The following is a 90734-nucleotide window of genomic DNA, read 5'->3' on the forward strand; positions in this document are numbered from 1 at the left end:
GGCGCGAGCAGTCGCACTCTCCCCTCGGTACGACATCCCCGCGCGGGGTCGTCCTCGCGGCCCGGGGCGTGCGGGAACGCCCCAGCTCGAAGCCACCGCAAGAACGAGGCCCAGGCCTGTACTGCCGGGCGGGTAGCCGGATTTCCGGTCCGAAATCCTCGAACGTGGCAGCAGCAGCACCGACAGATCGCATTTCGGCCTTCCCGGCCCGGACGGTCCTCGGACGCGCCGAAGCTGAAGGCTGGTGCGCATGGCGCTGCCGGCACCGCTCCGCCCGTTGATCGTTCGACGCGCCTGCATGCAGCCGGCGCGGGTATTCACACGTGCAACTACCGCTTGTGGCTGCCACGAGCCCTCGCGCGCCGTCGGCGCCACCAGTGGCCGGTCGCCCTCACCCGAGCGCACGGGCTCAATGGAGCCTAGCGTGAGGGTGAGGGGGGCGGCCGGAGGTGGTTGCGTTGCCGGAGATGGATTACGCGGCGTTGTTCGCCGCCACGCCGAGTCCCTATCTGGTGCTGGGCCCGGACCTGGTCATCGTGGAGGTCAACCAGGCATACCTGGACGCGACCGGCCGCATACGTGCGGAACTGCTCGGCAAACACATCTTCGAGGCGTTTCCCGACAACCCCGCCGACCCCCACGCGGACGGCGTGCGCAACCTCAGCGCCTCCCTGCACCGGGTGCTGACCCTGCGGAAGCCGGACACCATGGCACTGCAGAAGTACGACATCCCGGTCATGGGCGAGGCCGGAGCGTTCGAGGAGCGCTGGTGGTCCCCGATCAACACGCCGGTCCTCGCCTCGGGCGGGAGCGTGCAGTGGATCATCCACCGCGTGGAGGACGTCACCGCCTTCGTCCAGGCCCGCGTGACCGGCAACCAGCCGCCCCTGCAGCAGCTGACCAAGCGCGACGCACTGGAGGCGGAGCTGTATGCACGCGCCCGTGAGCTGCAGCGACTGAACGAGGAACTGCGGCTGGCCCACACCCGCGAACGCCAGGTGGCCGTCACGCTGCAGGAGGCGATGCTCCAGGCGCCCGATCTGGCCCGGCATTCCGACGTCGCGGTGCGCTATCTGCCCGCGACCGGGTCACTGAACGTGTGCGGCGACTGGTACGACATGGTCAACCTGTCCGACGGGCGGTTCGCGGTGTCGGTCGGCGACGTCGTCGGCCACGGCCTGGAGGCAGCCGCCGTGATGGGCATGTTGCGCAGTGCACTCAGTGCCGCGACCCGGGCACTGGAGTCGCCCGCCAGGGCCCTGGAGGTGCTGGGCCTGTACGCACGGTCGGTCAACGGCGCGCTGAACACCACCGCCGTGAAGGCACTCGTCGACCCTCGCAGCCAGTTGATCATCTACAGCAACGCGGGACACCCGCCGCCGGTCCTGATGCACCCGGACGGCACCTGCGACCTGCTGGACAAGGCCACCGACCCGCCCCTGGGAGCCCGGCCCCAGCACGTGCCCCGCCCACAGGCCGGCCAGACCTACGAACCCGGAGCCACCCTGGTGCTGTACACCGACGGCCTGATCGAACGACGCGACGAGGACATCGAGAAGGGAATCGCCCGTCTGGTCGAGGTCCTGCGCCTGCACCGCACGGTCGGCCCGGAGCGCCTGGCCGACACCCTCCTGGGCCACCTCGGCGTGGCAGGCGGCGCCCACGACGACATCGCCCTCGTCATCGTCCGGCTATGACTTGCGCCGCCCCCCAAGCCGGCCCCGGTACAGACGAAGGGCCCTCACAGGCTCTCGCCTGCGAAGACCCTTCGCACCGTCGGGACGACAGGATTTGAACCTGCGACCCCTTGACCCCCAGTCAAGTGCGCTACCAAGCTGCGCCACGTCCCGGTGCGCTTCCCGCGGTGAACCGCGTGATCGCGCAGGTCAACCTTACCGTACGTACACCGGTGTTCTGGCCGGGGCCGGTGGCCGACCCGGCGGTCCGGTCGGCCACCGGGTCAGCTGCGGGCGCCGGATGCGGCCGCTTCCGGCTCGGTGGGGGTCCGGTCGGCGGTGGGAGCCGGACCGGTGAGGCGGGCCTTGCGGGCCGTCGGGACCAGCAGGGCCGCCAGTGCTGCCGCCAGGCACAGCACCGCCAGCAGGGCGAAGCCGTGGGTGTAGCCGGAGGCGTACGGCAGGCCCGAGGGCTGGAGGCGGCCGGTGACCAGGACGCTGGTGACGGCGGCGCCGATGGAACCGCCGATGGTGCGGATGTTGGCGTTCATTCCGGTCGCGGCGCCGGTCTGGGAGGCCGGGACGCTGCCGACGATCAGATTGGCCATGGAGGCGAAGGCCAGTCCGATGCCGAGGCCGAACACGCCCGAGACCACGGCGACTTGCCACTGCGCGGAGTGCCAGAGGGCGAGCATGCCCAGGGCGAGGGCGCCGAGTGCGGCGCCGGTGGTCAGGAGGGACTTCGCGCCCACCACGGGTTCCAGACGGCCGCTCAGGATGCCGGAGAGGAACATCGCCACCAGCATCGGCAGCATCAGCAGGCCGGAGGCCGTGACGCTCGCGCCGAAGCCGTAACCGGCGGCGGCGGGCGTCTGGACGAAGGCCGGCAGGAAGGACCAGAGCGCGTACATGCCCGCACCGAACAGCAGGGCGGCCGTGTTGGTGGTCCACACGGCCGGCAGTCGCATGACGCGCAGGTCGATCAGCGGGGTGCGGGAGCGGGCCTCGGACAGCAGCCACAGGGCGAACAGGGCGACGGCCGCGGCGAACAGGCCGATCGCCTTCGCCGAGCCCCAGCCCCACTTGCTCGCCTGGCTCAGCGGCAGCAGCAGGGCCACCAGCCAGGCCGAGAGCAGTCCGGCGCCCAGCCAACTGACCTTGCCCTCGGCCCGGTTGGGCGACTCGGGTACGTAGCGCAGGGCGATGAGCACGGTGGCCGCGACGACGGCGACCGGGATCCAGAACAGCCAGCGGTAGTCGAGCGCGGACACGATGGGTCCGGCCGCGACGATGCCGACGCCGCCGCCCGCGGCGATCACCGCGGACAGGTTGCTGATGCTGGAGCTGACCCGGGACGGGGCGAACTCGTCGCGGATGATGCCGAAGGAGAGCGGGAAGAGCGCGCCGCCGACACCCTGGACGACCCGGGCGACGATCAGGACGCCGATGTTCGGGGCGAGCGCGGCGAGCAGACAGCCGAGCAGCACGACGAACAGGACGGCGACGAGGGTGCGCTTCTTGCCGGTCAGGTCGCCGACGCGGCCGAGGATCGGGGTGAATACGGAGGCGGACAGCAGATAGGCCGTCATCACCCAGGTCGCGGTGGACTGGGAGGTGTGCAGCGCGTGCTGGACGGTCGGCAGGGCCGGCGCGATCAGCGACTGCAGCATGGCGAACACACCGGCGCCGGTCGCAAGGACCGCGAAGGTGAGACGGGTGGACTTGCTGGGCATGAAGGGCCTCTCCGAACGAGCGGGGTGCGGCCGAGGTTCTCGGGCCACGGTCGTGCGGACCCGGAGCGCCGGTGGGCGCAATCGGGCACGCCGACGGCCGCGGTGAGCGGTCGCGGAAAGGTGGTGGACGTGCCCTCCACTGGTAAAGTGGAGGAGTACCTCCACTTTAGCGGAGGCACACCTCCGCTTCAAGTACCGGAGGCATTCCTCCGTATCGATCCAGCTCTGGAGGCACCCGTGACGTTCCCCGTCGGCGAGATCGTGGCGTCCCGGCGGCCGCACCGTAAGGACGCCGCACGCAACTACGACGCCCTGCTGGACGCGGCCCGCGAGGCGTTCGCGGAACACGGCTCCGATGCCTCCCTGGAGGACATCGCACGTCGCGCGGGCGTGGGCATCGGCACGCTCTACCGCAATTTCCCGACCCGCCGCGATCTGTTCGAAAGCGTCTACGCGAGCGACGTCAACGAGCTGTGCCGGGTCGCGCAGGAGGTCGCCGGGCTGGAGCCGTGGGAGGCGCTGACGGCCTGGCTGCGCCGGTTCGCGGGATACATGGTGACCAAGCGGGCCGTCCGCGAGGCCCTCAACGACGAGTCCGAGATCTTCCAGGCCTGCCGGGAGTCGATGTACGCGGCGGGCGGACCGCTGTTCGAGCGGGCCCAGGCGGCGGGCGAGGCGCGCAAGGACATGGACTTCGTCGACCTGCTGCGGATGGTGGCCGGCATCACGGCCACGGCCTTCGACGACGACGCCCAGCGCGATCGCGTCCTGGCGATCGCACTGGACGGAGTGCGCACCACCGTCCGCTGACGCCGCCGGTGCCGCTCCCCCGCTCTACCGCCCGTGTTCGCGCAGGGGCCCGACCGACAGGTCCCGCTCCTCGCAGGTGTCGAGGATGCGGGGCAGCGCGCCGAGGGCCGAGCGCCAGGCGCCGGGGGCCGAGGTGCAGTCGGAGTCGTGCAGCAGGACCGTGCCGCCGCCGTCCAGGTCTCGGGTGACCGTGCGGTGGACCGAGTCCGGGGTGGCACGGGCGGTCCAGTCCTCGCCCCAGGTCGTCCACAGCACCGGGGTGAGGCCGAGGCGGCGGGCGGCGAGGTGGGCGCCGGTGGACATCACGCCGTAGGGCGGCCGGAAGAGCGTCGGGGTACGGCCGGTGAGGGCGCCGACCGTGTCGCGGGCGCGGGCGAGATCGTCGTACGTGGCACGCGGGCCGCGCAGCAGCAGCGGGCGGTGGAGCCAGCCGTGGATGCCGATCTCGTGCCCGGCGGCGGCGATCTCACGGACCAGGCCGGGCGAGCGGCGTGCCTGGCAGCCGAGGAGGAAGAAGGTGGCGGTGACCTCCCGTTCCTCCAGGGTCCGCAGGAAGAACGGGGTGGACAGCGGGTCGGGCCCGTCGTCGAAGGTCAGCGCGACGTGGTCGGCTCGGCCCCGGCCCGCGAGTCGGGGCATGGCCCGGTTGCGCAGCGGGCCGAAGGTGGACAGCACCGGGGCCGCGTGAGCGGCGGCGAGTACGGGAACGGCGACCCGGGCGGCCGTACGGAGCAGGCCTGCGGCACTCACGAGCGGTGGCCCTCCGGGTGGTGAGCGCCGGTGTGCGGCGGGTCGTCGAGGTCGAGGCTGCGGCCGATGGCGTGCATGACGCCCTTGCCCGTGTCCGTGGTGGCGACCGCGGTGCCGACTGCGCACACCCAGACGGCACAGGCCGCGGCAGCGGTGGCCGCGAGACGGCGCAGGGCGGGACGGGCTCGACGCCGCCCTACGGCGAAAGACTCGACGACCGCACGGGCCCCGGCCCCGCCGGCCGCCCGAACTCGCGTCCTGAGTACGCCGGAAGGCGCAACGGCCGCATGTTCCCCGGTCTCACGTCCGACGGAAGGTGCAGCGGCCGGACGGACTCCGGTCGCGTGTACGGCAGAAGGCTCAACGGCCGGACGGACTCCGGTCGCGTGTACGGCAGAAGGCTCAACGGCCGGACGGACTCCGGTCGCGTGTACGGCGGAAGGCCCTGCGACCGAACGGGCTCCCGACCCATGCCCGACGGACGACCCAACAGCCGCACCCGCCCCGCATACAGCGGGCGGCGCAACAGCCGGACCGGCTCCGGTCCCGTGTGGGGCGGCCGGATCAACGGCCGGACGGGCTCCCGACCCACGCCCGGCGGAAGCCCCCGCAGCCGCACGGCTTCCGGTCGCACGCCCGACGGACGGTGCAAGGGCGAGCGGGGCGCGGGCGCCGCAGGCGCGGGCTATTGCGTCCGCCGGGCCCCGGCCGGGGGCGGCGAACAGGGCCAGTCCCGCCTCGCGTTGGAGCAGGCCGCGGGGGCCGTCGATCAAGTCGCAGAGGATGCCTTTGAGTTCGGCCGGGTCCCGGATCCAGGCCGCGACGCCCGCCTCGTCGAGCGCGGCCGCGTTGGCCGGTCCGTGGCCCGGTATGCAGCGGTAGCTGGCGACGGGCAGTCCGGCGGCGAAGGCCTCCAGGGAGGTCAGTCCGCCGGCGTTCTGGACGAGCACGTCGGCGGCGTGCATCAGGCCGGGCATGTCGTCGACCCAACCGTAGGCGTGCTCGATGCCGTCCTCCCGCAGCTGCCGGGCCAGCGCCTCGTTGCGGCCGCAGACCACGACCGGCAAGGCCGCGCCGCAGTCCCGCAGCTCCAGGGCCATCTGCCGGACCGGACCGACGCCCCAGGAGCCCGCGACCAGCAGGGCGAGCGGGGCGGCGGCGGGCAGCCCGAACCGGGCCCGGGCGGCGCAGCGTTCGGCCGCCTGCGCGGGCCGGAAACGCGGATCGACGACCGGCCCGCCCACCCGGACGTCATGCGCGCCGAGGGCCCGGGCCTGGGCGGCGGGCACGGCGTGGGCGGCGAGGTGCACGTCCACGCCGTCGGCCACCCACAGCGGGTGCACCGAGAAGTCGGTGAGGTAGGTGAACACCGGCACGTCGAGGCGGCCGGCCAGCCGCAGACGGCCCAGCACCCGGCTGGCCCCGGGATAGGTGGACACGACGGCGCCGGTGTCCGCGGGCAGGGCGCGCAGCATCCGGTCCTCGGCGGTACGCAGCAGCGCCCGGGCCAGCGGGCCGCCACCACCGGCGCGCTCGGTGCTGTCGTAGACCCGCTGGTAGATCCAGGGCGCCCGGACGAGCATCCGGTGGTAGCCGTCGCGGACGGCCCGGCCGATCCGGGAGGGCAGCAGGTCGAGCAGGTCGTACCGGTCGACGGCGACACCGGCCGCCTGGAGCCGGCGGTGCAACTCGTGCGCGGCACCGTCATGGCCCGCCCCGATGCTGGCGGAGACGATCACGACGCGTTCGGCCGGTGCCGTACGGCGGGGCGTCACCGCGGGCCGCGTGCTCAGGGCGGCGGCCGCGAGGGCGCGCAGATGCACCGTACTTCCGAGGTGGGGCATGGGCTTGTTCCTCCGCAGGTGGAGTGAGGCGGCGAAACTCTACAACATGTAGTAGGTAAACTCGTACAAGTTGTAGTAGTAACCCTGGGGGCGGCCGGGCGGCCGGTCCTGGGAGGCCGGACCCATGTCCTACATGTCGTAGGGGACAGGCGGATAGGCTGTGCCACCGAGCGACGAAAGACGGTGAGGTGAACAGTGCACGACCGGGAGGGCGAGGCATCCGGCAGGCGGGCGCGCGGTGAGCTGGAGAGCGGGGTGCTCGCCACGCTGTGGGGGGCCGAGGAGCCGCTGACCGCACGGCAGGTCCGCGGCCGGCTGCCCGGCGATCTCGCCTACACGACCGTGCTGACGATCCTGTCGCGGCTGCACGACAAGGGCATGCTCGTCCGGCACCGGGCGGGCCGCGGCTACGCCTACGCACCCGCCCGCGACGAGGCCTCCCACACCGCCGATCAGATGCACGCCCTGCTCGAGCACGGTTCCGACCGCGAGGCGGTCCTCAGCCGTTTCGTCTCCGAACTGTCCCAGGAGGACGAGCAGTTGCTGCACCGGCTGCTGTCCGACCAGGACACCGGCCACGCCGGCAAGGAGCCGTGAGCCGGTGCGGATCAGCGTCTACGTCCCCCTCCTGGTCACCGTCGTCCTCGCGGTGCTCGTCCCCGGTCCGGCCCGGCGGCTGGCTCCGCGTCCGGCCGCCTGGGCGCTGGCCTGTGCCGCACTGGTGACGGCGCTGGGTTGGCTGGGCTCGCTGGCCCTGCTGGCGTTCGCCGGGTTCGCACGCATCCCCGAGGTCGCCGCGGAGGGCCGCTGGTCGGTGTCGGCACTGAGTGCCGACGACCCGGTGTATCTCACCGTCGCGGCGGCCGCGACCCTCGCCCTGGCGGCTTCCTGTGCCGGGCTCGGGGTCGCCGCCGTACGCCAGGTGCGGCATCTGCGGTGGGCGCGCCGGGAGTGTCGGCGGCTGTCGGGCGACACCGAACTGGCCGTCCTGGACGACGCGTCACCGACCGCCTTCGCCCTGCCCGGCGCACCCGGGCGGATCGTGGTCTCCCGTGGCATGCTGCGCTGCCTCGGCGACAGCGAACGCGAGGCGCTGCTGGCCCATGAGCGGGCGCATCTGCGCGGCAGGCACCATCTCTTCCAGACCCTGTGGCGGCTCACCGCGGCCGTCAGTCCGCTGCTGCGCCCGCTGGCCGCAACGGGCGGTTTCATCCTGGAGCGCTGGGCCGACGAGGAGGCCGCCGCGCAGGTCGGCGACCGGCGGATCGTCGCGCGCTCGGTCGGCCGCGCCGCCCTCGCCACCGCGGCGCACCCGCCCCGCGCGGGCATGCTGGCCGCGGCCGGAGGCGCCGTACCGCAGCGGGTACGCGCACTGCTCGCGCCTCCTCCGCCGCGGCGGGCGCTGCCGTTCGTCGGGGGCGCGCTGCTGCTGGCGGTGTGCTGCACCAGCCTGGCGAACGCCGCGTCGGACAGCGAGGACATGATCGAGAGCGCGCAGCGGGCGGCGTGCGCGTCAGAGATGAAGGCGGCGGGGGTGCCCGGCGAGCCGGTGCGGCAGCTTGGGCACGGTGATGAGCGGTGTTGCCTGCATGACGGGCGGCGCGGGCACTGATCGCCCGGCGGTCGGGCGGAGAGGCCCGGTCCGGGATGTGGCGGATGCGACGGCCGGTGTGGTGGTGCTGGGTGACGTCGTAGTGAAACGGCGGCCGCCGACCTGCACTCCGACGCTCGGGTCTGCCTGGAGGTTCCTGAACCGCGCCGGATGGTCGTCGGCACCGCGATACGTACGAGTCTGCTCGCGCAAGGTTCTCGACACGACCCCGAGCCCGGTCGCTGAACGGTGGTGCGTCGGCGTCAGCGGGCGGATCCCCTGCGCAGGACCTTGTCCACGGCGACCGTGACGACGACAAGCGTCCCGGTGGCGACGTCCTGGTAGAGGCTGTCGATGCCCGCCTGGGTGAGGCCGGAGCGGAGCACAGTGACGATGAGTGTTCCGATGAGCGTTCCGGCGACGCTTCCCCGGCCGCCGAAGAGGCTGGTCCCGCCGATGACGACCGCCGTGATGCTCTCCAGATTCGCCGTCTGGTAGGAGTTCGGGTCGGCGTTGGGGATACGGCCGAGGGCCTGCCAGGCGGCGATGCCGTAGAGAAGACCGGCGGTGACGTAGACCGACAGGACCGTGCGCTGCACGTTGATACCGGTCAGGCGGGCGGACTCGGGGGCGTTGCCGACGGCGTAGATGTGCCGGCCCCAGGCCGTCTTGGCGAGCCCGTACCAGAAGAACGCGTACAGACCCACGAGCAGGAACGTCCCCCAGGTCACGAGGACGCTGCCGACATGGATGCCGTTGCCCCAGAAGACGAGCAGATCGTCGGTGACCGGGAAGCTGCGGGAGTTGGAGTAGAGCCTGGCCACGGCGTAGATGACGGTCAGCGCGCCCAGCGTCACAATGAAGGGAGGCAGGCCCAGGCGGGCCACGAGCAGGCCGTTGACCAGCCCGAGGACGGTCGCCGTGAGCAGGCCGAGCAGCAGCGCCCCCGCGGGGCCGTGCCCCTCGAAGACGAGCTTGGCCATGACGAGCGTGCCGAGGACCATGATGGCCCCGTTCGCCAGGTCGATGCCGGCGGTGAGGATGATCAGGGTCTGGCCCAGCGCCAGCGTGCCGGTCACGATGGACTGCTGGAGTACCAGGGCGAGGTTCTCCGGCGTCAGGAAGGTGTCCGTCGCGACCGAGAAGACCAGTACTGCGACGGCCAGTGCCGCGAGGGGGCCGACGGTCCGTGTGCGCAGGGCGTACCGCAGCGCGTCCCGCAGTGCGGTGCCCGGCTCACCGTCGGTGGCAGCACGGGTGGTCACGGGTGATCTCATGATCCGTTACTGATCCCTTCGCCCGGTCGGCGCCCGGAGGTCACCCCCAGCAGTGCCGCAGTCCCCAGCCCGTGTCGCGGGACGCCAGCCCGTGCACCGGCTTGTCGGTGATGAGCTGCGTGCCCGTGTCCGTGAAGCCGGACGGTTTCTTCCCGTGCCTGACGAAGTCGGTGACCGCGGCCACGCCCAGGTCGGCCATCCTGACCGGGAACTGCATGACGGTGGCCGCGTACTTGCCCGACCTGACGTCGCGCACGCCCTCGCATCCGCCGTCGATGGAGCCGACGGTCACCCGCCCGCCCAGACCGCGTGCCGCGAGGGCCGTGTAGGCGCCGTTGGCCACCGGTTCGTTGATGGTGTACACCGAGTTCACGTCGCTCGTGCGCTGCAGCAGGTTCTCCATCGCGGTCTGCCCCCGGTTGCGGTCGCCGTTGGTGATCGCCCGTCCGCGGATCGCGGGTGAGTCGTCCTTGATCCCGTAGCCGCTGAGGAAGCCGTCGTGGCGCTGTTGGCTGACCGTGGAACCCTCCGTGCCGTCGAGCATGAACAGCTTCGGTGCCCGGCGGCCGAGCACAGCCCTGACATAGGTGCCCTGGAGGCGTCCAGCCTTGAAGTTGTCGGTCGCGTACGTGGCCGCCGCCGCGTTCTCCGGGTCCGTCGCGGTGTCCAGCGCGATCACCAGGATGCCCTGCCGGCGGGCCTCGGCGATGGCACCCAGGATCCCCGTCGTGTTCGACGGTGTGATCATGATGCCCCGCACATGGCGGGCGATGAGGCTCTCCACCGCGTTGACCTGGCCCTCGTTGTCGCCGTCGAACTTGCCGGACAGGGCGACGAGCTCGGCACCCTGCTTCTTCGCCGCAGCCTGGGCCGCCTCGCGCAGAGCCACAAAGAACGGATTGGTCTCCGTCTTGGTCACCAGACCGATCGTGGCCTTCCCCGTCCCCTGGCCGCCCGTGGAGGTCTGATTTCCGCCGCAGGCCGCGGCGCCGAGCAGCATGGTGCCCACCAACAGGAGCGTCGGCCCCGCGCGCGAACTCCGTGGCCGACCGCGCCTACGGACGGTGCAGTGGTGTGCCATCGGTGACACCCTCCTCCGGCCGGGTCCGACGTCGTGGAAGCCCCAGCGATCTACACCACGTGTCCGGTTTGTTCATGCATATCGCACTGTGTCGCTCCAGTCTCCTCTTCGGGCGGGCGCGGCTGGACGCGCCGTTCGGACTGGTTCATACGTTCTGTATTGCATACGTCCGGATGGGGACGAAAGATGGTGATCGGCACAGGGAGCCCGGGGCCGTGCGGCGTCACCGCGGTCGCGCGGGGAAGGTGAGGTGCGCGTGACTGGGCCGCCGCTGCTCGCGCTGCACGGGATCTCCAAGCGGTTCGGCGCCGTCCAAGCCCTCAAGGACGTGGACCTGGAGGTCCACAAGGGGCAGGTCGTCGCCCTTCTGGGTGACAACGGTGCCGGCAAGTCCACCCTGATCAGGGTCATCTCGGGGGTGGATCCCCCCGACAAGGGCGTCATCGAGTGGGAGGGGCGGGCCGTCCAGATCAGGACGCCCCGGATCGCCCAGCGCCTGGGCATTGCGACCGTGTACCAGGACTTGGCACTGTGCGACGACCTCGACGTCGCCGCGAACCTCTTCCTCGGGCGGGAGCGGCGGTGCTCCGGTGCCCGGGGCCGCCTGTTCCGGTCGATGGACGACAGCGGCATGCGCAGGGAGGCACACGACCAGCTCGACACGCTGGGCATCCGCGTCCCCGACCTGCGTGCTCCGGTCGCTTCACTGTCCGCGGGCCAGCGGCAGACCGTCGCGATCTCCCGCGCACTCCTCGGCCGGCCGAAGGCCGTCCTCCTGGACGAGCCCACCGCGGCACTCGGCATCGCACAGGCCAGCCACGTCCTCGACCTCGTCGAGGAGCTCCGTGAGCAGGGCATGGGAGTGATCCTCATCAGTCACAACCTGGGAGACGTCAAGGCGGTCGCGGACGAGGCAGCGGTACTGCGCCTCGGCTGCAACAACGGCTTCTTCCATGTGCCGACCTCCCCGCAGGACCGGATCTTCTCCGCCATCGTCGGCGCCACGAGCAACTCCTGACGCTCTCTCACCCGTCCTACGCCACCCTGCGGACCCGACGGAATCGAGCAGTTGATCACCTTGCTATGGTGCGCCGATGCCATCGGTCAAGCAGTTCCAGGTCACCTTCGACTGTGCAGAACCCGAGCGCGTTGCTCGCTTCTGGTGCGAGGTTCTGGGGTACGTCGTACCGCCGCCGCCCGAGGGGTTCGCCACTTGGGACGATTTCGACCGCTCGCTGCCGCCTGAGCGTCAGGATGCCTCGTTTGCCTGCATGGATCCCACAGGCGTCGGCCCGCGCATGTACTTCCAGCGTGTCCCCGAGGGCAAGGTCGTCAAGAATCGCGTACACCTGTGCGTGCGAGCCGGTACCGGCCTCGTGGGCGATGAGCGCCTCGCCACCCTGGAGGCGGAGTGCGCACGACTGGTCGCCCTCGGTGCGAGGCGCGTACGTCTGCTGCGCGCCGATGGCGTCAACGAGTCGTGCATCGTGATGCAGGACATCGAGGGCAACGAGTTCTGTCTCGACTGAGTGGCCCCTTGGCGTCTGCCGGGCGGTGACTGCTAGTCGGTCCCGCCCTGCAGGATGCGGCGGGCCGCTTCGGCCTCTGCCGCCGGCGGTGACAGTTCGTCGAGGGTGTCGAGTTCGTCGTCCGCTTCGAGTTCCTGTTCCCAGGCCGCCGCAAGGCGTTCTTGCTCCCGGCGAGGCTTGGCTCCGACGACCTCGCGCTGTTCGGGGCCCAGGGCTGCCAGGAATCGTCCGACCGGGTCCGTGCGCATACGGTGCTCCTTGCCGCAGGAAGAGATGCCCTCTGTCCCAGCATGACTGAACGTTCCCCGGTCGGCGGCCCGACAGTGCTCATGGGTGGCGAGGGACGCCCCGGGTGCCCGCCATCGCGCGCAAGCCGTCGATGCAGTAACCGTGGCTCATCCGGAGCGAACCCCGCCTCCTGCCCTTGAGGTGGCCAGGTCCCGAAGCCGTCGAGGCCGGCCGCGCTGCGGGCGTTGTCCTCGGGTCATCGTTCGTCCGCGACCCGTACGACCGCCAGCGTGATGTTGTCGGGGCCGCCCGCCGCGATCGCGGCCTTCCACAGCTCGAAGGCAGCCCGGCCGTCGTCGTGGTCTCTGAGCAGTTCCTCGATGACCTCCGTCGTCAGCGGGTCGGTCAGGCCGTCCGTGCAGACGAGGTAGCGGTCGCCGGGTGAGAGGGACGCCGTCGTCACATGGGGGCTGATGGCCCGGTAGCCGGGGCTGCCGCCCAGGCACTGGGTGACCAGGGACGTGGTGCGCCGGCCGGGGGCGAGCGGTGGGCTGTCGTCGACGCTCACCTGGCGCAGGCCACCGCGGGAGGCGGCCAGGACCCGGCTGTCGCCCACGTTGAAGACCAGCATCGAGCCGGGTCGTACGACGATGCCGGCCACGGTCGTTCCCATGGCGGTGAGCTCGCTGCCCTCTGCTGCGGCCTGGAACACGGCACGGTTGCAGGCGTTCAGGGCGGCACGGACGGTGTCCTCGTCGTCCAGTGCAGGGCCGATGGACGCGATCCGGCGGGCCACCAGGGCGCTGGCCACGTCGCCGCCTGGATGGCCGCCGAGCCCGTCGGCGACCGCGACGGCCAGCGGCGTCCCGAGAGGGAAGACCAGGGTCTGCGGGCTCTCGGTCACGGTGGCGCACAGGGTCCACGGTCCGACGGCGAGGCTGTCCTCGTTCCGCTCGCGCAGCAGCCCGGGATGGCTCACCGCGCTCACCGCGACGTACGGCACGGAGCGTCACCGCCTTCCCTGACCGGACGCACCAGGACGCACCACTGGAGGTGGCTCGCTTCCGTTGCAAGTCTAGGAGCAGTTCGGTGTTTCTGCAGGTCAGCAGTCCTCTCCGGGCGTCAGTCGCTCATGCGCCCAGGTAGCGGAGCACCGCCAGCACCCGTCGGTTCGCGTCCTCCGAGGCCGCAAGGCCCAGCTTGCCGAAGACGGCGGCCACATGTTTCTCCACCGTGCCGGCCGACACCACGAGGGTCTGTGCGATCGCGGCGTTCGACCTGCCCTGCGCCATCAGCGCCAGCACCTCGCGCTCGCGTGCCGTCAGTGTGTCGAGGTCCTCGCCCCGGCGGCCGGCGCCGGCGAGCTGGGTGACGACCTCGGGGTCGAGGGCGGTCCCGCCGGCCGCCACCCGGGTCAGCGCGTCGGTGAACCCGGCCACGTTCGCGACCCGGTCCTTGAGCAGATAGCCGACGCCGGCCGCGCCCTCGGCCAGCAGTCTCGTCGCGTACTTCGTCTCGATGTACTGGGAGAAGAGCAGCACCCCGGTCCCGGGATACTCCCGCCGGATGTCGATGGCGGCGCGCAGACCCTCGTCCGTGTGGGTGGGCGGCATACGGATGTCGACGACACCGACGTCCGGCCGGTGTTCGGCGACGGCCGCCCGCAGCCCCTCGGCGTCGCCCACGGCGGCGCACACCTCATGGCCGCGCTCGGTGAGCATCTGGCCCAGCAACTCCCGCAGTACGGCGGCGTCCTCGGCGATCACGACACGCATGGCGGAATGCTCCCTCACTTCTCGCCGCCCACTCACGCGTGCGGCGGCAGTACGACCGTCACCGCCGTCGGCCCGCCCGCCGGGCTGCTGACGTGCAAGGTGCCGTCGACCGTACGTATCCGCTGCAGCAGACCCGTCAGACCACTGCCCGCTCCGGGCGTCGCGCCTCCGCGCCCGTCGTCGGTCACACACAGCCGCAGCAGGCCCTTCTCCTGGGTGACGCGCAGGACCGCCCGCCGGGCGCCGCTGTGCTTGATGACATTGGTGAGCAGTTCGGCGGCGCAGAAGTAGGCGATGGTCTCGATCGCCGGAGTGGGCCGCTGCGGGACGTCGACGGCCAGTTCCACGGGTACGGTGCTGCGGGCCGCCAGCGTGGCGAGCGCGTCGGGCAGGCCGTCGTCCAGTACGGGCGGGTGGATGCCGCGGGCCAGGTCGCGCAGCTCGCCGAGGGCTTCGGTGGCGTTGGTGTGCGCGGTCTCGATCAGCCGGCGCAGCCGTCCGGGGTCGGCGACCGGTTCGCCCTCCGCGCCCAGGCCCTCCCTCGCCATGTCGAGGCTCATGGCCAGTGCGACGAGCCGTACCTGTGCGCCGTCGTGCAGGTCCCGCTCCAGTCGGCGCAGAAGGGCCGCGGAGTCGTCGACGGCGAGGGCGCGGGTCTCCTCCAAGTTCCTTACTCTCTGGGCGAGTTCGCCCGGCCCGAGCAGGGCACGCAGCAGCCGGCGGTCCACGGCGACGATGCCACGGGTGACCCACGGCGCCGCGAGCAGCGTCACCGCACCGATCGCGGCGGCCACGAAGGTCCCCGCGAAGGTGGTGCTGTGCGGGGCACCGCCGCCGACCGGGACGGGTGTGATGGTCGGCATGCCTTCCCCGCCGGGGTGCGGGCGCTGCCCGAAGGCGGCCCAGCGCAGCGGAGCGGACAGATCGAGCAGGCCGGTCAGCCACCACCCCACGGCATACAACTGCAAGGCGGCAACGGGCAGTCTGACCAATGTGTACGCCACCGAGCGCCAGCCGGCGGCGTCCCGTAACCGCGCGTCGAGCCGCGCGAACGCCTTGCCCGTGGGCCGCACCACCGACGGCACCGCCACCCGCTCCCCCAGCAGCCCCGCCGCCAGCCGACGATGCACGGCGGCCAGGGCACGGGCGAGCCCGGTCGAGCCGACGACGAGCAGCAGCCCGAGCGCGGCACCGACGAGGGAGACGGTGAACCCGGCACCGAGGGCAAGCACAACGAGCACGAGCACGAACCCGACGAGGGCGACCGGAAACCCGACCAGGCAGTACGCAACCTCGGCCCACGCCCGAGCCGTGAACGGCGCCCGCAGCACGGCCCACGGACGCGCCGCCCCCGTATGTGTGTCCTGCAGCATGGCTCCAGTGTCCCGTCCGTACGTTTCCGCAGGGCGGGCTTCAGCGGATCGCGGTGGTCGCGTCCAGGATCACGTCGGCGACCCGTGCGGGCTGTTCGACCAGTACGAGGTGCCCGGCGTCGGGCACGGTGACCGTCCGGACCTGGGGGCAGGCCTCCAGGCCCCGCCGCTCGACGTCCGTCAGGCCGGTCTCGTCGTGGTCGCCGCGCACCACCCAGGCCGGGACGGCGGCCTCGCACAGCCGTGGGACCAGTGCCGGATACCGGTCCAGGTATTCGTAGTAGCGCCGCACGATGCGGCGGCAGGTGGCCGGGTCGTTGTCGGCCATGTCCGCCGCCAGCGCATCGGCCCGGTGTGCGGGTATTTCGTGTTTCATGGCCTTGGGCAGCATCTTCAGCATGGCGGTCCAGGCCGCGATGCCGAGCCCGGGCACCCGCCCGAGGCTGTTCATCACCGCCAGGAACTTCGCCTCGTCGCTGCGCGAGAAGGTCGGCGAGAGCAGCACCAGCGGCCCGTGGAACAGGCCCGCCGCCGCCATCTCGATCACGACGTTCGCGCCGAGGCTGTGCCCGACCGCCACCTCGCAGCCCGATTCGGCGGCGAAGTCCGCCATCAGCCGGGCGTAGTGCTCCATGGTCACGTCCGCGGGAGCCGTGGTCCCGCCGAATCCGGGCATCGTGACGGCGACCAGCCCCAGTTCCGCCAGCGCCGGTTCGGCCATCACGTCCGCGTAGAACTCGGTCGAGCACAGCCCGCCCGGAATCATCAGCACCCGGTGCGGCGCCTCCTCCTGCCCCGCACGGCGGACATCCCACTGCAGGCTCATACTCCGAGCCTGACGCCGGACGGCGGCCCCCGCATCCGCTGCGCCTGCCGTCTCCGTCCTCCTGCCTCGTCGCGGGGGTAGGGCCGCTGGCCTGTAGCGCCACGCGGTTGGCGGCCGGATGGTCGCCGTTGTACGGGTCCTCGACCGGGTGGGTGAGGACCACGTCCGGCTGGGTCTCGCGGTAGACGGCGACGAGTCGGTCGGTCAGCTCGGCGGTGGCGTGAGCGGGTAGTCGCCGGCGTCGAAGAAGCGGACCTCGGCGCCGAGGGTGGCGGCGGCACGCTCGGCCTCGTCCCGGCGTATCGCCTTGATCTCGTCGAGCTTCCTGCCCTCGCGCCACGCCTTGGCGGACTCGCCGCGCTCGCCGAAGGTCAGACTGGCGATGGTGACCTTCTCCCCGCTGACGACGAGGGTGGACCGCGGGGAGGCGGGCGCGTTGGCCTGGGTCATGCTGCAAGGGAGTGCTGCGGACGCCCCGGTCGCAGCGCCAACTGGAAGCGGTGGCACACCAGTTGGGCGTTGAGCCGCTCCAGGAGGTCCACTGCCGTCTGCTGGCCGGAGAACTCACGAACCCCGGCGCGCAGTTCCTGGTTGAGCTCGGAGTAGGTCATCGGCTCACCGTCGGCCACGGCCTTGGTCGTCGCCGTGCCCAGCTCCGTCAGCTCGGCGAGCTGCTCGTCGCTGGCGGCGACGGCGGCCTTCGCCGCGCACAGCCCTTCCAGGACCATCCGGCACTCGGTGATGGCGACCGCCTCCTCCACGGTCACCACCCGCACCCGCGAGCCGCGGTTGCGGATCCGCTCGACGAGACCCTGGGCCTCCAGATCGATGAGCGCCGCGCGGATGCTGGCCCGGGGCACACCGAACTGCTCGGCGAGCTCGTTCTCCACCAGCCGCTGTGCCGGTGCCAGGGCTTCGTTGGGCATCGCTGCCCTCCCCGAGTGTGCGTGTCGCACCTAAAACCGACCAACACGATTGTCAACAATTTTGTCCGCCACATTGCGGACATGGTTCGATACCCGTCCATGAGGGACAAGGAGGCGTGGGAGTACGTCGGGGCCGGTCGGACGGCCGGAGGCCCCCGCAGCGGATCCTGGAGGAGGCGCGGCGCCGGGTCGCGGAGGAGCGGATGCGCATCGCGCGCGATCTGCGCGATGTCGTCGCGCACCATCTGGTGCCGGCCGACCTCCAGGCCGGTGCCGTCGCCGAGCAGTTGCCCGGCAGGCCGGGCGAGGCACTGCGGTTCGCCTCCGACCTGAGCGGCACCACGGCGTGAGCCCCGACCGTCCGGCACACGGCCGTCGTCCCCGCTCCGGCGGGGCGACGGCCGTTCCGTGTCAGGCGGCGGGGAACTCCGGTGCCGCGCCCTCGTACGCCGCCCGGAGCACGGCGAGCACCCCGTCGGCCGTGACCTCGCGGGGGTTGGCATAGGCCTGTCCTGCGGTCTGCGCCGCCGCCTCCGCCAAGTCGCTTTCCTTCAGGCCGAGTTCAGCGAGGGAGCGGGGTGCGCCGAGGCGCCCGGCCAGCTCCCGCAGGGCGCGCGGGGCGTCGTCCGTGTCGAGGGCGCGGGCGACGGCGGCCGCCGCGTCCGGTGCCGCGGGCGCGTTGTACGCGAGGGCGTACGGCAGGACCACCGTGTGGGTTTCGGCGTGGGGCAGGCCGAAGGTGCCGCCGAGGACATGGCACAGCTTGTGGTGCAGGCCCATGGTGGTGGCGCCGAGGCAGGAGCCGCACAGCCAGGCGCCGTAGAGGGCTCGGCTGCGGGCCTCCGGGGATTCCGGGTCGGCGGCCACCTCGGGCAGGGCGCCCGCCATGGCCCGTACGCCCTCCTGGGCCATCAGTGCGATCAGGGGTGAGGTGTCGGGGGCGTACAGCGCCTCGACGGCGTGGGCGATCGCGTTGATCCCGCTGGTGACGGAGAGCGGCACCGGCAGGGAGAGGGTGAGGTCGGGGTCGTAGACGACGCTGCGGGGCAGGACGACGGGGTCGCGGCCGGTGCGTTTGGCGCCGTGTTCGGTCAGGCCCCAGACCGGGGTCATCTCCGAGCCGGAGTAGGTGGAGGGCACGGCGATCAGCGGCAGGCCGGTGCGCAGGGCGATCGCCTTGCCGAGGCCGATCGAGGAGCCGCCGCCGACGGCCACACAGCCGTCCGCGCCCGCCGCACGGGCTGCCTCGACGCCCCGGTCGGCGACCTCTACGGGCACATGCATCCGGGCTCCGTCGTGCAGTCCCGCGCAGGCGGGGCCCAGCGAGTCGGCGACCGCACGTGCCGTCCGGGCGCCGTGGCTGCCGCACACCACCAGCAGCCGCCGCAGTCCGAGCGCCGCGGCCTCGCCGGCGGTCGCGTTCGTGGCGGCCCCGGACCGGAAGACGACCCGCATGGGCCGGGACTCGTAGGAGAAGTCGAGGTGGTGCTTCACGAATGCTCCAGTACGAGGTCGAAGCGGGCGTGTCGGAAGGGGTTCGGGACGCCGAACTCCCGCGCCAGCGCGAAATCATCCGTTCGGGTGAACTCCTGGACCAGGCTCGGCTTGACGGCGAACACCGCGTCCGAGTCGAGGTAGTCGCTGCCCGCGACGAAGATGTGCGTGGTCACCGGTACATGGTCTTCGGCCGAGGCGATGAAGTGGATGTGTGCGGGCCGGTAGGGGTGGCGGGCGGTCGCACGCAGCAGGTCGCCCACCGGGCCGTCGGTGGGGATCGGGTACGGGCTCGGCACGCAGGTGCGGAACCAGAAGCGGCCGTGCGTGTCCGCGGTGAACAGTCCGCGGCCGTTGCCCGGCGGCTGCACGTCGGGGCGCTGGACGTCGTAGAAGCCGTTCCCGTCGGCCTGCCAGACGTCGACGACCGCGCCCGGCAGCGGAGTTCCGTCCCCGGACAGGACCCGGCCGCTGACCACGCAGGGTTCGCCGCCGCCCACCAGGTCGATGTTCGCGCCGAGTTCGCGGACGGGCGACTCCGTCATGTGGAAGGGGCCGAGGACCGTCGACTCGGTGGCTCCGACGGCGCGGTCGCCGTTGATCGTCTCGACGAGCATCGACAGGCCGAGCACGTCCGACAGCAGGATGAACTCCTGCCGGGTGTCCGTGCACATCTGCCCGGTCGCCGTGAGGAAACCGATCGCCCGCTCCCACTCCTGCTGCGTCAGCCGACTCTCGCGGGCGAAGGCGTGCAGGTGGCGGATCAGGCCGGTCAGCAGTTCGCGCAGACGCGGGTCGGTGGTGGCGTGCAGACTGCGTACCGCCTCGTCCGTGACCGTGATGTCGGTGGCGTCGGTGGTCATGCCGGCTCCCTTCACCGGTGCGCGGGTCAGCCGAACCAGACGACGAGCCGTACGTGCTCGTCGCCGTACCTGGCCGCCATGTCCCGCATGGCGCTCCATACCTGTGCCCACCATCCCTCGTCCGGCGGGGCCAGCATCCGGGCCGTGAGGATCACGGGGCGGTGCGCCACGCCGTCCAGGCGCACCTCGGCGCCGGGGGGCCACTCCGGCGGCGCCAGCAGCAGGTTTCCGCCGAAGGTGTCGGCGGCCGCCGCGCGCAGGCCCGGAGTGACCCGCACGAGTTCGTCACCGTCCGGCAGGGACCGCACCGCCCAGTTCCAGGCCGGGCCGTGGGCGAGCGGGGCGTCCCAGTCGACCGCCGCGACCTCGGCCCAGGTGGCATAGGTGTGGTCCTGCTGGAACTCCCCGATGCCCGACTCGCGTACCGCATCGGAGATCCCGTCCGGCAGCCCGCGGGCGGCGAAGAGCGGACGTTCCACGTCCCCCGCCCCGCGGACACCGAAGAGACACTCCCAGGCGACGTAGTCCCGGGGAGGCTCGAAGTCCAGCAGATCGGCCGTGAACCGCCAGTGCCCGTCGGGCGAGCGGCTTTCGATGACACCGTCGATGTCCGTACCCACGAGGGATGACCATACGACAGTCCGGGCATCAATCGACCCCCGATGGCCGTCACTTGATGATCGCGTTCGCGACGACCACGACGAAGCCGAGCAGTGCGTCGACCAGGCCGGTACGCAGGGCGACGAGCCAGGAGCGGCCCGCCCATCGTGCGGTGACCATCCCTAGACCGAACAGCAGTGCGATATTCAGGGTGAACGCCGGTTCTTCCACCCCGTCCGCCGGCCACCAGCCCCAGCCCGCCCCCGCGAGGATCGCCACGGTCGGCAATACGGCCGTGACCAGGGGCCATTCGTCGACGAGGGCGCGCAGGGCGTCCCAGCGGCGGTGCGGTGCACGCTCGGCGACGTAGTGGGCGTAGCCGTGGGCGAGGGCGGAGGCGAGCGCCGTCACCAGCAGCCAGAAGGCGTCGTAGCGGCGGCTGACGCGGGAGCTGTGGCCGTACTGGCTGAGCGCCGCGACCATGGAGCAGGCCAGTACGGCGCCGTAGACACCGCCGAAGAGGACGGCCTCGCGGGTGTCGTGCTGCCGTTGCCCGGGGGCGGCCGTGGTTGTCTGCGCCATGTCCTCCACGATCACCCGGCACCTGAGCGGCCGCCAGTCGCGACCCGACGAAGTCTCCTCCCACCTGGGGCGATGGCGCACACCGTGTCCATGCACGGCCGGCGGGGGCGCTCGCTAGGGTCGGCCCATGACCCACAGCTTCGTTCTTCACATCTCCGACGCCGAGCTCGAGCCCGAGCCCCTCGACCCGGAGCAGATCGTCTCCGGGACGCCGGAGGTGACCGGGAAGGTGGTGTGGGAGTCGGCGGACGGCCGTCAGGTCCGCGGGATCTGGCAGATCACGCCGGGCGTCGTCACCGACACCGAGGCGGACGAACTGTTCGTGGTGGTCAGCGGGTCGGCGACCATCGAGGTCGAGGGCGGGCCGACGCTGACGGTGGGGCCCGGGGACATGGCCGTCCTGCGCGAGGGCGACCGTACGACGTGGACCGTGCACGAGACACTGCGGAAGGCGTACGCCATCAGTCTGTGAGTGGGGCCGCCGTGGTGCCGCGGATCTCCAGAGCGGGCGCGGTCAGGTGCAGTCGGCCCGCTCCCCCGGGGTGTTCGAAGCGGTCCAGGAGGCAGCGGGCGGCGCGGCGGCCGACCTCGTGGCTGCCGTTGTCGACCGTGGTCAGCCAGACGTGGCGCAGGCGGGAGATGCTCGTGTTGTCGTAGCCGACGACGGACACGTCCTGCGGGACGCGCAGGCCGAGCTCCTCGGCCGCCGAGAGGGCGCCGACGGAGGCGATGTCGTTGACGGCGAAGAGGGCCGTGGGCCGGTCCGCGCGGCCGAGCAGCCGTACGGTGCTGCGGTAGCCGCCCTCCTCGGTCATGTCACCGGCCTCCACCAGGGCCTGGTCCGCGAGGCCGTGCGCCCGCATCGTCGCCGCGAAGCTGCGGCGGCGCAGTTCACCGACGGCGCCGTAGCCCGCGATGTGCGCGATGCGGCGGTGACCGAGGCCGATCAGGTGCTCGGTGACCAAGCGGGCGCCCCGCTCGTCGTCGCCCGCCACCACGTCCACGCCCGCCGGGGCTGGTTCGCGGGCGCCCGCGACGACCACCGGGATGCGCTCGGCGGCCGTGCCGAGGGCGGCCGGATCGGGCAGGGTCCCGACGACGACCAGGCCGTCCACCCGCAGGTCGAGCAGCGGGTCGGCGGGGTCCTGGCCGATGCGGCGGTTGAGGCGGGCGTCCGCGAGGAGCATGCGCAGGCCGTTGTCGTGCAGCAGTGAGTTGAGGCCGTCGAGCAGGTCGACGAACCAGGGGTTGCGCAGGTCGTTGAGGAGCACGCCGACCGTGCGGGTGCGCTGCTCGCTGAGGCTGCGCGCGGCGGCGTTGGGCCGGTAGCCGAGTTCCCGCACCGCCCGCAGCACGGCCTCCCGCTTCTCGGGCCGCACCTGCTCGGAGCCGCGCAGCACGAGCGAGACCAGCGACTTGGACACGCCGGCCTGTTCGGCCACATCGCGGATGGTCGGCTGTTTCATGCCGTGGACCGTTCCATGGGCCGATGCGGCTTGTCAAAGGGTCCGGGGAGGGTTGACAGCTGCTGAGCGGGGGCTTCAGGGTGGCCTGGACAGATTGTGGACCGGTCCAAAGAGGGGCTGTCATGGTGGATTCGCTCGGGGTCGCCGTCGTCGGGTTCGGCTGGATGGGCCGGGTGCACACCCAGGCGTACGCCCGCGTCCTGCACCACTACCCGCAGCTGGGCCTGCGCCCGCAGCTGGTCACGGTCGCCGAGGAGGTGCCCGGACGGGCCGAGGAGGCGGCCGCGCAGTTCGGGTTCGCCTCGACGACCCGGGACTGGCGTGACGTCGTCGGGGACCCGCGGATCCAGGCGGTCAGCATCACCGCGCCGAACTTCCTGCACCGGGAGATCGGTGTCGCCATGGCGGAGGCCGGCAAGCACATCTGGATCGAGAAGCCGGTCGGCCTGAGCGCGGCGGACGCCCGAGCGGTCGCCGATGCGGTGGCTACCGCAGGGGTCCAGGGCGCCGTCGGCTTCAACTACCGCAACGCGCCCGCCGTCGAGGCCGCCCGCGAGCTGATCGCCTCCGGCGCCATCGGCACCGTCACCCATGTCCGAATCCGCCTCTTCAGTGACTACGCCGCCCACCCCGAGGGAGCGCTGACCTGGCGTTACGAGAAGGAGCGCGGCGGCAGCGGCGTCCTGGGCGACCTCGCCTCGCACGGCGCGGACCTGGCCCGCCACCTGCTCGGCGACATCGAGGCGCTGACCGCCGACACGGCCGTGTTCATCCCTCAGCGGGCCCGGCCCACCGGCGCCACCGCCGGCCACACCCGCGCCACCGGCGGCGAGCTCGGCCCCGTCGAGAACGAGGACTACGTGGGCTGCCTGCTGCGCTTCGCCTCCGGCGCCCGCGGGGTGCTGGAGGCCTGCCGGGTCTCGGTCGGCGAGCAGAACAACTACGGCTTCGAGGTGCACGGCACCCGGGGGGCGGTCTTCTGGGACTTCCGCCACATGAACGAGCTGGGCGTCAGCCGCGGCACGAGCTACCAGGACCAGCCCGTCAGCACGGTCTACGTCGGCCCGGGCGACGGCGAGTTCGGGGCGTTCCAGCCGGGCGCGGCGAACGCCATGGGCATGGACGACCTGAAGGTGATCGAGGTCCACCGCTTCCTGCGCTCCATCGCGGAGGGCAAGCCGCACGGGGCCACGCTCCCGGACGCGGTGCACAGCGCCGCCGTACTGGAGGCGATGGTGCGGTCGGTCGGGAGCGGGTCCTGGGTCAGTCTCCGGGCATAGCGCACGCCAGCGACTCCACGCCCTTGGCCAGGGCGTCGACGACGTGCCGCGGGGGTGTGTCCGGCACTCCCGGGGCCCATCGCCTGCGCCCGGTCCTGGCCGCGAGCGGGAGCTCCACCTGGACTCCGCCTCGGCGGGTCAGGTTCACCGGGTTCCTGGAGTGCAGGCCGCGCAGCCTCACGGGGATCTCGTCGAGGTCGGTGACCGGGGCGAACTCCGGCCGCAGGGCTTCGAGTCCGCCGGCGACGAGGCGGGCCGCCTGCCGGTTGCCGCCGCCGAGGAAGATGGCCCGAGGAGTCGCGGTCCTGTTGTGGCCGTGCAGGGACACCGTGAGCGCCACCCGGGACAGGAAGTCCCGCAGCAGCGTGCAGTGCCCGACCGCCATGCGCGGGCTGGGGATGTGCACCGGATCGGGCACGCCCGGCTGGGTGAAGACCAGGCTGGTGGCCCCGCACCGCTCGGCCACCGCCCGCGCCAACTCGGCCGTCCCGCCTTCGTTGCTGCCGTGCAGGGCCAGCAGTCCCAGCTCGCCGCCCGTGGTGAGCGTGGCGAGCAGGCGGACGCCCTCGATCTCCACGTATTCGCTGCTCGTCGTCACCCGGCTCCTCTGTTCGTCGCCTGCGGGGGCATGTTGTACGGCGTGACCACCTGGATCGCCGACGGCAGCGTAGGCCCCGCGGGCGGCAGGGCGCCGTGCGCGCGCATCACGGTGTGGCAGGCCTCGCGCATGTCCTGGCGCAGGTCGTGGTGGAGGACGGCGGACAGGCGGTGCTCGCGCAGCAGCCGGGTGTTGTCGTGGTCCAAGTCGTGCGCGACGAACACCGCGCACTCGCGGCCCAGGTCCTCGAAGGCGCGCAGGGTGGCGTTGTTGCCGCCGCCGATCGAGTAGACGGCGCGGATGTCCGGGTCGCGTTCGAGTGCGGCGCGGACCAGGTCGTACTGGGTGGCGTCCAGGCCGTGTCCCTCGGCGATCTCGACCAGGGTGCGGTCCGGGTGACGGCTGCGCATGGCGCTGCGGAAGCCCATCTCGCGCTCCTCCTCGTTGCGGAAGAAGCCGCTGCTGAGGCTGGTGAGCACATTGCCGGGGAGCTCGCCCAGCCACTGGCCCATGAGGTACGCGGCGGTCGCGCCGGCGGCCCGGTTGTCGATGCCGACATAGGCGAGGCGGGCGGTGGCGGGCAGGTCGGTGACCAGGGTGACGACGGGGATGCCGGCCTCGGCGAGGCGGCCGACGGCGGCCGTCACCTCGGGCACGTCCGGCGCCTTGAGGATCACACCCTGCGAGCCGCGGCGGGCGATCCGGTCCAGGGTCCTCGTCAGCTCCGCGACCGGGCCGGTCTCGCGGAAGTGGAAGCGCGAGCGAACCACAGCCGGGTGCAGGGACGGCAGCTCCGCCTCGAGCGCGGCGCGCACGGCGGTGGAGAAACGCTCCGGTGTCTGCATCACTATGTCGATCATGAAGGTGCGGCCGACCAGCCGGACCTGGGTGCGCTGCCGGTCCAGGTCGGCGATGGCCTGCCGCACCTCCCGCGCGGTGCTCTCGCGGACGCCGCCCCTGCCGTTGAGGACCCGGTCGACGGTGGCCTCGCTCAGACCCGCCTGACGTGCGATCTCCCGGATCGGGAAGGGATGGCCCACCGCGGGCTCCTCTCGCCGGCTTGAGGGGTTTTTGATGGCCGCCTGCTGGTTGTTCGACGGGTTTGTACTGACAAGAATGACAGGGCTGAGTCGCCCCTGTCACCGAGAGGACACCGATGTCCTTCACCGCCGTACAACACCGTGCCTGGCTCTCCGAGCAGGACTGCGACCTCGACTCCTTCCGCGCACTCGTCGAGCGGACGACCGACCCGGCCGACTATCCGCACGCCTCCGCGGTGGAGCGGAACGTCCTGCTGTACGACGCCGAACGCGTCGGTGCCGTCGAGAACCGCCGGGGCCTCCAGGAGGAGCTCGTGCGGGCCCTCACCGACGGCCCCGGAGTGGTGGTCTTCCGGGGCGCCTTCCCCGATCACGCGGTGGTCGACCGGGCCACCGAGGTGTTCGACGCGCTGATCCGCGAGCAGTACGCGGCGGGCACGACGGCCGGCGACCACTTCGCCAAGCCCGGCGCCAACGAGCGGGTGTGGAACGCACTGGAGAAGGCGGCCCTCTACGACCCGGCTTCGTTCGCCGACTACTACGCCAACCCGGTCCTCGCCCTGGTCTGCGAGGCCTGGCTCGGCCCCGGCTACCAGGTGACCTCCCAGGTCAACGTGGTCAACCCGGGCGGCCTCGCGCAGACCGCGCACCGCGACTACCACCTCGGCTTCCTCTCCGACGAGAGAGCCGCGGCCTATCCGGCACACGTCCACCGCCTCTCCCCCGTGCTCACCCTGCAGGGTGCGGTCGCGCACTGCGACATGCCGGTGGAGTCGGGGCCGACGCTGTACCTGCCGTTCTCGCAGGCGTACGAGCCGGGCTATCTGGCGTGGCGGCGGCCCGAGTTCCAGGCGTACTTCAAGGAACACCACGTACAGCTGCCGCTCGCCAAGGGCGACGCCGCGTTCTTCAACCCGGCGCTGTTCCACGCCGCCGGGACCAACCGCACCACGGACGTGCGGCGCATGGCCAACCTGCTGCAGGTGTCCTCCGCCTTCGGCCGGGCGATGGAGACCGTGGACCGGGAGGCGGTGACGAACGCGGTCTACCCGGTGCTGCTGCGGCGCAGGGCGGACGGCGCGGACGAGGCCTGGCTGGAGAACGTGATCGCCGCGAGCGCCGAGGGCTACCCCTTCCCCACCAATCTCGACAGCGACCCGCCGGTCGACGGCCTGGCCCCGCCCTCGCAGGCGGACCTGGTACGCCGGGCGCTGCGCGAGGGCCGGCTGCCGCGGGCGCTGCGGGACGAGCTGCGGGCGAGCGCCGAACGCCGCACCAGCTGACGCGAGCCGAAAGGACAACGAAGATCCATGGGACTTCTCGACGACAAGGTCGTCCTCGTCAACGGCGGCAGCCAGGGAGTGGGTGCCGCCATCGCCCGCGCCGCCGTGCGCGAGGGGGCGGTCGTGGCCGTCACCGGTCGGCGTGCGGGACCCGGCGAGGCGCTGGTGGGGGAGCTGACGGCCGTCGGCGGCAAGGCGATGTTCGTACGCGCCGACCTGTCCGACGCCGAGCAGGCGAAGCACGCCGTGAGTGACGTGGTCGCCGCGTACGGGCGGATCGACTGCCTGGTCAACTCGGCGGGCCTGACCTCCCGGGGCACGCTCCTCGACACCACGCCCGAGCTGTTCGACCAGCACATCGCGATCAACCTCAAGGCGCCGTTCTTCGCGATGCAGGCCGCCGTCGCCGACATGGTCTCCCGCAGGGCGCCCGGCACGATCGTCAACATCATCACGTCCTCGGCGCACGGCGGACAGCCGTTCCTGGCCCCGTACGTCGCCGCCAAGGCCGGCCTGATCGGCCTGACCCGCAACGCCGCGCACGCGCACCGCTGGGACCGGGTGCGGATCAACGGCCTCAACATCGGCTGGACGGCCACCGAGGGCGAGGACGTCACCCAGAAGACCTTCCACGGCGCCGGGAAAGACTGGCGCGAGGAGGCCGCCGCCAGGCTGCCGATGGGCAAGCTGGGCCAGCCGGACGAGATCGCGGACTTCGTGGTCTTCCTGCTGTCGGAGCGGTCGGGCGTGGTGACCGGATCGGTGATCGACTGGGACCAGAACGTACTCGGCGGGTTGGACTGACCTCAGCCGAATTCAGCCCGTCCGGCGATTGAGGACGAGCCCGAAGGGCGATCGGGGTCTGGGGCGGAGCCCCGGCAACGGACAGCAACAAACACCAGAAAGCAGCGGAGCTCATGCGTATCGGAATCCTCGGCCTCGGCCGCATCGGCGCCTTCCACGCCGAAACCCTCTCCGGGCTCGACGCGGTCGAGTCGCTCGTCCTGACCGACCCGTTCGCGGACGCCGCCAAGTCCGCGGCGGAGCGGTTCGGCGGCGAGGTCGTGGACTCGCCCCAGGCCCTGCTGGCCGCCGGTGTGGACGGCATCGTGGTCGCGGCCGCGACGGACGCCCACCCCGGGCTGATCCTGGCCGGCGTCGAGGCCGGCATCCCGGTCTTCTGCGAGAAGCCCGTGGCCAGGACGATGGCCGAGGGTGTCGAGGTGCTCAAGGCCGTCGAGGGCACGGACGTGCCGATCCAGATCGGCTACAACCGCCGCTTCGACACCGGTTTCGTGAACGCCCGCGCCGCCGTGCAGAGCGGCGAGCTGGGCAAGCTGCACACCGTACGGTCGACCACCCTGGACCCGGCGCCCCCGCCGGCCGCGTACATCGCCGCCTCGGGCGGCATCTTCCGCGACTGCTCGGTCCACGACTTCGACATCATCCGCTGGGTGACGGGCCGCGAGGTCGTCGAGGTGTACGCCGTCGGCGGCAACAGGGGCGCCGAGTACATCAAGGAGGCGGGTGACGCCGACACCACAGGCGCGATCCTCACCCTGGACGACGGCACCATCGCGGTGGTCTCCAACTCCCGCCACAACGCCCGCGGTTACGACGTCCGCATGGAGATCCACGGCTTTACGGACTCCATCGCGGTGGGTCTGGAGGACAAGCTGCCGCTGCGCTCCGTCGAGCCCGGCGTGACCTTCCCGGCGGGCACCCCGCACGACTTCTTCATGGACCGCTTCACCGCCGCCTACCGCGCCGAACTCACCGCGTTCACCGAGGTCGTCGCCGGTACCCGGCCCTCGCCCTGCACGATCGCGGACGCACTGGAGGCGGGCTGGATCGCCGACGCGTGCACGCTGTCGCTGCACGAGCACCGCCCGGTGACCATCGCCGAGGTCCGCACCGCCTGAGCGGCCGCCGAGTCCCTCGTGCTCCGGGCGCCGGCCCGGCCTCCGGCGCCCGGAGCACGAGTGTGCGAATCGCCACGTTGCCCTTGTCGGTCACGACCGCGGGATCTCCCCGTACCACCATGAGATCCACGCACGTCGGACCGACGAGGAGCAACGACCATGAGCACCGGCGAGATATCCCGGCCCCACGCCTACACCCGTCAACCCGCCCCGTTCGTCGGGCAGTTAGGCAGCGTACGGCGTGTGGTGGTCATCGGCGCCGGACCCGGCGGCCTGACGGCCGCCCGTGAACTGGAACGCGCAGGACACCGGGTGACCGTCCTGGAGGAACAGGAGACGGTGGCCGGGAAGTGCCAGAGCGTGCACGTCGACGGCCGGGCCCACGACCTGGGCGGCCACATCTGCACCACCCAGTACGAGCGGACGGCACAGTTGCTGACGGAACTGGACATGGAGACGGAGCGCACCACCCGCTACCGCGTCCTCGACGTCGAGCGGCGCACCGCGGCCCGCCAGACCATGTCGTTCCTGCGCGACGGCGCCTTCCGGCGCTACCGGGCGCTGCGCGAGCGGGAGTTCCCGCGCATCGCCGAACCCGGGCTCGCCCACTCGGCGCGGGCCCTGGCCGCACCGGTCACCCACTGGCTCGCCGAGCACGGCCTCGAGTCCATGGCCGAGTCGTTCGGCACCGGCTACACCGCGGCCGGATACGGCTGTCTCGACGACCAGGTGCCCGCGCTCTACTTCGTCAAGTACGCCGAGATGACCGGCCTGCTGTCCCAAAGGCCCGAACTGCTGGGCCACGGGGGCGCGTTCACCGTCACGGGCGGGTTCGCCACCCTGTGGCAGCGGGTCGCCGAGGAGCTGAAGGACGTGCGGTGCGCGGTGCGCGTGGTCTCGGTCGAGCGGCACGAGGGCGGGGTGCGGGTGCACACGGACTCCGGCCCGGTGGAAGCCGACCACCTGGTCCTCGCCGTTCCTCTGGACCGCATCCTGCCGTTCCTGGACGCCACCGCCGAGGAGCGCGACCTCGCCGGGCGGATCCGAAGCAACGCGTATCACACCACCCTCGCCACCGCGTCCGGCCTGCCCGAGAACGCCTTCTACTTCCTCGACCGCCACACCGCGACCCGCGCGGCGACCGGCCACTGCGTCTCGTACCACCACCGCTACCCGGGCAGCGACGTACGGACCTTCTACTCCTACGGCCGCCCCGAGGACGTGAGCGCGCTGCTGGGGGCCGACGTGGCGGAACTCGGCGGACGGCTGGAGAAGGTGCATCTGCACCGCCAGTGGGCGTTCATGCCGCACTTCGGCAGCGAAGACCTCGCAGACGGCGCGCTGGACCGGCTGGACGCCCTGCAGGGCCGCGACCACACGTACTACGTCGGCGGACTGCCCGCCTTCGAACTCATCGAATGCACCATCGCCCACGCCCAGGACCTGGCCCGCCGCCATTTCCCGCTTGTCGGCGGCACACTGGCCCTGCACGAACGGACAGAGAAGGAAACGACCTCATGACCGAACCGGTCCGCGAACCCCTGCGCATCGGCGTCCTGGGCGCCGCCCGGATCACCGAACGCGCCCTGATCGACCCGGCCCGCACCACCGGGCACCGCCTGGTCGCGGTCGCCGCCCGCGACCGCTCCCGCGCCGAGGCCTTCGCCGCCGAGCACGGCGTGGAGCGGGTGGCGGACTCCTACGCCGCCCTGCTCGCAGACCCCGAGGTCGAGATCGTCTACAACCCGCTCGCCAACGGCCTGCACGGCCCGTGGAACCTGGCCGCCCTCGCGGCCGGAAAGCACGTCCTGTCGGAGAAGCCGTCGGCCAGCAACGCCGAGGAGGCCGCCGAGGTACGGGAGGCGGCGGCCAAGGCCGGCACGGTCTTCATGGAGGCCTTCCACTACCTCTTCCACCCGGTCACCCGCCGCCTGCACGAGCTGCTGGCCGGTGGTGAACTGGGCGAGCTGCAGCGAGTGGAGACCATGGTCGCCATCCCGGCCCCGGAGGACGGCGACCCGCGCTGGTCCCTGCCGCTGGCCGGCGGCGCCGTGATGGACCTGGGCTGCTACAGCCTGCACGCCGTACGGATGCCGGCCCCCTGGGCAGGCGGCGCACCGAGGCTGGTCTCCGCACGCGGCGGGGAGCGCGCGGGCGCCCCCGGCGTCGACGAATGGCTGGACGCCGACCTGGCCTTCCCGAACGGCGCCACCGCCTCCGCCCGCTGCCACATGGCGTACGACAAGCTCGAGATGAGCTGCCGGATCATCGGAAGCCGCGGCGAGGCACTGGCCCCGAACTTCGTCCTGCCCCAGATGGACGACCGGATCGTGATCCGCACCGCGGACGGCGAGCGGACCGAGCGACTCGGCACCCGGTCCTCGTACACGTACCAGCTGGAGGCGTTCGCAGCGCGGGTACGGGAGGGCACTCCGCTGCCCCTGGACGCGGACGACGCGCTGGCGACGATGACCCTGATCGACGAGAGCTACCGGGCGGCCGGGTTCGAACCGCGGCCGCGGAGCCGGGTGTAGAGCGAACTCATGGCACGGCCATGGCTTTGAGATGATCGGCGCCATGGCCGTACGTGTCGCACCCGCCCAAGTCACCGACATCCAGCAGGTCCTCGCCGACCACCCCCGCTACTGGGGCGAACGCGACCTGCGCCACCTGCATCTCCTGGCCCTGGTGCAGGAGTTCGGCGAGACCTGTCTGGTCGCCAGGTCCGACGACGGCATTCTCGGGTATCTGATCGGCTTCGTCACGCCCGGCGGCACCGGGTATGTGCATCTGATCGCGACGCGGGACGACGTCCGGGGCAGTGGTCTGGGGCGGAAGCTGTGGGGCGCCTTCATCGAGGCTGCGCGGCGGCAGGGGGCGGTCCGGCTGAAGGCCATCACGAGCCTCGGCAACAAGGGGTCGGTGGCCTTCCACCGCAGTCTTGGCTTCGAGGTGCGGGTGGAGGAGGACTACAACGGCCCGGGTGAGGATCGGGTGGTGTTCAGCCGGGCTGTCGGCTGACGTCGTACAGCGCCGGCCGCTCCACCATGTCCACCGGCACCCTGCCGCCTTCCGCCAGCGCCCGTACGCCCGCCTCGCACACCGCCGCGACGGCGTAGCCGTCCCACACGCTCGGGCCGATGACCTCGCCACGGCGGGTGGCGTCGACCCAGGCCTGGACCTCGCGGTCGTAGGCGTCGGCGAAGCGTTCGAGGTAGTCCTGGATGATGGTGCCGCCCCAGCGGCCCGCCATGTTGGTGACCATGGCGTGGCCGTCGCCGATGCGGGCGGTGCCGCGTTCGCAGACCACCTCGGCCTGGACCTGGTAGCCGAAGCCGCAGTTGACGAAGATCTCGACGTCGACGATCGCGCCGCCGTCGGTCTCGAAGACGACGAACTGCGGGTCCTGTATCCCGTCCGGTGCGTTCGCGGACGGCGTCGGGCGCAGGACGGTGACGGCGGTGATCTCCTGGCCGAGCAGCCAGCGTGTCACGTCCATCTCGTGCACGACGGAGTCGTTGATGAGCATCTCGCTGCGCCAGCCGGGCGGTGAGGCGAGATTGCGGTGCCGGTTGTGCAGCATCAACGGGCGCCCCAACTGGCCTGTGTTCAGGAGGGACTTGAGCTTCATGTACTCGGCGTCGTAGCGCCGCATGAAGCCGACCTGGACCCGGCGGCGGCCCAGCTTCTGTTCCGCTTCCAGCACCCGTAGCGCGGAGGCCGAGTCCGGGGTGAGCGGCTTCTCGCACAGTACGGGCAGATCGTGCTCGAACGCCGTCAGCAGGGCCGCCTCGTGGGCGGGCCCCGGGGAGGCGATCAGCACCGCGTCGACATCGGCTGCCGACATGGCGGCGGCCGGGTCGGAGTAGGCGGTGCAGCCGTCGATGCGGGCGGCGACGTCCTTGGCGCGTTCCGCATCGACGTCCACGACTGCGGTCACCCGGGCCCCGCTGACGACCTCCTGGACACGGCGGACGTGGTCGGCACCCATCTTGCCGGTGCCGACGACCGCGACCTGCAGTGTTCCTTGCCGAGCCATGGTCGTTCGTCCCCCTTCGAAGGGTCAGGCGCCGCAGGACCTCAGGAACTTACGGGTGCGCACCGCGATCGGCAGCGGCTTGTCCGCCTCGCACGGGTACATGTCCTGCTCGACGATGGCGAACAGCTCCACGCCGAGCTTCTGCGCGGCCTCCATCACCGGCCCCAGCTCCGGGACGCCGGCGGGCGGTTCGCACATCACGCCCTGCGCCACGGCAGGCCCGAAGGGTGTGCCCTTGGCCTGCACGTCGGCGAGGATCTGCGGGTCGACCTGCTTGAGGTGCAGATAGCCGATGCGTTCGCCGTAGGTCTCGATCAGCTTGACGCTGTCGCCGCCGCAGTAGGCGTAGTGCCCGGTGTCCAGGCACAGGTTGACCAGTTCGGAGTCGGTCGAGTCGAGGAAGCGCTCGACGTGGTCCTCGGTGTCGATGTGGGTGTCGGCGTGCGGGTGCACGACGATGTCCAGGCCGTACACCTCCTGCACCTCGTGCCCGAGCCGCTCCATGCCCTTGGTGAGGTACGCCCACTGCTCACCGGTCAGCTCCGGCGGCTCCAGGATCTCGGCCGTCTTGTCGTCCCGCCAGAAGGACGGGATGACGACGAGATGCTTCGCGCCCATCGCCTGGGTGAGCGCCGCGACCTGGCTGACGTGCTCCCAGGTGGACTCCCAGACGGAGGGGCCGCGATGCAGGCCGGTGAAGACCGTGCCCGCCGAGACCTTCAGGTCCCGCTGGGCGATCTCGTCGGTGAGGCGGGCCGGGTCGGTCGGCAGGTAGCCGTACGGGCCCAGCTCGATCCACGAGTAGCCGGCCTCGGCGACCTCGTCGAGGAAGCGTTCCCAGGGCACCTGCTGAGGGTCGTCCGGGAACCAGACGCCCCAGGAATCGGGGGCCGATCCGACCCGGATGCGGTCCAGAGAGCCTGCCATGTCAGGAGGTTCCTTCCGGGCTTGCCGCCACGGGTGCGGTGAGGTCTTCCTTCTCCGGGAGTTCCTCGACGTCGACGCCGCTGACCTGGGCCAGCTCGTGCTTGAGCGCGGCCAGTTCGGCACCGCCGGCCATGTGGTTGGTCAGCTCTTCCAGGGTGATCCGGGCGCGTTCGGCGGACAGTTCCATGGTGCCCAGGCGCAGCACGCTGAAGTGGTCGCCGACCATGTAGGCGTGGTGCGGGTTGTGGGTGATGAAGATGACCCCCAGGCCGCGCTCGCGGGCCGCGGCGATGTACTTGAGCACCACCCCCGACTGCTTCACCCCCAGCGCCGCGGTGGGCTCGTCGAGGATGAGGACGCGGGCGCCGAAGTAGACGGCGCGGGCGATCGCCACGCACTGGCGCTGGCCGCCCGACAGGGTGCCGATGGGCTGTTCCAGGTTGTCCAGGACGATGCCCATCTCCCGCAGCTCATGGTCCGCGGTCTGCTTCATCTTCTCGATGTCCAGACGCCGCACGGGCCAGGGGCCCTTGGTCATCTCGGAGCCGAGGAAGAAGTTGCGCCACACCGGCATCAGCGGGACGGTCGCCAGGTCCTGGTAGACGGTGGCGATACCGCGGTCGAGGGCGTCACGGGGAGTGGTGAAGCGCACCGGGGCGCCGTCGACGAGGAACTCGCCCTCGGTGTGCTGGTGCAGCCCGGAGATGATTTTGATCAAAGTGGACTTGCCGGCGCCGTTGTCCCCCAGCACGCAGGTGACCTGGCCGGGGTGCACCTTGAGGCTCACCCCGTGCAGGGCGCGGATGTTGCCGTAGGCCTTGCCCGCATTGCGCAGTTCGACGATCGCCCCGTCCTCTGCCGCCGGGACGCTGTCGGGGAGGATCGCTCCGTGAGTGTTGCTGGTCTTGTCTGTCATCGCAATGTCACCTTCGGGTCATGGTGCGCTGGACCCACAGATTGATCAGGACGGCGCCCAGCAGCATGACGCCGAGGAAGGCCTTGAACCAGTCGGGGTTCCAGCCGGCGTAGACGATGCCCTGCTGCACCATGCCGAACATGAATGCGCCGAAGACCGGGCCGATCGCCGAGCCGTAGCCGCCGGTCAAGAGGCAGCCGCCGATCACCGCGCCGGAGATGTAGATCAGCTCGATACCGACGCCCTCGCCGGACTGCACGGTGTTGAAGGTGAACAGCTGGTGCATGCCCACGAACCAGGCACCGAAGCCCACCAGCATGAACAGACTGATCTTGGTGAACGCCACGGGCACACCGACGGCCCGCGCGCTCTCCTTGTTGCCGCCCACTGCGAAGGTCCAGTTGCCGTACTTGGTGCGCAGCAGCACCCAGGTCGCCAGCGCCGCGAACAGCAGCCACCAGAACACGGTGATCTTCACCTGCACGCCGCCGATGTCGAAGCTGGAGGCGAAGACCTTCCTGGCCTGGTCGAAGCCGTCCATGTTGCTGATGTCGTCGGTGGCGACGTTCCCTGTGACCAGCTTGGTCACCGCCAGGTTCACACCCTGCAGGATCAGGAAGGTGCCGAGCGTGACCAGGAAGCTGGGCAGACCGGTCTTGACGACCATCCAGCCGTTGAAGAAGCCGATCGCCAGCGACACGACCAGCGCGGCGATCACACCCACCCACACGTTCATGGTCAGCTGGTAGCTGATCATCGCCGCGGTCAGCGCCGAGGTGATCACCCCGACACCCGCCGACAGGTCGAACTCCCCGCCGATCATCAGCAGAGCGACCGGGATGGTCACGATGCCCAGGGTGGAGGACTGGTAGAGGATGTTCGCCATCGAGCTGGCGTCACGCACCGGCGGCGCCGAGATCAGGAAGAACACGTACACCGCGACGGCACCGAGGAAGACACCCACCTCGGGCCGGGCCAACAGCCGCACGACCAGCGGCCGTTCAGCGGTCCGCCCGTCCGTCTCCTTGGGGCCGGGGGCCGGCGGTGAGGTCACCGCCGGCTCGGCGTGCTGGGTCATACTCATCACCGGGTTCCGTTGGCGGCAAACTTCGAGACCGCCTCGACATTGGACTTGTCGACGAACGCAGGACCGGTCAGCACCGGCTGCTCACCGCCGCCCATGTAGTTGCCGTTGTTCTTGTACAGCCACAGCGAGTCGATCGCCAGGTAGCCCTGGAGGTAGGGCTGCTGGTCCACCGCGAACTGGATCGTGCCCTTGCTGATCGCGGTTGTCAGGTCCTTGTTGAGGTCGAAGGTGGCGACCTTCGCCTTGCTGCCGGCGTCGGAGACCGACTGCACCGCGGTCAGCGCGTACGGGGCGCCGAGGGCGGTGACGTAGTCGATGGAGGAGTCCTGCTTCAGCTTCGCGGTGATCGTCGACTTCACCGACGGCATGTCCGTGCCGTTGACGTAGAGGACGTCCGTCTTGCCGGAGAAGGTCTTCTTCACGCCGTCGCAGCGCTGGGTCAGGCCGACGTTGCCCTGCTCCTGGATGACACAGACGGTGTGCTTGGCGCCGAGGTCGTTGAGCTTCTTGCCGAACGCCTCGCCGGCCACGGACTCGTCCTGGCCGAAGAACTCCATCAGGCCGAGCTTCTTCCAGTCGCTGACACCGGAGTTGAGGCCCACGACCGGTATGTTGGCCGACTTCGCCTTGCCGACGACGGCCTTGAGGGCGTCCGGCTTGGCGAGGGTGACGGCGATGCCGTCGACCTTCTGGTCGATCGCGTTCTGCACCAGGTTGGACTGGTTGCCCGCGTTCGGGTCGGACGAATAGATCAGCTTGATGTTGTCCTTGGCCGCGGCGGCCTCGGCGCCCTTGCGGACGATGTCCCAGAAGGTGTCGCCGGGCGACTGGTGCGTGACCAGAGCGACCGTCATCCGAGGCGTGGTGGCCTTGCCGGCCGATGCGTTGGCGCCACCCTCCTCGGACTTCTTGCCCCCGGAGCTGCTGGAGCAGCCGGCGAGGGTCAGGGCAGCCGCCGCGGCCACCGCGACAACGGGGGCGATTCTGCGGGAGCGGGGGTGAGAAGAGCGGTCCATCTTTCCTGGCACCTCACTGTGCGTTGCGGGGGAAAGGGAGAGGGGGATCACGATGATCCAGCGGCCCGGGATCTTGGCATGCTCGGGTCGTCTGCCGCAAACGCGGCGGCCTGCCTGGGACGGGATCAAACCCCCGGCCGCGCCCGCTGTCAATACTTTGTTAAGACATCATTTCACGAGCTAGTCCGAATGTAAGTACAAACTATTGACAGTGTCGCCCTTCGCGGCCTAAACCTGGGAGGCGGCAGGCCCTCTGGGACCCGCATCCCAGCCCAGCTCGAGGAGCGTCGCGCATGGCCGAGTCAGACCAGTCCTTCGATTTGATCACTATGGGCCGTATCGGAGTCGATCTCTACCCTTTGCAGTCGGGGGTACCCCTGGCCCAGGTCGAGACCTTCGGCAAGTTCCTCGGCGGTTCGGCTGCCAACGTGGCGGTCGCCGCCGCCCGGCTCGGCCGGAACACCGCGGTGATCACCCGCACCGGGGACGACCCCTTCGGCGCCTATCTGCACGAGGCGCTGAAGGAGTTCGGCGTCGACGACCGCTGGGTCGCGCCCGTCGCCGCGTACCCGACACCGGTGGCCTTCTGCGAGATCTTCCCTCCGGATGACTTCCCCCTGTACTTCTACCGCCGGCCCAAGGCTCCTGACCTGGAGATACATTCCGAGGAGCTGGACTACTTCGCCATCCGGGCGAGCCGGGTCTTCTGGATCACCGGCACCGGTCTGAGCGAGGAGCCCAGCCGCTCCGCCACGCTCGCCGCCCTCAAGGCGCGCGACAAGGCCGGCACGACGGTCTTCGACCTCGACTGGCGGCCCACGCTTTTGAACGACTCGGCCTGGCGCGACCTGGACGAGGCCCGTCCGTACTACGCGGAGGCGCTGCGGCACGTCACGGTCGCGGTCGGCAACCTCGACGAGTGCGAGGTGGCCACCGGCGTACGCGAGCCGCGGGCCTGCGCGGAGGCGCTGCTGGAGGCGGGCGTGGAACTGGCGGTCGTCAAGCAGGGCCCCAAGGGAGTCCTCGCCGTGCACCGAGACGGCACCAGCGCCGAGGTACCGCCGGTGCCGGTCGAGGTGGCCAACGGGCTCGGCGCGGGCGACGCCTTCGGCGGCTCCCTCGTGCACGGCCTGCTGGCCGGATGGGAGTTGGCCGAAATCATGCGGTACGCCAACGCGGCCGGCGCCCTAGTCGCCTCTCGTCTCGCCTGTTCCTCCGCGATGCCCACCGAGACCGAGGTCGAGGATCTCCTCGCGCGAGCCACCCTCTGAAACGGAGCTTCCCCTTGTCCCTCAGCATCCCCGACCTCGTCTCGGTCAGGGCCCGCCGTCCCGAGGCCGTCGCCGAGGCGGCCGCCCGGCGCACGCGCCGCCCGCTCATCGGCGACAGCGGCCGCCTGATGATCGTGGCCGCCGACCACCCGGCCCGCGGCGCCCTCGGTGTCGGTGACCGGCGGCTCGCCATGGCCGGCCGCGCCGAGCTGCTGGAGCGCCTGTGCATCGCGCTGTCGCGGCCGGGCGTGGACGGGGTGCTGGCCACCGCCGACATCCTGGAGGACCTCCTCCTGCTCGGGGTGCTGGAGAACAAGGTCGTCATGGGGTCGATGAACCGCGGGGGCCTGGCGGGCGCCGTCTTCGAGATGGACGACCGCTTCACCGGCCACCGCGCCGAGGACATCGCCCGGCTCCGCTTCGACGCGGGCAAGCTGCTCCTGCGTATCGACTACGACGATCCGGGCTCGCTGACCACGCTGGAGTCCACGGCCCGCGCGATCGACGACATGGCGGCACACCGGCTGCCGCTGTTCGTCGAGCCGTTCATCTCACGCCGGACGGACGGCCGGGTCAGCAACGACCTGTCCGCCGAGGCCGTCACGAAGTCCATCGCGATCGCCGCGGGCCTGGGCGGCACCTCCGCCTACACCTGGCTGAAGCTGCCCGTCACCGACGACCCGGACGACATGGGCGAGGTCCTGGAGACCTCCACCCTGCCGACCGTGCTGCTCGGCGGCGAGGTGGGTGAGTCCGCAGAGGCACAAGCGGGGGCGTACGAACGCTGGCGCAAGGCCCTGAGGCTGCCCACCGTGCAGGGCATGGTCGTCGGGCGGTCGCTGCTCTACCCGGCGGAGGGCAGTGTGGAGACGGCGGTCGACACGGCCGTAGGACTGCTGTGAGTCGGAGGAGTGCTGTATGACATACCACCTGCCCGTCGGCAAGGCCCTCGGCGGCCCCTACATCGTGGACGTCACCCCGGAGAAGGCCGGCTGGGGCTACTCCAGCCTGCGTGTGCTGGAGCTCCCGCCGGGCGGCACGCACACCTTCGACACCGGCGACAGCGAGTGGATCGTGCTGCCGCTCAGCGGCGGCTGCACGGTCGCGGCCGCCGACGACTTCGGCCACGACACCTTCGAACTCACCGGCCGCGACAGCGTGTTCAGTGCCGTCAGCGACTTCGCGTACGTACCCAGGGACGCCCGTACGACGGTCACGTCGGCCGGTGGCGGACGGTTCGCGCTCACCGGCGCCCGCTGCACCCGGCGGCTGCCCGCCCGCTACGGACCGGCCTCCTCGGTACCGGTGGAGCTGCGCGGCACCGGGAACTCCTCCCGCCAGGTCAACAACTTCGGAGCCGCCGCCCGCGCCGGAGGCGCTGATGGACAGGGCTTTGAATGCGACAAGCTGATCGCGGTCGAGGTGATCACGCCGGGCGGCAACTGGTCGTCGTTCCCGCCGCACAAGCACGACGAGCACCGGCCCGGCGAAGAATCGGTCCTCGAAGAGATCTACTACTTCGAGTTCGCCGACCACGAGGGCATCCCCGGCCTCGGCTACCAGCGGGTCTCCCCCTCCGGGCGGGGCCGCAACACGGATGTGCTGGCCGAGGTGCGCGGCGGTGACGTCGTACTGATCCCCGACGGCTGGCACGGGCCCTCCATGGCCGTGCCCGGCCACCACATGTACTACCTCAACGTCATGGCGGGCCCGGAGCCCGAGCGTGCCTGGCTGATCTGCGACCACCCCGATCACGCCTGGGTCCGCTCCACCTGGCCCGAGCAGCCCGTCGACCCCCGCCTCCCCCTCTACACGGCACCGGAGAAGTCCTGATGAGCACCACCACGCGCCGCCTGACCGTCGCCCAGGCCCTGGTGCAGTTCCTGTCCGTCCAGTACACCGAGCGCGACGGCGTGCGCCGGCGGCTGATCTCGGGCACCTGGGGCATCTTCGGCCATGGCAACGTTGCCGGGATCGGCCAGGCCCTCCTGGAGGCGGGCGAGGACACGATGCCGTACCACCAGGGCCGCAACGAGCAGGCCATGGTGCATGCGGCCGTGGGCTACGCCCGCCAGCTCGACCGCCTCTCCGCACAGGCGGTGACGACGTCCATCGGCCCGGGCGCCACCAACCTGGTCACCGGCGCCGCGCTCGCCACGATCAACCGCCTGCCGGTCCTGCTGCTGCCCGGCGACTACTTCGCCACCCGGGTCGCCGACCCGCTCCTGCAGCAGCTGGAGCACCCGACGGAGGCGGACGTGTCGGTCAACGACACCCTGCGCCCGGTCTCCCGCTACTTCGACCGCATCGCCCGCCCCGAGGCCCTGATCCCTTCCGCCCTCAACGCCATGCGGGTCCTCGCCGACCCGGCCGAGACCGGTGCCGTAACCCTGGCTCTTCCCCAGGACGTCCAGGCGGAGGCGTACGACTGGCCGGAGGAGTTCTTCGCCGAGCGCGTGTGGCATGTACGACGGCCCGCTCCCGACCCGTACGAGCTCGCGGAGGCGGTGGCGGCGATCCGCGCGGCCGAGCGGCCGCTGATCGTCGCGGGCGGCGGCATCCATCACAGCCAGGCCGAGGAGGCGCTCAAGGCGCTGGTGGACGCCACCGGTATCCCGGTCGCCTCGACCCAGGCCGGCAAGGGCTCTCTGCGGTACGACCACCCCGCCGACCTCGGCGGCATCGGGCACACCGGCACGGCGGTCTGCGACGAGATCGCGCGCACGGCAGACCTGGTCATCGGTGTCGGAACGCGCTACACCGACTTCACCACCGCCTCCAACACGCTCTTCCAGCGGCCGGAGATCCGGTTCGTCAACCTCAACATCGCCGCGTTCGACGCTCACAAGCTGGCGGCGCGGACGGTGGTCTGCGACGCGCGCGCGGGGCTCACAGCGTTGACGGAGGCGTTGGCCGGCCACCGTGTGAACTCGGTTTACGAGGCCGAGTACCGCGTCGGCAAGGAACGCTGGGAGCAGGTCGTCGACGCGGCTTTCACCGCCGCCGACGAGAACGCCGTACCCACCCAGACCCAGGTGCTCGGCGCCCTGGATGCGGTGGTCGGCGACGAGGACGTGGTGATCAACGCGGCCGGTTCGCTCCCCGGCGACCTGCACAAGCTCTGGCGGGCCCGGAGCCGTCGCCAGTACCACCTGGAGTACGGCTACTCCTGCATGGGCTACGAGATCCCGGCCGGCATCGGCGTCCAGCAGGCCGCCCCCGACACCCCTGTCTGGTCCCTGGTCGGCGACGGCACGTACCTCATGATGCCGACCGAGATCGTCACCGCCGTCCAGGAGGGCCTGCCCGTCAACCTCGTCCTCATCCAGAACCACGGCTACGCCTCCATCGGCGGCCTCTCCGAGTCGGTCGGCGGCGAGCGCTTCGGCACCGCCTACCGCTACCGGGCCGCCGACGGCACCTTCTCCGGCGCCCCCCTCCCCGTCGACCTCGCCGCCAACGCCGGCAGCCTCGGCATGGACGTGCTGCGCGCCAAGACGGTCCGCGAACTGCGGGAGGCGCTCGCCGCGGCCCGCGCCTGCGACCGCCCGACCTGCGTCTACGTCGAGACCGACACCGCCACCCCGACCGCTCCCCCGGCCGAGGCCTGGTGGGACGTGCCGGTCGCCGAGACCGCCTCACGCGAGGCCGCCGTGAATGCCCGCCAGGAGTACGACCGGCAGGTCGCCGGGCAGCGCCGCCACCTCTGACCTCCCCCGCACGACCCCTTTGTGAAAGGCCCCCGCACCATGAAGACCATCACCCACTGGATCGACGGCAAGCCCGTCGAGTCCACCTCCGGCCGCCACGGCGCCGTGTACGACCCGGCGACCGGCGTACAGGAGAAGCAGGTCGGATTCGCGACCGTCGACGAGGTGGACGCCGCCGTCGCCTCCGCGAAGGCCGCCTTCGAGACCTGGGGCGTCTCCTCGCTCGCCAAGCGCACCGCGATCCTGTTCAAGTACCGCGAACTCCTGGACGCCCACCGCGACGAGATCGCCGAGCTGATCACCGCCGAGCACGGCAAGGTCCACTCCGACGCGCTCGGCGAGGTCTCGCGCGGCATGGAGATCGTGGAGCTGGCCTGCGGGATCAGCGTGCAGCTGAAGGGCGAGCTGTCGACGCAGGTCGCCACCCGTGTGGACGTCGCCTCGATCCGGCAGCCGCTGGGCGTGGTCGCGGGCATCACGCCGTTCAACTTCCCGGCCATGGTGCCGATGTGGATGTTCCCGCTGGCCATCGCGTGCGGCAACACCTTCGTGCTCAAGCCGAGCGAGAAGGACCCGTCGGCCTCCTTCCGCCTGGCCGAACTGGCCGCCGAGGCGGGCCTGCCGGACGGCGTCCTGAACGTCGTGCAGGGCGACAAGGTGGCCGTGGACCGCCTGCTGGAGCACCCGGACGTCGAGGCTGTCTCCTTCGTCGGCTCGACGCCGATCGCCAAGTACATCCAGCTCAAGGCGGTCGAGCACGGCAAGCGCGTCCAGGCCCTCGGCGGCGCGAAGAACCACATGCTGGTCCTGCCGGACGCCGACCTGGACTTCGCGGCCGACCAGGCGATCAACGCGGCGTACGGCTCGGCGGGTGAGCGCTGCATGGCCGTGTCCGTCGTGGTCGCGGTCGGCGACACGGGCGACGAGTTGGTCGCCAAGATCGCCGAGCGGGCGAAGAACCTGAAGATCGGCCCCGGCAACGACCCGTCCTCCGAGATGGGCCCGCTGATCACCCGCGAGCACCGCGACAAGGTGGCCTCCTACGTGACGAGCGCCGCCGAGCAGGGCGCCGAGGTCGTCGTCGACGGCAGCGGCTACGCGGTCGAGGGCCACGAGGACGGCTTCTTCATCGGCGTGACACTCCTCGACAAGGTGCCGCTGACGGCGGACGCGTACCGGGACGAGATCTTCGGCCCGGTCCTTGCCGTGGTCCGTGCGGAGTCCTACGACGAGGCCATCGAGCTGATCAACGGCTCCCGCTGGGGCAACGGCACCGCGATCTTCACCCGGGACGGCGGCGCCGCCCGCCGCTTCCAGCTGGAGGTCAAGGCGGGCATGGTCGGCGTGAACGTGCCGATCCCGGTGCCCGTCGGCTACCACTCCTTCGGCGGCTGGAAGGACTCCCTCTTCGGCGATCTGCACGTCTACGGCAACGACGGCATCGCCTTCTACACGCAGGGGAAGGTGATCACCACCCGCTGGCCGGACCCGGCCGACGCGGGCATCAACCTCGGTTTCCCCAGCCACTCCTGACGTTTCGTCAGCGCTCAGAGGGAGGTACGCCCATGGCGAGGACCGGCGGCACCACACGTGCCGCGACGGCTGCTGTCGACTCGCTGGACTTCGCCCTGGACCGGGGCAGTCCGGTGCCGCTGTACTACCAGCTGGCCCAGCAACTGGAGGCGGCGATCGAGCACGGAGCCCTCGCCCCGGGCAACCTCCTGGGCAACGAGATCGACCTCTCGACGCGCCTGGGCCTGTCCAGACCCACCGTCCGCCAGGCCATCCAGTCCCTGGTCGACAAGGGGCTGCTGGTGCGCCGCCGAGGGGTCGGCACGCAGGTGGTGCACAGCCAGGTCAAGCGCCCGCTGGAGCTCAGCAGCCTCTACGACGACCTGGAGTCGGCCGGACAGGGCCCCACCACGCAGGTGGTGCGCAACGAGCGCGAGCCGGCGTCCCCTGACGTCGCGGCCGCGCTCGGCATCGCGGAGGGCAGCGAGGTGATCGTCCTGGAGCGGCTGCGCCTCACCCACGGCCAGCCGGTCGCCCTGCTGTGCAACCACCTCCCCGCGACCCTGCTGGAACTCGACTCCGCCCGCCTGGAGTCGACCGGCCTGTACCGGATGATGCGCACCGCCGGCATCACCCTGCACAGCGCCCACCAGACCATCGGCGCCCGCTCCGCCACCGCCGACGAGGCCGCCCGCCTCGACGAGGAGGAGGGTGCGGCCCTGCTGACCATGCAGCGGACGGCGTATGACGACACCGGGCGACCGGTGGAGTACGGGACGCACATCTACCGCGCGTCCCGCTATGCATTCGACTTCCAGCTGCTGGTCAGGCCGTGAATCGGCGCCCGAATAAGAGGTGCGCAGTGACGACCCGTCAACCTCCGCAGGCGGAGCGGATCTTGTAGAAGGTGCTCAGGTACTTGGCGTGGTACGACGCGCTGACGATCCGTACGATCGCCTCGTCCGCCGAGCGCAGTGACGACCCCGCCAGATTGGCACTGCCCGTGTAGACGCGCGGTGTGATGCTGCCGCCGTAGTCGCCGTCGATCAGGATCTCCTTGTTGTGCGGACGGACGTCGATTCCCGGGCCGTTGGGGATGCGGCACCTGCGGTGCTGGATGCCGGCGGCGGTCAGCCTGTTGGTGATCTTGGAGTCGCTCTCGGCGTAGATGATGTCGATCCAGCAGCCCCTGCCGCGCAGTTGGGCCAGCTTGTCGGCCACCTGGATGCGCGAACCGTAGAAGGCGTGCACCACGATGCGGATGTCGGTCTGGTGCCGTTTCCCGTCCGTACCGGTGTAGGCGCAGCTGACCTCGTTCAGGGCGTTGACGATGGTGTCGGTGGCCGGGTTGTTGTAGGAGGCGTCGCCGCGAGGGAAGAAGAAGGCCCGGTAGGTCGAGCCGGTCGGGGTGGAGAAGTACACGTGGTTGTTGCCGCGTGCGAGGTAGCGTCCGGCGCGCTGCTTCTCGTGGTACGACGCGTAGCCGTCGTAGACGGTGGCGTTCACGAAGGTCACGGCGTCGTTGAAGGACTCGACCTTGTACCAGTCGGAGAGGTTCGAGGAGGTCTGGAAGACGACCTTCGAGTAGCTGGTGCCGTCGTCGAAGGGCCCGATCCTCGAGAAGATGAAGTACTTGTTGTGGTTGTACGCGGGTGCGGGCGGGGCGACGCTCAGGCAGCCGCGCACGACGTCGTCCACGCCGTCGTCGTCCTCGAACTTGTCGTCACAGACGACGATCCAGGAGCGCGCGGCGTCATTGTTTCCGAGGCCGGCCTTGAGGGCCCGGTACACCGGGTTGTCGTACGCGACGCCGGCGGCGCCCTCATAGGTCGACTCGTCGACGATGAGCTTGACGTTGACGCCACGCTGGTCGGCGGCGAGCAGCGCGTCGGCGACCTCCTGGTCCTGGAACTCGTACATCGAGCCGCGGATCGTCGCCCCGGCGGGCGTCGCGTCGATCAGCCGCACGAGCTGGGTGAAGATCGCCTTCTGCTGTGCCGGCGTGCCCAGCGGGTCGTTGAACACGGGGCCGTTGATGACCGGCTTGGTCAGTGCGGCGGCCGGTGTCGCTCCGCCGACCAGGAGTGCGGCGACCATGTACAGGACCACGGCGACTGGCGCCAGCACACGGCGGGGGCGAGCCGGCTGCAGGCCCACGGTCGAACGGGTCATCGTCGCCTTTTCCTCAGGAGTCGGGAGGGAGCACAGAAGTGGCGAGATCACTCTGTGCCGGGCGAGGTCACTTTGTGGGAAGGGGCACGGCGAGCGACGGGAGAGTCCAGGCATTCGGAGCATCGGGGAACTCCACGGTGGTGGTCAGCACCCGGCCTCGAAGCCCTCAGCAACGCACAGCAGATGTGGCCGTCCGGCAGCGACACCGGACGGCCACACGGCTGAGACGAGCCGTCAGCTCTTGCCGACGAGCCGCCAGATCTGGTTCTTCTTGGTGCTCAGTGCGCTCGCCGGGTCACAGGGCCACTGGTGGATCAGCGCACCTGCGGTCTTCGAGACACTGCTGACGTCGACACATTTGCCGCTGTGCACGGCGACCAGCTGATAGTCCTGACTGATGCCGAGCGCGGTGACCGGGCTGAGGGTGAACATCTGGTTGGCGGCGCCGTTGCAGGTCCACTGAATGACGGCTGCGCCGTCGGCGGTGGAAGCGCCCGCGACGTCCAGGCACTTGCCGCTGTGCTCATCCACGATCGTGTAGGTGTTCGCCCGTCCGGCGACCGGCTTGAAGTCCAGCATCTGCTGGTAGCCGCCCTCGCAGTAGTACTGCTGGTACTGGGTGCCGTCGGCGGTGCTGAGGTTGGTGTCGTCCAGGCACTGGCCGCTGTTCTCGCTGACAGCGGCCGTGGAGACGGTGGTGTTGGACGGCGGGAGCAGGGTGATGGTGTAGCCGTCCGTGGCGTTGGTGTAAGGGAGGGTCACCGAGGCGGCGTTGTCGCTGACGGTCAGGTCGGTGTCGGAGACGGTGGTGGGTCCGGCGACGCCATTGCTGTCGGGGAGGCGCTGGATGACGGCTCGGACCAGGCCGTTCTCCACTACCGAGGTGGTGTCGAGCCGGTTGAGGTTGACCGTGACGTTACCGGTGTTGCCGTTGCTGCCTATGAGGATCTTGGCGTTCTTGGCGGTGTTGTCCTTGGTGGCGAAGCCGTCGGTGTTGGTGCCGGGCACGAGGTTGACGATGTTGCCCGTCTGGGAGCCGTAGTAGCGGTACATGAACCACTCGCCGCGCGGCAGGTACTGGCCGGAGCTGTTCTTGGTGAGCAGGTTGGCCTCATAGTCGTGCAGTGCGGTGCCCGACCCCCAGTTGCCGCGCAGGCCGTCGGCGCCGGCGCGCTCCAGGCGGCTGATGTACCAGGCGCCGCCGCCGGGGCTCTGCAGGGCCTTCCTGGCATATTCGTTGATCTGGTACGGCCGGTGGTTGGTGAGGCCGTAGGAGGAGAGCAGGCCGTTCATGGCGCCGGCGTCGGCGACGGGATCACCGTCCTCGGCGTGCCAGCTCCAGATGTCGGGGACGGCGTTGTTGGCCTTGACGTAAGGCATGAACGCCTGCCACCACGTGTTGTTCTCGGGGTTCTGGGAGTAGCTGGGGCCGACGATGAGCTGGCCGGGGAAGTTGGCGCGGACGTCGGCGTAGAAGCGGGACCACATCTGGAGGTACTGGCTCTCGGGCCGGGGCCAGAATCCCTGGCCGTTGGGCTCGTTCCACAGGTCCCACTCCACCGTCATGTTGTTGGCCTTGACGTCGGAGAACAGCTGGTTGACGAAGTTGTCGAACTGGGTCCAGTCGCCGTTGTCACCGGGGAAGGGCTGGGTCGTGGTGCTGTCCGAGCCCCACAGGTCGTGAGGGAGGAGGACGAAGGTGCCGCCGAGCGCCTTGGTGCGCTTGTACTGGGCGAGCGTGGCGTTCCAGCGGGTCTGGTAGGCGGCGAGGCTGGTGCCGTAGCCGCCGCTGTTGAGCTGGGCGCCGCCGGCCCGCTCGAACTTCCACTTGATGTCCTTGTAGAAGTGGTCCTGCGGCAGCGAGCCGTCGGGGGTCATCCCGTACAGGGTGCCCGAGGCCCGGTAGGTCGGGGCGCCGCCGGCCGTGGCGAAGTCGACGGTGACGCTGGTGTCCGCGGCCTGCGACGGGCCGGCGGGCACCAGGGTCGTGGCCAGCGCGGCCAGGAGGACGGCTACGGCCGAGGCGGCTCGGCGTCCGGTGCGGGTGGCGGGCCTTGGAGGTGTCCAGGGCGATTTCATGGTGCGGCTCCTGCGTGAGCGGGAAGGGAGGGGTTCCGGGGCCGAACGGTCCCGGGGCGGTGAGGAGGAGGTGGGCGGCGGTCCAGGTGTACGCGCGATCGCGCAGGCGGCCGGTTCCGGCCGGGGGCGTCGAAGTTCTCGGCGAAGCCCTGGAGATCGAGCCGTCACGGGCTGTGGCACGGCGAACGGTTCATCGGTCAGCCCGGGCGGGTCTCCCTTTCGCGTCGGGAGCCCCCGCCCGGGGACAGGTCAGCGCATGCCCTGGAGGCGCCAGATCTGGTTCCTCTTGTTGTTCAGCGCGCTCGCCGGGTCACAGGTCCACTGGTGGATCACCGCGCCGGGCGTGGTCGAGACCCCGCTGACGTCGACGCACTTGCCGCTGTGCACCGCGACCAGCTGGTAGTCCTTGCTGTTGCCCAGCGCGGTCACCGGGTTCAGGGTGAACATCTGGTTCGTGGTGCCGCTGCAGGTCCACTGGATGACGGCGGCACCGTCGGCCGTGGAGGCACCCGAGACGTCCAGGCACTTGCCGCTGTACTCATCCACGATCGTGTAGGTGTTCGCCCGTCCGGCGACCGGCTTGAAGTCCAGCATCTGCTGGAAGCCGCCCTCGCAGTTGTACTGCTGGTACTGCGTGCCGTCGGCGGTGCTGAGGTTGGTGTCGTCCAGGCACTGACCACTGTGCTGGGCCACCGCGACGGTGGAGACGGCCGTGTTGGACGGTGGCAGCAGCGTGACGGTGTAGCCGTCCGTGGCGTCCGTCCACGGCACGCTCACCGAAGCCGAGTTGTTGCTCACCGTCAGGGTCTGGTCCAAGACCGTCACCGGACCCGTCACCGCGGCGCCGCTGTTGTTCGGTATGCGCTGCACTATCGCGCGGACCTGGCCGTTCTCCACGACCGAGGTGGTGTCGAGCCGGTTGAGGCCGACGGTGACGTTGCCCGTGTTGCCGTTGCTCCCGAGCAGGATCTTCGCGTTCCGCGCGGAGTTGTCCTTCGTCGCCAGCCCGTCGGTGTTCGTACCGGGCGTGAGGTTCACGATGTTTCCGGTCTGGGAGCCGTAGTACCGGTACAGGAACCACTCGCCGAGCGGCAGGTACTGGCCGGAGCTGTTCTTGGTGAGCAGGCCGGCCGCGTAGTCGTGCAGGCTGGGGCCCCCTCCCCAGTTGGAGCGCAGGCCGTCGGCACCCGCCCGCTCCAGACGGCTGATGAACCAGCCGCCGCCACCGGGGTTCTGCTGCTCGCGCCCGGCGTACTCGTTGATCTGGTACGGGCGGGTGTTGGTCAGGCCCGCGGCGGCGATGATCGAGTTGGCGTTGCTGACGGCCGGGACGGGGTCGTGTGGAATGGCATGCCAGCTGTAGATGTCGGGGGCGACGTTGTTGGCCTTGACGTAGTTCAGGTAGGTGGTCCACCAGGTGTTGGAGGAGTCGGGCGGGTTGGCCACGCTGGGGCCGACGATGAGCTGACCGGGGAGGTTGGCCCGCACGGCGGCGTGGAACCGCGACCACATCTGAAGATACTGGCTCTGGGACCGGCCCCAGAAGCCGCTGAGGTCCGGCTCGTTCCAGAGGTCCCATTCCACCGTCATGTTGTTGGCCTTGACGTCGGAGATGAGCTGGTTGACGAAGTTGTCGAACAGCGTCCAGTTGCCGTTGTCGCCGGGAAAGCCCTGGCTGGTGGTGCCGTCGGCGCCCCACAGGTCGTGCGGCAGGATGACGAACGTGCCACCGAGCGCCTTGGTGCGCTTGTACTGGGCGAGGGTGGCGTTCCAGCGGGTCTGGTAGTCAGCGAGGCTGGTGGCGTAGCCGCCGGCGTTCAGCTGGGCGCCGCCGGCCCGCTCGAAGTGCCACTTGATGTCCTTGAAGAAGTGGTCCGGCGGCAGCGACCCGTCGGGGGTCAGCCCGTAGATCATGCCCGAAGCGCGGTACGTGGGGGCGCCCCCGGCGACGGAGAAGTCGACGGCGACGGTGGTGTCGGCGGCCTGTGACGAGGTGGCGGGCACCAGGGTCGCGGCCAGGGTGGCCAGGAGGACGGCCACGGACGAGATGGCTCGGCGTCTGGTGCGCGGTGTGCGTCCGGGCGGTGCGGAGAGCGACTTCATCGTGCGACTCCTAACAGGGTGGGGGACGGACCGGGGACTGAACGGCCCCGGAGCTCGCGTAAGGCGGCCGGTCAGCGGCTGCCCCGGTGTGCATGTGCTTCGACCAGCAGGAGGTAGCTGCTGGCGGTCCAGGTGTAGGCGCGGTCGCGCAGGCCTGTTCCGGTGAGGGCGTCGAAGTTCTCGGCGAAGCCGTGGGTCTCGCACAGGGCGCGGAAGCGGGCACTGACGTCGTCGGCCAGCCGGTGGTGACCGGCGCGGCGCAGGCCGTCCTCGACCAGGACGGTGGCGGGGGCCCAGATCGGGCCGCGCCAGTAGCCGTCGGCGAGGTAGTGCGGCGAGGTGGTCAGTTCGGTGGCCAGGCCGTACGGGGTGAGGTGGGCCTTGATGTGGTCGGCCAGCGCGCTGCTGATCTCACCGGGCAGGTGCTCGCCCAGCACGATGGGCATCAGGTCGAGGAGGCCGGCGCTGCTCCAGGTGTCGCCGCCGGCGGCTCCTCGGGCGACGAACCGTTCGCCGGTCCAGAGCTGGTCGAGCAGCGCCGTCTGGGTCTCCTCGGCCGCGGTCGTCCATCGAAGCGCCGCGTCCGACTCACCCAACTCCTCTGCGATATCGGCGAGTTCACGCATCTGGAGGACGAGGAAGGCGGCCAGGTCCGCGGTGACGACCACCCGCTCCGGATCGAAGGTGGTGGCGTTGTCCCAGCCGCTGTCGTTGCCGTGTTGGTAGTAGGCCAGTTCGGCGCCGGGGGCTCGACGTGCGGTGAGCCAGAAGTTCGTCCAGCGCTCCAACCGGCCGTAGGTCTGGGCCAGTTGAGCCCGGTCGGGAGGCGTCGGCAGGCGACGGCGCAGGTGGCCGAAGGCCCAGCCGTGGATGGGGGGCTTGACGAAGTTGTACAGGACCTCGGAGTGGGTGACCGAGTCGGGCAGGGCGCCGGCGGCGTCCTGGTGATCGAACGGCAGGTGGAACTGATCCAGCGCCAGCTCCGGCGCTCCCGGTGCCAGGGCAAGTGCGTTGAAGCAGTGGTCCCAGCTCCAGACCTTGTCCATCCAGTGCTTGGACATCAGCACGGCGGGCCGGGTGACCAGGCCCGTGGGCCGTACGGTCGCCGACCAGACCACGTAGGCCGCGAGTTCGGCGGCGGGTGTGGCGGACGAACGCCAGGGGGCCACCGCTTCGACGAAGTCCGCGAACGCGTCCTGTGCGCTCTCCACGATCTCGTCGAAGGTCGCCGAGGAGGCGTACGGCGGGCGGGCGGTGTCGAGTTCCTCGACCGCGATCTCCCAACTGCCGCCCGCCCCCTCAAAGACGGCGACACCGCGGTCAGCCCTGCCCAGGGCCTGGGCTCCGGCCGACTCCGCGAGGGTGCCGGACAGCACGGTGACGCGGTAGCGGCGTCCGGTCTCGTACGACGTGAACACGTGCGCGCCCGCCGCCGGGTCGTGGAAGAAGTACGTCCCGCTGAACGGGGTCAGTGCCTGCGCGGCTGCGAACACGCCGATGCCCAGGCCGCTCCCCCTCAGACGTACGGTGTCCGGCGACTCGTAGGCGAGGTCGACACGGCCGCTCTCACCGATCCAGCTGAGCAGGCCCGGAGTCGCCTCGACACGGGTCGTGGCGCGATCGCCCTTCGCCGGGTTCAGGGGGACCAGGCGCAGGACGCCGTACATACCGTTCTGATGCGAGACGAGGTGGAGGTCCTCGGCGTACGTCTTCTCCGCGATCACGGGCGAGATGTCGAACCAGGATCCGTAGGTACTGAACGGAATGTCGTGAACGGAAAAGGCCGGGCCGGATCGGGCGGCGGTCATGTGGCGTGACTCGTTTCTGAAGCAGGGGGCAACAACGGGGCTCTATGCAGGCCGGTGGGAGGACGCCCCGAAAGGGGCGCGGGACTGTGTCTGATGTGCGACTACCGCCGCGTGGGCGCGACCAGCCACGACGCAGCCGCAGACGGCAGACGGCACGCCGCGGCACTTGAGAGGCCGGCTCAGTCCTTCACCGCACCGGCGGTGACGCCGGCCGCAACGTACCGCTGGGCAAGAATAAGGATCACCGCGGCCGGCAGCGAGGCCACGACGGCGGTGGCCATGATGGCGTTCCACTGCTGGTTGTTGTTGCCGATGTAGTGGTAGATGCCGAGGGTGATCGGCTCGTGGGCGCCACCGTTGACCAGGGTGCTGGCGAAGACGAAGTCGGACCAGGACCACAGGAACGCGAACAGGGACACCGTGACGACGGCGTTGCGACTCATCGGCAGCACCACGGACCAGAAGGTCCGCAGCGCCATCGCCCCGTCCATCTGCGCGGCCTGGAGCAGTTCGCCGGGGATGCCGGACATGAACGCCGTGAAGATCAGCACCGCGAACGGGACGGCCAGCGTCGAGTCGGCGACGATCAGGCCGGGAACGGACTGCAGCAGCCCGAGTTGGAGGTAGATGGCGTAGAAGCCCATCGCCATGATGATGCCGGGGATCATCTGCGCGGCCAGCAGCACGAAACTGAGGATGCCGCCGCCGCGCGGGCGCAGCTTGGCCAGGGCGTAGCCGGCGGGGGCGGACAGGAGCACGGTGAGCAGGACGGTGCCGAGGCCGATGACGAGGCTGGTGCCGAGGTAGGGCAACTGCTCGTCGAGGACGGTGCGGTAGCCGGCCAGGGTGCCGTGCAGCGGCAGCAGGTCCGGTGGGCTCTTGCGCATGTCCTGGTCGCGGGTCAGGGACACGTTGAGCATCCAGTAGACCGGGAAGAGCATGATCGCGGTCAGTACGACCCCGATCGTGGTCTTCACCCACGTACGCCTGCGGATGCGGCTCATGACAGGGCCTGCTTTCTCTGCACCCGGACGTAGACCAGGCCGAAGACGAGCGCGGCGACCACGAGCAGGTTGCCGACGGCCGCTCCCGGGCCGAAGGCCGGCAGGAGGTTGCCGAAGCCGAGCTGGTACGACCAGGTGGCGAAGGTGGTGGAGGAGTCGGCCGGGCCGCCCTTGGTCATGATCCAGATGATGTCGAAGACCTTGAGCGTGTAGACCAGCCCCAGCAGCAGGGTGATCGCGGACACCGGGCGCAGCAGCGGGAAGGTGATGCTCCAGAACCGCCGCCAGGCGCCCGCCCCGTCCAGCGCGGCGGCCTCGTACAGGCCGGCCGGGATGGACTGCAGACCGCTGTGGAGCACGACCAGGTTGAACGGGACGCCGATCCAGATGTTCGCAATGATCACCGAGGTCAGTGACCAGGACGGCGAGGTCAGCCAGTTGACCGGCCCGATGCCGACGGCGTGCAGGGCGGCGTTGACGATGCCGGAGTCGGTGTTGAGCATCCACGACCAGGTGGACGCCGACACGATCAGCGGCAGCAGCCACGGTACGAGGAACAGGGCGCGCAGGGTCGCGGAGAGCCGGAAGTGCTGGTTGAAGAAGACCGCGAGGACGAGCCCGATGGCGTACTGGAAGACCAGGCAGACGGCGGTGAAGAGCGCGGTGTGCAGCAGGGCCGGGGCGAAGGTCGGGTTGTCGAAGACGGTGCGGTAGTTGGCGAGGCCGGTGAAGGGCGCGTCGCCCTGGACGAAGGAGCGGACGGTGTAGTTGCGCAGGCTGAGGTCGATGTTGCGGTAGAGCGGATAGGCGTAGAAGAGGGCGAGGTAGAGGGTCACCGGGGCGAGGAATCCCCAGGCGGCCCTCCCCCAGGCTCCGCCCGGGGGGACCCCCAGGGTGGAGGCGGGCCGGCGGCGCTTCCTGGTGCGGGCCGGGGGCGGGGCGGCGGTGGCCGCCCAGTTCCGGACGTCCGAGGGCCGCTGGTCCGGCGGATGCGTCGTCTGCTTCATCTGCTTCATCGGGCTCATGTCACTTGGCGGCGGCCTGCGCCGAACTCAGTGCGTCCTTGGGCGACTTGGAGCCGCTGAGGGCCGACTGGACGGCCTTCCACATCTGCTCGGAGATCTTGGGGTACTTGGTGCCCAGGTCGTCACTGGTACGGCCCTTGGCGGCCTTGACCGCGTCGACCCACGGCTTCAGGCCGGCGTTCGCGGTCACCTGCTTGTCCTGGACCTCGCTGGTGGGGGCCACGTAGGACAGCGTGGTGTCGGTGTTGTAGAGGTTGTCGCCGCTGGTCAGGCACGTCACCAGCTTCTGGGAGGTGGCGTAGCGGCCGGTCTCCTTCTGGACCGGGACTGTGACGAACTCGCCGCCGGTCGGGGCTGCCGCCTTGCCGCCCGTGGCACCGGGGATGGGCAGAACGCCGTAGTCGAAGCCGGCCTTCTTGGCGTTGGCGAGCTGCCAGGTGCCGTTCTCGCTGAACGCGTAGTCGCCGCTGGCGAACTCCTGCCAGCTGGTGGTCTGGGTGTTGTTGAGCGCCGAGTTCGGGGCGTAGCCCTGCTTCAGCCAGTCCTTCCAGAGGGAAAGGGCGGACACGGCCTGGGAGGAGTCGAGTTCGGTGAGCTTGGCACCCGAACCCCAGAACCAGGGCAGGAACTGGAAGCTGCCCTCCTCGGTGCCGATCGCCGAGAAGGTGATGCCCTTCTTGCCGGCCTGCTTGACCTTGGCCAGGGCCGCCGTCAGCGACTTCCAGTCCTTGATCGAGGCGACGTCCACGCCTGCCTTCTTCAGCACCGCCTTGTTGTAGTAGAGGGCCAGGGTGTTGGCGCCGATGGGCGTGCCGTAGGTCTTGCCGCCGGACTGGCCGGCCGCGAGCAGGTTGGGGTCGACCTTCGAGGTGTCCAGTTTGTTGTCGTCGGTCGTGGTGAGCACGCCCGCCTCCGCGAGGGTGGACACCACCGGGTTGTCGACGATGAGGACGTCCGGGGAGTTGCCCTGCTGCGCCGCCAGCAGCGTCTTGTTGCCCAGGTCGCTGGTGTCGAAGGCGGTCCGCTTGACCTTCACTCCGGCCTTGGTGCCGCACTGGTCGAGCAGCTTCGCCCAGTCCGAGCTCTTGTCGAACTGCGGATACGGGTCCCAGATCGTGTACGTGCCGCCCCCGGCACCCTTGGTGTCGGTGCTGCCCGAGCCGGAGGAGCAGGCGGTGGCGGAGACGGCCACGGCGAGCGCGGTCACGGCCGCGGCGGTCAGACGGCGCTGTCTGGAGGAGCTGTTCATGGCGAGGGTTCCTTTGTTCTGGGCATGCGGGTGCCGAGGGCACGGGTGGATGACGGCATGGGTGGCACAGGCCTGTCCTGGTGTGGCGAGGACAAGCGGGCACGACGGAGGGCGCACTGTCGGGCGGTGCGAACGGCCGGTGAAATGAAGTGGGTTGAGGAGTGCTGCGCGGGTGCGGTCAGGGCGCGGTGCCGGGCCCGGTGCTGGCCCGCAGGGAGATCGGCGGGGCGAGGAGATGGTGGCGGGGCGGGGCGTCGGGATGGTCGAGCCGTTCGACCAGCAGATCGACGGCGCGCCGGCCCATCTCCTCCGCCGGTACGTCGGCCGCGGTGAGCTGCGGGGTCACCGTCTCCGCCCAGCGGCCGGCGACGACCCCGGTGACGGAGAAGTCGCGCGGCACGTGGCGGCCGGCCTGGGCGAGCCCCCGGTACAGGCCGCCGAGAGCAGCCTCGTTCAGGGTGACCAGGCCGGTGGTGGCCGGGTCGTCGTGCAGGATCTGCTCCAGGCAGGCCTCGCCGGAGGCCGCGTCGTCCCCGCAGCAGTACGTCCGCACGGTCAGCCCTCGTTCGGCCGCGGCCTTGGTGAAGCCGTCCAGACCGCGGTGCGCGGACTCGTACCCGGCCCGCAGCAGCTGTTCGGGACGGTTGACGAAGGCGACCCGGCGGTGGCCGAGGTCCGCCAGATGGTGGACGCACGCGGCCGCCAGCGCGGTGTGGTCCAGGCCGACCCACCAGCCGCTTTCCGGGTGGGCGGTACGACCGATCGCGACGGAGGGGAAGTCCAGCTCGGCCAGGTGGTCGACCCGGTCGTCCTCGAGCCTGATCTCCATCAGGATCGCGCCGTCGACCCGCCGCTCTCCCAGCAGCCGCTGGAACGAGCGGTCGCTGTCGACGCCGCTGGGCGAGAGCAGTACGTCGTAGTCGTAGGCCGCGGCGGCCTCCACCACGCTGCCGATGAAGTCGAGCTGCATGCCGGTGTAGTGGTTGCCGGCGGGCGGGAAGACGAGGCCGATGGTGCTGGTGCGGCCGTTGGCCAGAGCGCGGGCGCTGGCGTTCGGGCGGTAGCCGAGCTCGTCGATGACCTGCTGGATCTTCCGGCGGGTGTCGTCCGAGACCGGGCGTTTGCCGCTCAGTGCGTAGGAGACGGTGCTCCGCGAGACACCGGCCCGGCGGGCGATCTCTCCGATGTTCACGGGCGCCTCCTTGCTCGAAATCCTGCTCGAACCTTGCTCGAACCGGTTCGACCACTCGATTGGAGAGAGTACTCACCGGTTCATGAGGGTGGTGCGGGAACTGCGACGCGGACCCGATCGTCGAACCGGTTCGCATGAAGTGACGTGAAGTGAAGTTAGGAACGGACACAACGGCTGTCAACACCTCGGACGAAACTTTCGCATCCGACAGAAGGTCCGGATTTCTTCTGGTCGAGGGGATTGATGGCCAGGTCTCCCGGTGCTAGCTTCCCCGAACCGGTTCGATGAAGTGATCCTTCCGACGACCCCCGGGCCCGTGCCGAGCCGCCCCACAGGCACCGGGCCCATCCCCTACCGCCGAGCCGAGCCCCTACGTCGCATCTCGCCAGCATCGAACCGGTTCGACGCAGATCCCCCGAGGATTGAGGACGCAATCCATGCCATCCGCTGACAGATCCGCCCGGCGCCGGGCCCCGGCCGCCATGGTGGTGGCTCTCGGTGCGGGCCTGCTGGCCGCACCGGCCGTCCCCGCGCAGGCAGCCGATACGCCCCAGCCCGCCGCCCACTACACCTTCGACCAGGACGACCTCGCCTCCGGCAGGATCACCGACAGCTCCGGCAACGGGCTGACCGCGACCCTGGTGAACGGCTCCACCGCGCAGTCCGTACCGGGCTCGGACGGCGGCAAGGCGCTGTCCCTGCCCGGCGGGGCACCCGCCTCGGACGGCGCGTACGTCCGCCTCCCCCGCGAAGTGCTCGGTGACGCAAGCGACTTGACGGTCTCGGCCCGTGTGAAGTGGAGCGGCGACAAGTCGGCCTGGCAGCGGATCTTCGATCTGGGCACCGACACCACCAAGTACCTGTTCACGACGCCGTACAACGGCAGTGTGCTGCGCACCGCCGTGACCACCGGCGGAGGAGGCGCGGAGGCACAGGTCTCCGGGTACGCGCCGCTGCCCGCCGACGGCTGGCGGACCGTCACCGTCACCCTCGACACCGCCGCCCACCGGGTCACCACCTACCTCGACGGCGTGGCGGTCTCCTCCGCCGCGACGAACGTCAGGGCCAAGGATCTGCTGGACGGTTCGGCCACCGCGTCCGGCTACATCGGCAAGTCCTTCTACCCGGACCCGCTGCTCAAGGGCGCGGTCGACGACTTCACGGTCTGGCACTCGGCGCTCACCGCCGAGCAGGTGGCCCACACGGTCGGGACGCTTCCCACCCTCGATCAGCTCTCGCAGACGTCCTTCGACGTCCGCACGACGACCGGGACGGCCCCCTTGCTGCCCGCCGCCGTCCGCTCCTCCTTCTCCGACGGCTACGACCGCGACACGCCGGTCGCCTGGGACGCCGTACCGGGCGACAAGTACGCGCAGCCGGGCACCTTCACGGTGGCCGGAACCGCCGCCGGACGCGCGGTGAAGGCGACCGTCACCGTGGTCCGCGAGGGAGCCCTGACCGTCGACCTCGGCTCGGACACCGGCACGTTCCACGGCGGTGCCTCCGGCACCCTCTACGGCGTGTACGGGCCGGGCGTCCCCACCAACAACCTCCTCGAGGGCATGGGTCTGCGCACGGTCTCCACCAAGGCCCAGGACGGCCCGCAGCACCCCGGCGCCGACGCGCTGGACGTGGTCAAGCCGCTGGCCGACTCCACCGACGGCGACGTCTACATCTACATGACGGACATCCACCGCGGCTTCCCGTACGAGTGGCCCGGCGACACCCCGGCGGAGAAGCTCAAGCTCTACGAGGAGAAGATCGCCAAGCAGGTCGACCAGGTGCTGCAACTGCCCAAGCAGTACCAGGACAACATCGTCTTCGTGCCGTTCAACGAGCCCGAGGGCAACATGTTCGGCACCGGCGAGTGGAGCTACGACAAGGTCAGCTGGCTGAACGACCCCAAGGACTACTTCGCCGCCTGGGACTCCGCCTACAAGCTCATCAAGGCCAGGATGCCGGACGCCCGCATCGCGGGCCCCAACACCAGCATCCTGTACGACCAGGTGAAGGGCTTCCTCACCCACACCCTGGCCGCCGGCACGCTCCCGGACGTCATCACCTGGCACGAGCTGAGCCACCCGGAGGCGGTGCGCGAGAGCGTGGCCAAGTACCGGGCGTGGGAGAAGGACCTGTTCAAGGGAACCGCCCGCGAAGGAACCCGGCTTCCCATCAACATCAACGAGTACGCGTTCAACTACCACACCTCCGTCCCGGGCCAGATGATCCAGTGGGTGTCCGCGATCGAGGAGTCCAAGGTGGACGCCGACATCGCGTACTGGAACATCGACGGCAACCTCTCCGACTCGGCGGTCCAGTCGGGCCGCGGCAACGGCCAGTGGTGGCTGCTGCACTCGTACGCCTCGATGAGCGGGCACACCGTGAAGGTGACCCCGCCCTTCCCCGGCCAGAACTACACCATGCAGGGCGTGGCCACGCTCGACGAGAAGAAGAAGCAGGCCCGGCTGATCTTCGGCGGCTCGGCCGGCAAGGGCCACATCACCTTCGCGGGCATCCCCGCGAAGGTCTTCGGGGACCAGGTCCACGCCTGGGTGCGGGAGATCGACTGGAGCGGGCAGATCGGCGACAACTCCGGCCCGAAGCTGCTGACGGAGACGAACCTGAAGGTCGGTGCCGACGGGACGGCCGTCGTCGACTTCGGGGACGGCACGCTGCCGAAGCTGAAGGAGTCCTCGGCGTACGAGATCGTCCTCAGCCCGGCCGGCAAGGCGAAGGGCACACAGTCGGCGCCCGTGCGCTGGCAGGGATCGTACGAGGCGGAGGACGCGGCGCACACCGGCTCCGGCTACTCCAAGAACGGCCCCGAGGGCTCGACGGCCGACGTGTCGAAGTTCTACACCTCCGGCGGCTACGACGTCGGCGGCCTGCGCACCGGCTCGGACGTCACGCTCGACTTCGCCGTGGACGTGCCCGAGGACGGCACGTACGACCTGAGCGTCTTCGCCAACTCCCTCAACACCTTCGACAAGCTGAAGGACCAGGGCCCCACCAACGTCTTCCTGCGGGTGGACGGACAGGCCGACAGCGAGCAGGAGTTGTACCTGCCGCTGGGCTACAAGTGGGTGGTGTGGGACCACACCGACACCAAGGTGCATCTCACCAGGGGCAGGCACACCCTGACGCTCGCCGCGCAGAGCCTCGACGGCCGGCGCGCCACCAAGGGCGACGCCATCGTCGACCGCCTCACCCTGTCCCTGCCGGACCCGTCCGCGGCCACCGAGGTCTACGAGGGCGAACTGGCCTGGCTGGGCGGCGGGGCACAACCCGTCTACGACCTGCCGAAGCAGGTCGGGACCCCCGCCACGGGCTCGGGCGCGGCCCGGCTCGCGAAGGGCCGGACGGCCACGTTCTGGGTCTACTCCCCCGCCGACCGCGAGGCCACCCTCGACGTCGACACCCTCGGCGCCGCGGACGCACGGCTGTCGGTCAACGGCCACGACGTCCTGCATGTGACCAAGGCGAGGCACAAGGTCGCCGTCTCCCTCTCGGGCGGCATCAACAAGGTGACGGTGACCGGGAGTTCAACCACCACCCTCGTCGACCGACTGCGGGTCACACCGACCGAAGGCACGCTCAGGACGCGTACGTACGAGGCGCAGGACGCCAAGCTCGCGGGCTCGGCCACGCTGACCTCACTGCCCTTGGCGACCGACGGTACGGCGATCACCGGGATCGGCGGCGACCCGGGCAACGGCAACACGGCGACGTTCTCAGTCACCGCGGACGAGCCCGGTCTGTACGCGCTGCGCATCCGCTACTCGAACCCCGAACAGTCCGAGGCCACCCACTACAACCCGGACCCGCTGGCCCGCCACGCCGACATCACCGTCAACGGCGGCACGATGCAGCGCGTCACCTTCCCGCACACCTTCCACCAGGACAACTTCTGGGAACTGACCGTCCCGGTCCAGCTCGGGAAGGGCCAGAACACCATCACGTTCCGCTCGGAGGAACTGCCGAACTTCGACGGCACGACGTACGCCTCGGACACCTTCCCGGGAGTACTGCTGCGCTCCCGCTACGCGCCGCTGATCGACCGGATCGTCGTGGCGCCGTATGCGCGGGAGGTGCGATGAGTTAGACGCCGGTGCAGAGGCCCGGTTCCGCCAGGGTCGGCGGAACCGGGCTTTGGCGTTTCCGACGCGGGTCACGTCGTGCCGCGGACTTTCAGGCTCGGTGTCAGGACGATAGGGGGTGGCAGTTCGCCTGCGAGGAGCTGGTCGACCTGGTGGATGGCCAGTTCGCCCAGCCGTCGCTTGTCGAGGTGGACGGTGGTCAGGGGCGGGTCGATCAGATCGACGACGCTCAGCCCGTCGTAGCCGACCAGTGCGCACTCGTCCGGCACTCGGACGCCGAGCCGACGGGCGGCCCGGAGCGCGCCGATCGCAACCATGTCGTTGAAGGCGACCACAGCGGTCAGGTCCGGGCGCGCGGCGTGCAGCGCCTCGAACCCGGCGGCACCCCCGTCCGGGGACTGCTCGGCCATGACAATCCAGTCTTCGTCGACCGGCAGCGCGTACTCGCCGGCGAGTTCGAGGAAGGTCCGGCGCCGGACCAGCGGGGCGCTCAAGCACTCGCAGTCGATCAGGCCGATCCGGCGATGGCCACGGTCGATGAGATGCTGCAGGCCGGCCCGGATTCCCGTCGCCGTGTCGATGTGGACCAGCGCGTGGTGCGACGAGTCCAGCCCGCGATCGACCAGGACCAGCGGCGTGCTGCCCACGTACGGCTCGAGCTGCGCATCGGGATGGCTGATGTAGCCGACAAGGGCGTCGACCTGTTGTCCGAGTGAGCGGACCAGGGCCAGCTCCCGGGACCGGTCGTTCTCGGTGCTGGCCACGAGCACCTGCCAGTCACGTTCGTCCGCGGCCGCGATCACTCCTGCCACGAACTCCGGGAAGAAGGGGTTGACCACGTCGGGGACGACGAGCCCGACGGATACGACATCCGGGCGGACCAGCCCCCGGCCGAACCGGCTGGGCCGGTAGCGCAACTGTCTTGCGACATCGAGCACACGTTGCTGGGTTGCCGGGTCGATCTCCCCCTTGCCGTTGATCGCCCGGGAGACGGTCTGATGGGACACGCCCGCCGCCTGGGCGACGTCGCGGAGCGTGACGCGCTTGACGGTTTTCACGCCTCGCGCCCGCTGGTCTTCCGTTCCCCGCTGTCCGGCCACGCCGCCCACTCACTTCTGTTCCTGTGCCGCCCTGTGTCCAAGTCAATCAGGTTCACCGACCTGCCGTGCCATCACCCGTCCGGCAGCGGGCGTTGACGGACTCTCCTCCCCTGGGCAAGAATCACGTTACCGGTCACGTTAACGGTAACGGAGCAAGCGAAGGAGAGCACAGTGGCTTCATCGAGGGGCCCTCTACCGCACGAGCCCCACCCGGTGCTCCGTGGCGTGTTCAGCGGCTGGCACGCAAGGGCGGGCGTCTTTTCGGCGCTGCCGGACGCGCCTGTCGAGCCGGATGATCCGCAGCCTTGGTGGCGGCGACTGAGCGTTCGGCGGCAGAAGCCGAGCAGCAGTGGATCTTGGCTCAGCCGGTCCACGGCGCGCCCCGGGGGCTGCCCCGTTCCCAGTGGGGATGCTCGGAGCTGACCAGAAGCGCTCCGTGGTCCAGCGCCACGACGCTGGAGCCCGCTCACCACGGCCCTGTCCGACCGGACCGCCCCAGACCCGGCTCGGAGGACGGTGGAAGAACGTGGCCGAACCGGTCGACGTGGTGCGTCACACCTGAAGGATCACGCTCGTCCCACTCGCCGCGGGAGCTCTCCGCGCGTACTCCTCGGAAGGACTCGGCAGCGACCACGTAGTACGAAGCGTCGGTTCCGAGCACTTCCGGACCGCCCGGAAAACGCCGCCGCCCTACCTCGCCGAGACCCCTCGCATCATCAACACGACGATCCCGCAGGACGACTGGTCCCTGCTCGGAGAGATGGCCGTCCCGGTTCAGGACCGACCGCCCGTTCACACTCTCGCGCACGCGCCCGTCAGGCAACACAGGAGGGGTCACCTCGGGTCCTCGGTCCGCCGACGACCAAGGGCGCGCCGGTGCGGGTCAGTTGTCCGGGAGCAAGTGACCGAAGCCGGCGAGCATGGCCTGTAGGCCGATGTCGAAGGAGTGCTCAGCGCGGGTGTGGTCGGTCGGGGTCTGAGCGAGTACGGCGCTGAGGTGCGGGGCTGTTTCGCGGGTGACGTCGGGGACCATGACCGGCGGGGAGACCAGGTCGAGGGCCGAGCCGAGGATGAAGCTCTCCAGGGCGTTGACCAGCGGCATGACCTGGGCTTCGGCGAACCCCGCGGCGAGCAGCAGTTCGGCGATCTGCTCGTACATGGCGTGCATGAAGGGCTCGGCGAGCGGGGCGACGGCGAGGAGCGGCACCGCGCCGGGGTGAGCGGCGAACGCGGCCAGGTAGGAGCGGGCCCAGGCCTCCAGGGCCTGCTCCCAGGGCTGCGACCAGTCCTGGTCGGCGCCGCCGGTGGTCAGCGCCAGCTCCTCGCGCATCAGGGAGATGATCTCGGCGCGGCCCGAGACGTGATGGTAGAGGGCCGAGGGGGCCACTCCGAGGGCGCGGGCCAGGGCGGGGATGGTGAGGGTGCCCTGTTCGTCGGCCAGGCGCAGTGCGGCGGCACCGATGCGTCGCCGGTCCAGCAGCGGGGTGCGTGGCCGTGGCACGGCGACTCCTGTCTCGTGTGTGCGGGAGGGCGGGCCGCTCGGGCTGCCGTATCCCAAACATTACCGAATGACTTTCAGTAAAACTCTTCCGCTCCATCGCGGCGGCGCCTACATTACCGGAAACCGAATGCCTTTCAGTAAACGGATTCGGACGTCGTACCAGGTCGCAGGAGGGCACTGCCACGCCATGCATGCAGACATCGTCTTCACCGGGGGAACCGTCCGCACCGGGGACACCGACGCCCGCTGTCATGAGGCCCTCGCCGTCACGGACGGTCGGATCAGTGCCCTGGGCGCCGAGGCGCTCGCCCTGCGCGGTCCTCGTACGGCCGTGGTCGACCTGGAGGGCGGGGCGCTGCTGCCGGCGTTCGGCGACGGCCATGTCCATCCGGTGCTCGGCGGGCTCGGGCTGCGCGGTGTGCCCGTCCGGGAGTGCGCCTCCGTCAAGGAGATCGTCGAAGCCGTACGGCGCTGGGCCGAAACGCACCCCGAGCCGGAGTGGATCACCGGCGACGGCTTCGACCCCTGGCTGGCGCCGGAGGGGCTGTTCGACGCCAGGTGGCTGGACGCCGCCGTACCCGACCGCCCGGTGCTGCTGCGCACCTCCGACCACCACACGGGCTGGGTGAACAGCGAGGCCCTACGGCGTGCCGGGTACACCGCCGCCTCCGCGGATCCCGCGGGCGGTCAGATCGTCCGCCGGGACGGCAGCGACCAACCGCTGGGCACGCTGCGGGAGTTCGGTGCCCTGAACCCCGTCCTCGCCCTAGCTCCGACGCCGTCCCACGCACAGCACGTGGACGCCCTGCGCGAGGCCGCCGCCCGGTTCGCCGCCTCCGGGGTGACCTGGGTGCAGGACGCCCTGGTCACTCCGGACCTCGTAGACGTCTGGATCACCGCCGCGACCACCGGGCCGGGCCTGCCGGTCCGCGCCGACCTGTGCTTCCTCCTGGAACCCGACGGCTGGCGGGAGCGGATCGCACGCTTCGAGGCCGACCGCGAACGGATCGAGAGCGCCGCACCCGGACTGCTCACCGCACGGAGTGTGAAGTTCTTCGCGGACGGAGTGATCGAGGCGGGCACCGCCGCCCTGCTGGAGCCCTACGCCGACTGTCCCCACTCGCACGGTATGGCCACCTGGACGCCTGCCGAACTCGCCGAGGCCGTCGTCGCCGTGGACGCGCTCGGGTTCCGGCCGCATGTGCACGCCATCGGGGACGGCGCCGTCCGTTCCGCCCTGGACGCCATCGAGCAGGCCTACCGCACGAACGGACCGCGCGACCGGCGGCCCGTCATCGCCCATGCCGAGCTGATCGATCCCGTCGACCTGCCCCGTTTCAAGGGCCTCGGCGTGATTGCCAACCTCCAGCCGCTGTGGGCACAGTGCGACCCCCTGATGGACAAGCTGATCCTTCCGCGGATCGGCGCGGAACGCGGCCGACGGCAGTACCAGGTCGCCTCCCTGCTCGTCTCCGGCGCCCGCGTCGCGTTCGGCAGCGACTGGCCGGTCACCGCCCACGAACCGCTGCGGGGCATCGCCACCGCAGTCACCCGCCAGACCCCCGAGGGAACTCCCGAGGGCGGCTGGCTCCCCGAAGAGCGGGTCGACACCGCGACCGCTCTTGCCGCCTACTCCGCAGGCTGCGCCCACCAGGCGTTCGAGGAGAAGGACTGGGGCGCGCTGCGCCCCGGTATGCGCGCCGACCTGGTGCATATCGCCGCCGATCCGGTCACCACCACACCGGCCGAGCTCGCGCACCTGCCCGTCCTGGGCACCTGGCTCGCCGGCCGCCGCACACACGAAGCCGGCCCTTCCACCCCTTCGCGTGCCGAAAGAGGCTAGACGTACGGTCAGTACGCCGACGCCACGGCCGGCCCGCGGGTCAGGGGCACCCCGCTCGTCCCCTCGATCACACCGCCACCGGGAGACCTCATGACCGAGCCCCTCGTCCCCACCGCACCTCAGCAGCCCCCGCAGACCGCCGGGACCGACGCGAGCAGCCACCTGCGGCGCGGCACGCTCGGCCTTGCCGACATCGTGTTCTTCGTGGTGGCGGCGGCCGCGCCGCTCACCGTGATGGCCGGTGTCGCACCACTGGCGATCCTCTTCGGCGGTATCGGCGCCCCGGTCGCCTACCTGGCCATCGGTGTCCTGCTGTGTCTGTTCGCGGCGGGCTTCACCGCCATGACGCCGTACATCCGCAACGCGGGCGCGTTCTACTCCTACATCACGCGGGGGCTGGGGCGCCCGGCCGGGCTCGGTGCGGCACTGCTCGCGGTGTTCTCCTACAACGCCCTGCAGATCGGTGTGTTCGGGGCCTTCGGTTTCTTCGCCGCCGGCACGGCCGACGACCTGCTCGGCGTCGACCTGCCGTGGTGGGTCTACGCCTTCGCGGGCGTGGCCGTCGTCTGGTTCCTCGGCTTCCGGTCCATCTCTCTGGGGGCCAAGGTCCTGGCCGCGCTGCTGATCGCCGAGACCGCGATCCTGGTGCTGCTGGCGGGCGCGATCCTGATCAAGGGCGGGGCGAGCGGCCTGAGCCTGGCCTCCTTCGCACCTTCCCACGTGTTCATCTCGCAGATGAGCGCGCCCCTGGGGCTGGCCGTCGCCGCCTTCACCGGCTTCGAGGCCACCGCCATCTACCGGGAGGAGGCTCGCGACCCCGACCACACCGTGCCCCGCGCCACCTACGTCGCCGTCGGCTTCCTCGGCCTCTTCTACACCTTCGTCGTCTGGGTGATCGTGCAGGCGTTCGGCAACGACGGCGCGGTCGGCGCTGCGGCCAAGAACCCGGCCGAGATGTTCTTCACCGCCATGACGCAGTACGTCGGCACCTGGGCCACCGACCTCCAGCGCATCCTGATCATCAGCAGCCTGCTGGCCTCCCTGCTCGCCTTCCACAACGCCATCACCCGCTACGGTTACGCCCTCGCCACCGAACACGCCCTGCCCACGTCTCTGGGGCGCATCCACCCCCGGCACGGTTCCCCGTGGATCGCGGGCCTCGTGCAGAGCGTCCTGGCGGCAGCGACCGTGGCCGTCTTCGCCGCGATCGGCGCCGACCCGTACAACCAGTTCCTGCTGTGGGTGAACACCCCGGGCGTGGTCGGCATCCTGGTCCTGCAGCTGCTGGCGGCCTGCGCGGTCGTCGCCTACTTCCGCCGCAACGCCCCGCAGCGCGGCGAGGGACGACTGCGCACCCTGGTCGCCCCCGGCGCCGCCGCGGTCCTGCTCGCCGCAGCCACCGCTCTGGTCTGCACCCGCCTGAACCTCTTCACCGGCGCCGGACCGGCCGTCAACTGGTCACTGGTCGCCCTCACCCCGGCCGTCTTCCTCATCGGCGTCGTCCTCGCCGCCCGGATGCGCCGGAGCCGGCCCGACGTCTACGCCGGGCTCGCCACCACCGACGTCGACTGAGCGGCCGCACGGCCGAACTCGCCCACGACAGCGCCCTGGTGCCAGGCCGAGGACCGGTACCAGGGCGGTCTCATGCCTTGCTCCGAGCCGAGTTCCCGAGGCGCTGCGCGGCCAGTGCTCGACCGATCCCGCCTGCCGGCTCGCTCCGCGCGCCCGGACGGGCCGGCCGTACGCCTGCGCTCCGGGGACGGTAGAGACGGTAGATCCGTAAGGGATTTTGGTGGGCCCCCGCGTCGAGCCGACGCGGCCCCGATGCCTGCCATTGGGGAGCGGAGCCTGAGCCCCACCAGGAGCAGTCGGGCGGCTGCGGGACTCGTACCGCCGTGCGTCACTGCGCACTCGACCGGGCGCCACGCAGGAACAGGGCGCTGGTGAGGGCGCCGAAGAGCACGAGAGCGGCGTTCACCGCGATCGCGACCTTCAGACCGCCGAGGATGGCCGCGGCACCCGTACCGCTCATAGCGGCGGCGGCAATGGCGCTCATGATCGGCGTGCCCATGGTGATGCCGATCTGCTGGGTCATGGTCGCGAGCCCGGTGGCCAGGCCCTGCTCGTCGTCCGCCAGCCCGGAGGTCGCTGTGACCATGAAGCCGACGATGACGAGCATATTGCCGACCCCGCCGACGAAGGTGGCGACGAGCAGCAGCCACATCCAGGAGCGGTCGTCGCCGAGGCCGAGCAGGGCGGCCGTGGACACGGTCTGCAGGATGCCGCCGGTGATCAGCGTCTGCTTGGTGCCGACCGTACCGATGGCCTTCGGGGCGACGGAGCCGCCCACGACCGTTCCGAGGCCCAGTACACCGAAGGACAGGCCGGCGGCGAGCGGGGAGAAACCGAGCACCTCCTGGAGGTAGAGGGTCAGCAGGAAGACGAGGGACGTCTCGCTGAGGAACGCGATCAGTCCGGCGACGTTGCCCCAGGCCACGGACCGCTTGCCGAGCACGCTGAGCGGCACCAGCGGCGCGGCCGCCTTGCGTTCGACGGCCCAGAACACGATCAGCAGGACCACTCCGGCCGCCAGCGACAGCAGCGCGGACGAGGAGCCCCAGCCCTTCTCGCCCGCCTGAGTGAGGCCCAGGACGATGGCCAGCAGGCCGAGCGTGACGCTGACAGCCCCGGGCAGATCCAGCTTCGGACGCTCGTCGGGCCGGGACTCCTTGATGACCGTCGGGGCGATGAACAGCACGGCGAGGGCGACCGGGACGTTGATGAAGAATGCCCAGCGCCAGGACAGCAGGTCGGTCAGCAGACCGCCGAGGATCGCTCCGGTGGTGAACCCGGCGGACATCAGTGCCCCATTGAGGCCGAGCGCCCTCTCTCGCAGCGGGCCCTCGGGGAACGACGTCGTCATCAGGGACAGTCCGGCCGGCGTCACCGCCGCGGTGGCCAGGCCCTGGAAGATCCGGGCGGCGATCAGCACCTCCGGGTTCTGCGCCAGGCCGCCCACCAGCGAGGCCGCGCCGAGCACCACCAGACCGCCGAGGAACAGCCGGCGGCGGCCGAACAGGTCCGCGACCCGGCCGAACAGCAAGGTGAAGCCCGCCGCGCACAGGGCGAAGGCGGTGCCGATCCACTGCAGATGCGCCAGCGAGAAGCCCAGCCCCCTGCCGATGACCGGCAGCGCCACGTTCAGGATGGAGAAGTCCACCGCCAGCATGAACTGGGCCGCGAGCAGCAGCACAAGCACCAGCCGCAGACGCGGGGTGAGGACGGCCGGTGACGCGCCGACGGCAGTGCCGGCTGTCTCCGAGTCAGTGACGGACATGAGGACGAGACCCTTCTCTCGTGCTTCTTTCGTACGCGGGCGTCTGTCACGCACCGCTGGGGAAAGAGGCTCGCCTCAGCTCGGGGCTCGAGCCAGAACCCTGTTCTGCGCAGCCACCGTAAGGGTGGTCATGACATGACCACCCTTACGGCTCATGGGCCGCCCTGGAGGCGGGCATCATGGGGGACGACCCGCGGCTCGCCAGGCATCGGCGCTCAGGAGCCGTGCCGCCGGACGCCCGAGAAACCGGAGGCATCGATGGACGCTCCGTCCGAGCTCGGAGACTTCCTCAAGTCCCGCCGTGCCGCGCTGCGCCCGGAAGACGTCGGCATCTCGCCGCCACCGACCCGCCGCCGCGTCACCGGTCTGCGCCGGGAGGAGCTGGCCATGCTCTCCGGCGTCAGCATCACCCACTACACCCGCCTCGAACAGGGCCGCGCCCTCAGCGCCTCGGACGCCGTGCTGGACGCGATCGCACGCACGCTGCGCCTGACCGAGGACGAGACCGCCCATCTGAAGACCCTCGCCCGCCCCGCCGCCGCGTCCCGCCCTGCTCCATCCCGCGTCGAGCACGCCGGCACGTCGGCGCGGCAACTGCTGACGGCCATGTCGGACGTACCGGCGCTCGTCCTCGACCGCCGCAATGACGTCCTCGCCTGGAACCGGCTGGGCCACGCGCTGCTCGCCGGGCACCTGCCGCCCGACAGCCCCGACACACAGGGCACCCGCCCCAACCTGACGCGGATGCTCTTCCTGGACGAGCACTACCGGGACCTGTACTCGGACTGGGAGGAGGAGGCGCAACTCGCCGTCGCATCGCTGGTTCTGGTCGCCGGCCGTCACCCCGACGACCGCCGTCTGGCCGAGCTCGTCGGCCAACTCACCGTGCAGTGCGACGAGTTCGCCTCTCGCTGGGCCCGCCATCCGGTACGCACCTGCACCTCGGGAGTGAAACATCTGCGTCATCCGCTGGTCGGCGCCATGGCCCTCAGCTTCGAGAACCTGGTCATCCCCGGCTCGTCCGGCCGGCGTCTGATCGCCTACACGGCAGAACCCGGCTCGCCCTCCGAGGCGGCTCTGCGTCTGCTGGGCAGTGTCACCGCGGCGAAGAGGGAGGACACCTCGGCAAGAGTGTGACCACTGAGCGGACGGCAGCGGAGCCGGATGCCCGGGACCGGCGAAGCGCTGATGGGCGTGCACCGCCGACACCATGGTCATGTGACGGTGCCAGGACGGGAGGACCGCCCTGCGAAGTCCAACGGTTCTCAGCGACCTCCGTGAAGCCGACCGTGACGGTGGAGCTGATGTAGAGGAGGATCAACCCCAGGAGTTCGTCCAGGCGGTGATACACAAGATGGGGGAGCCAGAACCGCCTCAAGAAGCGGGACCGGCGCCCCGGCCGGTCATGATCCGGCCTGCCTCGGGCGGTTGCAGCGCAAGCCAGGCGGTGTGTGCCGGTCGCCGGGCACGCAGGGCCCGGTCCAGCGTGTCGTCCGCGACCGCCTCCCAGCCGCGGTGAGTGCGGCAGACCGGCGGTGGGTCTCGCGGACGACCGCCGCCGGGACGATGTGGTCGGCGGTGCCGGCGAAGAGCGGCAGCGGGGACACGCTCGGAGTTGTCGAATCCCAGCGCCGTGGCGGCGCGGCCGGCGGGGGTGAAGTGGGCGAAGCCTGCCTGGAACAGGGGCCTGCCCACGCCGGGTACGGCCAGGGTGCCGGTGGCGCCGCGCAGCCGTGGTCGGCTCCACCGTGCCGTGCTCCGGGCGGTGGCCGTCCGGTCCGCGTCCGCATGGCGATGCGCGGCGGAGGAGGCGAAAATGAGATCGGGACAAGAGCCGTCCGGTCACCGGACACGGCGTCGCCGGCAGCGCGAGGTACGCCCGGCATCCTCGGTGCGCTCGAGCCGAGCCGAGAGGGCAGCGGGGCGCTGCCGCCAGGTGGCCGGCGGACTCATGGAAGACTCCGGGCGCCGCGAGCGGGATCTCAGGGCATTCCCGCAGGTGCAGCCAGGAACACAGGTGATCACTCATGTGCCGATGGCTCGCTTACTCGGGAACACCCCTGCTTCTCGACACCATCCTCTACCGACCGGCCCACTCGCTGATCGATCAGAGCCTCCACTCCAGACTGGGTGTCGAGACGACGAACGGCGACGGTTTCGGCGTCGGATGGTACTCACAGGAGAGCATCGACACTCCGGCCCTGTTCAGGGACGTCGGCCCCGCCTGGAACAACCGCAACCTGAGGGAGCTCGCGGATCATGTCCGCTCCCCGTTGTTCTTCGCCCACATACGGGCGACGACCGGCACGGCGGTGCAGCAGACGAACTGCCACCCGTTCCGGCGCGGCCGCTGGATGTGGATGCACAACGGCGCCATCTCAGGTTTCCACCTCATGCGTCGCGAGTTGTCCCTGCTGGTCGATCCTGAGCTGTACTCCGACATCGAAGGCACGACGGACTCGGAGGTGATGTTCTACCTGGCGCTCACCTTCGGCCTGGATCAGGACCCGCCGAGCGCCGTGTCCCGGATGGCGGGAGCGGTGGAGCGCAGCGGCCGCGACCACGGTGTGGAGTTCCCGCTGCAGATGACGATCGGCGTGACCGACGGTGAACGCATATGGGCCTTCCGTTACTCGAGCCAGGGCACTTCCCGGTCGTTGTTCTACAGCAGCCGCGTGGACGCACTGCGCAAGCTGCACCCCGATGCGGCGTTCCTCCAGGAGGTGTCCGACGAGACGCGCCTCATCGTTTCCGAACCTCTCGGCGACCTGCCCGGCGCCTGGAACGAGGTACCGGAAAGCAGCTACGGCGTCGTAGAGGCCGGGACCGACGAGATGCATCCCTTCGTCCCGGAACCGGCCTGAGGCGTCGACTGCTCGTAGTCGGACCGAGGTCCTGCGCCCGACTCACGCCGTTCTTGTGGCGGACCGCTTCGCGCTTTTGCCCCTGCTGGTCCCCGTGCCGCTCCGGCCGGGCCTGGCGGGAACGTCCTTCCTCCCCGTGGCCGTCTCTGTGTCCGCGGCCGACTGCGATGACGCCCTCCGGGTCGGTGCGGTCGGCCACTTGAACTCGATCTCCAGCTCCATCTCCCCGTTGCCGACCTCGACCTCGACCTCGCTGCGAACGTCGTCGGGAATCCGCAGGCTCAGCGTCGCGGGACCGAGTTCCAGCTCGGCATCCCCGCCTTCTCTCAGCGCAGCCGCAATTGCACTCAGCTGGTCGGCCGCCTCCATGCGTGACAGCGAGCTCTTCTGCTCGAACTTGAGATCCTTCATGACTGTCTCCGATCCCGAACAAACGGGGCACAGCACTAATTCTGAGCCCATACTCGGGATCGGACATCCTCACGGGCGGCCGAAGAGCCGGCACTCGCGCAGCGAGCGCTGAACCGTGCGGAATCCGCCTCGTCGGCGCACCTCTCGGCCGGCAGGATCCGGCGGACCTGCCTACGGGCGACGTCGATGCCCGGCCGCCGTGCCTCAGCAGCCGGCATCTCGAGGGTCCACTCCGGTGACCCGGACTCATCCCTTGGCCTGCATCGTCGGCCGGTGTCCAGAGCGCCCGGCGCCGGGCCCCGACAAGTGACCTCAAAGGAAATGGTGTTCGGGGTCCACGATGTACGTGAGGACCCCGTGCCAGCGGGAGTCGGGGTTCTCCAGGGCTGCGGGATCCACGGACATCATCGCGCTTCGGACTCGGGCCTGCGCGGCCTCGGGGTCGTAAGGCACCTCGATCTCGCCTTCCCATTCCGCGTCGAAGTGCGGGCGTTCCAGCTGGAGGAGGTACAGGAAGTGCACGAAGGACCGGAGCGAGCTGTTCCAGAGGTAGATCTCGGAGTCGTCGGGCAGGCAGTAGACCTTGCCGGTGTCCGGGTCGAAGGCAAGGCCGTCATAGGGGATCATGCCCAGCCCGATCCACTTGCCCGCTCCCTCCGGGACGACGGAGTAACGGTCGGCGAGTTTCTCGTCCCAGTCCTCGACGCGCCCGAACCGCTCTGCGATCCCGTCTTCCATGTCGAACCACGGATTGTCCCAGACCGGGATTCCCAGCGTTCCCAGGACTTCCCTGGCGTCAGGGTCGCCGACAGCAGGGAGATTTTCTTCCGGGGCAACAACCAGTTCGGCCGGATCGAAAACGGTCTCCAGCATCTCACGGGTGAGGGCGGGGGGACGATTCATACTCTTTCCCTGTCATTTATGGCCGATACTCGGAAGCGTAAATATATCATCTGCTGGCCTGCAGTTCGGGGAGATAAAATTGCATCTCGTCGTTCCCCGCGCCGAAACTGTGCGTGACCGCAGTGTTCGGTAATCTCTCCGCCATCCAGGCACTGCAGTTCACCCCGGTGTCGCATGGCGCTCGTTCGGTATAGAGCTGGGTTATTCTGTTTTCTTCCCCCTGTCTCAGGAACGGAGTACCGATCATTCGCTCCGAATGCCGGTACCCATTGCTGCGCGCGACCAGTATGAAGTCGCCCTTGCCGTTCGCGCCGTCCACCCTGGCCGCGGCGTAGTTGTTGCTTGTGAAGTTTCCCTTCCGGTCCAGACCGCCGTAGCCCTGGTCCGCATGGCGGGCCATTTGGGTGGCCACGGAGAGATCGGTGCTCCCCGCCGTCACCTGCTGCGACGACACCTGCGGCCGCGGAGTGTCCTTGCCCTCCTGGTCCGTTTTGAGCCGGGCATTCCGTTCTCCCAGCCTCGGGCGGCCGATGTTGGCCTCGTCGAGCCCCAGACGCTCCTTGTCCTCGGCCGTGAGCTCGGAATGACCACCGCCGGGATGCAGTCGGCGAATACTTCCGTCGTCGGCCATATGGTAGACCGGCGTCTCGCCCTTGGCGAGCTTCTCTATTTCCGCCGCATGTTTGGCGTCCGCCTCAAGATAGTTGTGCGAGACTTTCTTCAGGCGGGCATGTGTATCGTGGTAGAGGGCCTTGATGGATTTTCCGGCGTCTTCGCCGAGTGTCTTGCCCAGTTTCTTCGCGCCGTCCTCCAGCGCCGCGGTGATCTTGTTGGTCATTCGAACGACATCCCGGCGGCCCGAATTCTGAACTCCTCCGCATGCGAGGCGACCGTGCCGGCGTGTGTCTTCATCAGCTCGGCACGGTTCTGGAGTTCCTCCGGATGGACGGAGAAGCCGGTCCCCGCTCCCCCGGCATCGGCCGTCACGCCGAGTGCGGACTCGGTGGTCTTGAACATCAAGCCGCTCGCCGCCCGCCCGACCACCTCGACCAGCGGGTTGACGGCGGCCTCGATGACGGCGCCGATGATGTATTGCTCCAACTGTTGCTCAAGGTAGTCCACGGCCTTTTCCGCCGCCTCCACGATCAGCGCCTCGGCGGCCTCCGCCAGCCCGAGCGTGGCAACAGCGGCTGCCTGATCGGCCACGAACGATGCAGCCAGGACCACGAGTTCGGCAATGGCGGCTTCCTTCATGCCCACGATGACGTCGGCAGCCACGTCCAGCGCGGTCGCTACGGCGTGGCAGGCGGTCAGCAGCTCGGACATGTGGCCGTTCGACATCTGCCCCCACTTGGCGAGCAGCGCATCGTAGGAGGGGCCCTGGTACACGTCAGCCATCTGCTTGATGGTGGCCGTGGAGTCCTGATGCGTCTCGTCCACTTTCGTGGCGAAGTCGCGTACGTGCTGAGCGAACTCCCGTACCTTGTCCTCGTTCACATTCGGCCAGTTGACGCCGATGAACTGAAGCAACGAGACAACTTCTTCGGGTAGTTCAATCGCCAATTTCCTGCTCCCCCGTCAAGTCCGCCAAGACTCAACCAGGTTCGCGCGCGATCTGATCCTTCCACGCCATGGCGGGGCAAAGGTTCGACAATGAAAACACTCCCCTCCCACGTGACTAACGACGTATCAGGCTGCGGGTGGGCGTTGGCTCCACAGGCGCGCGGCGTCGAGACTCAGTGCGTAGGAGCCCTCGCTGCCCCCGATCGTGAGGCAGAGCCGGGAATCGGAAAGGGGCGGCCGGGGCGAAGAGGTGCAGGCGAGGGAGGAACACGGCAGGAGGAGCGGGAGGGCGCGAACCCTGCCGGAAGGCAGATGCCACAGATGAAGTGAGGCGTCATTCCAGGCGACGGCGAGAAGAGGGCCGACGGAGGTCTGCTGGGCGGTCATGGCGGTGGCGAGGGCGGGCCGCTGCTCGACGGGACGGGGCATGGGGTCTGCCGAGGTCTTCCAGAGTCGGACCGTGCCGTCCATGGCCGTGCTCATCACCAGCGTCTGCCCTTCACCGGGAAGGACCAAGCAGGTGACGGCAGTGACAGGAGCGGAGTGCAGGACCCGTGACAGGGGAGCAGCCTCAGAAGCCTCCAGGCTCCATACGTGAACGCTTCCCTGCTCGTCACCGATCACTACGAATCTGCCGCAAGGGCTCTGTCCGAGGGCACTGGGCCGTAGATCCGGGTCTTCGAGACCCGCCCGGCCGTGGTGGGTGGCAATGCGGCCGAGCAGGTCCCCTGGCTCTTCACCGGTGTGGTGCAGAGCGCCCGTGTCGCTGAGCAGAAGTGCGCCATGCTCGGCGCAAGCCGCCATACCGCCGAGGCGGGGCATACCGGCTGCGGTCTGCGGAATGGAGACGCCGTACCTTCCGGTACCGGCGTCCATTTCGAAGAGGCTCCCCAAAGGATCGGCGGCCAGGATCGTTCCCGGCTTGTCGGGAGCGGCCGCCAGGGCACTCACGGCCATGTCCTGCCGGGCCCAGACGGCCGCCCAGGCGTGGTCTGCGAGCAGGGGCAGCAGGTAGCGCGCGAGGAGGGGGCTGGACTCCAGGGCTGCCGCGTGGAGTACGGCCGCACGCTCAGTGGTCTCGTACTGCGCGTCCGAGAGGTGCGGCGCGGCCAGCTTCCACGTCTGCCGAAGTCCTCGCGGGGCGGGAATCCGCTCATCGGCCAGACACGCGGCGAGGGAGACGGTCGACCCGTGGACCAGGAATCCGGGGTCACTGACGAGCCCGACAATGGCGGGCTCGGGTTCGGGCGCGGCCAGTGCCCGGTCCAGGGCGTGTTCACGGGCAGTCTCGGATGCCTTGTCCCACCGCACACGCCCCTCGGGAGTGCGTGTAAGCAGAAAGTCGTCTTCCGCGGGCGCAGCCGCACGGGCGTCCGTGAACGGCTCGTCGCCGACGTCGACGGTCGTGACGACCCCGACGCCTGTCAGGCCGTCGAGGAAGGCGGTGTCGCCGACCTCGACGAGGGCGCGGGTCTGCGGCAGCTCCAGAAGAGGCGCAAGGAGATCACGGACCAGGGACGCCGGATCGGCCGCCTGGCGGTCGGACGGACCACGACCGGATCGGTGCAGATCCACCACCAACACGAACAACGGCCTTTGGTCCACGGCCAGCCGCTCCAGCAGCCGCTCCGGCGCGAGGGGCCCGTAGCCGAGTTGGCGCCCGAGTTCCCAGGCGACGGCGTCCGCGAAGAGTCCCTCGGCCAGGACCGTCGCATGGACCGTGGTCGACGGATGGCTCGCGGAGCCGGCGAGGAACCAGGCCAGCAACTGGCTCTTGCCGCTGCCTTGCGCGCCACGGACCAGGCAGAGCCTGGACTTCTCCGGCGGGGCACAGGCCGCCCACTCGACCAGGGCCGGTCCATGGGTGGCGGTGACCCCGTCGAGCGGCGGCCATTGCGTGATGTCCGGGCCCGTGGACACCGGGGAGAGGCTCACTGTTCCGCCGCCGTACCGGCGTTCTCGCGCAGCAGGCGGATGCCCTCCGCGCGCGAGTCGGCCGACTCCCCGTAGGAGAAGGTGTGCGTCATCTCTGCGTGCGGGAAGACCTCGGCCAGCCACATCGAGCAATAGTGGCCCGGCATGAAGCAGGGCTGCAGGTCGGTGTGGACGCGCAGGACCTGCTCCGGACCGACGCCGGCGGCGCGCAGCCTGTCCCACAGCCGCTCTTCGGGGTGGGCGGCGATCGTGCCGGCCTGGGTGACGATCCGTTTGCCGTGCTCGGGGTCGACGTACTCGAAGGCCGCGTAGTTTTCCGCGCTCGCGGTGTCGCGGATGTCGTCCAGGACCCGGGGCCACCAGTCCTCCCGGTCGCCGAAGGCCGACGGGTCACGCGCCTGCAGGCGTTCCTGAAGGGTCTCGAACGCCGAGGAGGCCACGGCAGGTTGGTCGGTGGTGAGGATGACACGCAGGGCGTCTCCCAGTGCCACGAGGCAGGAGGCGAAGGCCTCCGGGGAGGAGCTCACGAAGCGCCGCTCCTCGTCGTAGTCCAACAGCACCGCCCAGACAGCGCCGTGCGGGTCGGCGCACAGTTCGAAACCGCCGTCGCTGCCGAGCCGCGCCCACGAGGCGCACTCTTCGCGGGCGACACGGCGCCCGGCTGCGGCGGCGTACGCACCCAGCGCCACCAAGTCGCCGTCAAGCGTGGAGAAGTAGGGGCCGACCCTCCGCGGTACGGAAATCCCGGCGAGGCGCTGCACGGCCGAGTCAGCGGGCCCCTGGTCGCCAGTCGGATCGAAAGTCCGGAAGGTGGGTTCGTCGATCACCGGAGGTTGCTCCTTGGGCTCCGTACGCTGCGGGCTTGTCGGTGTCATCCGCCGGGATCGGCGCGACCGTCAGTATTACTCCAATCGGGGTCCTCATCGAACCAGAGGGCCAGGAGCAGCTCAACGCGGCGCGGTTCGATCGGCGGAGGCGGGTGAACAGTGAGGCCCCCGAGTTCGTCTTTCGTCCATCAGAGGCCTCCCCTGCTCCACACCGGTGTCAGTAACGGCCGTTCTGGTATACCTCCTTGCTGTCGCCGACAGCCGTGGTCACCGCGGCCCATATGTCGCCGCCACGGGCACGGCGCCGCGCGGGGCTGCATCGCGAGAGCATGTCAGGGCCGCCCGACGCGCTCCACTGGCGGAGCGACGGCCAACTCCCAGAGGCGGCCTCACCGTTCGCCCCGCCGAACAGCGATCCAGAACCCGACCCGCCCCGTCGGGAAGCCGCCCCCCGCAAACCACCGTCACAGGCATGGTTCGGCCACAAAGGGGAAAATGCTATTCCATTAGTGGTATTTACGGCACTTCGGAGCGGCGCGCCGCGTCCGGTTCGCGCCCCGAGGCGCACCACCCGACCCTGTCGGCCTGAAGAACGGCGCAGGTATGAACGAGGGGGACAGCGAGTCCGCAGGGAGACCGGTCGCCGCCTGGCCCAGGCAACTTCGCAGTGCGCGGCAGACCCGTCGGCGCGCCCGGCTGCTGCGCAAGGCGGCACGCGAGACGATGCCCTGGTGGCGCAGGATGTTCCCCACCTGGCGCATGGTGCTCAGCAGCCTGCTCACCGTGGTGCTGCTCGCGGTCGCGGCGTTCTTCGCGCTGTACGTGATCGTCCAGGTCCCCGATCCCAACGCCGCGGCGGTGAGCCAGAGCAACGTCTACTACTACGCCGACGGCACCGAGCTCGGCCGTACGGGCGCGGTCAACCGCGAATCGCTGCCGCTGTCGGAGATCTCCGTCAGCATGCAGCACGCCGTGGTCGCCGCGGAGGACGGTACGTTCTACTCCAACCAGGGCGTGGACGCCCGTGGCATCCTGCGCGCGGCCTGGAGCACCGTCACCGGCAGAGGGCTGCAGGGCGGTTCCACCATCACCCAGCAGTACGTCCGGAACTACTACCTCACCCGCGAGCAGACCCTCGACCGCAAGGTCAGGGAGGCCATCATCGCGATCAAGGTCAAGGAGACGCAGAGCAAGGACTCCGTCATGGCCGGGTATCTGAACACCAGTTACTTCGGCCGCAACGCCTACGGCATCCGCGCCGCCGCCCAGGCGTACTACGGCATCCGCGCCTCCCAGCTGAGCGTTTCTCAGAGCGCCTACCTCGCCGCGCTGCTCAAGGCACCCAGCAGTTACGACGTCTCCACGGCGACCCCGGCCCTCAGGGCCGCGGCCGTCGCCCGCTGGAACTACGTCCTGGACGGCATGGTCGACCTCGGCTACCTGGACAAGCACCGGCGCGCCGGGATGGCCTTCCCGGCGCCCCGGGCGCCTCGGCCCACCCCCGGGATCGGCGGCCAGGCCGGATACCTCATCGACATCGCCCGCAGGTATCTGGTCGACAACAACGTCCTCGACGAGGCCACGCTCGGCTCGGGCGGCTGGCAGATCACCACCACCTTCGTGAAGAAGGACCAGCAGGCGCTGGTCGCCGCGGTGAAGAGCGGCCTGCGGGAGTTGCCGGGCACCCGTGAGGCCAGGTCCATCCGGGTCGGCGCGGCCTCCGTGGACCCGTCGACGGGACGGATCGTCGCCGCCTACGGCGGACCCGACTACGCCGTCCGTCCCTACAACGACGCCGTCCGGCACGACCTCCAGGTCGGCTCCACCTTCAAGCCGTTCGACCTCGCGGCCGCACTGCACAACCACGCCACCACTCAGGACGGCCGTGCCATCACTCCCGGAACCCGCTACGACGGCACCAGCCGCCACTGCGTGCAGGGCCTGCCCCGCGGTCTGCACTACTGCCCGCCCAACGAGGACGACCGCGACTACGGCCGGATCAGCCTGCGTACGGCGATGATGAAGTCCGTCAACGCCGTGTACGCGCAGGAGGGCGCCGACGCCGGACTCGCCCGCGTCCGCAAGGCCGCCGTCGCGGCCGGACTCCCCGCCGACACGCCCGACATGGGCGCCACACCCGCCCTGACCCTCGGTGTGGCCACGCCCAGTCCGCCACCCTCGTAACACCGCCACATCACGGCCGCTTCGGCGGCTGGATCCACCCCAGGGACCGCTCGACGGCCCGCTTCCAGCTGGCGTACTCCCCTTCGCGCCGTCCGGGGTCCATGTCCGGCAGCCACTGGGCGGCCATGTGCCAGTTGCGGCGCAGTACCTGCAGGTCCGGCCAGTAGCCGGCCGCGAGTCCCGCCGCGTAGGCGGCGCCCAGCGACACCGTCTCGTGGACGAGGGGCCGTACGACGGGAACGTCGAGCACGTCGGCCAGGATCTGCATGAGCAGATGGTCGGAGGTCATGCCGCCGTCGACCTTGAGTTGCTTCAGGGCGAGCGCGGAGTCGGCGTTCATGGCGTCGACGACCTCGCGGGTCTGCCAGCCGGTGGCCTCCAGGACGGCCCGGGCGAGATGCCCCTTGGTGATGTACGAGGTGAGGCCGACGATGACCCCGCGGGCGTCGCTGCGCCAGTGGGGTGCGAAGAGACCGGAGAAGGCGGGGACGATGTAGCAGCCGCCGTTGTCCTCGACGGTGCGCGCCAGTGTCTCGATCTCGGGTGCACTGTGGATCAGGCCCAGCCGGTCGCGGAACCACTGGACGAGCGAGCCCGTGACGGCCATCGGGCCTTCCAGGGCGTAGACCGTGGGCTGGTCGGCGATCTTGTACGCGATGGTGGTGAGCAGCCCGTGCTGGGAGCGCACCAGGTCGGTGCCGGTGTTCATGACCAGGAAGCTGCCGGTCCCGTAGGTGCACTTCGCCTCGCCCGGCGAGAAGCAGGTCTGTCCGAACAGGGCCGCCTGCTGGTCGCCGAGGGCGGCCGTGATGGGCACGCCCGGCAGGAGCGAGCGGGCCTCGCCGTAGCGTTCCGCCGAGGACCGGATCTCCGGCAGCATCGAGCGTGCCACGCCGAAGAAGTCCATCAGGGCTTCGTCCCAGGTCAGCGTGCGGATGTCCATGAGCATGGTGCGGCTGGCGTTGGTGGCGTCGGTGATGTGCAGGCCGCCGTCCGTGCCGCCGGTGAGGTTCCAGATCAGCCAGCTCTCCATCGTGCCGAAGAGCACCTCGCCGTCCCGGGCGCGCTGCTCCAGCCCGTCGACGTGGTCGAACAGCCAGCGGATGCGGGGCGCGGAGAAGTAGGTCGAAGGGGGCAGGCAGCAGTGTTCGAGGAAGAACTCGTCTCCGGGCTGTTTTCGCAGTTCGTCGACGAGCGGGGCGGTGCGGGTGTCCTGCCAGACGATGGCCCTGCCCAGCGGGGCCCCGGTCCTCGGGTCCCAGAGCACCGTCGTCTCGCGCTGGTTGGCGATCCCCATGGCCGAGATCTGTCCCGCGTCGATGCCGGCGTTCGACAGTGCCTCGGGTACGACGCGCTGGAGATTGCGCCAGATCTCGACGGCGTCGTGTTCGACCCAGCCCGGCCGGGGGAAGAACTGCTGGTGCTCCCGCTGGGCGACCGACACCAGCCGTCCGCTGTGGTCGAACAGGATGCATCGCGTGGAGGTGGTGCCCTGGTCGATGGACATCACATACCGCTCAACCATGATCCGCCCTCCCTTCCGATGTGTCGCGGAGGTGCTGGGGCCTACCAGCGGACCGCGCCCAGGTCTCTGGAGATCGCACGTGCCGCCTCCCGCAGCACGGTGATCAGGGCCGACTGAGGCCGGCCTTTGGTGTCGCAGATCCGCTCGACGGCGCCGGACACCCCGATCGCGCCCACCACGAGACCGCCCTGCCCCCGGATCGGCGCGGCGACTCCGGCTTCGCCCATGCTCATCTCCTGCACCTCGGCGCCCCAGCCGAGCTCCCGTATCTCGGTCAGTGCCCGGTTGATCTCCTCCGGGTGCACCAGGGTGTGCCGGGTGTACGCCTCCGGTGCGTCCTCCAGCACGGCGTCGACGGGCGTGGCCCCGAACGCCAGCAGGACCTTGCCGAGCGAGGAGGCGTGCAGGGGCAGCAGAGCGCCGACGTCCAGGGTCTGAAGGGTGTCGTCCGGCCGGAAGACATGGTGGATGACGAGCACCCTGCCCTCCAGGGGCGTGCCGAGGCGTACGGCCTCGCCGCTGCGGGCGGCCAGGGCGTCGGCCCAGTTGATGGAGCGCGAACGCAGTTCGTTGACGTCGAGATAACTGGTGCCGAGGTGCAGCAGAGCCGCCCCGAGCTGGTACTTTCCGGTCGCCGGGTCCTGCTCCACGAAGTCCACATGTTGCAGGGTGCGCAGGATTCCGTGGGCGGTTCCCTTGGCCAGCCCCAGCGACGACGCGACCTCGCCCAGCCCCATTCGACGGGATCCGCCGGCGAGCAGGCGCAGGATCGCTGCCGCTCGCTCTATGGACTGGACTGGGCCGGCCATGAAGCGATGGTAGTCCGAGTTTTTCCTGTTTGGGGCTGTCGTTCGGTAATGCCGACCCATGTTCATTGACCGGCGGAATTTCCCTCCATAGCGTGCCATCACCACGCCCGGTCCGCCTGCGACGCTTCCCCGAGGAGGAAACACATGACAGCAGCGCAGCTCGACGCCGCGCCCCGCAGGGAAGCCGAACACGTCTTTCCGCTGCCGCATGCGCCGGGGGCCGTCTCGGCCGTCCGCCGACGCATCCGCACGATCCTCAGCGACTGGGACCTGACCGCGGACCTCACTGAAGACGTGCTGCTGGTGGCCTCGGAACTGCTCACCAACGCTGTCGTCCACGCCCTGCCCCCGGCGACGCTGAGCCTCTCGCGCAGTGAGGTGGACAGGTGTGGAGCCGTACGCGTCGAGGTGACCGACATGGGGCCGGTGACGGCGACGGGGCTGCCGGCGTCCGCCCTCGACCCGGACGAGCACGGCCGGGGCCTCGACATCGTCACCGCACTGGCGACCCGGTGCGGCGTACACGTGCACTCGGGCGGGACGAGCCGGTGGGCGGAGCTTCAGGTCGGGCGGAGCTGAGGTTCCCAGCGCTTCATTGCAACGCAACGTTGCATTTGACGGCAGCACCATTGCATCAATTTAGCGCTATTCACCTGCGGAATTACCTCGGTCGATATTGACGTCATCCCGAACGCAACGTAGCTTTCGGTGAACGCCGAACACGTCATATCTCGATTCGAGATGAGGAATAGCCGTGAGTGAGTCCCTCCACATGGTCACGACGCTGCCGACGACGCGTCGGTCCGGCTGCCCCTTCGACCCGCCGGCCGAGTTACTCGACGCCCGCCGGCACGGGCCCATCAGCCGCTTCACCCACATCGGCGGCAGGCCGGGCTGGCTGATCACCGGATACGAGCTGGCCAGGTCCGTGCTGGCCGACTCGCGGTTCAGCTCGCGCAAGGAGCTTCTGAACGTGGGCGACTTCGAGGTTCCTCCGCCGCCGCCCGGCGAGTTCCTCCTCATGGACGAGCCGCAGCACGGGCGCTATCGCAAGCCGCTGGTCGGCAGGTTCACGGTGCGGCGGATGCGCCTGCTCACCGAGCGCATCGAGCAGATCACCGCCGACTGCCTGGACGCCATGGAGAAGGCGGGGCCGCCGACGGATCTGGTGACCGCGTTCGCCAAGCCCATCCCCACCATCGTCATCTGTGAGCTGCTGGGGGTGCCTTACCAGGACCGGGATTCCTTCCAGGAACAGATCGACACGTTCATGGGAGGCGAGACCAGCGAAGAGGAGCTGATAGCGGCCTACACCGCGACCCAGCAGTACCTCGCCGGACTGGTGGCCGCCAAGCGGGCGAACCCCACCGACGACGTGCTCAGCGAACTCACCGACAGCGACCTGACCGACGAGGAACTGCGCGGGATCAGCCTGATCCTGTTGGCCGCCGGATTCGACACCACCGCGAACATGCTGTCCCTCGGCACCTTCGCGCTGCTGCAGAACCCGGCCCAACTGGCCGCGCTGCGGGCCGACCCCGCGCTCACGGACGGGGCCGTGGAGGAGCTGCTGCGCTATCTGAGCGTCGCCAAGACGTTCATGAGGACGGCCCTTGAGGACGTCGAACTGGGCGGCCAGACCATCGAGGCCGGCACGACGGTCGTCCTGTCGTACAACACCGCCAACCGCGATCCCGAGCGCTTCGCCGACCCCCACGTGCTCGACCTGCAAAGGCAGGACGTCTCCGGACATCTGGCCTTCAGCCACGGCATCCACCAGTGCCTGGGGCAGCAGCTGGCCCGCGTCGAGATGCGGGTCGCGTTCCGCGCGCTGGTCGACCGCTTCCCCACCCTGCGCCTGGCCGTACCGGCCGAAGAAGTCGTCCTGCGCCCGGAGACCGCGGACATCTACGGCGTGAAGAGCCTCCCGGTCACCTGGGACAAGGAGTAGCCATGGCGACGACGCACCTGCGCATCGACCGTGAGCGCTGCATCGGCGCCGGGATGTGCGCCCTCACCGCCCCCGAGGTCTTCGACCAGGACCCCGACGACGGCCGCGTGCTCCTGGTGCACACCGAGGCGACGACCGCCCATCGCGCGGCCGCACGCATGGCCGCCGGCGTCTGCCCCTCAGGGGCGATCACCCTGGGTGATCCGGAGGCCGGCGGCTCCTGACCGCGAGGCCACGGGTGGGCTCGCGACGCGTCCCCCGATGACGGCACGCTCTCCGGGTGAACATTCCGGCGTTCCCGACGAGATGCCCGCCCTGCTGGAAGAGATCTCGACCGCAGGAAAACTCGCCGAACGAGCAGCTGTCACAAAAGCAGGCTCTGCCCTTCCTCCTCTGGTGGCGGCCTCTCGTACCGGCGCCTCGTACAGAGATCAGGGCAGACCCGAGAGGAAGCGTCATGAAGGTCGTAGTGATCGGTGGGACCGGGCTGATCGGCTCGAAGGTGGTCGCCAGGCTCGGCGAGCACGGGCACGAGCCGGTCGCGGCCGCACCGAGCACCGGCGTCAACACGCTGACGGGCGAGGGGCTGGCCGACGTCCTGCAGGGCGCGTCGGTCGTGGTCGACGCCTCCAACTCGCCCTCCTTCGAGGACGAGGCGGTCATGGAGTTCTTCCGTAACTCCACGACCAACCTGCTGAAGGCGGAGACCGAGGCCGGCGTCGGGCACCATGTGGCGCTGTCCGTGGTCGGCACCGACCGCCTCCAGGGCAGTGGGTACTTCCGCGCCAAGCAGGTCCAGGAAGAGCTGATCAAGGCGTCGGGCATGCCCTGCTCCATCGTCCGCGCCACCCAGTTCTTCGAGTTCGGGAAGGGGCTCGCGGACGGCATGACCGAGGGCGACACCGTGCGGGTGCCCGACGCCAAGATCCAGCCCATGGTCTCCGACGACGTGGCCGCGGCCGTTTCCCGCGCCACCATCGGCGCCCCGGCGGGCGGTGTGGTGGAGGTCGGAGGCCCCGAGACATTCCAGCTCGAGGAGTTCATCCGCATGGCCCTGGCCGCCCACGACGACCCCCGCACGGTCGTCACCGACGCGCAAGCGACGTACTGGGGTGCGGAGTTGACGGAGAAGACGCTGCTGCCGGGGCCGGACGCGCACCTTGCCGAGACCCGTTTCGCCGACTGGCTCGCCCAGCAGAAGTAAGCATCAGGGTCACGTCACCGCGCCACTCGGCCGGCAAGGTCACTTCGTGGGGGAAGCCTTCTGGCCGCGGTGGCCTCCTTGAGTGCCTTGAGCAGCTGCTCGCGCGTCATTTTCGATCGGCCGGTGAAGTCCGCGTCGGAAGCGCGCTTGGGGGTTCCAGTCGATGCTGAGGGCGTCCATGAGCTGCTGGACGGTCCTGACCTCCTGGCTGGTGGTCCTGGTACGCCGGTCCGGCAGCAGGTCGGCCACGTCGTCGGGCTCGCGGACTTCGTCGGCCCAGTGCATGGTGTGCAGGGCCAGGACGTTGTGCTGGGCGCGCAGGGCGGTCCGCAGAAGTCCGTAGACCGTGATGTTGTCCTTGCCGCGCGGGGCGAGGTAGTAGGTGCGGCCGAAGTACACGGGCGCGATGTCGGCCAGGTCGAGGAAGTGGACCGTGTGGTCCTCGGTCGCCGTGAACAGGGCCACCGGAACGGTGACCTTCTCTGAACTGGCGCGTCTTCAGGCTCCGCTGACTCCGCGGACTGGCCTGCGGCAGGAGCGACGTGGATCAGGACGCTCGGCGGACACGCCCTCACCGGCTAAGGGACGGGCGCCTGTGGAACATGCCGGTTGCCGTGCCGGGTCCCGATGCCGTGGGCGAGGAGGCTCTCGGCGGTCTCCGCGATGGTGTCCTCGATGGGACGGGCCCGCCATCCGAGGAGCTTCTCCGCCTTGGAGCTTGTGGCGTCGAGATCCCGGCCGAGCTGGTGCTTGAGCAGGCGCAGTTCCGGGTTCACGATGCCCAGTGTGCGGGCGACCCACACGGGCAGTTCACGGGTCGGGGCCTTCGCGGCGCGCTCACCGAGGCGGTCGTGCAGGATGCGTGCGATGTCGATGACGCGCAGGCTGTGCCCGGCGATGGCCAGGAAACGTTCGCCGGCGGCTGCCGGATCGGTCATCGCGCGCAGGTGCAGGTCCGCGACGTCGCGCACGTCGACGAAGCCCATCCCGAAGGGAGGGCACGCGGGAACCTGTCCTTCGAGCATTCTGCGGACCAGACGCAGAGATGGCGGGTCGTCCAGGCCGAGCAGGGGTCCAAGGACCCCCACGGGATGAACCGCCGCCAGTTCCAGGCCACCGCCTTCGTCCTGGATGAACTGCCAGGCGGCGCGTTCGGCGAGTGTTTTTGACCGCTGGTAGGGCGGGATGTCGCTGTCGACGTCTGTCCAGTCCTCCTCGGTGAACGGGGTCGAGCGCGGGGGGTGCCCGATCCCGATGGCACCGAAGGCGCTGGTCAGGACGACCCGGCGCACACCGGCGTTGCGGGCTGCGCGCAGCACCCGCAGGACACCCTCGCGCGCGGGGACCACCAGGTCGTCGTCGTTCGCCGGCGTGTGGCGCAGGGTCGGCGAGGCGACGTGGAGGACGAAGTCGCAGCCGGCGACGGCAGCGTCCCAGCTCTCGGAGTGTTCGAGGTCGGCGCGCACGACGGTGAGCCGGTCGTCGTCGAACGGTGAGGCCGCGTGCAGCCAGGAGCGCAGCGCCGGCTCGCGCCGCAGGTCGCGGACCGTGGTGCGGACGGTGTGCCCGGCCTCCAGCAGGGCCTGGATGCACCAGCTCCCGATGAATCCGGTTCCTCCGGTGACCAGTACTCGTGTCATCTGTCCTTCAGCTCTCGGCTCGTGCGGCAAGGGGTGCCGGCGGGTGCGTCGCACGGTGGCGCTGGGTGGCGGCCACGCTGCTTCCGAGGAGGGCGTGGCCGATCATGATCGGGTAGATGACGGCGCGCTCGAACAGGCCGATGTTCCACATCCAGCCGGTGAACACATCGGTCATGAAGAGGGCGAATGCGATCAGTCCGGCGGCGCCGAGCGCGGTGCTCGCGATCGAGCGGCCACTGGTGAGACCGATGCGGGTTCCGCAGGTTCCGACGGCGATCGCCATGATGTTGCCGGCGAGCATGACGCCCTGCGCGCCGACGGTGTGGAAGGCGATCAGGCCGTTGTCGACGTTGGCGTTGGAGCCCTGGAAGATGCCGACGAGCGAGACTCCGACACCGGCGAGGACGGCGAGGCTCACGATGACGATGGGGCGGGCGCCCTTGCGCGGGTCGAACACGAGGAACGTGCCGACGATCAGGAGGGTGCCGTAGATCACCCAGCCGGTGTCCATGACGGCACCGAGGGGGGAATCGGCGACCTGCCCGAACGCGGTCTGCGGCGGGCCGGTCAGGCCGAGGTGGCTGACCCAGTTGTACAGGGGCGAGTACGGCGGGTCCTGCCATGCGGCGGCGGTGATGAACTCGGCGACCCAGGACACGAGCGGGCCGACAAGGATGAGGAGGGCTCCGGCGCGGGCAGCGGCGCCGGAGCGGACGATGGGGTTCATGCGAGAGCCATGCCGGGAACGCGCTTGCGGATGGCCTCCATCTCGGCCTCGTCGGATACGCCCTGCCAGTCCTGGCGGGGGGTGTACGGGGCCTCCAGGGCGCGCACGTCCTCGTCGGTCAGTGCGATGTCGAGAGAGGCCACGGCCTCGTCGATCTGCCGGATCGAGCCGGCGCCGACCAGCGGTGCGGTGACGACCGGCTGGCGGCGCAGCCAGGCGAGCGCGACCTGTGAGCGGCTGACGCCGTGAGCGTCCGCGACCCGTCCGACCGCGTCGATGATGGCGTGGTTGGACGCCTCCAGCTCGGGCGAGTAGAGCAGGTCTGCGTAGGCGCCGTCCGTCTCGGAGCGCGCCGTCGAGCGGGCATCGTCCCACGCGCGGGCGAGACGGCCGCGGGCCAGCGGCGACCAGATGATCGTGCCGACGCCCTCGTCCAGGCACAGCGGGATCATCTCCCGCTCCTCCTCGCGGGCGAGGAGGTTGTAGTGGTCCTGCATCGACACGAACCGCGCCCAGCCGTGCCACTCCTGCAGGTGCAGCGCCTTCGCGAACTCCCAGGCGTGCATGGACGAGGCGCCGAGGTAGCGGACCTTGCCGGCCTTCACGAGGTCGCTGAGTGCCTCCAGCGTCTCCTCCCACGGGGTGGCGTGGTCGTTGCGGTGGATCTGGTAGAGGTCGATGTAGTCAGTGCCGAGGCGGCGCAGCGAGTGGTCGACCTCGGTCATGATCGCCTTGCGCGACAGGCCGCGGCCGTTCGGTCCCAGCCGCATCGGGTGGCGCAGCTTCGTGGCGATCACCACGGCGTCGCGGTCGGCGAAGTCCTTGAGCGCGCGGCCGAGGATCTCCTCGCTGGAGCCGTTGGAGTACATGTTCGCGGTGTCGAAGAAGTTGATCCCCGCCTCCAGTGCGTGCCTGATGAGCGGGCGCGCGTCCTGTTCGCCCTTCGACCAGACGGGATGCCCGCGGTCGGGTTCGCCGTAGGTCATCGCACCGATCGCGATCGGGGACACGTCGAGGCCGGTCATGCCGAGCTTGATGTAATGCATGACGCTCCTTAAAGTATGTGGAGAGCTCTCCGCATAATGTAGTGGAGAACTCTCCACTTAGCAACGTGAGGTCCCGTGGTCCGTTCGGACGCCCGTGAGAACAGGGCACGCATCCTCGCCGCCGCACGCGAAGCGCTCACCGCGGACGGCAGCACGTCGATGAACCAGATCGCCCAGCGCGCCGGAGTCGGCGCGGGCACCCTGTACCGCAACTTCCCCACACGCGAGGCGCTCGTCCTGGCCGTCAACCAGGACGAGGTGGCACGCATCACCGGCACCGTGCCCGACCTACTGGCCCGGATGCCGCCATTGGAAGCCCTCCGACACTGGACGATGGACCTCGTCGAGGCCATGCGGCGAAAGCACGGCCTCGGCGACGCACTCACCCCGGGCGTGCACCAGGCGATCAGCGAGCAGAGCTACGGGCCGGTCATCGCCGCGATCACAGAACTCCTCGACGCCGGCAAGAAGGACGGAAGCATCCGTGTGGACGCCGCACCTGGGGATTTCCTCCAGCTGACCGGCGCGTTGTGGCGTGCCGCGTCCAGCCCCGTGGACCGGGCCCCCCACATGCTCGCGCTCATCCTCGACGGACTCCGCACGCACCGGTAGTGGCGAGCCTCACGGCCGCAGAGGCGCGCCGGCGTGCCGTTCGGCGATGTCGCGGAAGGTCGGGATGCCGAGGTCCACGGCGGTGCTGCGGCGGGCTTGTTCGGCATCCGACTGGGGGATCCGTCCCGGCGCCCTGCCCGGAACGCTCGGCCGGTAACGCCCCTGCCGCTCCAGCCGAAACGGCTGCCCGGGCCGCTGACCGGCATGCGCACGGCCCAAACGGCGCGCCCGATCCAGCGGGAACGGATTGACGACCGGTCCCACGCCCTCCTCCAAGTGGAAGTCATAGAACGAGCGGAGCGTGGTCTCGCAGTGCAGCTGCGTACGCACCGCATTCAACTTGCCCTTCGAAGGAGACCGGCGCAGTAGTTGACCACGACAGCTAGATGCCGGCTGTCCCCCTTGGGGACAGCTCGCCGTACGCTGTCGGCCAACCGAACTGCCTCATCGAGCCCTTCAAGGTCTCCCGCAAGCACCCGCCGGAACAGTTCTGTCGCTCTACGGTTCTCGGCGACCACACGATCGCTCATGCCCCCGTCACCCGCCACTGCCCCACAATATCCGTGTAGTAGCGACGCTCTCCCGCTTACTGCGCCCTCTCACGCTAGTGAGGAGGGGTGACCGGGTACGGCTGCTGACCGAACCGGCGTCGGCCCCTGGTCTCCTCCAGGTTCACAAACACGAGCAGGAGCGCCATCTCCAGCGACGTCAACCACACCCCGGCCTCAGCCGCGTGGCCCGTGTCCAAGGTCCCCGAACAAGCTCTGTCACGGCGCCCGACAGGGAGGCTCGGTGGCCGTCATCGATCAGGAGGTCGACGTGCTGGGAGCATCCGTCCACTTACCGGATCTTCACCACGGTCGACGCTGCGATCAAGATCCGTGCAGCGACCACTGGTCTCCAGAGCTGGTCCCCAAGTCGACTGACAGCGGCCGGTTGGAATTTCCCCACCGGCGACCAGTTGTCGGGGAAGGCAACTGGCCGCCGACGATCACTGAGTGTTATGTGGTGTCTCCGGCAAGGGGCGGTGCTGGAGCGATCCGGGATGCGTTCACATCAGTACAGGGCCTCGCCCATCGGGGAGCTGTCGCCAACGATGTAGGCGCGGATCGAGGCCAGATAGGCATCGCGGCCGACCACGCCGTCGCCGTCGGCATCCAGCGCGTCGAACGCGGCGGCGGCGTTGCTCGGCGAGTTGTTCAGTGCGGTGCGCAGCATCGTGTATTCGGCTTTGTCCAGGGCGCCGTCCCCGTCCGTGTCGGCGAGATCGAAGAGCGCGCCGAGGGCGAACCGGCAGACGTTGTCGAACGTGTCGGCGCCCACCGACGCGTTGTATTCGTCGAAGGTCAGCTTCCCGTCGCTGTTTGCGTCCTTCGCGCCCCAGGCTTTGACGCCTTCCGCGCGGGCCGTGACGACGAGTGGGTCGTCCTCTGTGCGCCCTGTGGCCAGGACGGTCCGGTCGATGTGGGAGAGGTAGTCGTGCCGCGTGATGCCCCGGTCCCCGTCGGCGTCCATCATGGCGAACACCCGCACCCTCGCGGCGGTTGCGGCTGTGGCGGTCGTAGGGCTCACTCGGTCTCCTCCTGCTTGCCATGGACTCGTCCCGCCCTCCCACCCGCCACGCTCCGGATGCCATGCGGCCCATTGGGAGGAGGGGTGTGCGCAGTAGTGCGCGGAGGCGAGTGTGCGCCGGTGGTGCGCTTCCAGGCGCTGGATCAGACGATGCGGGCCGGGGTAGCCAAGTGCGCGTAATGACAGACGACTTGCTGGAGGTACCTATGGTGCGAGGGCGCGGTGTGACGCTGATGGTGGGGTCGCTGGCCCTGATGGTCTCGTCACTGGTGTGGGCGCCGCCCGGACAGGCCGGGACGGGCGGGTACGGGACCGTCGCCTGCACGGGCCACGCTCAGGGCCGCTATGACCCGCCGCTCACCCTCCTGCCCCGGGAGACCCGCAACCACGCAGACGTGCGCTACACCTGCACCACCGCCCCCGGCCGTACCACCCCGGCCACCGGCTCCTTCGACACCGTCGCGCCGGCGGCGTCCTGCCTGTCGCTGTCCAGCGCCGGCGGCACCGAAACCGTCCGCTACGCCGACGGTTCCCGGTCGGTGATCGTGATCGACGGTGCCACTACCGCCCGTGTCGCGGGCGTCCTGGTCGTCCTGCAGTCCGGACGAGTCACCGAGGGACGCGGTGAAGGGCACTTGGTACGCAGGACCGTGACCTCGCTGCCCCAGCAACTGCCCACGGACTGCCTCACATCCGGCCTCCAAGTCACCCAGAGCGCGGTTCAGCTGGAGATCCTGCCGTAGCGTCCTGCCGGCGGGCCCACTGCACCGGCACGTTCAGAGCCGAGGCACCGCCATCACCAGGACACTCCTCATCCGGCTCTCCCCTCACGGTCGGAGAACCGGAACCCAGCCGCCGCCGATCACCTTGGCGACGCACATGCAGGAGCGCACACGGCACCCTCCGGTGCCGACCGTCGGACAACACCTTGACCAGAAATCGTCACGAAACGTGACGCCACGCCTGGCCATACGTGGGGAATCCAAACTGGCCGCCGGCAGTCGACCTCGCCGAGTTTTCGGCCCAGTTGGAGGAGACGGCTGTGTCATCGCCGACGGGGCATCCGCTACGCACGTCCAAGGACCGCCGCCTGGTCAGGAGGCGGGTTCGCCAGGAGTCACAGCGTCAGACCTCGCAACTCGCCGCCTGAGCTCGCGGATGGCGTCCTGCCATTGCAAGGAATCACTGCCGCACCACTCGGCTTCATCATCCGCCTGCCAGGCCGCCAGTTCCTCCAGGCTAGCGATCACCATGGAAGTCTCGATGTCGGGAATCCCGGTCCCGCGGTCGAGTCGCCTTTTGATGTCGTGCAGTTGGTGAGCCGCACGGTACTGAGGTTGAACTCGTAGTGGCGGGGGAGGAACTGACGTTTCGTGATCGTTGCGGTATGCCGGAGTCATGAGGTATGCGCAGGGAGGCGGGCTGA

At 70.1% G+C, this 90734-nt stretch carries 80 protein-coding genes, 1 tRNA gene and 4 pseudogenes; 34 read left to right on the forward strand and 51 right to left on the reverse strand.

All coding sequences use genetic code 11. The features are described 5' to 3' along the window. Positions 1 to 467: 467 nt before the first annotated feature. The gene (locus tag AB0N07_RS21080) at positions 468 to 1697 is read left to right on the forward strand and encodes a SpoIIE family protein phosphatase (protein ID WP_365837303.1); all 1230 of its coding nucleotides are present in this window, start codon (positions 468 to 470) and stop codon (positions 1695 to 1697) included. A gap of 79 nt (positions 1698 to 1776) precedes the next feature. On the opposite strand, the gene AB0N07_RS21085 is transcribed toward AB0N07_RS21080, so the two are convergent. After that, positions 1777 to 1850: transfer RNA gene (locus tag AB0N07_RS21085), tRNA-Pro, on the reverse strand. Between the two features lie 110 nt (positions 1851 to 1960). Next, positions 1961 to 3409, reverse strand: a complete 1449-nt coding sequence (locus AB0N07_RS21090) for an MFS transporter (RefSeq protein ID WP_365837150.1) — start codon at positions 3407 to 3409, stop codon at positions 1961 to 1963. Positions 3410 to 3634: 225 nt separating this feature from the next. Between AB0N07_RS21090 and AB0N07_RS21095 the strand changes: the two genes are divergently transcribed. Next, the gene (locus tag AB0N07_RS21095; protein WP_365837305.1) at positions 3635 to 4219 is read left to right on the forward strand and encodes a helix-turn-helix domain-containing protein; all 585 of its coding nucleotides are present in this window, start codon (positions 3635 to 3637) and stop codon (positions 4217 to 4219) included. Between the two features lie 24 nt (positions 4220 to 4243). Here AB0N07_RS21095 and AB0N07_RS21100 read toward each other — a convergent pair whose 3' ends face one another. Then, complete coding sequence (locus AB0N07_RS21100) at positions 4244 to 4969, reverse strand: polysaccharide deacetylase family protein (RefSeq protein ID WP_365837152.1); 726 nt, start codon at positions 4967 to 4969, stop codon at positions 4244 to 4246. Then, a complete protein-coding gene (locus AB0N07_RS21105; protein WP_365837154.1) occupies positions 4966 to 6813 on the reverse strand; it encodes a glycosyltransferase in 1848 nt (615 codons plus the stop codon). The genes AB0N07_RS21100 and AB0N07_RS21105 overlap by 4 nt, the downstream gene beginning before the upstream one ends. 195 nt (positions 6814 to 7008) lie before the next feature. Between AB0N07_RS21105 and AB0N07_RS21110 the strand changes: the two genes are divergently transcribed. Together AB0N07_RS21110 and AB0N07_RS21115 are read left to right on the forward strand one after the other, a co-directional pair. Further along, positions 7009 to 7410: a BlaI/MecI/CopY family transcriptional regulator gene (locus AB0N07_RS21110; protein WP_365837156.1), complete on the forward strand. Its 402-nt coding sequence runs from the start codon at positions 7009 to 7011 to the stop codon at positions 7408 to 7410. 4 nt (positions 7411 to 7414) lie between these two features. After that, complete coding sequence (locus AB0N07_RS21115) at positions 7415 to 8425, forward strand: M56 family metallopeptidase (protein ID WP_365837158.1); 1011 nt, start codon at positions 7415 to 7417, stop codon at positions 8423 to 8425. A gap of 242 nt (positions 8426 to 8667) precedes the next feature. Here the strand turns inward: AB0N07_RS21115 and AB0N07_RS21120 are convergent, their stop codons facing one another. Together AB0N07_RS21120 and AB0N07_RS21125 are read right to left on the reverse strand one after the other, a co-directional pair. Then, positions 8668 to 9669 (reverse strand): ABC transporter permease, encoded by a 1002-nt coding sequence (locus AB0N07_RS21120; RefSeq protein WP_365837160.1) that lies wholly within the window; start codon positions 9667 to 9669, stop codon positions 8668 to 8670. 52 nt (positions 9670 to 9721) lie between these two features. Then, a complete protein-coding gene (locus tag AB0N07_RS21125; protein ID WP_365837307.1) occupies positions 9722 to 10681 on the reverse strand; it encodes a substrate-binding domain-containing protein in 960 nt (319 codons plus the stop codon). Between the two features lie 337 nt (positions 10682 to 11018). On the opposite strand from AB0N07_RS21125, the gene AB0N07_RS21130 reads away from it, so the two are divergent. Further along, positions 11019 to 11780 (forward strand): ATP-binding cassette domain-containing protein, encoded by a 762-nt coding sequence (locus AB0N07_RS21130; protein ID WP_365837162.1) that lies wholly within the window; start codon positions 11019 to 11021, stop codon positions 11778 to 11780. Positions 11781 to 11856: 76 nt separating this feature from the next. Next, positions 11857 to 12291 carry a VOC family protein gene (locus tag AB0N07_RS21135; RefSeq protein WP_365837164.1) on the forward strand — a complete coding sequence of 145 codons (435 nt, stop codon included), beginning with the start codon at positions 11857 to 11859 and terminating at the stop codon, positions 12289 to 12291. A gap of 32 nt (positions 12292 to 12323) precedes the next feature. Here AB0N07_RS21135 and AB0N07_RS21140 read toward each other — a convergent pair whose 3' ends face one another. The 7 genes and pseudogenes from AB0N07_RS21140 to AB0N07_RS21170 all read right to left on the reverse strand — a co-directional run. Continuing rightward, complete coding sequence (locus AB0N07_RS21140; protein WP_365837166.1) at positions 12324 to 12539, reverse strand: hypothetical protein; 216 nt, start codon at positions 12537 to 12539, stop codon at positions 12324 to 12326. A 236-nt stretch (positions 12540 to 12775) separates the two neighbouring features. After that, positions 12776 to 13522 (reverse strand): protein phosphatase 2C domain-containing protein, encoded by a 747-nt coding sequence (locus tag AB0N07_RS21145; RefSeq protein WP_365837168.1) that lies wholly within the window; start codon positions 13520 to 13522, stop codon positions 12776 to 12778. Positions 13523 to 13649: 127 nt separating this feature from the next. After that, positions 13650 to 14294 carry a response regulator transcription factor gene (locus AB0N07_RS21150; protein ID WP_365837170.1) on the reverse strand — a complete coding sequence of 215 codons (645 nt, stop codon included), beginning with the start codon at positions 14292 to 14294 and terminating at the stop codon, positions 13650 to 13652. A gap of 32 nt (positions 14295 to 14326) precedes the next feature. Next, positions 14327 to 15667 carry a sensor domain-containing protein gene (locus tag AB0N07_RS21155; protein ID WP_365837172.1) on the reverse strand — a complete coding sequence of 447 codons (1341 nt, stop codon included), beginning with the start codon at positions 15665 to 15667 and terminating at the stop codon, positions 14327 to 14329. Between the two features lie 40 nt (positions 15668 to 15707). Further along, on the reverse strand, positions 15708 to 16493 hold the full coding sequence (locus tag AB0N07_RS21160) for an alpha/beta hydrolase (RefSeq protein WP_365837174.1): 786 nt from the start codon (positions 16491 to 16493) through the stop codon (positions 15708 to 15710). An 88-nt stretch (positions 16494 to 16581) separates the two neighbouring features. Continuing rightward, a pseudogene (locus AB0N07_RS21165) lies at positions 16582 to 16943 on the reverse strand (PIG-L family deacetylase); the annotation flags it as partial. A gap of 5 nt (positions 16944 to 16948) precedes the next feature. After that, a pseudogene (locus tag AB0N07_RS21170) lies at positions 16949 to 17449 on the reverse strand (GntR family transcriptional regulator); the annotation flags it as partial. Between the two features lie 86 nt (positions 17450 to 17535). Between AB0N07_RS21170 and AB0N07_RS21175 the strand changes: the two are divergent. Further along, entirely contained in the window at positions 17536 to 17769 is a 234-nt protein-coding gene (locus tag AB0N07_RS21175; protein ID WP_365837176.1) for a histidine kinase, read from the forward strand. 61 nt (positions 17770 to 17830) lie between these two features. Here the strand turns inward: AB0N07_RS21175 and AB0N07_RS21180 are convergent, their stop codons facing one another. Genes AB0N07_RS21180 through AB0N07_RS21195 form a run of 4 tightly spaced genes read right to left on the reverse strand, consistent with a single transcriptional unit; the run spans position 17831 to position 20958 of the window. Continuing rightward, complete coding sequence (locus AB0N07_RS21180) at positions 17831 to 18913, reverse strand: maleylacetate reductase (protein WP_365837178.1); 1083 nt, start codon at positions 18911 to 18913, stop codon at positions 17831 to 17833. Then, a complete protein-coding gene (locus AB0N07_RS21185; RefSeq protein ID WP_365837180.1) occupies positions 18910 to 19776 on the reverse strand; it encodes an intradiol ring-cleavage dioxygenase in 867 nt (288 codons plus the stop codon). Before AB0N07_RS21185 ends, AB0N07_RS21180 begins: the two co-directional genes overlap by 4 nt. A 26-nt stretch (positions 19777 to 19802) precedes the next feature. Then, positions 19803 to 20396: a hypothetical protein gene (locus tag AB0N07_RS21190; protein WP_365837182.1), complete on the reverse strand. Its 594-nt coding sequence runs from the start codon at positions 20394 to 20396 to the stop codon at positions 19803 to 19805. Positions 20397 to 20445: 49 nt separating this feature from the next. Next, positions 20446 to 20958, reverse strand: a complete 513-nt coding sequence (locus AB0N07_RS21195) for a hypothetical protein (RefSeq protein WP_365837184.1) — start codon at positions 20956 to 20958, stop codon at positions 20446 to 20448. Positions 20959 to 21085: 127 nt separating this feature from the next. On the opposite strand from AB0N07_RS21195, the gene AB0N07_RS21200 reads away from it, so the two are divergent. Continuing rightward, entirely contained in the window at positions 21086 to 21430 is a 345-nt protein-coding gene (locus AB0N07_RS21200; protein ID WP_365837186.1) for a cupin domain-containing protein, read from the forward strand. Here the strand turns inward: AB0N07_RS21200 and AB0N07_RS21205 are convergent. Beyond that, the gene (locus AB0N07_RS21205; protein ID WP_365837188.1) at positions 21420 to 22424 is read right to left on the reverse strand and encodes a LacI family DNA-binding transcriptional regulator; all 1005 of its coding nucleotides are present in this window, start codon (positions 22422 to 22424) and stop codon (positions 21420 to 21422) included. The two genes, AB0N07_RS21200 and AB0N07_RS21205, sit on opposite strands and share 11 nt — an antisense overlap. A 122-nt stretch (positions 22425 to 22546) precedes the next feature. Here AB0N07_RS21205 and AB0N07_RS21210 point away from each other — a divergent pair, with 122 nt between their 5' ends. Continuing rightward, positions 22547 to 23704 (forward strand): Gfo/Idh/MocA family oxidoreductase, encoded by a 1158-nt coding sequence (locus tag AB0N07_RS21210; protein WP_365837190.1) that lies wholly within the window; start codon positions 22547 to 22549, stop codon positions 23702 to 23704. On the opposite strand, the gene AB0N07_RS21215 is transcribed toward AB0N07_RS21210, so the two are convergent. Both AB0N07_RS21215 and AB0N07_RS21220 read right to left on the reverse strand, forming a co-directional pair. Then, the gene (locus AB0N07_RS21215) at positions 23688 to 24302 is read right to left on the reverse strand and encodes a poly-gamma-glutamate hydrolase family protein (protein ID WP_365837192.1); all 615 of its coding nucleotides are present in this window, start codon (positions 24300 to 24302) and stop codon (positions 23688 to 23690) included. The two genes, AB0N07_RS21210 and AB0N07_RS21215, sit on opposite strands and share 17 nt — an antisense overlap. Then, positions 24299 to 25342 (reverse strand): LacI family DNA-binding transcriptional regulator, encoded by a 1044-nt coding sequence (locus AB0N07_RS21220; protein ID WP_365837194.1) that lies wholly within the window; start codon positions 25340 to 25342, stop codon positions 24299 to 24301. Before AB0N07_RS21220 ends, AB0N07_RS21215 begins: the two co-directional genes overlap by 4 nt. 116 nt (positions 25343 to 25458) lie before the next feature. On the opposite strand from AB0N07_RS21220, the gene AB0N07_RS21225 reads away from it, so the two are divergent. The 6 genes from AB0N07_RS21225 (at position 25459) to AB0N07_RS21250 (ending at position 31568) form a co-directional block, all read left to right on the forward strand. Continuing rightward, the gene (locus AB0N07_RS21225) at positions 25459 to 26625 is read left to right on the forward strand and encodes a phytanoyl-CoA dioxygenase family protein (RefSeq protein ID WP_365837196.1); all 1167 of its coding nucleotides are present in this window, start codon (positions 25459 to 25461) and stop codon (positions 26623 to 26625) included. A 27-nt stretch (positions 26626 to 26652) separates the two neighbouring features. Continuing rightward, entirely contained in the window at positions 26653 to 27429 is a 777-nt protein-coding gene (locus AB0N07_RS21230; protein WP_365837198.1) for an SDR family oxidoreductase, read from the forward strand. A 113-nt stretch (positions 27430 to 27542) separates the two neighbouring features. Further along, on the forward strand, positions 27543 to 28547 hold the full coding sequence (locus AB0N07_RS21235; RefSeq protein ID WP_365837200.1) for a Gfo/Idh/MocA family oxidoreductase: 1005 nt from the start codon (positions 27543 to 27545) through the stop codon (positions 28545 to 28547). A 159-nt stretch (positions 28548 to 28706) separates the two neighbouring features. Further along, positions 28707 to 30068: an FAD-dependent oxidoreductase gene (locus AB0N07_RS21240; RefSeq protein WP_365837203.1), complete on the forward strand. Its 1362-nt coding sequence runs from the start codon at positions 28707 to 28709 to the stop codon at positions 30066 to 30068. Next, entirely contained in the window at positions 30065 to 31081 is a 1017-nt protein-coding gene (locus tag AB0N07_RS21245) for a Gfo/Idh/MocA family oxidoreductase (protein ID WP_365837205.1), read from the forward strand. The genes AB0N07_RS21240 and AB0N07_RS21245 overlap by 4 nt, the downstream gene beginning before the upstream one ends. A 43-nt stretch (positions 31082 to 31124) precedes the next feature. Continuing rightward, positions 31125 to 31568, forward strand: a complete 444-nt coding sequence (locus AB0N07_RS21250) for a GNAT family N-acetyltransferase (protein WP_365837207.1) — start codon at positions 31125 to 31127, stop codon at positions 31566 to 31568. Here the strand turns inward: AB0N07_RS21250 and AB0N07_RS21255 are convergent. From AB0N07_RS21255 to AB0N07_RS21275, 5 genes are read right to left on the reverse strand one after another with little or no spacing between them, the layout of a single operon-like run. Beyond that, positions 31549 to 32586, reverse strand: coding sequence for a Gfo/Idh/MocA family oxidoreductase (locus tag AB0N07_RS21255; RefSeq protein ID WP_365837209.1), 1038 nt, complete (start codon positions 32584 to 32586; stop codon positions 31549 to 31551). The genes AB0N07_RS21250 and AB0N07_RS21255 overlap by 20 nt on opposite strands. Positions 32587 to 32610: 24 nt before the next feature. Next, on the reverse strand, positions 32611 to 33513 hold the full coding sequence (locus AB0N07_RS21260; protein WP_365837211.1) for a sugar phosphate isomerase/epimerase: 903 nt from the start codon (positions 33511 to 33513) through the stop codon (positions 32611 to 32613). Position 33514: 1 nt separating this feature from the next. Beyond that, positions 33515 to 34429, reverse strand: coding sequence for an ATP-binding cassette domain-containing protein (locus tag AB0N07_RS21265; protein WP_365837213.1), 915 nt, complete (start codon positions 34427 to 34429; stop codon positions 33515 to 33517). 7 nt (positions 34430 to 34436) lie between these two features. Continuing rightward, positions 34437 to 35513 carry an ABC transporter permease gene (locus tag AB0N07_RS21270; protein WP_365837215.1) on the reverse strand — a complete coding sequence of 359 codons (1077 nt, stop codon included), beginning with the start codon at positions 35511 to 35513 and terminating at the stop codon, positions 34437 to 34439. Next, complete coding sequence (locus AB0N07_RS21275) at positions 35513 to 36532, reverse strand: sugar ABC transporter substrate-binding protein (RefSeq protein WP_344400506.1); 1020 nt, start codon at positions 36530 to 36532, stop codon at positions 35513 to 35515. Before AB0N07_RS21275 ends, AB0N07_RS21270 begins: the two co-directional genes overlap by 1 nt. A 293-nt stretch (positions 36533 to 36825) precedes the next feature. Between AB0N07_RS21275 and iolC the strand changes: the two genes are divergently transcribed. From iolC to AB0N07_RS21305, 6 genes are read left to right on the forward strand one after another with little or no spacing between them, the layout of a single operon-like run. Next, the gene (iolC, locus tag AB0N07_RS21280) at positions 36826 to 37803 is read left to right on the forward strand and encodes a 5-dehydro-2-deoxygluconokinase (RefSeq protein WP_365837218.1); all 978 of its coding nucleotides are present in this window, start codon (positions 36826 to 36828) and stop codon (positions 37801 to 37803) included. A gap of 14 nt (positions 37804 to 37817) precedes the next feature. Next, on the forward strand, positions 37818 to 38705 hold the full coding sequence (locus AB0N07_RS21285; RefSeq protein ID WP_365837220.1) for a deoxyribose-phosphate aldolase: 888 nt from the start codon (positions 37818 to 37820) through the stop codon (positions 38703 to 38705). Positions 38706 to 38721: 16 nt separating this feature from the next. Then, entirely contained in the window at positions 38722 to 39636 is a 915-nt protein-coding gene (gene iolB, locus AB0N07_RS21290) for a 5-deoxy-glucuronate isomerase (RefSeq protein WP_365837222.1), read from the forward strand. Then, positions 39636 to 41513, forward strand: coding sequence for a 3D-(3,5/4)-trihydroxycyclohexane-1,2-dione acylhydrolase (decyclizing) (iolD, locus tag AB0N07_RS21295; protein ID WP_365837224.1), 1878 nt, complete (start codon positions 39636 to 39638; stop codon positions 41511 to 41513). The genes iolB and iolD overlap by 1 nt, the downstream gene beginning before the upstream one ends. A 39-nt stretch (positions 41514 to 41552) precedes the next feature. Beyond that, entirely contained in the window at positions 41553 to 43046 is a 1494-nt protein-coding gene (locus AB0N07_RS21300; RefSeq protein WP_365837226.1) for a CoA-acylating methylmalonate-semialdehyde dehydrogenase, read from the forward strand. A 32-nt stretch (positions 43047 to 43078) separates the two neighbouring features. Then, on the forward strand, positions 43079 to 43861 hold the full coding sequence (locus AB0N07_RS21305; RefSeq protein ID WP_365837228.1) for a GntR family transcriptional regulator: 783 nt from the start codon (positions 43079 to 43081) through the stop codon (positions 43859 to 43861). A 37-nt stretch (positions 43862 to 43898) separates the two neighbouring features. Here AB0N07_RS21305 and AB0N07_RS21310 read toward each other — a convergent pair whose 3' ends face one another. The 8 genes from AB0N07_RS21310 to AB0N07_RS21345 form a co-directional block, all read right to left on the reverse strand. Beyond that, positions 43899 to 45197, reverse strand: a complete 1299-nt coding sequence (locus AB0N07_RS21310; RefSeq protein ID WP_365837230.1) for a phospholipase D-like domain-containing protein — start codon at positions 45195 to 45197, stop codon at positions 43899 to 43901. Positions 45198 to 45431: 234 nt separating this feature from the next. Further along, on the reverse strand, positions 45432 to 47276 hold the full coding sequence (locus AB0N07_RS21315) for an RICIN domain-containing protein (protein ID WP_365837232.1): 1845 nt from the start codon (positions 47274 to 47276) through the stop codon (positions 45432 to 45434). A gap of 249 nt (positions 47277 to 47525) precedes the next feature. Next, the gene (locus tag AB0N07_RS21320; protein ID WP_365837234.1) at positions 47526 to 49379 is read right to left on the reverse strand and encodes an RICIN domain-containing protein; all 1854 of its coding nucleotides are present in this window, start codon (positions 49377 to 49379) and stop codon (positions 47526 to 47528) included. Between the two features lie 71 nt (positions 49380 to 49450). Next, complete coding sequence (locus AB0N07_RS21325) at positions 49451 to 51187, reverse strand: trehalase family glycosidase (RefSeq protein WP_365837236.1); 1737 nt, start codon at positions 51185 to 51187, stop codon at positions 49451 to 49453. A gap of 179 nt (positions 51188 to 51366) precedes the next feature. Further along, on the reverse strand, positions 51367 to 52191 hold the full coding sequence (locus AB0N07_RS21330; RefSeq protein WP_365837238.1) for a carbohydrate ABC transporter permease: 825 nt from the start codon (positions 52189 to 52191) through the stop codon (positions 51367 to 51369). Further along, the gene (locus tag AB0N07_RS21335) at positions 52188 to 53198 is read right to left on the reverse strand and encodes a sugar ABC transporter permease (RefSeq protein WP_365837310.1); all 1011 of its coding nucleotides are present in this window, start codon (positions 53196 to 53198) and stop codon (positions 52188 to 52190) included. Before AB0N07_RS21335 ends, AB0N07_RS21330 begins: the two co-directional genes overlap by 4 nt. A gap of 19 nt (positions 53199 to 53217) precedes the next feature. Further along, entirely contained in the window at positions 53218 to 54465 is a 1248-nt protein-coding gene (locus AB0N07_RS21340) for a sugar ABC transporter substrate-binding protein (protein ID WP_365837240.1), read from the reverse strand. Positions 54466 to 54643: 178 nt separating this feature from the next. Continuing rightward, positions 54644 to 55657, reverse strand: coding sequence for a LacI family DNA-binding transcriptional regulator (locus AB0N07_RS21345; RefSeq protein WP_365837242.1), 1014 nt, complete (start codon positions 55655 to 55657; stop codon positions 54644 to 54646). A gap of 482 nt (positions 55658 to 56139) precedes the next feature. Here AB0N07_RS21345 and AB0N07_RS21350 point away from each other — a divergent pair, with 482 nt between their 5' ends. Then, positions 56140 to 59754, forward strand: coding sequence for a LamG-like jellyroll fold domain-containing protein (locus tag AB0N07_RS21350; protein ID WP_365837312.1), 3615 nt, complete (start codon positions 56140 to 56142; stop codon positions 59752 to 59754). Positions 59755 to 59825: 71 nt separating this feature from the next. On the opposite strand, the gene AB0N07_RS21355 is transcribed toward AB0N07_RS21350, so the two are convergent. Next, entirely contained in the window at positions 59826 to 60812 is a 987-nt protein-coding gene (locus AB0N07_RS21355) for a LacI family DNA-binding transcriptional regulator (RefSeq protein ID WP_365837244.1), read from the reverse strand. Positions 60813 to 61500: 688 nt separating this feature from the next. Between AB0N07_RS21355 and AB0N07_RS21360 the strand changes: the two are divergent. Beyond that, positions 61501 to 61635: pseudogene (locus AB0N07_RS21360) on the forward strand (antibiotic biosynthesis monooxygenase); the annotation flags it as partial. A 102-nt stretch (positions 61636 to 61737) separates the two neighbouring features. On the opposite strand, the gene AB0N07_RS21365 reads toward AB0N07_RS21360, so the two are convergent. Then, positions 61738 to 62355 (reverse strand): TetR/AcrR family transcriptional regulator C-terminal domain-containing protein, encoded by a 618-nt coding sequence (locus AB0N07_RS21365; protein ID WP_365837246.1) that lies wholly within the window; start codon positions 62353 to 62355, stop codon positions 61738 to 61740. Positions 62356 to 62542: 187 nt separating this feature from the next. On the opposite strand from AB0N07_RS21365, the gene AB0N07_RS21370 reads away from it, so the two are divergent. Together AB0N07_RS21370 and AB0N07_RS21375 are read left to right on the forward strand one after the other, a co-directional pair. Next, positions 62543 to 64198, forward strand: a complete 1656-nt coding sequence (locus AB0N07_RS21370) for an amidohydrolase (RefSeq protein WP_365837248.1) — start codon at positions 62543 to 62545, stop codon at positions 64196 to 64198. Positions 64199 to 64288: 90 nt separating this feature from the next. Continuing rightward, a complete protein-coding gene (locus AB0N07_RS21375) occupies positions 64289 to 65770 on the forward strand; it encodes an APC family permease (protein WP_365837250.1) in 1482 nt (493 codons plus the stop codon). Positions 65771 to 66098: 328 nt separating this feature from the next. Here the strand turns inward: AB0N07_RS21375 and AB0N07_RS21380 are convergent, their stop codons facing one another. Then, positions 66099 to 67535, reverse strand: a complete 1437-nt coding sequence (locus tag AB0N07_RS21380) for an MFS transporter (protein ID WP_365837252.1) — start codon at positions 67533 to 67535, stop codon at positions 66099 to 66101. Between the two features lie 258 nt (positions 67536 to 67793). On the opposite strand from AB0N07_RS21380, the gene AB0N07_RS21385 reads away from it, so the two are divergent. Together AB0N07_RS21385 and AB0N07_RS21390 are read left to right on the forward strand one after the other, a co-directional pair. Continuing rightward, entirely contained in the window at positions 67794 to 68672 is an 879-nt protein-coding gene (locus AB0N07_RS21385) for a helix-turn-helix transcriptional regulator (RefSeq protein ID WP_365837254.1), read from the forward strand. A gap of 890 nt (positions 68673 to 69562) precedes the next feature. Beyond that, a complete protein-coding gene (locus AB0N07_RS21390) occupies positions 69563 to 70399 on the forward strand; it encodes a class II glutamine amidotransferase (protein ID WP_365837257.1) in 837 nt (278 codons plus the stop codon). Positions 70400 to 70441: 42 nt separating this feature from the next. On the opposite strand, the gene AB0N07_RS21395 is transcribed toward AB0N07_RS21390, so the two are convergent. From AB0N07_RS21395 to AB0N07_RS21420, 6 genes are all read right to left on the reverse strand, one after another. Continuing rightward, complete coding sequence (locus AB0N07_RS21395) at positions 70442 to 70810, reverse strand: amphi-Trp domain-containing protein (RefSeq protein ID WP_365837259.1); 369 nt, start codon at positions 70808 to 70810, stop codon at positions 70442 to 70444. A 312-nt stretch (positions 70811 to 71122) separates the two neighbouring features. After that, positions 71123 to 71713 carry an SUKH-4 family immunity protein gene (locus AB0N07_RS21400; protein ID WP_365837261.1) on the reverse strand — a complete coding sequence of 197 codons (591 nt, stop codon included), beginning with the start codon at positions 71711 to 71713 and terminating at the stop codon, positions 71123 to 71125. Between the two features lie 46 nt (positions 71714 to 71759). Continuing rightward, complete coding sequence (locus tag AB0N07_RS21405; RefSeq protein ID WP_365837263.1) at positions 71760 to 72551, reverse strand: nucleic acid/nucleotide deaminase domain-containing protein; 792 nt, start codon at positions 72549 to 72551, stop codon at positions 71760 to 71762. Next, on the reverse strand, positions 72548 to 73243 hold the full coding sequence (locus AB0N07_RS21410; RefSeq protein WP_365837265.1) for a hypothetical protein: 696 nt from the start codon (positions 73241 to 73243) through the stop codon (positions 72548 to 72550). Before AB0N07_RS21410 ends, AB0N07_RS21405 begins: the two co-directional genes overlap by 4 nt. A 159-nt stretch (positions 73244 to 73402) precedes the next feature. Continuing rightward, positions 73403 to 75196 carry a hypothetical protein gene (locus AB0N07_RS21415; protein WP_365837267.1) on the reverse strand — a complete coding sequence of 598 codons (1794 nt, stop codon included), beginning with the start codon at positions 75194 to 75196 and terminating at the stop codon, positions 73403 to 73405. An 11-nt stretch (positions 75197 to 75207) separates the two neighbouring features. Next, positions 75208 to 76038 (reverse strand): nucleic acid/nucleotide deaminase domain-containing protein, encoded by an 831-nt coding sequence (locus AB0N07_RS21420; RefSeq protein ID WP_365837269.1) that lies wholly within the window; start codon positions 76036 to 76038, stop codon positions 75208 to 75210. Between the two features lie 603 nt (positions 76039 to 76641). On the opposite strand from AB0N07_RS21420, the gene AB0N07_RS21425 reads away from it, so the two are divergent. Then, positions 76642 to 78222 carry a transglycosylase domain-containing protein gene (locus AB0N07_RS21425; protein WP_365837271.1) on the forward strand — a complete coding sequence of 527 codons (1581 nt, stop codon included), beginning with the start codon at positions 76642 to 76644 and terminating at the stop codon, positions 78220 to 78222. Between the two features lie 10 nt (positions 78223 to 78232). On the opposite strand, the gene glpK is transcribed toward AB0N07_RS21425, so the two are convergent. After that, positions 78233 to 79747, reverse strand: coding sequence for a glycerol kinase GlpK (gene glpK, locus AB0N07_RS21430; RefSeq protein WP_365837273.1), 1515 nt, complete (start codon positions 79745 to 79747; stop codon positions 78233 to 78235). A 41-nt stretch (positions 79748 to 79788) separates the two neighbouring features. Next, positions 79789 to 80556 (reverse strand): IclR family transcriptional regulator, encoded by a 768-nt coding sequence (locus tag AB0N07_RS21435; protein ID WP_365837275.1) that lies wholly within the window; start codon positions 80554 to 80556, stop codon positions 79789 to 79791. A 144-nt stretch (positions 80557 to 80700) separates the two neighbouring features. Here AB0N07_RS21435 and AB0N07_RS21440 point away from each other — a divergent pair, with 144 nt between their 5' ends. The 4 genes from AB0N07_RS21440 (at position 80701) to AB0N07_RS21455 (ending at position 83711) form a co-directional block, all read left to right on the forward strand. After that, positions 80701 to 81135, forward strand: a complete 435-nt coding sequence (locus AB0N07_RS21440; RefSeq protein ID WP_365837277.1) for an ATP-binding protein — start codon at positions 80701 to 80703, stop codon at positions 81133 to 81135. 175 nt (positions 81136 to 81310) lie between these two features. Then, positions 81311 to 82507 carry a cytochrome P450 gene (locus AB0N07_RS21445; protein WP_365837279.1) on the forward strand — a complete coding sequence of 399 codons (1197 nt, stop codon included), beginning with the start codon at positions 81311 to 81313 and terminating at the stop codon, positions 82505 to 82507. 2 nt (positions 82508 to 82509) lie between these two features. Further along, entirely contained in the window at positions 82510 to 82731 is a 222-nt protein-coding gene (locus AB0N07_RS21450; protein ID WP_365837282.1) for a ferredoxin, read from the forward strand. Between the two features lie 233 nt (positions 82732 to 82964). Continuing rightward, positions 82965 to 83711 carry an SDR family oxidoreductase gene (locus AB0N07_RS21455; RefSeq protein ID WP_365837284.1) on the forward strand — a complete coding sequence of 249 codons (747 nt, stop codon included), beginning with the start codon at positions 82965 to 82967 and terminating at the stop codon, positions 83709 to 83711. Between the two features lie 39 nt (positions 83712 to 83750). On the opposite strand, the gene AB0N07_RS21460 is transcribed toward AB0N07_RS21455, so the two are convergent. The 4 genes from AB0N07_RS21460 to AB0N07_RS21475 all read right to left on the reverse strand — a co-directional run bounded on the left by AB0N07_RS21460 (position 83751) and on the right by AB0N07_RS21475 (position 87124). After that, entirely contained in the window at positions 83751 to 84176 is a 426-nt protein-coding gene (locus AB0N07_RS21460; protein WP_365837286.1) for a hypothetical protein, read from the reverse strand. A 113-nt stretch (positions 84177 to 84289) separates the two neighbouring features. Further along, positions 84290 to 85351 (reverse strand): aldehyde reductase, encoded by a 1062-nt coding sequence (locus AB0N07_RS21465; protein ID WP_365837288.1) that lies wholly within the window; start codon positions 85349 to 85351, stop codon positions 84290 to 84292. Positions 85352 to 85358: 7 nt separating this feature from the next. Then, positions 85359 to 86078, reverse strand: coding sequence for a DUF998 domain-containing protein (locus tag AB0N07_RS21470; RefSeq protein WP_365837290.1), 720 nt, complete (start codon positions 86076 to 86078; stop codon positions 85359 to 85361). Then, positions 86075 to 87124 (reverse strand): aldo/keto reductase, encoded by a 1050-nt coding sequence (locus AB0N07_RS21475; protein ID WP_365837292.1) that lies wholly within the window; start codon positions 87122 to 87124, stop codon positions 86075 to 86077. The genes AB0N07_RS21470 and AB0N07_RS21475 overlap by 4 nt, the downstream gene beginning before the upstream one ends. Positions 87125 to 87199: 75 nt before the next feature. Here AB0N07_RS21475 and AB0N07_RS21480 point away from each other — a divergent pair, with 75 nt between their 5' ends. After that, positions 87200 to 87736, forward strand: coding sequence for a TetR/AcrR family transcriptional regulator (locus tag AB0N07_RS21480; RefSeq protein ID WP_365837294.1), 537 nt, complete (start codon positions 87200 to 87202; stop codon positions 87734 to 87736). A gap of 9 nt (positions 87737 to 87745) precedes the next feature. On the opposite strand, the gene AB0N07_RS21485 is transcribed toward AB0N07_RS21480, so the two are convergent. Both AB0N07_RS21485 and AB0N07_RS21490 read right to left on the reverse strand, forming a co-directional pair. Then, positions 87746 to 88066 (reverse strand): hypothetical protein, encoded by a 321-nt coding sequence (locus AB0N07_RS21485; protein ID WP_365837296.1) that lies wholly within the window; start codon positions 88064 to 88066, stop codon positions 87746 to 87748. Between the two features lie 726 nt (positions 88067 to 88792). Beyond that, positions 88793 to 89308 carry an EF-hand domain-containing protein gene (locus tag AB0N07_RS21490; RefSeq protein ID WP_365837298.1) on the reverse strand — a complete coding sequence of 172 codons (516 nt, stop codon included), beginning with the start codon at positions 89306 to 89308 and terminating at the stop codon, positions 88793 to 88795. A 206-nt stretch (positions 89309 to 89514) separates the two neighbouring features. Between AB0N07_RS21490 and AB0N07_RS21495 the strand changes: the two genes are divergently transcribed. Beyond that, positions 89515 to 90051: a hypothetical protein gene (locus AB0N07_RS21495; protein ID WP_365837300.1), complete on the forward strand. Its 537-nt coding sequence runs from the start codon at positions 89515 to 89517 to the stop codon at positions 90049 to 90051. Between the two features lie 351 nt (positions 90052 to 90402). On the opposite strand, the pseudogene AB0N07_RS21500 reads toward AB0N07_RS21495, so the two are convergent. After that, positions 90403 to 90734, reverse strand: a pseudogene (locus AB0N07_RS21500) (hypothetical protein); the annotation flags it as partial.

The sequence above is a fragment of the Streptomyces sp. NPDC051172 genome, assembly GCF_040682555.1.
GTDB lineage: Bacteria > Actinomycetota > Actinomycetes > Streptomycetales > Streptomycetaceae > Streptomyces.

Bases quoted from the DNA above. Each gene is read 5' to 3' on its own strand.
- AB0N07_RS21080 (WP_365837303.1), top strand. From the start codon at position 468: ATGGATTACGCGGCGTTGTTCGCCGCCACGCCGAGTCCCTATCTGGTG.
- AB0N07_RS21090 (WP_365837150.1), bottom strand. From the start codon at position 3,409: ATGCCCAGCAAGTCCACCCGTCTCACCTTCGCGGTCCTTGCGACCGGC.
- AB0N07_RS21105 (WP_365837154.1), bottom strand. From the start codon at position 6,813: ATGCCCCACCTCGGAAGTACGGTGCATCTGCGCGCCCTCGCGGCCGCC.
- AB0N07_RS21125 (WP_365837307.1), bottom strand. From the start codon at position 10,681: ATGCTGCTCGGCGCCGCGGCCTGCGGCGGAAATCAGACCTCCACGGGC.
- AB0N07_RS21135 (WP_365837164.1), top strand. From the start codon at position 11,857: ATGCCATCGGTCAAGCAGTTCCAGGTCACCTTCGACTGTGCAGAACCC.
- AB0N07_RS21140 (WP_365837166.1), bottom strand. From the start codon at position 12,539: ATGCGCACGGACCCGGTCGGACGATTCCTGGCAGCCCTGGGCCCCGAA.
- AB0N07_RS21150 (WP_365837170.1), bottom strand. From the start codon at position 14,294: ATGCGTGTCGTGATCGCCGAGGACGCCGCCGTACTGCGGGAGTTGCTG.
- AB0N07_RS21155 (WP_365837172.1), bottom strand. From the start codon at position 15,667: ATGCTGCAGGACACACATACGGGGGCGGCGCGTCCGTGGGCCGTGCTG.
- AB0N07_RS21160 (WP_365837174.1), bottom strand. From the start codon at position 16,493: ATGAGCCTGCAGTGGGATGTCCGCCGTGCGGGGCAGGAGGAGGCGCCG.
- AB0N07_RS21185 (WP_365837180.1), bottom strand. From the start codon at position 19,776: ATGACCACCGACGCCACCGACATCACGGTCACGGACGAGGCGGTACGC.
- AB0N07_RS21195 (WP_365837184.1), bottom strand. From the start codon at position 20,958: ATGGCGCAGACAACCACGGCCGCCCCCGGGCAACGGCAGCACGACACC.
- AB0N07_RS21200 (WP_365837186.1), top strand. From the start codon at position 21,086: ATGACCCACAGCTTCGTTCTTCACATCTCCGACGCCGAGCTCGAGCCC.
- AB0N07_RS21205 (WP_365837188.1), bottom strand. From the start codon at position 22,424: ATGAAACAGCCGACCATCCGCGATGTGGCCGAACAGGCCGGCGTGTCC.
- AB0N07_RS21210 (WP_365837190.1), top strand. From the start codon at position 22,547: ATGGTGGATTCGCTCGGGGTCGCCGTCGTCGGGTTCGGCTGGATGGGC.
- AB0N07_RS21225 (WP_365837196.1), top strand. From the start codon at position 25,459: ATGTCCTTCACCGCCGTACAACACCGTGCCTGGCTCTCCGAGCAGGAC.
- AB0N07_RS21230 (WP_365837198.1), top strand. From the start codon at position 26,653: ATGGGACTTCTCGACGACAAGGTCGTCCTCGTCAACGGCGGCAGCCAG.
- AB0N07_RS21235 (WP_365837200.1), top strand. From the start codon at position 27,543: ATGCGTATCGGAATCCTCGGCCTCGGCCGCATCGGCGCCTTCCACGCC.
- AB0N07_RS21240 (WP_365837203.1), top strand. From the start codon at position 28,707: ATGAGCACCGGCGAGATATCCCGGCCCCACGCCTACACCCGTCAACCC.
- AB0N07_RS21245 (WP_365837205.1), top strand. From the start codon at position 30,065: ATGACCGAACCGGTCCGCGAACCCCTGCGCATCGGCGTCCTGGGCGCC.
- AB0N07_RS21250 (WP_365837207.1), top strand. From the start codon at position 31,125: ATGGCCGTACGTGTCGCACCCGCCCAAGTCACCGACATCCAGCAGGTC.
- AB0N07_RS21255 (WP_365837209.1), bottom strand. From the start codon at position 32,586: ATGGCTCGGCAAGGAACACTGCAGGTCGCGGTCGTCGGCACCGGCAAG.
- AB0N07_RS21260 (WP_365837211.1), bottom strand. From the start codon at position 33,513: ATGGCAGGCTCTCTGGACCGCATCCGGGTCGGATCGGCCCCCGATTCC.
- AB0N07_RS21265 (WP_365837213.1), bottom strand. From the start codon at position 34,429: ATGACAGACAAGACCAGCAACACTCACGGAGCGATCCTCCCCGACAGC.
- AB0N07_RS21270 (WP_365837215.1), bottom strand. From the start codon at position 35,513: ATGAGTATGACCCAGCACGCCGAGCCGGCGGTGACCTCACCGCCGGCC.
- AB0N07_RS21275 (WP_344400506.1), bottom strand. From the start codon at position 36,532: ATGGACCGCTCTTCTCACCCCCGCTCCCGCAGAATCGCCCCCGTTGTC.
- iolC (WP_365837218.1), top strand. From the start codon at position 36,826: ATGGCCGAGTCAGACCAGTCCTTCGATTTGATCACTATGGGCCGTATC.
- iolB (WP_365837222.1), top strand. From the start codon at position 38,722: ATGACATACCACCTGCCCGTCGGCAAGGCCCTCGGCGGCCCCTACATC.
- iolD (WP_365837224.1), top strand. From the start codon at position 39,636: ATGAGCACCACCACGCGCCGCCTGACCGTCGCCCAGGCCCTGGTGCAG.
- AB0N07_RS21300 (WP_365837226.1), top strand. From the start codon at position 41,553: ATGAAGACCATCACCCACTGGATCGACGGCAAGCCCGTCGAGTCCACC.
- AB0N07_RS21305 (WP_365837228.1), top strand. From the start codon at position 43,079: ATGGCGAGGACCGGCGGCACCACACGTGCCGCGACGGCTGCTGTCGAC.
- AB0N07_RS21310 (WP_365837230.1), bottom strand. From the start codon at position 45,197: ATGACCCGTTCGACCGTGGGCCTGCAGCCGGCTCGCCCCCGCCGTGTG.
- AB0N07_RS21315 (WP_365837232.1), bottom strand. From the start codon at position 47,276: ATGAAATCGCCCTGGACACCTCCAAGGCCCGCCACCCGCACCGGACGC.
- AB0N07_RS21320 (WP_365837234.1), bottom strand. From the start codon at position 49,379: ATGAAGTCGCTCTCCGCACCGCCCGGACGCACACCGCGCACCAGACGC.
- AB0N07_RS21325 (WP_365837236.1), bottom strand. From the start codon at position 51,187: ATGACCGCCGCCCGATCCGGCCCGGCCTTTTCCGTTCACGACATTCCG.
- AB0N07_RS21330 (WP_365837238.1), bottom strand. From the start codon at position 52,191: ATGAGCCGCATCCGCAGGCGTACGTGGGTGAAGACCACGATCGGGGTC.
- AB0N07_RS21335 (WP_365837310.1), bottom strand. From the start codon at position 53,198: ATGAAGCAGACGACGCATCCGCCGGACCAGCGGCCCTCGGACGTCCGG.
- AB0N07_RS21340 (WP_365837240.1), bottom strand. From the start codon at position 54,465: ATGAACAGCTCCTCCAGACAGCGCCGTCTGACCGCCGCGGCCGTGACC.
- AB0N07_RS21350 (WP_365837312.1), top strand. From the start codon at position 56,140: ATGGTGGTGGCTCTCGGTGCGGGCCTGCTGGCCGCACCGGCCGTCCCC.
- AB0N07_RS21370 (WP_365837248.1), top strand. From the start codon at position 62,543: ATGCATGCAGACATCGTCTTCACCGGGGGAACCGTCCGCACCGGGGAC.
- AB0N07_RS21375 (WP_365837250.1), top strand. From the start codon at position 64,289: ATGACCGAGCCCCTCGTCCCCACCGCACCTCAGCAGCCCCCGCAGACC.
- AB0N07_RS21380 (WP_365837252.1), bottom strand. From the start codon at position 67,535: ATGTCCGTCACTGACTCGGAGACAGCCGGCACTGCCGTCGGCGCGTCA.
- AB0N07_RS21385 (WP_365837254.1), top strand. From the start codon at position 67,794: ATGGACGCTCCGTCCGAGCTCGGAGACTTCCTCAAGTCCCGCCGTGCC.
- AB0N07_RS21390 (WP_365837257.1), top strand. From the start codon at position 69,563: ATGTGCCGATGGCTCGCTTACTCGGGAACACCCCTGCTTCTCGACACC.
- AB0N07_RS21395 (WP_365837259.1), bottom strand. From the start codon at position 70,810: ATGAAGGATCTCAAGTTCGAGCAGAAGAGCTCGCTGTCACGCATGGAG.
- AB0N07_RS21400 (WP_365837261.1), bottom strand. From the start codon at position 71,713: ATGAATCGTCCCCCCGCCCTCACCCGTGAGATGCTGGAGACCGTTTTC.
- AB0N07_RS21405 (WP_365837263.1), bottom strand. From the start codon at position 72,551: ATGACCAACAAGATCACCGCGGCGCTGGAGGACGGCGCGAAGAAACTG.
- AB0N07_RS21425 (WP_365837271.1), top strand. From the start codon at position 76,642: ATGAACGAGGGGGACAGCGAGTCCGCAGGGAGACCGGTCGCCGCCTGG.
- glpK (WP_365837273.1), bottom strand. From the start codon at position 79,747: ATGGTTGAGCGGTATGTGATGTCCATCGACCAGGGCACCACCTCCACG.
- AB0N07_RS21435 (WP_365837275.1), bottom strand. From the start codon at position 80,556: ATGGCCGGCCCAGTCCAGTCCATAGAGCGAGCGGCAGCGATCCTGCGC.
- AB0N07_RS21440 (WP_365837277.1), top strand. From the start codon at position 80,701: ATGACAGCAGCGCAGCTCGACGCCGCGCCCCGCAGGGAAGCCGAACAC.
- AB0N07_RS21450 (WP_365837282.1), top strand. From the start codon at position 82,510: ATGGCGACGACGCACCTGCGCATCGACCGTGAGCGCTGCATCGGCGCC.
- AB0N07_RS21455 (WP_365837284.1), top strand. From the start codon at position 82,965: ATGAAGGTCGTAGTGATCGGTGGGACCGGGCTGATCGGCTCGAAGGTG.
- AB0N07_RS21465 (WP_365837288.1), bottom strand. From the start codon at position 85,351: ATGACACGAGTACTGGTCACCGGAGGAACCGGATTCATCGGGAGCTGG.
- AB0N07_RS21470 (WP_365837290.1), bottom strand. From the start codon at position 86,078: ATGAACCCCATCGTCCGCTCCGGCGCCGCTGCCCGCGCCGGAGCCCTC.
- AB0N07_RS21475 (WP_365837292.1), bottom strand. From the start codon at position 87,124: ATGCATTACATCAAGCTCGGCATGACCGGCCTCGACGTGTCCCCGATC.
- AB0N07_RS21495 (WP_365837300.1), top strand. From the start codon at position 89,515: ATGGTGCGAGGGCGCGGTGTGACGCTGATGGTGGGGTCGCTGGCCCTG.